Source organism: Dyella sp. 05T440 (assembly GCF_056395965.1).
Window position 1 is genome coordinate 56,943 of the sequence record NZ_JBFTKN010000006.1, and the last position, 113,259, is coordinate 170,201.

The 113,259-nt window shown below is 64.3% G+C and carries 112 protein-coding genes, 2 tRNA genes and 1 other RNA gene (1 of these 115 cut by a window edge); 39 read left to right on the forward strand and 76 right to left on the reverse strand.

Annotated elements, in window-relative coordinates:
* Positions 1–98: 98 nt before the first annotated feature.
* The 4 genes from AC1DE1_RS09580 to AC1DE1_RS09595 form a co-directional block, all read right to left on the reverse strand.
* Entirely contained in the window at positions 99–1,865 is a 1,767-nt protein-coding gene (locus AC1DE1_RS09580; RefSeq protein WP_477175960.1) for a bifunctional sulfate adenylyltransferase/adenylylsulfate kinase, read from the reverse strand.
* A 68-nt stretch (positions 1,866–1,933) separates the two neighbouring features.
* Complete coding sequence (locus tag AC1DE1_RS09585) at positions 1,934–2,656, reverse strand: phosphoadenylyl-sulfate reductase (protein ID WP_477175961.1); 723 nt, start codon at positions 2,654–2,656, stop codon at positions 1,934–1,936.
* Entirely contained in the window at positions 2,653–4,347 is a 1,695-nt protein-coding gene (gene cysI, locus AC1DE1_RS09590; protein ID WP_477175962.1) for an assimilatory sulfite reductase (NADPH) hemoprotein subunit, read from the reverse strand. Before cysI ends, AC1DE1_RS09585 begins: the two co-directional genes overlap by 4 nt.
* A gap of 1 nt (position 4,348) precedes the next feature.
* Positions 4,349–6,121 carry an assimilatory sulfite reductase (NADPH) flavoprotein subunit gene (locus AC1DE1_RS09595; RefSeq protein ID WP_477175963.1) on the reverse strand — a complete coding sequence of 591 codons (1,773 nt, stop codon included), beginning with the start codon at positions 6,119–6,121 and terminating at the stop codon, positions 4,349–4,351.
* A gap of 224 nt (positions 6,122–6,345) precedes the next feature.
* Here AC1DE1_RS09595 and AC1DE1_RS09600 point away from each other — a divergent pair, with 224 nt between their 5' ends.
* The 8 genes from AC1DE1_RS09600 (at position 6,346) to pilH (ending at position 16,339) form a co-directional block, all read left to right on the forward strand.
* Complete coding sequence (locus AC1DE1_RS09600; RefSeq protein ID WP_477175964.1) at positions 6,346–7,539, forward strand: JmjC domain-containing protein; 1,194 nt, start codon at positions 6,346–6,348, stop codon at positions 7,537–7,539.
* Complete coding sequence (locus AC1DE1_RS09605) at positions 7,536–8,069, forward strand: DUF7931 domain-containing protein (protein ID WP_477175965.1); 534 nt, start codon at positions 7,536–7,538, stop codon at positions 8,067–8,069. The genes AC1DE1_RS09600 and AC1DE1_RS09605 overlap by 4 nt, the downstream gene beginning before the upstream one ends.
* A gap of 251 nt (positions 8,070–8,320) precedes the next feature.
* Positions 8,321–11,167 carry a 2-oxoglutarate dehydrogenase E1 component gene (locus AC1DE1_RS09610; RefSeq protein WP_477175966.1) on the forward strand — a complete coding sequence of 949 codons (2,847 nt, stop codon included), beginning with the start codon at positions 8,321–8,323 and terminating at the stop codon, positions 11,165–11,167.
* Between the two features lie 84 nt (positions 11,168–11,251).
* A complete protein-coding gene (odhB, locus tag AC1DE1_RS09615) occupies positions 11,252–12,454 on the forward strand; it encodes a 2-oxoglutarate dehydrogenase complex dihydrolipoyllysine-residue succinyltransferase (RefSeq protein ID WP_441604089.1) in 1,203 nt (400 codons plus the stop codon).
* A 148-nt stretch (positions 12,455–12,602) separates the two neighbouring features.
* A complete protein-coding gene (gene lpdA / locus AC1DE1_RS09620; protein WP_441604088.1) occupies positions 12,603–14,027 on the forward strand; it encodes a dihydrolipoyl dehydrogenase in 1,425 nt (474 codons plus the stop codon).
* 239 nt (positions 14,028–14,266) lie between these two features.
* A complete protein-coding gene (locus AC1DE1_RS09625) occupies positions 14,267–14,863 on the forward strand; it encodes an LOG family protein (RefSeq protein WP_477175967.1) in 597 nt (198 codons plus the stop codon).
* Positions 14,864–14,893: 30 nt separating this feature from the next.
* Positions 14,894–15,901, forward strand: a complete 1,008-nt coding sequence (locus tag AC1DE1_RS09630) for an oxidoreductase (protein ID WP_441604086.1) — start codon at positions 14,894–14,896, stop codon at positions 15,899–15,901.
* A 72-nt stretch (positions 15,902–15,973) separates the two neighbouring features.
* Positions 15,974–16,339, forward strand: a complete 366-nt coding sequence (gene pilH / locus AC1DE1_RS09635; RefSeq protein ID WP_477175968.1) for a twitching motility response regulator PilH — start codon at positions 15,974–15,976, stop codon at positions 16,337–16,339.
* 65 nt (positions 16,340–16,404) lie between these two features.
* Here the strand turns inward: pilH and AC1DE1_RS09640 are convergent, their stop codons facing one another.
* A complete protein-coding gene (locus AC1DE1_RS09640; RefSeq protein WP_441604085.1) occupies positions 16,405–17,313 on the reverse strand; it encodes a DnaJ C-terminal domain-containing protein in 909 nt (302 codons plus the stop codon).
* A gap of 224 nt (positions 17,314–17,537) precedes the next feature.
* On the opposite strand from AC1DE1_RS09640, the gene AC1DE1_RS09645 reads away from it, so the two are divergent.
* Together AC1DE1_RS09645 and AC1DE1_RS09650 are read left to right on the forward strand one after the other, a co-directional pair.
* The gene (locus AC1DE1_RS09645) at positions 17,538–18,017 is read left to right on the forward strand and encodes a redoxin family protein (protein ID WP_477175969.1); all 480 of its coding nucleotides are present in this window, start codon (positions 17,538–17,540) and stop codon (positions 18,015–18,017) included.
* A 112-nt stretch (positions 18,018–18,129) separates the two neighbouring features.
* Positions 18,130–18,510, forward strand: a complete 381-nt coding sequence (locus tag AC1DE1_RS09650) for a DUF427 domain-containing protein (protein WP_477175970.1) — start codon at positions 18,130–18,132, stop codon at positions 18,508–18,510.
* A 54-nt stretch (positions 18,511–18,564) separates the two neighbouring features.
* Here AC1DE1_RS09650 and gyrA read toward each other — a convergent pair whose 3' ends face one another.
* The 43 genes from gyrA to AC1DE1_RS09865 all read right to left on the reverse strand — a co-directional run bounded on the left by gyrA (position 18,565) and on the right by AC1DE1_RS09865 (position 63,821).
* Entirely contained in the window at positions 18,565–21,159 is a 2,595-nt protein-coding gene (gene gyrA / locus AC1DE1_RS09655; RefSeq protein ID WP_477175971.1) for a DNA gyrase subunit A, read from the reverse strand.
* A gap of 138 nt (positions 21,160–21,297) precedes the next feature.
* On the reverse strand, positions 21,298–21,708 hold the full coding sequence (locus AC1DE1_RS09660; RefSeq protein ID WP_441604081.1) for a GtrA family protein: 411 nt from the start codon (positions 21,706–21,708) through the stop codon (positions 21,298–21,300).
* Positions 21,705–22,718 carry an S-methyl-5-thioribose-1-phosphate isomerase gene (gene mtnA / locus AC1DE1_RS09665; protein WP_477175972.1) on the reverse strand — a complete coding sequence of 338 codons (1,014 nt, stop codon included), beginning with the start codon at positions 22,716–22,718 and terminating at the stop codon, positions 21,705–21,707. Before mtnA ends, AC1DE1_RS09660 begins: the two co-directional genes overlap by 4 nt.
* Before the next feature lie 62 nt (positions 22,719–22,780).
* Positions 22,781–22,966 (reverse strand): PspC domain-containing protein, encoded by a 186-nt coding sequence (locus AC1DE1_RS09670; protein ID WP_121880953.1) that lies wholly within the window; start codon positions 22,964–22,966, stop codon positions 22,781–22,783.
* A gap of 31 nt (positions 22,967–22,997) precedes the next feature.
* The gene (gene phaC / locus AC1DE1_RS09675; protein ID WP_477175973.1) at positions 22,998–24,065 is read right to left on the reverse strand and encodes a class III poly(R)-hydroxyalkanoic acid synthase subunit PhaC; all 1,068 of its coding nucleotides are present in this window, start codon (positions 24,063–24,065) and stop codon (positions 22,998–23,000) included.
* 9 nt (positions 24,066–24,074) lie between these two features.
* A complete protein-coding gene (locus AC1DE1_RS09680) occupies positions 24,075–25,136 on the reverse strand; it encodes a poly(R)-hydroxyalkanoic acid synthase subunit PhaE (RefSeq protein WP_477175974.1) in 1,062 nt (353 codons plus the stop codon).
* A gap of 343 nt (positions 25,137–25,479) precedes the next feature.
* Positions 25,480–27,585 carry a polyribonucleotide nucleotidyltransferase gene (pnp, locus tag AC1DE1_RS09685; RefSeq protein ID WP_477175975.1) on the reverse strand — a complete coding sequence of 702 codons (2,106 nt, stop codon included), beginning with the start codon at positions 27,583–27,585 and terminating at the stop codon, positions 25,480–25,482.
* 83 nt (positions 27,586–27,668) lie between these two features.
* Positions 27,669–27,938: a 30S ribosomal protein S15 gene (rpsO, locus tag AC1DE1_RS09690; RefSeq protein ID WP_102304155.1), complete on the reverse strand. Its 270-nt coding sequence runs from the start codon at positions 27,936–27,938 to the stop codon at positions 27,669–27,671.
* A 145-nt stretch (positions 27,939–28,083) separates the two neighbouring features.
* Positions 28,084–29,016 carry a tRNA pseudouridine(55) synthase TruB gene (truB, locus tag AC1DE1_RS09695; RefSeq protein WP_477175976.1) on the reverse strand — a complete coding sequence of 311 codons (933 nt, stop codon included), beginning with the start codon at positions 29,014–29,016 and terminating at the stop codon, positions 28,084–28,086.
* Between the two features lie 129 nt (positions 29,017–29,145).
* Positions 29,146–29,541, reverse strand: coding sequence for a 30S ribosome-binding factor RbfA (gene rbfA / locus AC1DE1_RS09700; protein WP_441604075.1), 396 nt, complete (start codon positions 29,539–29,541; stop codon positions 29,146–29,148).
* 193 nt (positions 29,542–29,734) lie between these two features.
* Complete coding sequence (infB, locus tag AC1DE1_RS09705; protein ID WP_477175977.1) at positions 29,735–32,611, reverse strand: translation initiation factor IF-2; 2,877 nt, start codon at positions 32,609–32,611, stop codon at positions 29,735–29,737.
* A 125-nt stretch (positions 32,612–32,736) separates the two neighbouring features.
* Positions 32,737–34,242: a transcription termination factor NusA gene (gene nusA, locus AC1DE1_RS09710; RefSeq protein WP_441604073.1), complete on the reverse strand. Its 1,506-nt coding sequence runs from the start codon at positions 34,240–34,242 to the stop codon at positions 32,737–32,739.
* A gap of 49 nt (positions 34,243–34,291) precedes the next feature.
* Complete coding sequence (locus tag AC1DE1_RS09715) at positions 34,292–34,807, reverse strand: ribosome maturation factor RimP (protein WP_441604072.1); 516 nt, start codon at positions 34,805–34,807, stop codon at positions 34,292–34,294.
* Between the two features lie 222 nt (positions 34,808–35,029).
* Positions 35,030–35,106: transfer RNA gene (locus AC1DE1_RS09720), tRNA-Met, on the reverse strand.
* A 124-nt stretch (positions 35,107–35,230) separates the two neighbouring features.
* On the reverse strand, positions 35,231–36,670 hold the full coding sequence (nuoN, locus tag AC1DE1_RS09725) for an NADH-quinone oxidoreductase subunit NuoN (RefSeq protein ID WP_441604071.1): 1,440 nt from the start codon (positions 36,668–36,670) through the stop codon (positions 35,231–35,233).
* 12 nt (positions 36,671–36,682) lie between these two features.
* Positions 36,683–38,191, reverse strand: a complete 1,509-nt coding sequence (locus AC1DE1_RS09730) for an NADH-quinone oxidoreductase subunit M (RefSeq protein ID WP_477175978.1) — start codon at positions 38,189–38,191, stop codon at positions 36,683–36,685.
* A gap of 13 nt (positions 38,192–38,204) precedes the next feature.
* Positions 38,205–40,286 (reverse strand): NADH-quinone oxidoreductase subunit L, encoded by a 2,082-nt coding sequence (gene nuoL, locus AC1DE1_RS09735; RefSeq protein ID WP_477178218.1) that lies wholly within the window; start codon positions 40,284–40,286, stop codon positions 38,205–38,207.
* 4 nt (positions 40,287–40,290) lie between these two features.
* The gene (gene nuoK / locus AC1DE1_RS09740) at positions 40,291–40,596 is read right to left on the reverse strand and encodes an NADH-quinone oxidoreductase subunit NuoK (protein WP_046970165.1); all 306 of its coding nucleotides are present in this window, start codon (positions 40,594–40,596) and stop codon (positions 40,291–40,293) included.
* Entirely contained in the window at positions 40,593–41,246 is a 654-nt protein-coding gene (locus AC1DE1_RS09745; protein WP_477179067.1) for an NADH-quinone oxidoreductase subunit J, read from the reverse strand. The genes nuoK and AC1DE1_RS09745 overlap by 4 nt, the downstream gene beginning before the upstream one ends.
* A 12-nt stretch (positions 41,247–41,258) precedes the next feature.
* Entirely contained in the window at positions 41,259–41,750 is a 492-nt protein-coding gene (nuoI, locus tag AC1DE1_RS09750; protein WP_046970163.1) for an NADH-quinone oxidoreductase subunit NuoI, read from the reverse strand.
* Positions 41,751–41,756: 6 nt separating this feature from the next.
* On the reverse strand, positions 41,757–42,785 hold the full coding sequence (nuoH, locus tag AC1DE1_RS09755) for an NADH-quinone oxidoreductase subunit NuoH (protein ID WP_477175981.1): 1,029 nt from the start codon (positions 42,783–42,785) through the stop codon (positions 41,757–41,759).
* Positions 42,786–42,789: 4 nt separating this feature from the next.
* The gene (nuoG, locus tag AC1DE1_RS09760) at positions 42,790–45,111 is read right to left on the reverse strand and encodes an NADH-quinone oxidoreductase subunit NuoG (RefSeq protein ID WP_477178219.1); all 2,322 of its coding nucleotides are present in this window, start codon (positions 45,109–45,111) and stop codon (positions 42,790–42,792) included.
* Entirely contained in the window at positions 45,108–46,418 is a 1,311-nt protein-coding gene (gene nuoF, locus AC1DE1_RS09765) for an NADH-quinone oxidoreductase subunit NuoF (protein ID WP_441604065.1), read from the reverse strand. The genes nuoG and nuoF overlap by 4 nt, the downstream gene beginning before the upstream one ends.
* Before the next feature lie 12 nt (positions 46,419–46,430).
* Positions 46,431–46,958, reverse strand: a complete 528-nt coding sequence (nuoE, locus tag AC1DE1_RS09770) for an NADH-quinone oxidoreductase subunit NuoE (RefSeq protein ID WP_046970159.1) — start codon at positions 46,956–46,958, stop codon at positions 46,431–46,433.
* Positions 46,959–46,976: 18 nt separating this feature from the next.
* On the reverse strand, positions 46,977–48,230 hold the full coding sequence (locus AC1DE1_RS09775; protein ID WP_441604064.1) for an NADH-quinone oxidoreductase subunit D: 1,254 nt from the start codon (positions 48,228–48,230) through the stop codon (positions 46,977–46,979).
* A gap of 2 nt (positions 48,231–48,232) precedes the next feature.
* On the reverse strand, positions 48,233–48,961 hold the full coding sequence (locus AC1DE1_RS09780; RefSeq protein WP_441604063.1) for an NADH-quinone oxidoreductase subunit C: 729 nt from the start codon (positions 48,959–48,961) through the stop codon (positions 48,233–48,235).
* Between the two features lie 17 nt (positions 48,962–48,978).
* Entirely contained in the window at positions 48,979–49,536 is a 558-nt protein-coding gene (locus tag AC1DE1_RS09785) for a NuoB/complex I 20 kDa subunit family protein (RefSeq protein WP_046970156.1), read from the reverse strand.
* The gene (locus AC1DE1_RS09790) at positions 49,527–49,883 is read right to left on the reverse strand and encodes an NADH-quinone oxidoreductase subunit A (protein WP_121880989.1); all 357 of its coding nucleotides are present in this window, start codon (positions 49,881–49,883) and stop codon (positions 49,527–49,529) included. Before AC1DE1_RS09790 ends, AC1DE1_RS09785 begins: the two co-directional genes overlap by 10 nt.
* Positions 49,884–50,168: 285 nt before the next feature.
* Complete coding sequence (locus AC1DE1_RS09795) at positions 50,169–50,525, reverse strand: PilZ domain-containing protein (RefSeq protein ID WP_046970154.1); 357 nt, start codon at positions 50,523–50,525, stop codon at positions 50,169–50,171.
* Positions 50,526–50,623: 98 nt separating this feature from the next.
* Complete coding sequence (locus tag AC1DE1_RS09800; RefSeq protein WP_477175983.1) at positions 50,624–51,553, reverse strand: PIG-L deacetylase family protein; 930 nt, start codon at positions 51,551–51,553, stop codon at positions 50,624–50,626.
* A 1-nt stretch (position 51,554) separates the two neighbouring features.
* Positions 51,555–53,177 carry a hypothetical protein gene (locus tag AC1DE1_RS09805; RefSeq protein WP_477178220.1) on the reverse strand — a complete coding sequence of 541 codons (1,623 nt, stop codon included), beginning with the start codon at positions 53,175–53,177 and terminating at the stop codon, positions 51,555–51,557.
* Between the two features lie 82 nt (positions 53,178–53,259).
* On the reverse strand, positions 53,260–54,195 hold the full coding sequence (gene holB / locus AC1DE1_RS09810) for a DNA polymerase III subunit delta' (RefSeq protein ID WP_477175985.1): 936 nt from the start codon (positions 54,193–54,195) through the stop codon (positions 53,260–53,262).
* Positions 54,192–54,830 carry a dTMP kinase gene (gene tmk, locus AC1DE1_RS09815; protein WP_441604059.1) on the reverse strand — a complete coding sequence of 213 codons (639 nt, stop codon included), beginning with the start codon at positions 54,828–54,830 and terminating at the stop codon, positions 54,192–54,194. The genes holB and tmk overlap by 4 nt, the downstream gene beginning before the upstream one ends.
* Complete coding sequence (gene mltG, locus AC1DE1_RS09820) at positions 54,821–55,858, reverse strand: endolytic transglycosylase MltG (RefSeq protein ID WP_477175986.1); 1,038 nt, start codon at positions 55,856–55,858, stop codon at positions 54,821–54,823. Before mltG ends, tmk begins: the two co-directional genes overlap by 10 nt.
* Positions 55,855–56,679 carry an aminodeoxychorismate lyase gene (pabC, locus tag AC1DE1_RS09825; protein WP_477175987.1) on the reverse strand — a complete coding sequence of 275 codons (825 nt, stop codon included), beginning with the start codon at positions 56,677–56,679 and terminating at the stop codon, positions 55,855–55,857. The genes mltG and pabC overlap by 4 nt, the downstream gene beginning before the upstream one ends.
* Positions 56,679–58,031, reverse strand: a complete 1,353-nt coding sequence (locus AC1DE1_RS09830) for an aminodeoxychorismate synthase component I (protein WP_477175988.1) — start codon at positions 58,029–58,031, stop codon at positions 56,679–56,681. Before AC1DE1_RS09830 ends, pabC begins: the two co-directional genes overlap by 1 nt.
* 5 nt (positions 58,032–58,036) lie before the next feature.
* Positions 58,037–59,275, reverse strand: coding sequence for a beta-ketoacyl-ACP synthase II (gene fabF, locus AC1DE1_RS09835; RefSeq protein WP_477175989.1), 1,239 nt, complete (start codon positions 59,273–59,275; stop codon positions 58,037–58,039).
* 207 nt (positions 59,276–59,482) lie between these two features.
* Complete coding sequence (gene acpP, locus AC1DE1_RS09840; protein WP_019466215.1) at positions 59,483–59,722, reverse strand: acyl carrier protein; 240 nt, start codon at positions 59,720–59,722, stop codon at positions 59,483–59,485.
* A 304-nt stretch (positions 59,723–60,026) separates the two neighbouring features.
* Entirely contained in the window at positions 60,027–60,770 is a 744-nt protein-coding gene (gene fabG, locus AC1DE1_RS09845; RefSeq protein ID WP_441604054.1) for a 3-oxoacyl-ACP reductase FabG, read from the reverse strand.
* Between the two features lie 67 nt (positions 60,771–60,837).
* Positions 60,838–61,785, reverse strand: coding sequence for an ACP S-malonyltransferase (gene fabD, locus AC1DE1_RS09850; RefSeq protein WP_477175990.1), 948 nt, complete (start codon positions 61,783–61,785; stop codon positions 60,838–60,840).
* 222 nt (positions 61,786–62,007) lie between these two features.
* Positions 62,008–62,982, reverse strand: a complete 975-nt coding sequence (locus AC1DE1_RS09855; protein ID WP_441604052.1) for a beta-ketoacyl-ACP synthase III — start codon at positions 62,980–62,982, stop codon at positions 62,008–62,010.
* A gap of 146 nt (positions 62,983–63,128) precedes the next feature.
* Positions 63,129–63,323, reverse strand: a complete 195-nt coding sequence (gene rpmF / locus AC1DE1_RS09860; RefSeq protein ID WP_046970143.1) for a 50S ribosomal protein L32 — start codon at positions 63,321–63,323, stop codon at positions 63,129–63,131.
* 18 nt (positions 63,324–63,341) lie between these two features.
* A complete protein-coding gene (locus AC1DE1_RS09865; protein WP_477176040.1) occupies positions 63,342–63,821 on the reverse strand; it encodes a YceD family protein in 480 nt (159 codons plus the stop codon).
* A 173-nt stretch (positions 63,822–63,994) separates the two neighbouring features.
* On the opposite strand from AC1DE1_RS09865, the gene AC1DE1_RS09870 reads away from it, so the two are divergent.
* Together AC1DE1_RS09870 and AC1DE1_RS09875 are read left to right on the forward strand one after the other, a co-directional pair.
* Complete coding sequence (locus AC1DE1_RS09870) at positions 63,995–64,450, forward strand: hypothetical protein (protein ID WP_441604051.1); 456 nt, start codon at positions 63,995–63,997, stop codon at positions 64,448–64,450.
* The gene (locus AC1DE1_RS09875) at positions 64,447–65,031 is read left to right on the forward strand and encodes a Maf family protein (RefSeq protein ID WP_477175991.1); all 585 of its coding nucleotides are present in this window, start codon (positions 64,447–64,449) and stop codon (positions 65,029–65,031) included. Before AC1DE1_RS09870 ends, AC1DE1_RS09875 begins: the two co-directional genes overlap by 4 nt.
* A gap of 1 nt (position 65,032) precedes the next feature.
* Here AC1DE1_RS09875 and AC1DE1_RS09880 read toward each other — a convergent pair whose 3' ends face one another.
* Positions 65,033–66,628, reverse strand: a complete 1,596-nt coding sequence (locus tag AC1DE1_RS09880; protein ID WP_477175992.1) for an ArnT family glycosyltransferase — start codon at positions 66,626–66,628, stop codon at positions 65,033–65,035.
* A 41-nt stretch (positions 66,629–66,669) separates the two neighbouring features.
* Here AC1DE1_RS09880 and AC1DE1_RS09885 point away from each other — a divergent pair, with 41 nt between their 5' ends.
* The 4 genes from AC1DE1_RS09885 to AC1DE1_RS09900 are packed head-to-tail and all read left to right on the forward strand — an operon-like array spanning position 66,670 to position 71,199.
* Positions 66,670–67,611 (forward strand): AAA family ATPase, encoded by a 942-nt coding sequence (locus AC1DE1_RS09885; protein ID WP_441604048.1) that lies wholly within the window; start codon positions 66,670–66,672, stop codon positions 67,609–67,611.
* Positions 67,611–68,567, forward strand: a complete 957-nt coding sequence (locus AC1DE1_RS09890; RefSeq protein ID WP_441604047.1) for a DUF58 domain-containing protein — start codon at positions 67,611–67,613, stop codon at positions 68,565–68,567. Before AC1DE1_RS09885 ends, AC1DE1_RS09890 begins: the two co-directional genes overlap by 1 nt.
* Positions 68,567–70,534, forward strand: coding sequence for a transglutaminase TgpA family protein (locus AC1DE1_RS09895; RefSeq protein WP_477175993.1), 1,968 nt, complete (start codon positions 68,567–68,569; stop codon positions 70,532–70,534). The genes AC1DE1_RS09890 and AC1DE1_RS09895 overlap by 1 nt, the downstream gene beginning before the upstream one ends.
* Positions 70,535–70,581: 47 nt before the next feature.
* A complete protein-coding gene (locus tag AC1DE1_RS09900; protein WP_441604045.1) occupies positions 70,582–71,199 on the forward strand; it encodes a Slp family lipoprotein in 618 nt (205 codons plus the stop codon).
* 61 nt (positions 71,200–71,260) lie between these two features.
* Here AC1DE1_RS09900 and AC1DE1_RS09905 read toward each other — a convergent pair whose 3' ends face one another.
* The 10 genes from AC1DE1_RS09905 to AC1DE1_RS09950 all read right to left on the reverse strand — a co-directional run bounded on the left by AC1DE1_RS09905 (position 71,261) and on the right by AC1DE1_RS09950 (position 77,289).
* Positions 71,261–71,605: a histidine triad nucleotide-binding protein gene (locus AC1DE1_RS09905; RefSeq protein WP_477175994.1), complete on the reverse strand. Its 345-nt coding sequence runs from the start codon at positions 71,603–71,605 to the stop codon at positions 71,261–71,263.
* Between the two features lie 17 nt (positions 71,606–71,622).
* Positions 71,623–72,030 (reverse strand): GNAT family N-acetyltransferase, encoded by a 408-nt coding sequence (locus AC1DE1_RS09910; protein ID WP_477175995.1) that lies wholly within the window; start codon positions 72,028–72,030, stop codon positions 71,623–71,625.
* A 3-nt stretch (positions 72,031–72,033) separates the two neighbouring features.
* Entirely contained in the window at positions 72,034–72,627 is a 594-nt protein-coding gene (recR, locus tag AC1DE1_RS09915; RefSeq protein ID WP_441604042.1) for a recombination mediator RecR, read from the reverse strand.
* 134 nt (positions 72,628–72,761) lie between these two features.
* Entirely contained in the window at positions 72,762–73,085 is a 324-nt protein-coding gene (locus AC1DE1_RS09920) for a YbaB/EbfC family nucleoid-associated protein (RefSeq protein ID WP_046970131.1), read from the reverse strand.
* A 20-nt stretch (positions 73,086–73,105) separates the two neighbouring features.
* Positions 73,106–74,794, reverse strand: a complete 1,689-nt coding sequence (dnaX, locus tag AC1DE1_RS09925; RefSeq protein ID WP_477175996.1) for a DNA polymerase III subunit gamma/tau — start codon at positions 74,792–74,794, stop codon at positions 73,106–73,108.
* Positions 74,795–74,929: 135 nt separating this feature from the next.
* Positions 74,930–75,026: signal recognition particle sRNA small type (gene ffs, locus AC1DE1_RS09930), an RNA gene on the reverse strand.
* Between the two features lie 60 nt (positions 75,027–75,086).
* A tRNA-Ser gene (locus tag AC1DE1_RS09935) sits at positions 75,087–75,179 on the reverse strand.
* Between the two features lie 101 nt (positions 75,180–75,280).
* Positions 75,281–75,784, reverse strand: coding sequence for a DinB family protein (locus AC1DE1_RS09940; protein WP_477175997.1), 504 nt, complete (start codon positions 75,782–75,784; stop codon positions 75,281–75,283).
* 24 nt (positions 75,785–75,808) lie between these two features.
* Positions 75,809–76,567 carry an MBL fold metallo-hydrolase gene (locus AC1DE1_RS09945; RefSeq protein WP_477175998.1) on the reverse strand — a complete coding sequence of 253 codons (759 nt, stop codon included), beginning with the start codon at positions 76,565–76,567 and terminating at the stop codon, positions 75,809–75,811.
* The gene (locus AC1DE1_RS09950; RefSeq protein WP_477175999.1) at positions 76,564–77,289 is read right to left on the reverse strand and encodes a 3-deoxy-D-manno-octulosonic acid kinase; all 726 of its coding nucleotides are present in this window, start codon (positions 77,287–77,289) and stop codon (positions 76,564–76,566) included. Before AC1DE1_RS09950 ends, AC1DE1_RS09945 begins: the two co-directional genes overlap by 4 nt.
* Positions 77,290–77,345: 56 nt before the next feature.
* On the opposite strand from AC1DE1_RS09950, the gene AC1DE1_RS09955 reads away from it, so the two are divergent.
* The 3 genes from AC1DE1_RS09955 to AC1DE1_RS09965 all read left to right on the forward strand — a co-directional run bounded on the left by AC1DE1_RS09955 (position 77,346) and on the right by AC1DE1_RS09965 (position 81,241).
* Complete coding sequence (locus AC1DE1_RS09955) at positions 77,346–78,389, forward strand: glycosyltransferase family 9 protein (protein ID WP_477176000.1); 1,044 nt, start codon at positions 77,346–77,348, stop codon at positions 78,387–78,389.
* A gap of 295 nt (positions 78,390–78,684) precedes the next feature.
* Positions 78,685–79,620: a glycosyltransferase family 2 protein gene (locus AC1DE1_RS09960; protein ID WP_477178221.1), complete on the forward strand. Its 936-nt coding sequence runs from the start codon at positions 78,685–78,687 to the stop codon at positions 79,618–79,620.
* A 1-nt stretch (position 79,621) separates the two neighbouring features.
* Positions 79,622–81,241 (forward strand): hypothetical protein, encoded by a 1,620-nt coding sequence (locus AC1DE1_RS09965; RefSeq protein WP_477176002.1) that lies wholly within the window; start codon positions 79,622–79,624, stop codon positions 81,239–81,241.
* 152 nt (positions 81,242–81,393) lie between these two features.
* On the opposite strand, the gene AC1DE1_RS09970 is transcribed toward AC1DE1_RS09965, so the two are convergent.
* On the reverse strand, positions 81,394–81,792 hold the full coding sequence (locus AC1DE1_RS09970; RefSeq protein ID WP_441604034.1) for a DUF6165 family protein: 399 nt from the start codon (positions 81,790–81,792) through the stop codon (positions 81,394–81,396).
* Positions 81,793–81,957: 165 nt separating this feature from the next.
* Here AC1DE1_RS09970 and AC1DE1_RS09975 point away from each other — a divergent pair, with 165 nt between their 5' ends.
* Positions 81,958–82,434, forward strand: coding sequence for a glycine zipper 2TM domain-containing protein (locus AC1DE1_RS09975; protein ID WP_052949583.1), 477 nt, complete (start codon positions 81,958–81,960; stop codon positions 82,432–82,434).
* A 70-nt stretch (positions 82,435–82,504) separates the two neighbouring features.
* Here the strand turns inward: AC1DE1_RS09975 and lpxK are convergent, their stop codons facing one another.
* From lpxK to AC1DE1_RS10045, 14 genes are all read right to left on the reverse strand, one after another.
* Positions 82,505–83,473: a tetraacyldisaccharide 4'-kinase gene (gene lpxK / locus AC1DE1_RS09980; protein WP_477176003.1), complete on the reverse strand. Its 969-nt coding sequence runs from the start codon at positions 83,471–83,473 to the stop codon at positions 82,505–82,507.
* A gap of 9 nt (positions 83,474–83,482) precedes the next feature.
* Positions 83,483–85,255: a lipid A export permease/ATP-binding protein MsbA gene (msbA, locus tag AC1DE1_RS09985; RefSeq protein WP_477176004.1), complete on the reverse strand. Its 1,773-nt coding sequence runs from the start codon at positions 85,253–85,255 to the stop codon at positions 83,483–83,485.
* Positions 85,252–85,683, reverse strand: a complete 432-nt coding sequence (locus AC1DE1_RS09990) for an ExbD/TolR family protein (protein WP_121881045.1) — start codon at positions 85,681–85,683, stop codon at positions 85,252–85,254. Before AC1DE1_RS09990 ends, msbA begins: the two co-directional genes overlap by 4 nt.
* 3 nt (positions 85,684–85,686) lie before the next feature.
* The gene (locus AC1DE1_RS09995) at positions 85,687–86,337 is read right to left on the reverse strand and encodes a MotA/TolQ/ExbB proton channel family protein (RefSeq protein WP_477179078.1); all 651 of its coding nucleotides are present in this window, start codon (positions 86,335–86,337) and stop codon (positions 85,687–85,689) included.
* A 148-nt stretch (positions 86,338–86,485) separates the two neighbouring features.
* Entirely contained in the window at positions 86,486–88,783 is a 2,298-nt protein-coding gene (locus AC1DE1_RS10000) for a DNA internalization-related competence protein ComEC/Rec2 (protein WP_477176005.1), read from the reverse strand.
* Positions 88,784–88,894: 111 nt separating this feature from the next.
* Positions 88,895–89,605: a lipoprotein-releasing ABC transporter ATP-binding protein LolD gene (gene lolD / locus AC1DE1_RS10005; RefSeq protein WP_477176006.1), complete on the reverse strand. Its 711-nt coding sequence runs from the start codon at positions 89,603–89,605 to the stop codon at positions 88,895–88,897.
* On the reverse strand, positions 89,598–90,845 hold the full coding sequence (locus tag AC1DE1_RS10010; protein WP_441604028.1) for a lipoprotein-releasing ABC transporter permease subunit: 1,248 nt from the start codon (positions 90,843–90,845) through the stop codon (positions 89,598–89,600). The genes lolD and AC1DE1_RS10010 overlap by 8 nt, the downstream gene beginning before the upstream one ends.
* Before the next feature lie 70 nt (positions 90,846–90,915).
* Positions 90,916–91,371, reverse strand: coding sequence for a protein YgfX (locus AC1DE1_RS10015; protein WP_477176007.1), 456 nt, complete (start codon positions 91,369–91,371; stop codon positions 90,916–90,918).
* Positions 91,343–91,591 (reverse strand): FAD assembly factor SdhE, encoded by a 249-nt coding sequence (locus AC1DE1_RS10020; protein WP_477176008.1) that lies wholly within the window; start codon positions 91,589–91,591, stop codon positions 91,343–91,345. The genes AC1DE1_RS10015 and AC1DE1_RS10020 overlap by 29 nt, the downstream gene beginning before the upstream one ends.
* Positions 91,592–91,752: 161 nt before the next feature.
* Positions 91,753–92,535, reverse strand: coding sequence for a succinate dehydrogenase iron-sulfur subunit (locus AC1DE1_RS10025; RefSeq protein ID WP_477176009.1), 783 nt, complete (start codon positions 92,533–92,535; stop codon positions 91,753–91,755).
* Positions 92,536–92,556: 21 nt separating this feature from the next.
* The gene (sdhA, locus tag AC1DE1_RS10030; RefSeq protein ID WP_477176010.1) at positions 92,557–94,344 is read right to left on the reverse strand and encodes a succinate dehydrogenase flavoprotein subunit; all 1,788 of its coding nucleotides are present in this window, start codon (positions 94,342–94,344) and stop codon (positions 92,557–92,559) included.
* Positions 94,345–94,348: 4 nt separating this feature from the next.
* On the reverse strand, positions 94,349–94,762 hold the full coding sequence (gene sdhD / locus AC1DE1_RS10035) for a succinate dehydrogenase, hydrophobic membrane anchor protein (RefSeq protein ID WP_477176011.1): 414 nt from the start codon (positions 94,760–94,762) through the stop codon (positions 94,349–94,351).
* Entirely contained in the window at positions 94,759–95,154 is a 396-nt protein-coding gene (gene sdhC, locus AC1DE1_RS10040; protein ID WP_441604023.1) for a succinate dehydrogenase, cytochrome b556 subunit, read from the reverse strand. The genes sdhD and sdhC overlap by 4 nt, the downstream gene beginning before the upstream one ends.
* Before the next feature lie 82 nt (positions 95,155–95,236).
* Positions 95,237–95,404, reverse strand: a complete 168-nt coding sequence (locus AC1DE1_RS10045; protein ID WP_477179068.1) for a DUF1674 domain-containing protein — start codon at positions 95,402–95,404, stop codon at positions 95,237–95,239.
* 271 nt (positions 95,405–95,675) lie between these two features.
* Here AC1DE1_RS10045 and ygfZ point away from each other — a divergent pair, with 271 nt between their 5' ends.
* Positions 95,676–96,332 (forward strand): CAF17-like 4Fe-4S cluster assembly/insertion protein YgfZ, encoded by a 657-nt coding sequence (ygfZ, locus tag AC1DE1_RS10050; protein ID WP_477179079.1) that lies wholly within the window; start codon positions 95,676–95,678, stop codon positions 96,330–96,332.
* A 464-nt stretch (positions 96,333–96,796) separates the two neighbouring features.
* Positions 96,797–97,231 (forward strand): cell wall hydrolase, encoded by a 435-nt coding sequence (locus AC1DE1_RS10055; protein WP_046970111.1) that lies wholly within the window; start codon positions 96,797–96,799, stop codon positions 97,229–97,231.
* Positions 97,232–97,310: 79 nt separating this feature from the next.
* Here AC1DE1_RS10055 and AC1DE1_RS10060 read toward each other — a convergent pair whose 3' ends face one another.
* The gene (locus tag AC1DE1_RS10060) at positions 97,311–97,763 is read right to left on the reverse strand and encodes an outer membrane lipoprotein (RefSeq protein ID WP_441604021.1); all 453 of its coding nucleotides are present in this window, start codon (positions 97,761–97,763) and stop codon (positions 97,311–97,313) included.
* An 11-nt stretch (positions 97,764–97,774) separates the two neighbouring features.
* A complete protein-coding gene (locus tag AC1DE1_RS10065; protein ID WP_441604020.1) occupies positions 97,775–98,359 on the reverse strand; it encodes a glycine zipper 2TM domain-containing protein in 585 nt (194 codons plus the stop codon).
* A 140-nt stretch (positions 98,360–98,499) separates the two neighbouring features.
* Here AC1DE1_RS10065 and AC1DE1_RS10070 point away from each other — a divergent pair, with 140 nt between their 5' ends.
* The 17 genes from AC1DE1_RS10070 to AC1DE1_RS10150 all read left to right on the forward strand — a co-directional run.
* Positions 98,500–99,267: a TatD family hydrolase gene (locus tag AC1DE1_RS10070; RefSeq protein ID WP_477176013.1), complete on the forward strand. Its 768-nt coding sequence runs from the start codon at positions 98,500–98,502 to the stop codon at positions 99,265–99,267.
* Between the two features lie 75 nt (positions 99,268–99,342).
* Positions 99,343–99,861: a MarR family winged helix-turn-helix transcriptional regulator gene (locus AC1DE1_RS10075; protein ID WP_441604018.1), complete on the forward strand. Its 519-nt coding sequence runs from the start codon at positions 99,343–99,345 to the stop codon at positions 99,859–99,861.
* Positions 99,858–101,363 carry an efflux transporter outer membrane subunit gene (locus AC1DE1_RS10080; protein ID WP_477176014.1) on the forward strand — a complete coding sequence of 502 codons (1,506 nt, stop codon included), beginning with the start codon at positions 99,858–99,860 and terminating at the stop codon, positions 101,361–101,363. The genes AC1DE1_RS10075 and AC1DE1_RS10080 overlap by 4 nt, the downstream gene beginning before the upstream one ends.
* Positions 101,350–102,561 carry an EmrA/EmrK family multidrug efflux transporter periplasmic adaptor subunit gene (locus tag AC1DE1_RS10085; RefSeq protein WP_477179069.1) on the forward strand — a complete coding sequence of 404 codons (1,212 nt, stop codon included), beginning with the start codon at positions 101,350–101,352 and terminating at the stop codon, positions 102,559–102,561. The genes AC1DE1_RS10080 and AC1DE1_RS10085 overlap by 14 nt, the downstream gene beginning before the upstream one ends.
* A gap of 12 nt (positions 102,562–102,573) precedes the next feature.
* A complete protein-coding gene (locus tag AC1DE1_RS10090; RefSeq protein WP_477176016.1) occupies positions 102,574–104,127 on the forward strand; it encodes a DHA2 family efflux MFS transporter permease subunit in 1,554 nt (517 codons plus the stop codon).
* A 147-nt stretch (positions 104,128–104,274) separates the two neighbouring features.
* Complete coding sequence (gene phaR, locus AC1DE1_RS10095; RefSeq protein WP_046970103.1) at positions 104,275–104,760, forward strand: polyhydroxyalkanoate synthesis repressor PhaR; 486 nt, start codon at positions 104,275–104,277, stop codon at positions 104,758–104,760.
* 99 nt (positions 104,761–104,859) lie between these two features.
* Positions 104,860–105,621 carry an acetoacetyl-CoA reductase gene (gene phbB, locus AC1DE1_RS10100; RefSeq protein WP_477176017.1) on the forward strand — a complete coding sequence of 254 codons (762 nt, stop codon included), beginning with the start codon at positions 104,860–104,862 and terminating at the stop codon, positions 105,619–105,621.
* A 118-nt stretch (positions 105,622–105,739) separates the two neighbouring features.
* Entirely contained in the window at positions 105,740–107,140 is a 1,401-nt protein-coding gene (locus AC1DE1_RS10105) for an FAD-dependent oxidoreductase (RefSeq protein ID WP_477176018.1), read from the forward strand.
* Complete coding sequence (locus AC1DE1_RS10110) at positions 107,133–107,552, forward strand: DUF3293 domain-containing protein (RefSeq protein WP_477176019.1); 420 nt, start codon at positions 107,133–107,135, stop codon at positions 107,550–107,552. The genes AC1DE1_RS10105 and AC1DE1_RS10110 overlap by 8 nt, the downstream gene beginning before the upstream one ends.
* 101 nt (positions 107,553–107,653) lie before the next feature.
* Positions 107,654–108,292 carry a cytochrome c biogenesis heme-transporting ATPase CcmA gene (gene ccmA / locus AC1DE1_RS10115; protein ID WP_477176020.1) on the forward strand — a complete coding sequence of 213 codons (639 nt, stop codon included), beginning with the start codon at positions 107,654–107,656 and terminating at the stop codon, positions 108,290–108,292.
* Positions 108,289–108,975 carry a heme exporter protein CcmB gene (gene ccmB, locus AC1DE1_RS10120; protein WP_477176021.1) on the forward strand — a complete coding sequence of 229 codons (687 nt, stop codon included), beginning with the start codon at positions 108,289–108,291 and terminating at the stop codon, positions 108,973–108,975. Before ccmA ends, ccmB begins: the two co-directional genes overlap by 4 nt.
* Before the next feature lie 4 nt (positions 108,976–108,979).
* Positions 108,980–109,738, forward strand: coding sequence for a heme ABC transporter permease (locus tag AC1DE1_RS10125; RefSeq protein ID WP_477178224.1), 759 nt, complete (start codon positions 108,980–108,982; stop codon positions 109,736–109,738).
* Entirely contained in the window at positions 109,735–109,920 is a 186-nt protein-coding gene (gene ccmD, locus AC1DE1_RS10130; protein WP_441604008.1) for a heme exporter protein CcmD, read from the forward strand. The genes AC1DE1_RS10125 and ccmD overlap by 4 nt, the downstream gene beginning before the upstream one ends.
* A gap of 21 nt (positions 109,921–109,941) precedes the next feature.
* Positions 109,942–110,409 carry a cytochrome c maturation protein CcmE gene (gene ccmE, locus AC1DE1_RS10135; RefSeq protein ID WP_441604007.1) on the forward strand — a complete coding sequence of 156 codons (468 nt, stop codon included), beginning with the start codon at positions 109,942–109,944 and terminating at the stop codon, positions 110,407–110,409.
* The gene (locus AC1DE1_RS10140; RefSeq protein ID WP_477176023.1) at positions 110,406–112,379 is read left to right on the forward strand and encodes a heme lyase CcmF/NrfE family subunit; all 1,974 of its coding nucleotides are present in this window, start codon (positions 110,406–110,408) and stop codon (positions 112,377–112,379) included. Before ccmE ends, AC1DE1_RS10140 begins: the two co-directional genes overlap by 4 nt.
* Positions 112,376–112,918, forward strand: coding sequence for a DsbE family thiol:disulfide interchange protein (locus AC1DE1_RS10145; protein ID WP_441604005.1), 543 nt, complete (start codon positions 112,376–112,378; stop codon positions 112,916–112,918). Before AC1DE1_RS10140 ends, AC1DE1_RS10145 begins: the two co-directional genes overlap by 4 nt.
* Positions 112,915–113,259: the 5' portion of a cytochrome c-type biogenesis protein gene (locus AC1DE1_RS10150; protein WP_477176024.1), read on the forward strand. Its footprint extends 174 nt past the window's final position; the window shows 345 of its 519 coding nt (coding positions 1–345); it begins with the start codon at positions 112,915–112,917; the stop codon falls past the right edge of the window. Before AC1DE1_RS10145 ends, AC1DE1_RS10150 begins: the two co-directional genes overlap by 4 nt.

The following is a 113,259-nucleotide window of genomic DNA, read 5'->3' on the forward strand; positions in this document are numbered from 1 at the left end:
GCACCCTGTGCGCGACAAGCCTACGGAGCAGTACACCCAGGCGTGGCTGTCGCGCACAGGGTGCGCTCCCACAGACAAACCAAAGGGCGCTGCCACGCCTAACTGCGCAACAACCCCCGCTGCTCCAGCAGCGCCACAATATGCCCCGCCAGCACCAGCGGCTGCGACGCGCTCCCGTCAATCCGCAACTCAGGCTGCACGGGCTCCTCATAGGGATCACTGATCCCCGTGAAATGCGTGATCGCCCCGGCGCGCGCCTGCGCATACAAACCCTTGCGGTCGCGCGCTTCGCAAACATCCAATGACGTCGCCACATGGATTTCGATGAAATCGCCGTGCGCTTCCACCAGGGAGCGCGCTTCGGCACGTGCATCCGCATAGGGCGCAATCGGCGCGCAAACCGCCACGCCGCCGTGGCGTACGATCTCGCTGGCCACATAGCCGATACGCGTCACATTGGCATTGCGATCCTCGCGCGAGAAACCCAGGCCGCGGGACAGATGCTTTCGTACCTCGTCGCCATCCAGCACGGTGACCGCGCGAGCCGTGCGTTCCAGCAACTGCGCGACTACCGCCTGCGCAATGGTCGACTTGCCGGCACCGGATAGGCCGGTGAAGAACAAGGCGAAGCCCCGAGACGCCTGCACGGGATGGCGCTCGCGCAGGATCTTCACCACGTCGGGGAAGGAGAACCATGCGGGAATATCGCTGCCATCCTGCAGGTGGCGACGCAGCTGCGTGCCCGAGATATCACGGACTTCGTCGCCGGGCTGGACCTCATTGGAGGGCATATAGGCGTCGCGGTTGGCCACATACACCATCGCGGGGAACGGCACGATGCGGATGCCGAGTTCGTCCTGGTGACGCTCCAGCAGATGTTGTGCGTCGAAGGGACCGTAGAACGGTTTGCCAGCGGAGTCGTTGCCAGGCCCCGCATGATCGCGCCCCACGATGAAATGGCTCGCCCCATAGTTCTTGCGGATGATCGCGTGCCACAGCGCCTCGCGGGGACCGCCCATGCGCATCGCCAGTGGCAGCAGCGAAAGCCGCGCGCTGTTCACCGGGTACTGCGGCAGCAAAGCCTGGTAGCAGCGCACGCGAGTGTAGTGATCGACGTCGCCGGGCTTGGTGCGCCCCACCGATGGCTGCAGCAGGAGTTTCGCACCCACTTGCTGGGCAGCGCGCAGGGTCAGTTCACGATGCGCGCGATGCATGGGGTTGCGCGTCTGGAACGCCACGATGCGATGCCAGCCCTGCGAAGTGAACCATGCTCGCAGACTGCGCGGTGTATCGCGCAGCGCAGCGAAGTCGTAGTGCGACGGTGACTGGATGCCGCGCACGCGTCCACCCAGATTCACCGGGCGATACCGATCCAGCAGGTCAGCCACACCGGGATGCCCGCGATCCAGCGTGCCGAACACGTGTTGTGCTTCGTGCTCGCGATCCGGGCGATAGATGTCTTCCACCTCGAGCACCGCGATGGGGACGCCTTCCACGTCGCGCAGGGCGACCTCGCTGCCTACGTTCAGGCGTTCGGCGAACGCCTCGCTCACATCCAGCGTGATGGGTATCGGCCACAATGTGCCGTCGGCCAGGCGGTATTCGGCAACCACCCGATCGTAGTCGCGCTGCGAGAGGAAACCTTCCAGGGGGGAGAACGCGCCATTGAGCAGCAGCTCCAAATCGCACAACTGGCGCGTATTGAGATCGATCGCCGGCAGGCCCGCGCTGCGCTGCTTGAGCACGGCGGCCTCTTCCGCCTGCAGATACAACTCCTTCAGCACGCCGCCGTGAGGCGCGATCAGCGAAACGGGGGCGTCGTCGAGCAGCGCAGCTTGGGGCTGCGCAAGGGCACTCTGGCTCATGGTGTCGTTCTTCTTCGGTCGGGGCGAAAACCGGCGGCGTGCGCCGGGGCGGTTCTTAGGGTGTTCGGTCAGGCCAGGCCGTGAAGCCCGCATTCGCGCTTCAGGCCAAAGAAACGGGTGGCATCCAGCTCGGAGCCAGGCTCCCAGCGGTGCGTGGTATGTACGTCGCCAATGGAGATGTAGCCCTGCTCCCACAATGGGTGGTACGGCAGGCCGTGCTTGCGCAAGTACAGGCCCACGTCGCGATCGGTCCAGTCCGCGATGGGATGGAATTTCCAGCGGTTGTCGCGACGCTCGGCATAGGGAATGGCAGCGCGCGTGCGTGCCTGGCTGCGACGCAATCCCGCGAACCACGAACCCGCTTGGAGTTCGCTCAGCGCTCGCTGCATCGGTCTCACCTTGCGCAGCTGGTTATAGCGATCGATGCCCGCCACGCCCTGCTCCCACAAGCGCCCTTCCCGCGCTTCGAGCCAGGCAGCACTTTCCGCCGCGCTGTACACCTTGACGTTAAGCCCGAGTCGCTCGCGCAGCTCGTCGATAAAGCGATACGTCTCGGGAAACAGATAACCGGTGTCGATCAGCACGATCGGAAGATCCGGCCGCTGCCGCGTCAACAGGTGCAGCGACACCGCCGCCTGCGCGCCGAAGCTCGACGACAGCACATGCGTACCCGGTGCATGGGCCAGTGCCCAGATCACGCGCTGCTCCGCCTGCAGACCGCCCAGCCACACATTCAATTCATCGAGAGCGCGCTCATCGTGCTGCGCATCCTCGAGCAGGGCCTGCTTCATGCCACCACCTCGAGAGGGATCTGCCGTGTCGATGCGGCGATCACGCCGCTGCGCAGCAGGAAATCACCGAAGCCCTCATCGACCACCCGCTCATCCGCGTAACGTGCGAACAGCGGCGACAGTGCATCGAGGATCGCCGGCTCGTCGACGTTCTCCCGATAGACCTGGTTGAGTCGCTGGCCACGAAAATCCGCGCCCAGTCGCAGGTCGTAGCGGCCCGGTCCGCGCCCGACCAAGGCAATCTCGCCCAGATACGGGCGAGAGCAGCCGTTGGGGCAACCGGAGAGTCGCAGCAGGATGGGCGCGTCGCGCAGACCGAAGGACTCCAGCAGTGCTTCCAGCCTGGGCAGGATATCGGGCAGATACCGTTCGCTTTCCGCCATCGCCAGGCCGCAGGTGGGCAGCGCCACGCAGGCCACGGCATGACGGCGGACACCGCTGTCGGTGCGATAACCATCCAGCCCATGCGCCGCGACGATCGCGTCGATGCGCGCACGCTGATCCGTACTCACGTTGGCGACAATCACGTTCTGGTTGCAGGTGAGGCGAAAATCGCCCTCGTGGATCTTCGCCAGCTCGCGCAATCCGCTGAGCCAGCGACGCTCGCCCACATCCGCAAGCCGACCCGATTCGATCTGCAGGGTCAGATGCCAGCGCCCGTCCTCGCCTTCGATCCAGCCGTAGCGATCGCCGTTGTGGTCGAAGCGATATTCGCGTTCGGCTTCCAGCGCAAAGCCAACGCGACGTTCCAGTTCCGCTTTGAAAACATCTACCCCGCGATGATCGAGCGTGTATTTCAGGCGTGCATGCTTGCGCTCGCTGCGGTTGCCCCAGTCGCGCTGCACCGTCACGATGGCTTCGGACACGGCGAGCAGGCGTTCCGGCGGCACGAAGCCGATGATGCTTCCCAACCTCGGATACGTGCTCGGATCACCATGGGTCGCGCCCATGCCGCCGCCGATGGCGACATTGAAGCCCTTCAGTTCGCCCTGCTCGATGATCGCGATCAGACCCAGATCCTGCGCGAAGACATCGACATCGTTGAGCGGCGGGACAGCCAGGCCGATCTTGAATTTGCGTGGCAGATAAGTGCGGCCGTACAGCGGCTCTTCGTTTTCCGGCTCATCGACCAGCGGTTCACCGTCGAGCCAGATCTCGTGATAGGCGCGTGTACGCGGCGACAGTTCTTCGGAGAGTCGCGTCGCCCACGCATAGGCGAGCGCGTGGGCGCTCGATTCCACCGGATTGGCGGTGCTCACCACATTGCGCACGACATCACCGCAAGCGGCGATCGTGGTCGCCAAGGCGTCGTGGATGGCGGCAATGGTGGGCTTGAGCTTGTGCTTGATGATGCCGTGCCATTGAAACGTCTGGCGCGTGGTGATGCGTAACGTGCCGTTGGCGTAGTCGCGCGCAAGACGATCGAACACCAGCCATTGCGTGGGCGTGACCACGCCGGACGGCAGCCGTGCGCGCAGCATGAAAGAGAACGCTGGCTCGAGCTTCTGCTTGCGGCGTTCCTCGCGCAGGTCGCGATCGTCCTGCTGATAGCTGCCATGAAACTTCAGCAACTTGTTGTCATCGTCGCTGATCGCGTTGGTGACCGGATCGCGCAGGCCTTCGACGATGCCGCCGCGCAATTGGCGGCTGGCAGCCTTGATGCGTTCGAAATCGGAGAGCGGTGTCGTCATATCAGTACACGTCGCGGGCGTAGCGGCCCTGCTGGAGTAAACCGGACAGCCATTCCTTCGCCTGTTCGTGCGATTGGCCGCCGTGCGTCACCGCCACGTCGATCAAGGCGGCATGAACGTCCTTGGCCATATGGTTGGCGTCGCCACACACGTAGATGTGGGCGCCCTCCTGCAGCCACGCATAGAGATCACGGCCCTGTTCACGGACGCGCTGCTGCACGTAGACCTTGGCGTCACTGTCGCGCGAGAACGCCAGGTCGAGCCGATCCAGTGAGCCATCGCGCAGCGCTGCCTGCCATTCGGTCTGATAGAGGAATTCGCTGGTGAAGTGACGGTTGCCGAAGAACAGCCAGTGGCGTCCACGCGCAGCCGTTTCGCGGCGCTCCTGCACGAAGGCGCGAAACGGCGCCACGCCCGTGCCCGGGCCGATCATGATCACGTCGCGGCTATCGTCCTTGGGCAGGCGGAAGCGCTCGTTCTCTTCGATGAAGATCGGCACGCGGCGTTCGTCGGTCGAAGCGGCAAGGAAGGAAGACGCCGCGCCCCAGCGTTGTTCGCCATGTGCCTGGTAATCGATCACGGCCACGGTCAGATGCACTTCGTCGCCGACCGCTTTCTGGCTGGAAGCAATCGAATACAGGCGCGGCGTCTGCGGACGCAGTGCGGCCACCAGTTCGTCCGCTGACCAACCCTCGGGATGGCGACGCCAGAGGTCGATCGGTTGTTCCTCCGCCAGCAGCGCGGCCAGGCGTGAGGATTGATCGGGGCGCAGCAGCCCCGCCAGTTCCTGATCGCCACTCACATCGGCCACCGCGGCGATCACCGGCCGACTCAGGCGCGTGAGCTCGCGCTCGTGCGTCAGCCACTGACGTAATGGCAACTCCCGACCGTCGTGGAACACCGCTCGCTCGCCGTCGAGCTTGAGCAGGTTCAGCCATCGATCGACCAGCGCAGGTGGGTTCTGCGGCCACACGCCCACGGCGTCGCCGGGCTCGTAACGCAGGCCCGATCCTTCGAGCGACAACTCCACATGACGTACGTCCCGGCCGGCGTCGCGCGCCACGATCGGCTGGTTGCCGAGGACCGGCGCGGCAAACGGACGATCCCGATGATGACTGGCGCGCGAAGGCACCGGTTGCAGCGTCGCTAGCCGTGCCGCCGGCTGGGTTGTACCAAGCGCCTGCCTGGCCTGTTCGAGCGTGCGCTCCGTCCATGGCACCGCGACCGCGTCGACGTCCACGTCCGCTTCGCCCAGCGGCGCCAGACGCGAGGCACCGAGTTCGGCAAAACGCTGATCGAGCTGCTGACCGATGGCGCAGAATTGCGGATAGCTCGAATCGCCCAGCCCCAGCACCGCGTAACGCAGGCCGGGCAACTTGGGCGCGCGCTTGCCCAGGATGAATTCCACCAGGCCGCGGGCATCGTCCGGCGGCTCGGCGTCGCCCTGGGTGCTGATCACCACGACCAGATGCGTTTCCCTGGCCAGATCGCGCTGGGCGTAGCCGTCGGCCCGCACCAGGCGCACCGCCAGCCCGGCAGCTTCCGCACGGGCGCTGAGTTGGGTGGCGATGCGCTTGGCCTGTCCGGTCTGGCTGCCGTACAGAATGGTCAGCCGCTCGCCAACGGCTTTGGCCGCCTGCAACGGCACGATGCCTCGCTGCAGCTGGTCGGCGCGAGCCGCGCTCCAGGCCGCGACCCAGTAGAGCTCGGCGGGACTCAGCCCCTCGGCCAGGCGCTCCAGTGCCGATAACTTGTCGCCATCGATGGAGCCCATACCGGCTTGCGTTGCGACGACCGCGTTCACTGTCCACCTTTGGACGTCCAGACACCTGGACACTCAAACTAGTCATCACCTCTTGTCATGTGAAAGGACGTGTTGGCATAACCATATGTCCGTCGGCTCATTTCCGGCAGGCAGGCCGCCCTGACCGACCCGCCGTGGCTTTTCCCCTGACGACGATCAACGGGACCGTCATCGCCTTCGCTTAGAATGGGCAGATGACCAAGTCCCCCGCCCTCCCCATCGAAGTCCGCGGCAGCGCCAAGCAGCCGCTGGGCATGAGTCCCGCCCAGTTCCTGCGCGATTACTGGCAGAAGCGCCCGTTGCTGATCCGCCAGGCCTTCCCCGGTTTCGTCTCGCCGATCGAGCCGAACGACCTCGCCGGCCTGGCGATGGAAGAGACGGCGCTGTCGCGCCTGATCATCCACGACGAAGGCCGTGATCGCTGGAAGGTCAAGACCGGTCCCCTGACCGAGAAGGACTTCGCCAGCACGCCCGACAAGAACTGGACCCTGCTGGTGCAGGACGTGGACAAATGGGACGCTGACGTCGCCGCGCTGCTGGAAGACTTCAACTTCCTGCCCAGCTGGCGCCTGGACGACATCATGATTTCCTACGCCGAGCCCGGCGGCGGCGTCGGCCCCCACGTGGACCAGTACGACGTGTTCCTGCTGCAGGGCCTGGGCCAGCGCCATTGGGCGATCGACACCAACCCCGAAGCTCCCAAGGATTTCCGCCCGGACGTGGAACTGAAGCAGCTCCAGGTCTTCGAGCCAGACCACGAGTGGCTGCTCGAACCGGGCGACATGTTGTATCTGCCGCCGGGCGTGCCGCACGACGGCATCGCGTTCGGGGGACCGTGCCTGACCATCTCGGTCGGCATGCGTGCGCCGTCGCAGGCCGAGCTGACCGGCGACCTCGCCGACTATCTGGCCGAACGCCTGCCGGATGAGCTGCGCTACACCGATCCCGACCTGACCCCGGCCAAGGCCGTCGGCGAAATCGACCGCGCCGCGCTCGCACGCCTCAAGCAGGCCCTGCCGTTTGCCGCAGCGCTGGACGACGCCACGCTCACCGACTGGTTCGGCCGCTTCATCACCCGCTACCGCAGCGCCCAGCAGCCGGTGCCGCCGGAAAAGGAACTGACCGAAGCCGCCCTGCGCAAGCAACTGGACGCAGGCGCCGCCCTGCTGCGCCACCCCTGGGCACGCATGGCCTGGGCGCGCGCCAAGCGAGGCGCCATGCTGTTCGTCAACGGGCATGCCTACCCGACGTCGGTGGATGTGGCCGAACGCCTGTGTGCCGAGCGCGAACTCACCCCGGGCACCAAGGTGCCGGAAGCCGAGCTCGCCTTGCTGCTCACCCTGGTCAACGACGGCCACTTGGTCGCCCACAAGCCGCGCCGCCGATGAGCGAGCGGGACGCCCACGACGATGCACCGAACGCGGGCGAAGGGCCGGCCTCGCCGCCCCTGCCCGTGCGCGATCGCACCGAACTGGCCGATGCCCGCCTTCGTCTGCTGACTGCAGCCCGGCGACGGATCGCCATCTACCAGCCGGTCCTGAGCGACGATGTCTATGGCGGCGTCGCCGAGCTGGCCGAGCTTCGGCGCCTCGCCACCTCCGGCCGCGGCGCCGAAATCCGGCTGATCCTGCATGCGCCGGAGGACGCACTGCGCGACAACCATCGGCTGGTGGCCCTGGCCCAGCGCCTGTCCAGCATCGTGCTGGTGCGCACGCCGCTGGAAGAAGTCGACTTGGCCTACGCCTCGTCTTACCTGCTCACGGATCAGGGCGGCTATCTGTTCCTTCCCGATGCCCGCCGCGCCGACGGCCGCGCCGCGCTTGCCGATCGCGCCGCGCAAGCGCCGCTGCTGCAGCACTTCAACGAAGTGTGGGAGCGCTCGGCACGCGCCACCGCCTGGCTGCCGCTCGATCTGTAACTGAACGGAAGCCTCCCGTCGCGCCGGGCGATGACATCGGCGCCAAACGCGCTTTCAACGATGCAAATCCGCGCTCTACGACGATCGTCGGTACCCGATAACTCGAAATATCGATCATCGACCCCACTTAGAGGTGCAACCTGGGTTGCCGCGTCGCAGCACCCCAAGGCTATAATTAACGGGATTTTTCCCAGCCATCCGGCCAACCCCGGTCGGAACGGCTGCTGCTTCCCTTCCTCACCGGTGGTGACGTGAGCACTAATCTGATCCGCGAGTTTTTCGAATCCTCCCAACTCGCCGGCGGTAACGCCGATTACGTTGAACAGCTCTATGAATCGTGGTTGGCAGACCCTTCGTCGGTCGAAGCTACCTGGAGCAAATACTTCGAGACTTTCAAAGGCCGCGAGTCAGGGGACGTTCCCCACTCTGCGGCCATTGCGCGTATAGAGGCCGCACAAAAGCAGCGCCGAAACGGGGTTGCCGTCGCCGGCGCTCCGGTCGACGACGCCCACGCCCGCAAGCAGGCCGGCGTCCTGCGCATCCTCACCGCCTACCGTTCGCGCGGCCACCTGGCCTCGAACCTCGACCCGCTCGGCCTGGCCGAGAAGCTGCCGGCTCCGGATCTGGAACCCTCGTTCCACGGTCTGTCCGATGCCGACCTGGACACCGAGTTCGACTGCGGCAACTTTGCCGGCGGTGGCCAGCGCATGAAGTTGCGCGAGCTGATTGCCCGACTGAAGAAGGTGTACACCAACACCCTCGGCGTCGAGTTCATGCACATCAGCAATCATGAGCAGCGCAACTGGATCTACACCCGCCTGGAGCAGGCCAACGGCACCGCCGGCCTCGACGCCGCGGGCAAGAAGCGCGTGCTCGCCGAGCTGACCGCTGCCGAAGGCCTCGAGCGCTACCTGCACACCAAGTACGTGGGCCAGAAGCGTTTCTCGCTGGAAGGCGGCGACAGCTTCATCCCGATGGTGGACGACATCGTCCGCGCCGCCGGCGACAACGGCATCAAGGAAGTCGTGATCGGCATGGCCCATCGCGGCCGCCTCAACATGCTGGTGAACATCCTCGGCAAGCCGCCGCGCACGCTGTTCAACGAGTTCGAAGGCAAGTTCGACCACCCGGACGATCCGGCGCACTCGGGCGACGTGAAGTACCACATGGGCTTCTCCGCCGACGTCAAGACGCCCAACGGCGGCACCCACGTGGCGCTGGCGTTCAACCCGTCGCACCTGGAAATCGTCAACCCGGTGGTAGCCGGCTCGGTGCATGCGCGTCAGGTCCGCCGCCGCGACACCGAGCGCAAGCAGTCGATGGCCGTGCTGGTGCACGGCGACGCGGCGCTGGCCGGCCAGGGCGTGAACATGGAACTGTTCAACATGTCCCAGGCCCGCGGCTTCAAGATCGGCGGCAGCCTGCACATCGTGATCAACAACCAGGTGGGCTTCACCACCTCCAATCCGCAGGACGCCCGCTCCACGCTGTACTGCACCGACCTGGCCAAGATGGTCAACGCGCCGGTGTTCCACGTGAACGGCGACGACCCGGAAGCGGTGATCCAGGCCACCCGCCTCGCCTACGATTTCCGCAAGCAGTTCCGCAAGGACGCCGTGCTCGACCTGGTGTGCTACCGCCGCCACGGCCATAACGAAGCCGACGAGCCGGCAGCCACCCAGCCGGTGATGTACCAGATCATCCGCAAGCGCCCGACCACCCGCGACCTGTATGCGCAGGAGTTGGTGAAGCAAGGCGTGATCGCCGAAGGCGACGGCCAGAAGATGTTCGAGGACTACCGCGCCCGCCTCGAGGCCGGCGAGCCGATGACCGAGCTGACCAGCTCGCTGGTCAAGGACATCGAAGTCGACTGGGACCGGTTCATCGGCGGCAAGCTGTCCACCGAGACTCCGACGGGTTACTCCAAGCAGCGCCTGGTGGAGCTGGCCAACCAGATCCTCAAGATGCCCAAGGATCTGACCCTGCAGTCGCGCGTGGCCAAGATCTACGAAGACCGCGCCAAGATGGCCGCCGGCGAGCAGCCGGGCGACTGGGGCTTTGCCGAAAACCTCGCCTACGCCTCGCTCATCGACGAAAACTACAACCTGCGCATCGTGGGCCAGGACGTCGGCCGTGGCACCTTCTTCCATCGCCATGCCGTGCTGCATGACCAGCAGACCGGCTACATCTATATGCCGCTGGCCGACGTGCGCGATGGCGCCGACGTCGAGATCATCGACTCGCTGCTGAGCGAAGAAGCGGTCATGGCGTTCGAGTACGGCAGCGCCACCGCCGACCCGTACACCATGCACATCTGGGAAGGCCAGTTCGGCGACTTCGCCAACGGTGCGCAGGTCGTCATCGACCAGTTCATCAGCTCGGGCGAATCGAAGTGGAACCGCCTGTGCGGTCTGTCGCTGTTCCTGCCGCACGGCTACGAAGGCCAGGGCCCGGAGCACTCCTCCGCCCGCCTCGAGCGCTTCCTGCAGCTGTGCGCGCTGGACAACATGCAGGTCTGCGTGCCCACCACGCCGGCCCAGGCTTTCCACATGATCCGCCGCCAGATGGTGCGCCCGACGCGCAAGCCGCTGATCGTGATGACGCCCAAGTCGCTGCTGCGCCACAAGCTGGCCGTGTCCTCGCTGGACGAGCTGGCCAACGGCAGCTTCCAGCTGGTGATCCCGGAGCATCGCGAGCTGGCCGCCAAGAAGGTCAAGCGCGTCGTGCTGTGCTCGGGCAAGGTCTACTACGACCTGCTCGAAGACGCCGAAAAGCGCGGCCAGACCGACGTGGCCATCGTCCGCGTGGAGCAGCTGTATCCGTTCCCGCGTCCGCAGGTCACCGCCGAGCTTGAGAAGTACTCCGCCGCCAAGGAAGTGGTGTGGTGCCAGGAAGAGCCGATGAACCAGGGCGCCTGGTTCCAGATCCGCCATCACCTGCAGGCTTGCATCAACAGCAAGCAGAGCCTGTCGTATGCGGGTCGCGCGCGTTCGCCGGCACCGGCGGCCGGCCATCTCAGCACGCACGTCGTCGAGCAGGCGGCGCTGGTTGAGCAGGCTCTGGTTACGCCGGTCGGCACCGACCATTCCGCGGAATAAAAAATCCTAAAAAGTGCGGCCACGGACGGCCGCTTTTTGACTCTTTAGCGTTCAGGGATGAGCGCACTAATCAAAGGAATATTTATGTCTATCGAAGTCAAGGTTCCCGTCCTGCCCGAGTCCGTCTCCGACGCCACCATCGCTACCTGGCACAAGAAGGCCGGCGAAGCGGTGAAGCGTGACGAAAACCTGGTCGACCTCGAGACCGACAAGGTGGTGCTCGAAGTGCCCTCGCCGGTCGACGGCGTGCTCAAGGAAATCAAGTTCCAGTCCGGCGACACGGTGAACAGCCAGCAGGTGATCGCGGTGATCGAGGAAGGCGCCGCCGCTGCTGCACCGGCTCCGGCCGCTGCCGCCCCTGCCGCTGCCCCGGCTGCTGCACCCGCCGCGCCGAAGGCTGGCGCTGCCGGCAATGCCGACCTGTCGCCGGCCGGCCTGCGCGTAGCCACCGAGCAGAACATCGATGCATCGAAGGTTGCCGGCACCGGCCGCGACGGCCGCGTGACCAAGGAAGACCTGCTCAACGTCGGCAAGGGTGGCGCCGCTCCGGCCGCCGCTGCGCCGGCTGCCAAGCCGACCCCGGGCTCGCGTCCGGAAGAGCGCGTGCCGATGACCCGCATGCGCGCCCGCATCGCCGAGCGCCTGATGCAGTCGAAGAACTCCATCGCCATGCTCACCTCGTTCAACGAAGTGAACCTCGCCGAAGTGGTGAAGATGCGCAAGGCGCTGGGCGAGTCGTTCGAGAAGGCCAACGGCGTCAAGCTCGGCTTCATGAGCTTCTTCGTCAAGGCCGCAGCCGAAGCGCTGAAGCGCCATCCGCTGGTCAACGCCTCGGTCGACGGCAACGACATCGTCTATCACGGCTACCAGGACATCTCCATCGCCGTGTCCACCGACAAGGGCCTGGTGACGCCGGTGCTGCGCGACGTGCAGGACATGAACTTTGCCGACGTCGAGCGCGGCATCGTCGATTACGCCAAGAAGGCGCGTGACGGCAAGCTGGGCCTGGACGACCTGCAGGGCGGCACCTTCACCATCACCAACGGCGGCACCTTCGGTTCGCTGCTGTCGACCCCGATCGTGAACCCGCCGCAGAGCGCGATCCTGGGCATGCACGCCATCAAGGAGCGCGCCATCGTCGAGAACGGCCAGGTGATCGCCGCCCCGATGATGTACCTGGCGCTGTCCTACGACCATCGCATCATCGATGGCAAGGACGCGGTGCTGTTCCTGGTCGATATCAAGAACCAGCTTGAGAACCCGCAGCGCATGCTGCTCGGTATCTGATCGCGCGTACGGATCGTCTCGGCGATCCGTGCAACCAGGTAACGAAGCTCTGGCGGCGAGTGGTGAAGTTGAATCCACCCTCGCCGCACATATATCCCGCTTTATATGTGGCGCGCTCCCCTAGCGCGTCACTCAGCTAGGAAACATCATGAGCGAAAAATTCGACGTCATCGTCATCGGCGCCGGCCCGGCCGGCTATGTGGCCGCGATCCGCGCCGCGCAGCTGGGCCTGAAGACCGCGTGTATCGACGCGTTTGTCGGCAAGGACGGCAAGCAGGCCCTCGGCGGCACCTGCCTCAACGTGGGCTGCATCCCGTCCAAGGCGCTGCTCGATTCGTCCAAGCAGTACTACAACATCGCGCACAACCTGCCGGTGCACGGCATCACGGTGGAAGGCGCCAAGGTTGACCTGGGCACCTTCATCGGCCGCAAGGACAAGATCGTCAAGCAGTTCACCGGCGGCATCGGCCAGCTGTTCAAGGCCAACAAGGTCACCCCGTTCTTCGGCACCGGCAAGCTGCTCAAGGGCAACGACGTCGAAATCACCGGCAACGACGGTTCCAAGCAGACCATCAGCGCCACCAACGTGATCCTCGCTTCCGGCTCGGTGCCGATCGAGCTGCCGTTCGCCAAGTTCGACAACAAGTTCATCGTCGACAACGCCGGCGCACTCGATTTCACCGAAGTGCCCAAGCGCCTGGGCGTGATCGGCGCCGGCGTGATCGGCCTGGAACTGGGCAGCGTGTGGAAGCGCCTGGGTTCGGACGTGACCGTGCTCGAAGCGCTGCCGGACTTCCTCAGCGTGGCCGACGCGGACATCGCCAAGATCGCCTTCAAGGAATTCGGCAAGCTGGGCCTGAACATCAAGCTCGGCGCCAAGCTCACCAAGGCCGAGATCAAGGGCAACGAAGTCGCCCTGACCTATGAAGACAAGGACGGCGCGCACGAGCTCACCGTCGACAAGCTGCTGGTCGCCGTGGGCCGCCGCGCCTACACCGACGGCCTGCTGGCCGCCGACACCGGCGTGAAGCTGGACGAGCGCGGCCGCATCGTGGTCGACGAGCACAACCACACCGGCGTGAATGGCGTGTGGGCCATCGGCGACGCCGTGCGCGGCCCGATGCTCGCGCACAAGGGTTCCGAGGAAGGCGTGGCCGTGGCCGAGTGGATCGCCGGCAAGGCTGGCCACATCAACCTCGACACCGTGCCGTGGGTGATCTATACCGAGCCGGAAATCGCCTGGGCCGGCAAGACCGAGAAGCAGCTGAAGGACGAAGGCATCCCGTACAAGGTGGGTACCTTCCCGTTCGCCGCCATCGGCCGCGCCGTGGCCATGAACGAGGCCATCGGCCAGGTGAAGATGCTGGCTCATGCCGAGACGGATCGCATCCTGGGCGTGCACATGGTCGGCCCGGGCGTGTCCGAGCTGATCGCCGAGTGCGTGGTCGCGATGGAGTTCAAGGGCTCCTCCGAAGACCTGGCCCGCATCGTCCACGCGCATCCGACGCTCTCGGAAGCCGTGCACGAGGCCGCCCTGTCGGTGGACAAGCGCGCCATCCACAAGGGCAACTGAGGACACCGCGCCGCGCCTTCACGGCAGGCGACACGGAATCCGCGGCCCGCTCGTGGCAACATGAGCGGGCCGTTTTGTTTTTTCCGTCATTCCGGCGCAGGCCGGAATCCAGGAGCCGCAACGCACGGTTATCGCGAAAAAGGGCCGACCAACGGCTACGCGACAACCCAACATTGCCGCCACTGGATTCCGGCCTGCGCCGGAATGACGAATTTATTCCCACAGGTTCGTCGATCCCCATGCCCCAACCCACCGCCCTTTGCGTCTACTGCGGCTCCAGCAGCGGCAGTCACCCTGAATACGTCCAACAGGCCCGTGCCTTCGGTACGGAAATGGCCCGCCGCGGCATCGCGCTGGTCTATGGCGGCGGCAAAGTCGGCCTGATGGGCACGGTGGCCGACGCGGTACTGGCCGCCGGCGGCAAGGTGATCGGCGTCATTCCGCGCCAGCTGGTCGATCTGGAAGTGGCCCACGTCGGCCTCAGCGAGCTGGTAGTCGTAGACACCATGCATCAGCGCAAGACGCGCATGTTCGAGCTGTCCGATGCCTTTGTCGCCCTGCCCGGCGGCTACGGCACCATGGACGAGATGTTCGAAATGCTGACCTGGGCCCAGCTGGGCCTGCACCGCTATCCCTGCGCCTTCTACGACGTACGCGGCTACTACACACAGCTGCGCGCCATGATGGATCACATGGTGACCGAACGATTCGTGCGCCCCGAACAGCGCGAAAGTGTATGGTTCGGACAGGACATGGCGCAGCTGTTCGACTGGCTGGACAGCTACGAGGGCGTCCACACGCCCAAATGGATCGACCGCAGCAGCGTCAAAGCCTGACCCCGGCACGACGCCTTTTAAGGATTGGCCATGAGTACACCCAGCGCCTTTCGCGCCTTCCGTATCCATAACGACGACGCCGGCTATCGCGGCGGCATCGAAACCCTCGCCGCCGATGCGCTGAGCCCCGGCGAAGTGCTGGTGCAGGTCGCTTATTCGTCGATCAATTTCAAGGACGCCTTGGCCGGCACCGGCAAGGGCAAAATCCTCCGCCAGTACCCGCTCAATGGCGGCATCGACGTGTCGGGCACCGTCGTCGCCTCGACCGACCCGGCCTTCAAGGAAGGCGATGCCGTGCTTTGCACCGGCAGTGGCCTGTCCGAAACGCGCGATGGCGGTTATGGCGAATACATCCGCCTGCCCTCGGCGTGGACCATCCACCTGCCCAAGGGTTTGAGCCTGCGCGACAGCATGATCATCGGTACGGCCGGCTTTACCGCCGCGCTTGCCCTGCTGCGCATGGAAGACAACCGCCAGACGCCTGCGTTGGGCCCGCTCGCCGTCACCGGCGCCAGCGGCGGCGTGGGCATGCTGGCCATCGATATCTTCACGCGCGCCGGCTACGCCGTGCATGCGATCAGCGGCAAGGCGTCCCATTTCGACTTCCTGCGCGACCTCGGCGCCGCCGAGTGCATCGATCGCCACCAGCTCGTTTTCAGCGGCAAGCCGATGGATTCGGCGCGCTTCGGTGGCGCGCTCGACAACGTCGGCGGCGCCATGCTGGCCGGCCTGCTGCCGTTGATCGCGCCCTACGGCAACGTCGCCATTTGCGGCAATGCCGGCGGCATCGGCTTCGAAAGCACGGTAATGCCCTTCATCATCCGTGGCGCCAGCCTGCTGGGCATTGCCTCCGCCGGCACGGCGCGCGACCTGCGCGACCGCGTCTGGGAACGGCTGTCCAGCGACTGGAAACCGCAACATCTTGAGCGCATCGCCACGCGCGAAGTCACTTTGGAGCAGTTGCCCGACGCATTTCCCCGCATGCTTGCGGGCGATTCGTTTGGGCGTACCGTAGTACGCGTAGGTAGCGCAAGCTGAGCTTACGCTCAGCTTGGAAGCTCTGGCTCCGCGTCATAGAATCCAACGAAACAACAAGGGGAATTCCACCTTATGGCACGCATCCTGATCGTCGACGATTCGCCGTCGCAGCTGTTGGGCATCAAGCGCATCGTCGAAAAGCTCGGGCATGAAGCGCTGACCGCCGAGGACGGCGCCGCCGGTGTGGAGGCTGCCCGGCGCGAGCGCCCCGACCTGATCCTGATGGACGTGGTGATGCCCAACCTCAACGGCTTCCAGGCCACGCGCACGATCAGCAAGGATCCGGACACCCAGCACATCCCTGTCGTGCTGGTGACCACCAAGGATCAGGAAACGGACAAGGTGTGGGGTCTGCGCCAGGGCGCGAAGGCCTACGTGACCAAGCCGATCCGTGAGGAAGAGCTGGTGAACACGCTGAAGGAACTGCTGCCGGCGTAAGCGCTGCGGCTGGCTTCATGAAAAACGGCGCCCTCGGGCGCCGTTTTTCGTTGGATCGCTGGGGCTCAATGCCGCGGATCGTAATCGCCAAACTCCTCACGCAAGGCTTCGTACGCCTTCTTCTGCGCATCAGTGTCGGCCAGCGGCGCGCGTATCGACAGCTCCACCAGCTGATCGCCGGGATGCGCGCCCGGAAGCCCTCGGCCTTTCAGGCGCAATTTGCGCCCCGACTGCGAGCCTGCCGGAATGCGCAGATCCACCGTACCGGCCAGCGTCGGCACCGGCACCGTGGCGCCCAGCGCGGCTTCCCAAGGCGCAATCGGCAGCACGTGCAGCACGTTTCGGCCGTCCAGACGGAAGCGGCCATCGTCGCGTATGCCCACTTCCAGCAGCAGGTCGCCGTTGGATGCGCCACCCGAACCACTATGGCCCTGCCCAGCCAAACGTATCACCTGACCTGGTTGGATGCCTGCTGGAATCTTTACTTCCAATACGCGCTCGCCACCGCTGCCATCCTGCAGCGCCAGGCGCGTGCGACCGCCGTCAAAAGCGGTCTGCAGATCGATCTGCACATGCGCATGCACATCGCCGCCACGACGCGCGCGTGGCGCGCCGCGCGGACCGGGGCCAGCTCCGCCGCGTCCGCCAAACAGGCTTTCGAAAAAGTCGCTGAAGTCGCCGCCGCCGTCGCCGCCGAAATCGAAGCCGTGGTTCTGGTTCCAGCCCGGCGGCGGCCGGAACTGTTCGCCGCCGCGGTAGCCGCCAGCGCGCAGCTCATCGTAGGCACGACGCTTTTCGGTGTCGCGCAGCACTTCGTTGGCTTCGTTGATTGCCTTGAATTTCTCTTCCGCTCCCGCGTCTTTGTTCTTGTCGGGGTGAAACTTCCTGGCCAGCTTGCGATAGGCAGTCTTGATCTCTGCCTCGGTCGCTTCCGGCTTCACGCCCAAGATGTCGTAATAATCTTTGAATTCCACTGCCACTCCCCGGCAATTCAGCCGCCCGGACTCACGGGCGGCACGTTCGATCTGCACCCATCGGCCGGCACCCTTCGCCCGGCTCGCATGGGTCACGCATGGCGAGGCCTCGCCTGCGTCGCTATGGTCGACCACATGGGTGCGAAAACGGCGTGATTCAAGGCGACAAGCCGGCCCCATGGCGCTAGCATCGCCTCCTTCCCCATCATCACAGGCACTCTGCCATGAGCATCCAGGTCGGCGACACCCTGCCCGACGTCGAGATCCGCGTCGTCCACGATGGCATCGAACCCGCCCAGACAGGCGCCCTGTTCGCGGACCGGAAGGTCGTGCTGTTTGCCGTACCGGGCGCCTTCACGCCCACCTGCTCCAACAAGCATCTGCCAGGCTATGTGAAGCATTTCGCCGAGTTCCAGCAGCGCGGCGTGGAAGTGATGTGCCTGGCCGTGAATGACACCTACGTGATGCAAGCCTGGGCCGCCTCGCAGAACGTGCCGGCAGGCATGTGGATGCTCGCCGACGGCAACGGTGCGTTTACCAAGGCGCTCGGGCTCGAACTCGATGGCAGCGGTTACGGCATGGGCCTGCGCGCGCGACGTTTCGCACTGTATGCCGAGAACGGCGTGGTGAAGCAGCTGCAGGTCGAAGCGCCCGGCGAATTCCGCGTTTCCACCGCGGAAGCCATGTTGGAAGCGCTGGGCTGATAACGGCGCCGCTGGTGCGGCGTCCCAGGTGTTGAACATCCGCTGCACTGTTTCTTGTCGTGACGGCGAGTAACGTTGGACCCTTCAGTTCCCATGAAAGCGGAGCCACGCCATGTCCAGCCGAGTTCAGCGCATTCCCGGACCCGATCATCCGATCGAGGTGACGCCGAGCAAAGACCACGTCGTCGTGCGCGTGGCAGATCGCGTCGTTGCCGATACGCGACGTTCGCTGAGCCTGCAGGAAGCGAACTATCCTGTAGTGCACTACATCCCGCGCGAGGATGTGGACATGTCCCTGCTCGAACGCACGGAACACAACACCTATTGCCCGTACAAGGGCGACGCTTCCTACTTCAGCATTCCCTCCGCAGGCGACCGCGGCACGAACGCGGTTTGGACGTATGAACATCCGTATGACCCGGTGACGCCGATCAAGGACTACGTGGCGTTCTACGGCACGCGTGTGGATGCAGTCGAAGTGACGCCGGGCTAACCAGGCAAAAAAAACCCGGCCGTAGCCGGGTTTTTTTCACCAAGCGAGCAAGGCTCACTCGCCGTCGGCAGGTGCTTCCGGAGCGGCATCGATCGGGCCTTCTTCGCCCTCGACTTCGCCGTTTTCCACTTCCGCATCGAGACGCACGACGCTCACCAGCTTCTCGTCGGACGGCAGGCGGATCAGCGTGACGCCCTGGGTGTTGCGACCCAGCTGCGAGACTTCCGCCACGCGGGTACGCACCAGCGTGCCCTGGTCGGAAATCAGCATCAGCTCGTGCGCTTCGCTGGCCTGGATGGCAGCGACCAGATTGCCGTTGCGCTCGGAGCACTGGATGCCGATGACGCCCTGCGTGCCGCGGCCCTTCTTCGGGAACTCGTCAAGCGTGGTGCGCTTGCCGTAGCCACGCTCGGTCGCGGTGAGGATATCGCCCTCGGCGGCAACGATCAGCGAGACCACTTCGGCGCCTTCGCCAAGCTTGATGCCGCGCACGCCGGTGGCCGTGCGGCCCATCGAGCGCACTTCGGATTCGTCGAAGCGTACCGTCTTGCCGTTGGATGCAAACAGCAGCACATCGCTGTTGCCGCCGGTGAGCGCGACGTTGACCAGCGCATCGCCCTCGTCGAGGTTGATGGCGATCTTGCCCTTCTGCAGTTGGAACGCGAACTCGGTGAGTGGCGTCTTCTTCACCGTGCCCTGCTTAGTGGCGAAGAACACGAACTGGTCTTCGGTGTATTCACGCACCGGCAGCACCGCCTGGACCTTTTCACCCGGACCCAGCGGCAGCAGGTTCACCATCGGCTTGCCGCGCGCGTTCGGGCCGGACTCCGGCAGCTGATACACATTGAGCCAGTACACGCGACCGCTGCTGGTGAAGGTGAGCAGCGTGTCATGGGTGTTGACCACCCACAGCTGTTCGACGAAATCCTCGTCCTTCAATGCGGAGGCCGAACGACCCTTGCCGCCACGACGTTGCGCGCGATATGTGCTGGCCGGCTGGCGCTTCACGTAACCGGTGTGCGACAGCGTGACGACCACGTCTTCCGGCGCGATCAGGTCGAGGACGTTGAGGTCTTCCTGCGAATGCTGGATCTCGGTGCGACGCTTGTCGCCGAATTCTTCCTTCACCGCTTCAAGCTCGTCGCGGATCACGGTCAGCAGGCGCGCCGGGTCTTCCAGGATTTCGATCAGGCCACGAATGGTCTCCAGCACCTGGCGGTACTCGTCGGACAGCTTTTCCTGCTCCAGGCCGGTGAGGCGATGCAGGCGCATGGCGAGGATTTCCTGCGCCTGCACTTCGGACAGCTGATAACCCTCGGCCTTGAGGCCTTCGCGCGGATCCATGTCTTCCGGACGCGAGGCTTCCGCACCCGCCGCTTCGAGCAGCGTGGCGACCATGCCCGGCTGCCACTTGCGGGCCAGCATGCGCTCGCGCGCTTCGGCCGGCGATGCCGACGTGCGGATCAGCTCGATCATCTCGTCGATGTTGGCCAGCGCAACCGTCAAGCCTTCGAGGATGTGCGCGCGGGCGCGAGCCTTGCGCAGATCGAAGATGGTACGGCGCGTCACCACTTCACGGCGGTGGCGAATGAAGGCCTCTAGGATGTCCTTGAGGTTCAACAGACGCGGTTGGCCGTCCAACAGCGCGACCATGTTGATGCCGAACGTAACCTGCAGCTGCGTCTGCTGGAACAAGTTGTTGAGCACCACGTCGCCCATCGAATCGCGACGGATCTCGATGACCACGCGCATGCCGTCCTTGTCGGACTCATCGCGCAGTTCGCTGATGCCTTCGAGCTTCTTTTCCTTGACCAGCTCGGCGATCTTTTCGATCAGGCGAGCCTTGTTCACCTGATACGGCAGCTCGTGGATGATGATCGTTTCGCGGCCGTTCGACTCGGTCTCGATCTCGGCGCGCGCGCGCACCAGGATGCGGCCGCGACCGGTGCGATAAGCCTCGACGATGCCCGACGAGCCGTTGATGATGCCGGCGGTCGGGAAATCCGGACCGGGGATGTAATGCATCAAATCGTCGATCGACAGCGTGGGCTCGTCGATCAGCGCGATGGTGGCCGACACCACCTCGGTGAGGTTGTGCGGCGGCACGTTGGTGGCCATGCCCACGGCGATACCGGCCGAACCGTTGATCAGCAGGTTCGGCACGCGGGTGGGCAACACCAGCGGTTCGTGTTCGCTTTCGTCGTAGTTCGGACCGAAGTCGACGGTGTCCTTGTCGATGTCGGCCAGCAGCTCCTGCGTGAGGCGCGACATGCGCACCTCGGTGTATCGCATCGCTGCCGCGTTGTCGCCGTCGACCGAACCGAAGTTACCCTGGCCGTCGACCAGCATGTAGCGCAGCGAGAACGGCTGCGCCATGCGCACGATCGCGTCGTATACCGACGAATCGCCGTGCGGATGGTATTTACCGATCACGTCACCGACCACGCGGGCCGATTTCTTATAGGGCTTGTTCCATGCATTGCCCAGTTCGTTCATGGCGAACAGAACGCGGCGATGGACCGGCTTCAGACCATCGCGGACATCGGGAAGGGCGCGTCCCACGATCACGCTCATGGCGTAATCGAGGTAGCTCTGACGCATCTCGTCTTCGATATTGACGCGAATGACTTCTTTGGCGAGTTCTGCCATCAATCGGCTTCCATGATGAAGGTAGAGGGCCCCGGCGCGCTCCCCCAGGAACTAGGCGCGGGCTGCCTTGAGATAACCTGTGAAGTGTACCACGTTTGACGCGGGATTCACAGTATTTTCACTATATGGATCAATGGCTTACGCGGACGTTTTGGCGCCCTTGAAAAGCATCAGGCGCGCTGTCGAGAAATTGAACACGGCAGCCACGAAAGAACCGCCCGCGGTGGCGATGGCAGGCCAGCGGTGCAGCATCGGAAAGCCCATCAAAAGCGCGGCATAGGTGCCGTAATTGACCAGGGCGCCCACGCCCATCAGCGCCATCCAATGCAGCCATTCGGAGAACAGCCCGCGCCCGCTTTCGCTGTGCTTGAAGGTCTGCCGGCGATTCCACAGCCACGTTGCGGTGGCCGCCAACGGAATGGAGACCAGACGCGCGTAATACGGATTCCAGCCATTCCAGCTCACCAGGGCCTGGGCGAGGCCGGCGTCAACGATGAAGCCGATGACGCCACCGATGGTGAAAAGGAAGAATTGCCGGGATAGCTTCATCGACCAAACAGCGCCTGCATGGCGATGGTGGTCGGACGCTCGATCACGCCGCGCTCGGTGACGATGGCATCGATGAGCTCGGCCGGCGTCACGTCGAATACCGGATTCCACGCATCGGCGCCTTCCACCACCGTGCGGCGGCCGGCCACCGCCAACAGCTCAGCCGAGTCGCGCAGTTCGATCTCGATGTCGTCGCCCGACGCGGTCGCCATATCGACCGTCGACGACGGCGCCACCACCATGAACTTCACGCCGTGATGGCGTGCCGCGATGGCGAGCTGGTAGGTGCCGATCTTGTTGGCGGTGTCGCCATTGGCGGCAATGCGATCGGCACCAACAATCACCCATTGCACCGCACCCGAACGCATCAGATGCGACGCGGCGGAGTCGGCGATCAGCTTGGCGGGAATGCCGTCGCGCACCAGCTCCCACATGGTCAGGCGCGCGCCCTGCTGCCACGGTCGCGTTTCGCCCGCAAACACTTGCTCGATGCGACCGCCAGCCACGCCTGCGCGGATGACGCCCAGCGCCGTGCCGAAACCGGACGTCGCCAGCGAGCCGGTATTGCAGTGCGTGAGCACGCCCGAATGCGGCGCGATCAAGGCCGCACCCAGTTCGCCCATATGGCGATTGGCGGCGAGGTCCTCGTCCTGGATGGCCTGGGCTTCGCGTTCGAGTGCGGCAGCATCGGCGCCCGCGGCGATGCGCGACTTCATCCGATCCAGCGCCCACATCAAATTGACGGCCGTGGGACGGGCCGCGCGCAGCATGGCCAGCGCCGGTTCCAGCGGTTGACCCTGCCTGGCCGCGAGCACCACACCCCACGCCGCCGCAATGCCGATCGCCGGCGCACCGCGCACGGCCAGGTCCTTGATGGCCTGGGTGACATCGGCGGCATTGGCGCAGTCGATCCAGCGTTCTTCCTGCGGCAGCAGGCGCTGATCAAGCAAACGGAGATGGTCACCCTGCCACTGTACGGCACGGATGCGGTCGTAACGGTCGTAATCCATAAAACACAAAACCCAGCGATGAAAACGAAAGTCGGCGGCGCGTCAGCGCGCCAACCGGGAGGTCAGGGGCCGTCGGGCATGACGAGCCAGAGAATCAGATAGGCCACGATGCCCGAGCCACCCAGGAAGGTGAGCACGATCCACAGCACGCGCACCAGGGTCGGATCCCAGCCGAGGTACTCGGCGATACCGCCGCAGACGCCGGCGATTTTGCGGTCCGTCAGTGATCGATGCAGGCGCTTTTCCATGACTGTGCCCTGTGGTCGCGGTGGATGAAGCTCAGTTTCTCGTACTGAGCCACTGATGGATAGCCGGCGGTACTTCGCGCTGTGCGCGTCCCGACACATAGATGCCGATGTGGCCGCCCTTGAACGCGATCTGCGTGTAGTCGGTGCTGCCCACATGCTGCTGCAGTGCGCGCGATGCATCCGGCGGCACGAGGTGATCCTGCTCGGCGAAAATATTCAGCACGGGGTGCGTGATCATGCCCAAGTCCACCGGCTTGCCGCCGATGATCAGGTCGCCCTTGATCAGCTTGTTCTGCTGATAGAAGTCCTTGATGAATTCGCGGAACGCTTCGCCCGCCTGGTCCGGCGAATCGAAGATCCAGCGTTCCATGCGCAGGAAATTCTGCAGCTCCTTGGGATTGTCGAGGATGTCGACCAGACCCACGTATTTCTGCTGATTCAGGCGCACCGGCTTGAGCGTCAGATACACCCAGTTGAGCAATTCGGCGGGAATATTGCCCATGGTGTCGACAAACAAATCGACGTCCATCTGCTGCGACCAGCTCGACAGCATATTGTCCGGCGTCTGGAAATCGACCGGCGTCACCATGGTGATCAGGTTCTTGACCTTCTCGCCGTGTGTGGCGGTGTAGCACAGCGAGAACGTGCCGCCCTGGCAGATGCCGAGCAGATTGATCGCGTCCACGCCCGCGTGCTTGCTCACAGCATCCACGCAACGGTCGAGATAACCGTTGATGTAATCGTCGAGCCCCAGCCAACGGTCAGCGGCGTCGGGATAGCCCCAGTCGAGCAGGTAGATGTCTTCGCCTTGCTCGAGCAGGTTGCGCACCATCGAGCGATCGTCCTGCAGATCGGTCATCCACACGGTGTTGACCAAGGCATAGACGATCAGCGTCGGCGACTTCGCCGTCGGCTTGCCCTGCCCCTTCATGTGCCACACCGAGAGTTTGTCCTCGCGGTACACCAGCTCGCGCGGCGTATTGGCGTATTCGGGCTCGAGCTGGCGCTTGAGATGCTCCATGCCCGCAGCCAGCTTGCGCTGGAAAGCGGTGATTTCGCCCATCAGCGCGGCCGGATCGAGGCGTAGCGGTGGTTGCATAAATAGTCCTTACTTGCGCGTGCGCTTGACGCCGCGCGCAACGGTCTTGCGGGCGGCCACGGCAGATGATTTCTTCGAGCCGCTGACGTCGATGCTTTCCGTGGCCCGCTTGGTGCCGCGCGACGGCGGCTTCTTCTCGACCGGCTTGACGGTCTCTTGCTTGGTCGCCAGCTGGCGCTTGAGCGCTGCCACTTCGGCGCGAAGGCTCGTCAATTCATCCTCGCGCTGCGGTGCACGGCCTTCACGCAGCTCGCGACGAAGCTCATGCAGGCGCTTGCCGAGCGCGGTGACCTCGCTGCGCGTCGGCATACCCATCTCGCGGCACAAGGCATCGAGCTGTTGTTGCTGCAACTGGCGCACGCGGCCCTGTGCATTGACCATCTCGCCATAGGCATGGCGGAATTCTTCCGACAGCGCGATCTGCGCATAGGCCTCTTCGGCCGCATCCACCCACAGGTCGTAGAGCGCCTTGAGCGATTCGATCTGCTTGGGCGACTCGGCCAGCCCGGCCAGCTTGGACTGCAGACGTTCAAAACCTTCTGTATTGGCGCGCTGGATCAGGGCCTGGTATTTGCCGGCCCACTCGGCGTAATCCTGCATCGCCGTCGCCAGCGCCTGCTGCATGCGCTGGCGTTCGCGGGTGTAGCCAAAGGCGGCCATATGCTCGACGTCGAACTTCATGCCGCCAAAGCTCGGCGGGTTGGTTTGCATCCAGCCCTGCCACATCTGAGCGAAGCTCTTGGCAGACTCGCTGTCGATGCTGGCAAAAGCATGCGCAAACGGCTGACCGCCCAGCGACGAAAAGAGCTGCTGCAAGGACTGCTGCCAATCGGCGGGACCCTGCCCAAGGCCACTGCTCGCGGCACCCTGCAACCAGTCGCCATAACCCTTGAGCGCGGCCATGCTGCGCGCCATCAAGTCGTCGCCGGCGCCCATCGATCCGAACGGCGAGGCTCCTGCACCGAATGGCGCCGAAGCGGCTGGCTGCTGCAGATAGCGTGTCCAGGCTTCCCAGGATTGCTGCGCCATCGCCTGGTAGTCCTTCAGAAAGTCATTCGCCGGGTCGGCCATGCCCACGTCCTCTTCATGCTCAAGCCATCGTAGCAAAAGCCTGTTGCGACGGACGCAAAAAGCGCATTAGTTCGGGCCCAAACTCGAGCGCATCGCAGCGCACCATCAGCGGGCAGTCATGCAGGGCCCAAGAGCCTGTTGACGCTCTCCGCATGGCCCGCGCCGGGAGCTGTTTGCGCTCAGGGCAAGGAAGAGCGAAGGAGTGTACGTCCGTACACGACTGAGTGATGACGCCGACCTGTGTGCAAACAGACCCGGCCCGGGCCATGCGGAGAGCGTCAACAGGCTCTAAAGCAAAAGCCCGGCTTTCGCCGGGCTTCTGTTGGTACCTTGGATCGACGACTTAGGCGTTGGTGCCTTCGTCCTCGGTCACGGCCTTCATGGACAGGCGGATACGGCCCTGCTTGTCCACTTCGAGCACCTTGACCTTGACGATGTCGCCTTCCTTGAGCTTGTCGGATACCTTTTCCACGCGCTCGCTGGAGATCTGCGAGACGTGCACCAGGCCGTCCTTGCCCGGCATGATGGTCACGAACGCGCCGAAGTCCATCAGCTTGGCAACCTTGCCTTCGTAAATGCGGCCCGGCTCGACGTCGGAGACGATCTGCTCGATGCGCGCCTTGGCGGCGTTGGCTGCTTCGCGGTTGACCGAGGCGATGATCACGGTGCCGTCATCGCTGATATCGATGGTGGTGCCGGTCTCTTCAGTGATGGAGCGGATGGTCGCGCCACCCTTGCCGATCACTTCGCGGATCTTGTCCGGATGGATCTTGATGGTGAGCAGGCGCGGGGCATACTCGCTCATCTCGGTGCGGGCGGTGCTGATCACCTTGGCCATTTCGCCGAGGATGTGCAGACGACCACGCTTGGCCTGTTCCAGCGCCACCTTCATGATCTCTTCGGTGATGCCGTCGATCTTGATGTCCATCTGCAGCGCGGAGATGCCATCGGCGCTACCGGCCACCTTGAAGTCCATGTCGCCGAGGTGATCTTCGTCACCCAGGATGTCCGACAGCACGACGAAGTCGCTGCCTTCCTTGACCAGACCCATGGCGATACCGGCGACCGGCGACTTCAGCGGGACGCCCGCGTCCATCATGGCCAGCGACGAACCGCACACCGAAGCCATCGACGAGGAACCGTTGGATTCGGTGATTTCCGAAACCACGCGCACCACGTACGGGAACTCTTCGATGCTCGGCTTGACGGCCTGCACGCCGCGCTTGGCGAGGCGGCCGTGGCCGATTTCGCGACGCTTCGGCGCGCCGAAGCGACCGGCTTCACCGACCGAGAACGGCGGGAAGTTGTAATGGAACAGGAACGGATCCTTCGACTCGCCTTCCGGCGCATCGATGATCTGTGCATCGCGGGTGGTGCCCAGCGTGGTCACGACCAGCGCCTGGGTTTCGCCGCGGGTGAACAGTGCCGAACCATGGGTGCGCGGCAGCACGCCGACACGGATGGAGATCGGGCGGACGTCGTCCAGGTTGCGACCGTCGATGCGGATCTTCGTCTTGAGGACGCCGTCGCGCATGGTGCGGTACTCGAGCTCGGCGAATTCCTTCGACAGCTCGGCCTTGTCCCAGCCCTTGGCTTCGACATCGGCAGCCAGCGAAGCGAGCACGTCGCTCTTGATGGCGGCGATGGCGTCGCGGCGCTGCAGCTTGTCGCGCACCTGGAAGGCGGCTTCCAGCTGGTTGCCGACGGCGCCGGTGAGGGCGGCGATCAGCGACTCGTTGCGGGCCGGAGCGGACCATGCCATGGACGGACGAGCCGCCTCGGTGGCCAGCTCGGCGATGGCGCGGACGGCCACCTGCAGCTGCTGGTGACCGAACACCACGGCGCCGAGCATCACTTCCTCGGACAGCAGCTTGGCTTCCGATTCCACCATCAGCACGGCGTTGGCCGTACCGGCGACGACCAGGTCAAGCTCGGAGGTCTTCAGCTCGGTGGCGGTCGGGTTGAGCAGGTACTTGCCGTTGGCGTAACCGACGCGGGCAGCGCCGATCGGACCCTTGAACGGGATGCCGGCGAGGCTCAGCGCCGCGGAGGCGCCCAGCATGGCCGGGATGTCGCCGTCGACTTCCGGGTTCAGCGAAACGACCTGTGCGATGACCTGCACTTCGTTCTTGAACTCTTCCGGGAACAGCGGGCGCACCGGACGATCGATCAGACGCGAGGTCAGCGTCTCCTTCTCGGTCGGGCGGCCTTCGCGCTTGAAGAAGCCACCCGGGATACGGCCCGCGGAGTAGAACTTCTCGACGTAGTCGACGGTGAGCGGGAAGAAATCCTGCCCTTCCTTCGCCTTGGCATTGGCCACCACGGTGACCAGCACAACCGTGCCGCCCATGCTGACCATGACGGCACCCGAAGCCTGGCGGGCGATTTCGCCCGTCTCCAGTGTGACTTCGTGATTACCGAACTGGAATGACTTGGTTACTTTCGCCACTGTCTTTTCCTGAATTGGGAAGTGCGGCCAGAGTTGGCCGCTTTTTGATCTTCGCGATCACGAATGAACGCGAACACCAACACTTAGCGACGGAGGCCGAGGCGCTCGATGAGGCCCTGGTAACGAGCCAGGTCACGATCCTTCAGGTAGGCAAGCAGACGCTTGCGCTGGTTGACCAGCTTCAGCAGGCCACGGCGGGAATGGTGATCCTGCTTGTGCTCTTTGAAGTGGCCGGTGAGGTGGTCGATGCGAGCCGACAGCAGGGCGACCTGCACTTCCGGCGAACCCGTATCGTTCGGCACGCGGCCGAAGTCAGCGATGATTTTGCCGGTCTGTTCAGCGGTAAGGGACATTGGTATCTCTTCCTAAAAAAGCGGTGCGAAGCTTGCGCAACATCACGTGGGTGACGTTGCGCAAGCTTCGCCTAGATGAATGAAAAGTCTGGAACAAGCTCCGTATTGTAGCGACCGGAGCCCTATGACAACAAGACCGTCATAGTCAGTGCTTATGTTTGCCATCTGCGGGCAGGTTAAAACCCCGCACGATGCACAGTTTCCCGCCCACCGCCTCGCTCAGGGCAAGCAGGCGACCGTCGTCGGCGAATACGGCATGCCGACCGGTCAGGGCCGGATCCACCGGAATCTGCTGGCCCTGTGAGACAGCCAGGCTGCGCTCGGCGTCCAGGTGCATGGCGGGCAGATCGGCCAGGGCCGCGGAAACCGGCAGCAAGAGCGGCAGCAGCACATCGTCGCCCTGCTCCAGCGCCGCCTGCAGCTGCTCCACCGTCACCATGGCCGGCTCCCGGAACGGTTCGACCCACAGCCGGCGCAACGCCGTCAGATGGGCGCCGCAGCCCAGGTCCTCGCCCAGGTCGACGGCCAGACTGCGCACATAGGTCCCCGAGCCGCATTCCACGTAAAGCGTGAGGCTGTCGTGGGTACGCGACACCACCTCCAGCCGGTAGACCTCTACCTCGCGCGAGGGCACATCCACGGCCTCGCCGCGACGCGCCTTCACGTACAGCGGCTCGCCGTCGAGCTTGATGGCTGAATAGATGGGCGGCACCTGGGTGATACGTCCGCGCAGCTTGGCCAGCGAAGCTTCGATAGCGTCGTCGGTGAGCGCGGGCACCGGCCGCTCCAGCACGATCTCGCCTTCGAGATCCGCGGTCGAGGTGGTGGCGCCCAGCCGGCACTCGGCCAGATAGGCCTTGCGCGAGCCCAGCAGCATGCCGGCCAGCTTGGTCGCCTCGCCGAAGCACAGCGGCAACAGGCCGGTGGCCAGCGGATCGAGCGCGCCGGTGTGGCCGCCCTTCTCCGCCCGGAAAATACCTTTGCGGACCAGCTGCAGGGCCGCGTTGGAGCTCAACTCCAGCGGCTTGTCCAATAGCACGATGCCGTGCAGGTCGCGAAATCGAATCTTCCGCTTCATGGAAGTTTTACTCATGGAGCCTGTTCTACATCTGGCATGTGCGCCGCCTATACCCTCACCGTCGTTCCGGCGCAGGCCGCAATGACGTGGGGAAGAGACGAATGTCGAGGCGAGATAGGAAGCCGACGCTCAGCCCTTCTCGCCTTCGCCCTCGCCTTCCTCATCGGCAGCCGGCATGCGTGCAGCCTCCTGCCGCAACAGGCTCTCGATGCGCTCGCCCTTGTCGACCGAATCGTCGTACTTGAAACGCAGCTCAGGCACGCGACGCAGGCGCATCGAGCGCGACAGCTCGCGGCGGAATTCCACCGCCAGCTCCTTCAGCGCCTTCATGGCTTCAACGGAACGCTCCGGCTGCAAGGCCGTGATCCACACCGTGGCCCAGTCGAGATCGCGGGTGACTTCCACGTCCGACACGCTCATCAACGGCAGGCCGTGATCGCGCACGGCGGCATGGACCAGCAGGCCCAGTTCGCGGCGCAGTTCGGCGCCGACGCGGTCGGTACGTTTGAAATCGCGTGAGGGCATGACGCACTCCTAGGTGTTTGCGTTCATCCGTGAACGCGAAGGTCAAAAAGCGGCCGTCCCTGGCCGCACTCATCCATTTAGAGCACGCCAGCACGGCGTGTCCTGAAAAACAAAGCGAGCGATGTGGTCATCCACACCGCCCGCCTCAATACCACCACTGCGAGGGTCGGCCCGACGTGCGGACCGGCCACTGTTACAGCGTGCGGGCAACCTCGATACGCTCGAAGCATTCGATCTGGTCACCGGCCTTGACGTCGTTGTACTGCTTCACGGCGATACCGCATTCCATGCCGTTGCGCACTTCGTCGACCAGGTCCTTGAAGCGACGCAGCGATTCCAGTTCGCCCTGGAAGACCACCGTGTTGTCGCGCAGCACGCGGATCGGCTTGCTGCGCTTGACCGTGCCTTCGATGACCATGCAACCGGCCACTGCACCGAACTTGGAGCTGCGGAACACTTCACGCACCTGCGCGATGCCGATGATCTCTTCGCGAATCTCCTTGCCAAGCAGACCCGAAGCGGCCTGCTTCACCTGGTCGATCACGTCATAGATGATCGAGAAGTAGCGGACATCCAGGCCCGAGGTATCGATCACCTTGCGCGCCGAAGCATCCGCACGGACGTTGAAGCCGATCACCAGCGCCTTGGAGGCGGCGGCGAGCGTGGCGTCGGACTCGGTGATGCCACCGACGCCGGCGGCGATCACATTGACCTTCACGTTCTCGTTGCCGATCTGGCTGAGCGATTCGCGCAGCGCCTGCACCGAACCCTGCACGTCGGCCTTGACCAGGATGTTGAGCGTCTGCTGCTCGGCGCCCTGGGCCATCTGCGCCATGATGTCTTCAAGGCGGTTGGCCTTGCTGACCATGCGCGTTTCGCGACGCTTGAGCTGGCGCTCGGCGGCCACTTCACGGGCGAGGCGTTCGTCTGCCACCACCACGAAGTCGTCGCCGGCTTCCGGCACGCCGGACAGACCCAGCACCTGCACCGGAATCGACGGACCAGCTTCCTGCACGGTCTTGCCGGCTTCGTCGATCAGCGCACGCATGCGGCCGTACTCGATACCGCAGACGACGAAATCGCCGCGCTTGAGCGTGCCCTGCTGCACCAGCACCGTCGCCACCGGGCCGCGACCGCGGTCCAGGCTGGATTCGATCACCACGCCGGAGGCGGGGCCATCTTCCACGGCGGTCAGCTCCATCACTTCGGCCTGCACCGAAATGGCGTCGAGCAGGTCGTCGATGCCCATGCCGGTCTTGGCCGAGACGGCCACGAACGGGGTGTCACCGCCCCACTCTTCCGGAATCACTTCCAGATTGCCGAGGCCTTGCTTGACGTGGTCCGGATTGGCGTCGGACTTGTCCATCTTGTTGAGCGCCACGATCAGCGGCACCTTGGCGGCGCGTGCATGCTGCACGGCTTCGGCCGTCTGCGGCATGACGCCGTCGTCGGCTGCCACGACCAGCACCACGATATCGGTGGACTGGGCGCCGCGGGCACGCATCGACGTAAACGCCGCATGGCCCGGGGTGTCGAGGAAGGTGATCACGCCCTTGGGCGTTTCCACGTGGTACGCGCCGATATGCTGCGTGATGCCACCGGCTTCGCCCGAGGCGACCTTGGTGCGGCGGATGTAATCGAGCAGCGAGGTCTTGCCGTGGTCGACGTGGCCCATGATGGTGACCACCGGCGGACGCGGCTTCTTCTCGCCCTCGAGCTCGGCGTTCTGCGTGTGGGCAGCCAGCGCGGCTTCGGCGTTGTTCTCGCTTGCCGCCACCGGGGTGTGGCCCAGCTCTTCGACCACCAGCACCGCGGTGTCGTGGTCGATGGTCTGGTTGATGGTGGCCATCACGCCCATCTTGAAGAGGGCCTTGACCACTTCCGAACCCTTGACCGCCATCTTGTTGGCCAGATCGGCCACCACGTTGTGGTCACCGATCACGACTTCACGCACCACCGCAGCGGTGGGACGGGTGAAGCCATGCGGGCCGCTGGAGGACGGGCTGCTATACCGCGAGGTATCGCGGCTCGGGCCACGGCCGGACTTGCCGCCACGCTTGTTGTTGCTGGAGCGGCGCGCACGGTCGGCGTCGCTCAGGTGCATCTCGCCTGCCGCAAAGCGCTTGCCACCAGGGCCTTCCTCGCGCTCGCGGGCATAACGGGTCTTGTTGCTGCTGCCGGCCGGTGCCGCGGCGCCAGCCGCAGCATTGGGGGCACCCGGCGTGCGGGCTGCAGCTGCGGCGGGCGCTGCTGCCGCCGGAGCGGGCGCAGGGGCCGGCGCGGGCGCGGGGGCCACAACCACGACCTTCTTCTCGCGACGACGCGGCTCGTGGATGGTCGGCACGATCATGCCCAGCGCACTGTGATCGATGCGCTGGACCGACTGTTCGACCGGTGCCTGCTTGTCGGCAGCCTCGGCGCTGACCGGCTCGGCCACCATCGGCGTCGGCTCGCTGCGTGCGGGGGCAGAGGCAGCTTCGGCGGCCACCTGGCGCTCCTGCTGTTCCCTGGCGCGTGCAGCGGCCTCAGCCTCGGCCTGCTGGCGACGCTGTTCTTCTTCAGCCTCGCGCTGGCGCTGAGCTTCGTCGGCGCGCTGCTGGGCTTCTTCCTGGCGGCGGCGATCCGCATCCAGGCGCTCGGTTTCTTCGTGGTCGCGCTGCGTCTGAGATTCCTGCAGCTTGCGCACGGCGTCTTCGCGCTCGACGTCATTGCCCGCTTCTTCGGCGATGACGCTGCGCTTGACGTAGGTTCGCTTGGCGCGCACTTCGACGTTCACCGTCTTGGCGCTGGCAGCGGCACCGCGGCCGCCCGGCGTGGCGACTTTGAGCTCGCTGACCTTGCGGCGCTTGAGGGTGATCTGGCGGGGCGAGCTGTCGTCCGCTTCCGCGGGACTGATCTCGGTTTTGCCATGGGTACGGCGCAGGAAGCCCAGCAGCTTCACCTTTTCGGTGCTGCTGATGATCTGCTCCGGATCGGAGAATTTCATACCAGCTTCGCCCAGCTGCCCAAGCAGCCTGTCCACCGGCATGCCAAGTACCTTGGCAAGTTGTTTGATCGTTACGTCCGACATCGTGTTCTTTCTCCGCCGTTCCCGCGCTTAACGTCCGTGCGGCTTCGCCTGCACAGCCAACCCATCCATGGTGGAGGCATCTCAGCCCTCCTCGGTGCGCTCTTCCAGAGCGCTACCGCCCGCGGTTAGCCACCTTTCTCCAGACGAGCGATCATCGGCGCACGTGCTGCCATGATCAGCGCCGCAGCGCGTTCCTCGTCCATGCCATCGATGTCGATCAGGTCATCAACCGCGAGGTCGGCCAGATCGTCCACCGAGACCACTTCACGCGAAGCCAGCGCAAATGCGGTGGCCTCGTCCATGCCCGGCAGATGCAGGAGTTCATCGGACGGCTGATGCTCGTCGATGCCCTCTTCCACGGCCAGTGCTTCGGTGAGCAGCGCGTCGCGGGCGCGGGCGCGGAGCTCTTCAACAATGTCTTCGTCGAAACCTTCCACGGCCAGCAGCTCGGCGCTCGGCACATAGGCGATTTCTTCGACGCTGGAGAAGCCTTCCTGCACGAGGATGTTGGCGATCTCCTGGTCCACTTCCAGCTTTTCCATGAACAGCTGGCGTGCGGCTTCCTGTTCGGCCTCGCTCTTGGCGGCGACCTGGTCCTGCGTCATCACGTTGAGCTGCCAGCCGGTGAGCTTGCTGGCGAGGCGCACGTTCTGGCCACCGCGACCGATGGCCTGGGACAGCTTGTCCTCGGCGACGGCGATGTCCATCGAGTGCTTCTCTTCGTCCATGATAATGGACTGCACTTCGGCCGGCGCCATCGCGTTGATGACGTACTGGGCCTGGTTTTCGTGCCACAGGATGATGTCCACGCGCTCGCCATTGAGCTCGTTGGACACGGCCTGCACGCGCGAACCGCGCATGCCGATGCAGGCGCCGATGGGATCGGTGCGGGTGTCGTGCGCAACCACGGCGATCTTGGCGCGGTCGCCCGGATCGCGGGCGCAGCCCTTGATCTCGACCAGGCCCTGGCCCACTTCCGGCACTTCGAGCTTGAACAGCTCGATCATGAATTCCGGTGCGGCCCGCGAGACGAACAGCTGCGGGCCGCGGGCTTCGGAGCGCACCTCGTAGAGGTAACCGCGCACGCGGTCGCCGACACGGGCCGATTCGCGCGGAATGGTGCGGTCGCGCGGGATGAAGGCCTCGGCATTGCTGCCCAGGTCCAGATAGACGTTGCCGCGCTCGACGCGCTTGACGATGCCGGTAACCAGCTCGCCCACGCGTTCGCGGAAGGCGTCGACCACCTGCATGCGCTCGGCTTCGCGCACGCGCTGCACGATCACCTGCTTGGCGGCCTGGGCGGCGATGCGGCCGAATTCGGCGTTCTCGACCTGCTGCTCGATGTATTCGCCGACCTCAGCGTCTTCGCGCTCGTCGACGGCGTCCATCAGGCGCACCTGGTGGTAAGGCGATTCCATCTCACCGTCGTCGGCGATGATTTCCCAACGACGGAACGTTTCGTAATCGCCGGAGTGGCGATCGATGACCACGCGGACATCCGGATCTTCATCCGGATAGCGCTTCTTGGCGGCGGACGCGAGAGCCGCTTCCATGGCCTGGAAAATCACTTCACGCGGCACGCCTTTTTCATTGGCAACCGCGTCAACCACCAGCAAAAGTTCTTTGCTCATTGCAGCAACTCCGTAGACGCCGCCGGCGCCCCATCGGTTTTAAGTTGATTTACTTCGCGGCCTTCTTGCCCGGGGCTTTACCCGGCTTGGGCTGCGGCACATAACCGAGCGCCACCCAGTCGGGCACCACGCGCGCGCTTTCCACCGCGTCATGGTCGAACTCGAAGGTCTTGCCTTCGGCTTCCAGCGAGATCCGCTCGCCTTCGACCGAGATCACCTTGCCGCGCAAGCGGCGACGTCCTTCCATGGGCGCCTTGAGCAAAATCTTCACTTCCGTTCCCGCCACCTTGGCGAACTGCGCCGCGGTAAACAGCGGACGGTCGATGCCGGGCGACGAAACTTCCAACACGTAATGCCCCGGAATCGGATCTTCCACGTCGAGCATGGCCGAGATTTCCCGGCTGGCCGCCTCGCAGTCTTCGACGTTGATCTCGCGGCCCTCGGTGTCGAGGAAGACACGCAGGGTACTCTGCCCCTGCGACGGGGTGAACTCCACGCCGATGCATTCCAGGCCCAGATCGGCCAGAACTTCCGTAAAGCGTTGAGCCAGTGCCTGCGTATCCATGATTGCCCTACCGTTACTGATCGCCAGAAACAAAAAATGGGCTCAAGCGGCCCATTCCATGCTCTAAAAATAGAGCGTCTCGCCGATGTCCCGACCCATCCAGACTCTTTCGGGGCACCTGGGGCGCAGCCAGCATCTAAGCGGCTTGTGACGCACGTGCGACGCTTCCTTGCGCCCAACAAAAAAGCCTCACGAGGAGGCTTTCTTGTTCTAAGAAAGATCTGGTAGCGGGGGTAGGATTCGAACCTACGACCTTCGGGTTATGAGCCCGACGAGCTGCCAGACTGCTCCACCCCGCATCAGAGTCCGCAAAGATTAGCGAGATGGCCGAATTCTTGCAAGCCTTTTCGCTAACTAATTTCACTTCATCGACAAGAAAGCGTCACGGAGATGCGGCCGCGACGCCCAAAAATCAAGCAATCATCAACCGACGAAAACGCTCTGGCACCAGCCGAACAGCGGGCCCCAGACGATGCCGAGCACCAGCAGCGCAAGCACGTTCAACGACAGTACCAGACGCACCGAGACGTCCTTCTGCAGATGCACTTCGGTGCCTTCCACCGGCTTGTCGAAGTACATCACCTTGACCACGCGCAGGTAGTAATAGAGGCCGATGATGGCGAACACCGCGCCGACCAGGGCCAGCCACAGGAAGCCGGCATGGATCGCCGCCTGGAACACCAGCAGCTTGCCGAAGAAGCCGAACAGCGGCGGCACGCCGGCCAGCGAGAACATCACCAGCATCATCAGGAACGCCGCCCACGGCGAGCGCTGGTTGAGGCCCTTGAGATCGTCGATCTCTTCGCACTCAAAGCCGGCACGCGCCAGCGCCAGGATCATGCCGAACGCTGCGGCGCTGGTGATCGCATAGCTGATCGCATAGAACAGCGACGAGGCATAGCCTTCCGGACCGGCATTGACCAGGCCGACCAGCAGGTAACCCATGTGCGAGATGGTCGAGTAGGCCAGCAGGCGCTTGAGGTTGGTCTGCACGATGGCAACGATGTTGCCGATCGCCAGCGACAGCACCGCCAGGCACGCCAGCATCAGCTGCCAATGCTGGGACAGGTCGCCCAGGCCCGACGCCAGCAAACGGTAGGCCATACCGAACGCCGCGAGCTTCTGCGCGGAACCGATGAAGACGGTCACCGCGGTCGGCGAACCCTGGTACACATCCGGGATCCACATGTGGAACGGCGCGGCACCGAGCTTGAAGCCGATACCCACGATCATGAAGATCAGGCCGAACACCAGCAGATGCGGCATGCCCGTGTGGCCGGCGGCCATGTGCAGGCGCACGAGGTCGAGCGTGCCGGTGGCACCGTAGACCATGGACATGCCGTACAGCAGCATGCCCGAGGCCAGTGCGCCCAGCACGAAGTACTTGATGGCCGCTTCCGAGGACAGGCGCGAATCACGGTTGAGTGCGACCAGCGCGTACGACGACAGCGTAAGCAGTTCCAGGCCCAGGTACACCATGATCAGGTTGCCGGCCGAGACCAGCAGCATGATGCCGATCACTGCGAAGATGGTCAGCGTGTAGAACTCGCCCACGAACAGCTTGCGGTCCTGCAGATAGGGCTTGGCGTAGAAGAACACCAGGACGGTGGTGAGCAGCGAGAAGACCTTTAGGATCTCCGAGACGCCGTCGCGGATGAACATCCCGTTGAACGCGGTGACCGCCTGGCTGGGCTGGCCGGCGACCACCAGGTAGATGGCCACCAGCAGCACGGCAATCGACAGCCAGTGCAGCACCGGGCGCTGCTCGGGCTTCATGAAGGCATCCAGCAATAGCAGCAAACACGCTGCCGCCACCAGATAGAACTCCGGCAACAGGATCAGTATGTCATTGAAATTCGGCATGATCAGTCCTGCTTAGATCTTGTGGTTGCCAAGCTGGGTCACCAGCTGCGTGACCGACGAATCCATCAGATGGATCAGCGGCTGCGGCCAGATGCCCAGGGCGAACACGGCTGCGGCGAACGCGCCCAGTACAAACCATTCGCGTCCGTTGAGGTCCTTCATCTCCGCCACATGCGGATTGGTGATGTCACCCCACAGCACGCGCTTGACCATGTACAGCGTGTAGGCGGCGCCGATGATCAGGGTGAACGCGGCAAAGAACGCGATCAGCGGATTGGCCTGGAAGCTGGCCAGGATCACCTGGAATTCGCCCACGAAACCGCTGGTACCCGGCAGGCCGCTGTTGGCCATGGCGAACACCACGTAGAAGAAGCCAAACCACGGCATCACGTTGATGACGCCGCCGTAATCCTTGATCTGGCGCGTATGCATGCGGTCGTACAGCACGCCGATGCACGAGAACATCGCGCCCGAGACGAAGCCGTGCGAAATCATCTGCACCATCGCACCCTGCATGCCCAGCTTGGCGGCATCGAGGTTGTTGCTGCCGCGCACCAGCATGAAGGCGATGAAGATGCCCAGCGTGACGAAGCCCATGTGCGCCACGGACGAATACGCCACCAGCTTCTTCATGTCCTCCTGCACCAGCGCGATATAGCCGATGTAGACCACCGCGATCAGGCTGAGGCCAATCACCACCCAGGCATACGCATCGGCGGCGTCCGGCGTGATCGGCAGCGAGAAGCGCAGGAAGCCGTAGCCACCGATCTTCAGCATCACCGCGGCCAGCACCACCGAACCACCGGTCGGCGCTTCCACGTGGGCGTCCGGCAACCACGTATGCACCGGCACCATCGGCACCTTCACGGCAAACGCGATCAGGAACGCGAAGAACAGCCAGGTCTGCTCCTTCATGCTGAGCGGCAGCGCCGCCAGCGTGGCGAGGTCGAACGAGCCGGCCTTCAGGTACAGATAGATCAGGCCCACCAGCATGAAGATGGAGCCAAAGAACGTGTAGATGAAGAACTTCAGCGTGGCGTACACGCGACGCGGACCACCCCAGACGCCGATGAGGATGAACATCGGGATCAGCATGGCCTCGAAGAACACGTAGAACAGCAACGCGTCGGTGGCGCAGAACACGCCGATCATCAGGCCTTCGAGCACCAGCATGGCGGCCATGTACTGGTGCGGATTGGTCTGGATGACCTCCCACGCGCCCACGATCACCAGGATGCCGACGAAGCTGGTCAGCAGGATCAGGGCCACCGAAATGCCGTCGACCGCCAGGTTGTAGTGGACGCCCAGCGAGGCGATCCATACATGGCTTTCGCCAAGCTGCTTGGTGGCGTCTGCCGCGTTGTACATCGGCAGCATGTAGAGGCTGAGCACGAAGGTGAGCACGGCGACCGCCAGGGCGATCCAACGCGCGGCGTTGGGTCGACCGGAGCCGGCGAGCAACACCGGGATGGCACCCACCACGGGGAGCCAGATCAGCAGGCTGAGCAAATGATTGAACATGGAGCAGGTTCCCTTATTGCCCGACCAGCCAATACCCGCCAAGCAGCAGGATAAGGCCGAGAATCATCGCGAAGGCGTAGTGATAGAGATAGCCGGACTGCAGGCGACGCATACCACCTGCAATACGGTCGACCAGACCCGCCGAACCATTGACCAGCACGCCGTCGATAACCGCCGCATCGCCGCCCTTCCACAGGGCACGACCCAGCGCCATACCGCCGCGTGCGAAGACGATGAAGTACACCGCGTCGAACCAGTACTTGTGGTTGAGCAGGTTATAGATCGGTTTGAGCGCGTTCTTGATGCGATCGGCCACGGACGGGTTGAACAGGTAGATGTAGGTCTGGATCGCAAACGCGGTCAGCACCAGCAGGAACGGCAACTGCGTGAAGCCGTGCAGCGCCATGCCCAGCGAACCGTGGAACTCCTTGGCCAGCTCGCCCAGGACGTTGTTCGCCTCATTGACGTGGATGGCCGAACCGAACCACTCGCCAAAAAGCAGCGGCTGGATGGCGATGAAACCCACGATGATCGACGGGATCGCCAGCAGGATCAGCGGCAGCCACACCACCCACGGCGACTCCTTCGGCGTCTCGTGCATGATGCCCTGCTCGTGATGACCGTGGTCATCCTTGTGCGAGACATGATGGTGCTCGTCGTGCGCGGCGTGCTCGTCGTGGCCGTGAGCGTGATCATGACCGTGGCCATGATCGTGCACCACCACGAAGCGTTCCTTGCCGTGGAAGGTCAGGTACATCTGGCGGAAGGTGTACAGCGCGGTCACGAAGGCGCCGGCCATCACGCAGAAGTAAGCGTAGGTGGCACCCCAGCGATGCGACTCGCCCACCGCTTCGATGATCGCGTCCTTGGAATAGAAGCCCGCGAAGAACGGCACGCCGCACAGCGCCAGCGAACCAATCCACATGGTGATCCAGGTGATCGGCATGTACTTGCGCAGGCCGCCCATGTAGCGCATGTCCTGCTCATGGTGCATGGCGATGATCACCGAGCCGGCACCCAGGAACAGCAGCGCCTTGAAGAAGGCATGCGTCATCAGGTGGAACACGGCGCCGGCATAGGCCGACACGCCCAGCGCCACCGTCATATAGCCCAGCTGCGACAGCGTGGAGTACGCCACGACGCGCTTGATGTCGTTCTGCACGATGCCGATCAGGCCGGTGAACAGCGCACCGGTGGCGCCGATGATCATCACGAAGCTGAGTGCGGTTTCCGACAGTTCGAAGATGGGCGACATGCGCGCCACCATGAAGATGCCGGCGGTCACCATGGTCGCGGCGTGGATCAGTGCCGAGATCGGGGTGGGACCTTCCATCGAATCGGGCAGCCACACGTGCAGCGGCACCTGGGCGGACTTGCCCATCGCGCCGATGAACAGGCAGATGCAGATGACGGTGGCGGCATCCCAATGCGTGTTCTGGGTGATCTGCAGGGTCTTGCCCACCAGGCCCGGCGCCGCGGCAAACGCCGTGGTGTAGTCCAGCGTGCCCAGGAAATACAGCACGCCGGCGATGCCGAGCAGGAAGCCGAAGTCGCCCACGCGGTTGACCAGGAACGCCTTGAGGTTGGCGAAGATCGCCGTCGGGCGCTTGTACCAGAAGCCGATCAGCAGGTACGACACCAGGCCTACCGCTTCCCAGCCGAAGAACAGCTGCATGAAGTTGTTGCTCATCACGAGCATCAACATCGAGAAGGTGAACAGCGAGATGTAGCTGAAGAAGCGCTGGTAACCCGGGTCGTCGGCCATGTAGCCGATGGTGTAGATGTGCACCAGCAGCGACACGAAGGTTACCACCACCATCATCATGGCGGTCAGGCGATCGATCATGAAGCCGACGTGGGCGCTGTAGTTGCCGATCTCGAACCAGGTGTAGATGTTCTGGTTATAGATCGGCGCGCCGCCCGTAGTGAGCTGGTACAGCACGTAGAACGACAGGCCGCAGGCGATCGCCACGCCCAGGATGGTCACGCTGTGCGAACCGGCGCGACCGATGAAGCGACCAAAGAAGCCCGCCAGCAGGCAGCCGACGAGCGGTGCCAGGGCGATGGTCAGCAGAATGGAGGTAGACAATTCCATCGGGTCAGCCCTTCATGCTGTCGATTTCGGCGACATTGATGGTGCTGCGGTTGCGGAACAGCAGGACCAGGATCGCCAGGCCGATGGCGGTTTCCGCCGCAGCCACGGTGAGGATGAAGAACACGAACACCTGCCCCGCCACGTCGCCCAGGAAACGGGAGAACGCGACGAAGTTGATGTTCACCGCCAGCAGCATCAGCTCGATCGACATCAGCAACACGATGACGTTCTTGCGGTTGATGAAGAGACTGGCCAGCGCGATGCAGAACAGCACGGCGCCGAGCACGATGAAGTGCGAAAGCGTGATCATGGGGTGGTCTCCTTGCCCGGTGCCGACTGGGGCGCGACGGGAACTTCCGCGGCCATCTTCACCACGCGGACGCGGTCACGCGGGTTGACGCGAACCTGCTGCGAGGCCTGCTGGTGACGCACACCGGTGCGCTGGCGCAGGGTCAATACCACGGCAGCCACCACACCCACGGTGAGGATCAGTGCGGCCACTTCGAACGGCAGCAGGAACTGCGTGTAGAGCGCAGTGCCCAGCCAGGCGGTGTTGGACATGCCAGCCACGGTGGCCGGATCGGCGCCCATCACGGCCTGGTGCATCGCACGCACGCCGATCAGCGCGAGCATTTCGCCCAGCATGACCAGGGCCACGATGATGCCGACCGGCAGGTATTTGATGAAACCCTCGCGTACGTGTTCCTGCTTGATGTCCAGCATCATCACCACGAACAGGAACAGCACCATCACCGCGCCCACGTAGACCACGATCAGGGCGATGGCGAGGAATTCCGCTTCGGCCAGCAGCCAGATGCAGGCGGTGCTGAAGAAGGTGAGCACCAGCGACAGCACGGCATGCACCGTGTTGCGCAGCGTGATCACGCCCAGCGCCGCCACCACGGTGACGGCCGCGAAGGCGTAGAAACACACGAGTTGGAACATATTCGTATCGATCATGATGTCCCGTCCTCAGCGATACGCGGCGTCTTGAGCGCGGGCAGCCGCGATGTCCTGCTCGAAGCGATCGCCGATGGCGAGCAGCTGCGGCTTGGTCACCACGTTCTCGCCACGCTGCTCGAAGTGGTACTCATGGATATGCGTTTCGACGATCGAGTCGACCGGGCAGCTCTCTTCGCAGAAACCGCAGAAGATGCACTTGAACAGATCGATGTCGTAACGCGTGGTGCGGCGCTGGCCGTCGCTCTCGCGCGGGGCGGAGTCGATGGTGATGGCGAGCGCCGGGCACACCGCCTCGCACAGCTTGCACGCGATGCAACGCTCTTCGCCGTTGGCGTAGCGACGCAGCGCATGCAGGCCGCGGAAGCGGTTGGACTTGGGGATGTGCTCCATCGGATAGCGCATGGTGTACTTGGGGCTGAACATGTAACGCATGGTCAGACCCAAGCCCTTAAACAGCTCGATGAGCAGCAGGCTTTTGAAATAGTGAGTTACGCGGGACATGTTTCTTCAGCCTCCCGTGCCGACGGTGACCCAGCCGAAAAACTTCATGCAGCCGGCGACGAGGACCCAGACGATGGTGATGGGAATGAATACCTTCCAGCCCAGACGCATGATCTGGTCGTAGCGGTAACGCGGGAAGCTGGCGCGGAACCACAGGAACATGAAGGCGAAAACGAACACCTTGACGAACAGCCACAGCACGCTCGCCTGCCCCACGATGCCCCACGAAGCGGGCAACGGCGACAGCCAGCCGCCCATGAACAGGATCGGCGCCAGGAAGCTGATCAGGATCATGTTGGCGTATTCGGCCAGGAAGAACAGCGCGAAGGCCGAGCCCGAATACTCCACGTGGAAGCCCGCGACGATTTCCGATTCACCTTCCGCCACGTCGAACGGCGCGCGGTTGGTTTCGGCGACGCCCGAGATGAAGTAGATGATGAATACCGGCAGCAGCGGCCACATGAACCAGTCAAGGATGCCCTTGCTGCCGGCCTGCGCGTGCACGATGTCGGTGAGGTTCAAGGAACCGGCCAGCACCAGCACGCAGACCAGGCACAGGCCCATGGCCAGCTCGTACGAGATCACCTGCGCCGCCGAACGCATCGCACCCAGCAGCGCGTAGCGCGAGTTGGACGCCCAGCCGGCCAGGATGATGCCGTACACGCCGAGCGAGGTCATCGCCAGCAGGTACAGCAGGCCCGCGTTGACGTTGGCCAGCACCATCTTGTCGTTGAAGGGAATCACGGCCCACGCGGCCAGCGCCGGGATCAGCGCCAGCAGCGGCGCCATGTAATACAGGGTCCGGTTCGCGCTGGTCGGAAGAATGACTTCCTTGATCAGCAGCTTGGTCACGTCCGCAAAGGCCTGCAGCAGGCCGAACGGGCCGACCTTGTTGGGCCCCATGCGCACGTGCATCCAGCCGAGCACCTTGCGCTCCCACCACACGTACAGCGCCACCGTGATGACCAACGGCAGGACGATGCACAGGATGTAGATGACCGGCATGACCACCTGGTTGAAGATCTGTTCGCCCATGTGCTTACGCCTTGCTCAGGGTGAGGGCTGCGCCGTAGGGCGGCAGCGAGACAGTGTCGTCGTGTGCGGCCTCGATCCAGGCCGCGCCATCGGGCACGGTCGCATCGATCGCCAGCGGCAGCACCGCATCGGCCACGCGCACCGCATCGCCCTCGCCCAGACCCTGGCGCTTGGCTTCGTCCGCATTGATGCGAACGGCCGGCGCACGGTTGAGCGGGTGCTTGCTGAGTGCGGTCGCACGACGGAGCACGGCATCGGTACGGTAGATCGGCCAGGTGGCGAGGCGGCTCAAGCCAACCGCCGACGGACGCGAAGCCAGCTCGGCGCGCGGCTGATGCGCACGCTCGCTGATGCCTTCGCGCAGACCGGCCAGGTCGTCGAACTCGAAACCGGCGAGCTTCATCACGCCGCCCAGTGCACGCAGCACCTTCCAGCCCGGACGCGCATCGCCCGGCGCCTTGGCGCCGGCAGCCACGCTCTGGGCGAGGCCGTCGACATTGACCAGGGTGCCGTCGATTTCCGGCAGCAGACCGATCGGCAGGATCACTTCGGCCACTTCGCGCAGCGCGTCGCTGGCATAGGCGGTAAACGCCACCACCTTCTGCGCGCCCTTGAGCGCCTTCAGCAAGGCAGCGCCATCGGCGACGTCCTGCGGCTCGACGCCGTACAGCACATAAGCCTTGCGCGGCTGGGCCAGCATCGCCTGGGCATCGAGGCCGCCGTTACCCGGCAGCACGCCGACGCGGCCCAGGCCGATGGCATTGGCACCGACCGGCAGCTCGTTGTAACCGGCACCCGTCGCCTGCGCGATGAACTGCGCCACGGCGCGCAGCCACGAGGCCTGCGGATGCGTGACGGCGGCTTCGCCGAGGATGACGACCGCACTGCCGCTCTTCAGATCGGCAATCGCGTCCTTGTCGCCCTCGTCGCACGACGCAGCGTGGATCGCATCGGCCAGTGCGGCCGGCGCGGTGGCACCCGCTTCGACCACGCCCTTGGCCAGCGACAGCAGCGCATCGACCAGGGCCTGCGGCGCCACGATGGCTTCGCCGGTCAGCTTGTAATTGAAGTTGAAGCTCGCCGGATTGACGGCGTAAACCTTGGCGCCCTTCTTCACCGCCTGATGGATGCGGTGATTGAGCAGCGGCATCTCGTGACGCAGATCCGAGCCGACCAGCAGCGCAGCCTTGACCTTGTCCAGCTCGGCGACCGGCTTGGCGAATGCCGTGGCGATCGCGTTGTCGGCGAAGTCGAGCTGACGCACGCGGTGATCGATATGCGCGCTGCCCAGGCCACGGGCGAGGCGCACCAGCAGGTCGCCTTCCTCATTCGTGGTGGCCGGATGCACCAGCACGCCCAGCTCGCTGCCCGGCACTGCCTTGAGCGATTCCACAGCGGCGCTCAGCGCGTCGTCCCAGGTGGTGGTGACCCACTGGCCGTTGCGCTTGACCTGCGGCGCGCCGACGCGATCGGCCGCGTACAGACCTTGATTGCTGTAGCGGTCGCGATCGGAGAGCCAGCACTCGTTGATCGATTCGTTGTCGCGCGGCACCGTGCGCAGCACCTCACCGCGGCGCGTGTGCAGCCACAGGTTGGAGCCCAGCGCATCGTGATAGGCAACCGACGGCTTGGCGATCAGCTCCCAGGCGCGCGCCTGGAACTGGAACGGCTTGTTGGTCAGCGCGCCCACCGGGCAGACGTCGATGATGTTGCCCGACAGTTCCGTCTCGATGGTCTTGCCGATGTAGGTACCGATCTGCAGGTTGTCGCCGCGGCTCATGCCGCCGAGCTCGTACGTACCGGCGATTTCGCTGGTGAAGCGCACGCAGCGCGTGCACTGGATGCAGCGGGTCATCTCGGTGGCGACCAGCGGACCGAGGTTTTCGTCGGCGATGGTGCGCTTGCGTTCGGTATAGCGCGACACGCTGCGGCCATAGCCCAGCGCGACGTCCTGCAGTTCGCACTCGCCGCCCTGATCGCAGATCGGGCAATCCAGCGGGTGGTTGATCAGCAGGAACTCCATCACGTCCTTCTGGAACTTCAGGGCGGAGTCGGAGCGCGTGGTGACCTTCATGCCTTCGGCCACCGGGGTGGCGCAGGCCGGCTGCGGCTTGGGCATGGGCTTGCCGCCCATTTCCACTTCCACCAGGCACATGCGGCAGTTGGCGGCGATCGGCAGCTTGCGGTGATAGCAGAAGCGAGGAATGTTGATGCCGATGGCATCAGCCGCCTCGATGATCATGGCGCCCTTGCGGATCTGCGTGGGCTTGCCATCGACCTCGATGTTCACAAGGTCGAGATTGGGTGCTGCGGGCTGCGCACTCATGCGGCGGCTCCAAGCTTGTCGTCGACAATGGAGCGGCCATTGACGATGTAGTACTCAAATTCATCCCAGAACTGGCGCAGGAAGCCCTGCACCGGCCACGCCGCGGCTTCGCCGAACGCGCAGATGGTGTGGCCTTCGATCTGGCCGGCAATGGCCTTGAGACGATGCAGGTCTTCCATGGTGCCCTGACCTTCCACGATGCGATCCAGCACGCGGTGCATCCAGCCGGTGCCTTCGCGGCACGGCGTGCACTGACCGCAGCTTTCCTTGTGGAAGAACTGCGAGATGCGGCGGGTGAAGCGCACCGTGCAGACGGTGTCGTCGAGCACCACGATGGCGCCCGAGCCGAGGCCCGTCTTCAAGTCACGCAGCGTGTCGTAGTCGAACGGCAGACCCTTGAGCTGTTCGGCGCGCAGTACCGGCATCGACACGCCGCCGGGAATCGCACCCTTCAGCGTGCGGCCCGGACGCAGGCCACCGGCCATTTCCAGCAGCTCGTCGAAGGTGGTGCCCAGCGGCACTTCGAAGTTGCCGCCCTTCTGCACGCAACCGGAGACCGAGAAGATCTTCGGACCGCCGTTCTTGGTCTTGCTCTGCGCCAGGAACCAGTCCGCACCCTTGCGCAGGATGGCCGGCACCGAGGCATAGGTTTCGGTGTTGTTGATCGTGCTGGGCTTGCCGTACAGGCCGAAGTTGGCCGGGAACGGCGGCTTGAAGCGCGGCTGGCCCTTCTTGCCTTCCAGCGATTCCATCAGCGCGGTTTCTTCGCCGCAGATGTAGGCACCGGCGCCGAGTGCGCCATAGATGTCCACATCGAGGCCGGTGCCCTGGATGTTCTTGCCCAGCAGACCGGCGGCGTACGCTTCCTTCAGCGCCTCTTCGAAATGCTCGAAGGGCTCGTGATGGAACTCGCCACGCAGGTAGTTGTAAGCCACGGTGGAACCGGTGCAATAGCACGCGATCGCCATGCCTTCGATCACCGCATGCGGGTTGAAGCGCAGGATGTCGCGGTCTTTGCAGGTGCCCGGCTCCGATTCGTCGGAGTTGCAGAGGATGTACTTCTGCATGGTGCCCTTGGGCATGAAGGACCACTTCAGGCCGGTCGGGAAGCCTGCGCCGCCGCGGCCGCGCAGGTTGCTCTTCTTGATCTCGTCGATCAGGGCAGTCGGGTCGGGCTTCTCGGCGAGGATTTTCTTCCACGCTTCATAGCCACCCACCTGGGTGTAGCTGTCCATCGCCCACGGCTTGTCGAAATGCAGCGTGGTGTAGACGACCTGATGTTCTTGGGGTGCGGGTCCGTAAGCCATTGCGCCCAGCCCTTACTTAAGACCATCGAGGATTTCATCGATCTTCTGGATCGAGAGTCGCTCGTGGTAGTGACCATTGACGGTCATCGCCGGCGCGCTGGCGCAGGCGGCGATGCATTCTTCTTCGCGCTTCAGATACACGCGGCCATCGGCGGTGCTTTCGCCCAGCTTGATGCCCAGCTTCTGCTCGCAGTGCTTCACCAGGTCGTCGGCGCCATTGAGCCAGCACGAGACGTTGGTGCAGATGGCCACGTTGTTGCGGCCCACCGGCTTGGTCTCGAGCATCGAGTAGAAGCTCGCCACCTCGTACGCCCACACGGCGGGCAAGTCGAGGTACTTGGCAACGGCGGTGATCAGCTCGTCGGTGAGGAAGCCTTCGTTCTGCTCCTGCGCGGCAAACAGCGCCTGGATCAGCGCCGAACGCTTGCGGTCAGGAGGAAAACGGGCAACCCACTCTTCGATGTGATGACGAGTGTGTTCGTTCAGTACGACGAGCGGGTCGACATTCTTGACCTGCGCGTAATTTCCGGTGGCTTTCATGTGTGGTTTCCTCCGGGCTCAGCGATCGACTTCGCCGAACACGAGGTCATAGGTACCGATCATCGCCACCACGTCGGCCAGCATGTGGCCGCGCACGGTGACGTCCATCGAGGACAGATGGGCGAAGCCCGGCGCGCGCAGGTGCACGCGGAACGGCTTGTTCGCACCATCGGATACCAGGTAGCAGCCGAATTCACCCTTCGGTGCTTCCACGGCGGCATAGGTCTCGCCCGCAGGCACGCCATAGCCTTCCGTGAACAGCTTGAAGTGATGGATCAGTGCTTCCATGTCCTCCTTCATGCTTTCGCGATGCGGCGGCGCCACCTTGTAGTTCTGCACGATGACAGGACCCGGGTTGGCCTTCAGCCACTTCACGCACTGCTGGATGATCCGGTTGGACTGGCGCATTTCTTCCACGCGCACCAGGTAACGGTCGTAGCAGTCGCCGCCCACGCCCACCGGGATGTCGAAATCGACTTCGGCGTACTTGGCGTACGGCTGCTTCTTGCGCAGATCCCACTCGATGCCCGAACCGCGCAGCATCACGCCTGTCATGCCCCAGGCCTGCGCCTTTTCCGGCGGGATCACGCCGATGCCGACCGTGCGCTGCTTCCAGATACGGTTGTTGGTGAGCAGTTCTTCGTACTCGTCGACCTTGGTCGGGAAGTCGCTGGTGAACGCTTCCAGATAGTCGAGCATGGAGCCTTCGCGCCAGGAGTTGAGGCGCTTGAGGTCCTTGCCCTTGTGCCAGGGCGACTCGCGGTACTGCGACATGTGATTGGGCAGATCGCGGTAGACGCCGCCCGGACGGTAGTAGGTCGCGTGCATGCGCGCGCCCGACACCGCCTCATAGACGTCCATCAGTTCCTCGCGCTCGCGGAACGCGTACAGGAACACCGCCATCGCACCCAGGTCGAGCGCGTTGGAACCGATCCACATCAGGTGATTCAGGATGCGGGTGATTTCGTCGAACATGGTGCGGATGTACTGCGCACGCTCCGGCACCTCGATACCCATCAGGGTTTCGATGGAGCGCACGTAGGCGTGCTCGTTGCACATCATCGACACGTAATCGAGGCGATCCATATAGCCGATCGACTGATTGAACGGCTTGGACTCGGCCAGCTTCTCGGTGCCACGATGGAGCAGACCGATATGCGGATCGGCGCGGACCACCGTTTCGCCGTCCATCTCCAGCACCAGGCGCAGCACGCCGTGCGCAGCGGGATGCTGCGGGCCGAAGTTCATGGTGTAGTTGCGGATCTCTTGCATGATCAGTTATTCCGCCAGTTATCGGCCGCTTCAGCCTTGGCCTGCTGCAGGTCGGCATCGTCACGGATGACGCGCGGCACCAGCACGCGCGGCTCGATCGACACGGGTTCGTACACCACGCGCTTCTGCTCGGGGTCGTAACGCACCTCGACATTGCCGATCAGCGGGAAGTCCTTGCGGAACGGATGACCCACGAAGCCGTAGTCAGTGAGGATGCGGCGCAGATCGGGGTGACCGTCGTAAATGATGCCGTAAAGGTCGAACGACTCGCGCTCAAACCAGTTCACGCCCGGCCAGATGCCGGTCAGCGAAGGCACGATCGGCAGCGAGTCGTCGTCGCAGAACACGCGCAGGCGCAGGCGCTGGTTGTTCTCCAGCGACAGCAGGTGAACGATGGAGGCGAAGCGGCGCGGCGAGGAGTCGGCGTGCGGGCGGTCGGCCCACTTGAAGCGGCCCATCGCCTCGCCTTCCACGCCGCGCGAGAAGCCGGTGCCGGACACCGTTTCGGTGTCCCATTCGGTCTGGCCGTAGCCGAGGTAATCGATGCCGCAGACGTCGATCGGCACGCCGAAGCGGAACGAGGCTTCGTCACGCAGCGCGGTAGCCACCGCGAGCAGGTCGGCGGCAGCCACTTCGGCGGTGACTTCGTTGCGGACGACGCTGATCGTCAGCATTTCGCCGAATCGCGCGGACAGACGCTCGGCCAGCGAGTTGAAAGAGGTATCAGTCATGCTCTGCTGCGCCTTTGTCAGGAACGCGCGATGGTGTTGGTGCGGCGGATCTTCTTCTGCAACTGCAGGATGCCGTGGATCAGCGCTTCGGCCGTTGGCGGGCAGCCCGGCACGTAGATGTCCACCGGCACGATGCGGTCGCAGCCACGCACCACGGAATACGAGTAGTGGTAGTAGCCGCCGCCGTTGGCGCAGCTACCCATCGAGATCACCCACTTCGGGTCGGGCATCTGGTCATAGACCTTGCGCAACGCCGGGGCCATCTTGTTGACCAGCGTGCCGGCCACGATCATCACGTCGGACTGGCGCGGGCTGGGGCGGAACACCACGCCGTAGCGGTCCAGGTCCAGGCGCGCGGCGCCGGCATGCATCATTTCCACGGCGCAACAGGCCAGACCAAAGGTCATCGGCCACATCGAACCGGTGCGCGCCCAGTTCATCAAGGCGTCGACGCTGGTCGTGGCAAAGCCGCGCTGCATGACAGGGTTGTCTTCGGCCGGACGCAGGATGTCGTCCACCAGGTTCAACGGCTGCGGGTTGTGCATCACCCGGTCAAGCGACGAGATCACTCCCATTCCAGTGCTCCCTTCTTCCACACGTAAGCAAAGCCGATGACCAGCAGCAGCAGGAACAGCGCCATCTCGACCAGGGCAATCAGGCCGATCTTGGTGAACACCACGGCCCACGGAAACAGAAACGCGATTTCCAGGTCGAAGATGATGAACAGGATCGCCAACAGGTAATAGCGCACGTCAAAACGCATGCGCGCATCTTCAAAGGCTTCGAAGCCGCACTCGTACGGCGAGAGCTTCTCGGACTCGGGGCGACGCGGGCCGGCCAGCAGGCCGATGACCAGAAGCACCACGCCTAAGCCGGCGGCAACGCCGATGAAAAGCAGAATGGGCCAGTATTGGGCAAGCACGATGAAACGTACCTCCGCGCCTTCATTGGCGCATCAGTGACCGTCGGGGAAACGGTCCGCGGAACTTGGGTTCGGCATGACCCGCGAGGGCCAAGGGCTAGGCGCCACGTTCACGTGCATTGGGGGGCAGCGAGCGTCCGACTTCCCTCGATCTGAATCGAGGGATCGCGACATTGTATCAGTGCGCTTAACAACAACAAGCCTTGACGGCTGTTTGGAAGGAGATTTGCAGGGGTTTCTTCCAGCGGTCGTAAGCCATTGCGACCAAGGTCTTAGAGCCTGGCTCTACATCGTGTGCGTCGGGCGCTCGGACCCGGTCAGGCCGGCCAGGATGTTCTCAATGCGGGTACGCGCCACTTCGCCATCGGACGACTCGTTGAACTGCACGCCAATCCCGGCCGTGCGGTTGCCCTGCGCACCGACCGGGGTCACCCAGACCACCTTGCCGGCCACCGACAGGCGCTCGCCTTCATCGGTGAGGTTGATCAGCAGCACCACTTCGTCGCCCAGGGCGTACTTCTGGGCGGTAGGGGCGAACAGGCCGCCGTGCTTCAGATAAGGCATATAGGCGTTGTAGAGCGACGCCGTGTCCTTGATCTTCAACGAAATGATGCCCTGGCGGGCGGCAATGGCCGGATTCATGACTGCTCCTGTACACCGCTGATGCAGTGCCCCTCAGCCGCATCGTAGCGAGCGGTCGGCCATTGCCACAAGCGAGATGTCGACGGAATGTGACGGCGCTAGAGCTCGCACCAGCCCCAGCGGTCGAAGATCCAGGGCGATGGCAGATTCATATGCAGCTTGAGGAAGCGCGGCCCAGGCGCGGCCGGGTCCAGGCCATGCAATACGTAACGCCCCTGCCCGTCCATGGTCAGTGGCGCCTGGCGCCACGGCCACTGGCGAACGCCCCGCTCGTCGACCAGGGTCAGGTGCAACCAGCGATGGAGCGAAGGAGATGGCTGCCATGGCAGCACGGCCGACTCGGTGGAAACAGCGGTTCCCCGCACCGACTGATACCGCTCGCCACGGTCCGCCAGACGGCGCATCCGCTTGCCGCTCAAGGCCATCTGGCTGCGATGACAGGCCAGCGCGGCCATCTTGGTGGCATGGATGCCGACCGAGGAGTCGAGCTTGACCCGGCCTTTGCCGGTGACCTCCTGGCCGTGCACGAGGTAGGCCAGCATGCGCGGCGTCTCGAGGTTGGCGCGGGCCACCGCCAGGCGGGTCAGGACATGGGCGGCGCCGTGATCGGGGTGGTGATCGCCCAGCGCGGGCAAGGCGACCAGGTTGGGGCGAAACGCCTCCAGGTGCCGGCTCACCATCTCGACGCTGGCATCCAGCTGGTCGCAAAGGCGGCTGGTGATGCCCATGTCGGGCCAGCCCAGGGGCAGCAACGCCTCGCCCGTCACACCCAACTGAGCCAAGGCCTGGGTCACTTCGGTACGTCGGCGCTCGCCCCAGCGGCGGCGCTCATCGGCGCCGATGCGCAGCCGGCGCTCCACCCAGCGTTGCGGCCAGGGATTGTTGTCGCCATTGGTGAGCAGGAGGATCTGCACCTCGCCGCCGGCCTGCCGTACCTGCAGGATCAGCTCGCCGGTGGCGATCGATTCGTCATCCGGGTGCGGCGCGACGACCAGCAGTCGCGTCCTGGCATTGAGGCTCAAGCTCACGTCAGCCCCCTGTGACAGGAGGCGCCGGACGCCAGCCGCGATCGAAGGCCTGCGACCACACGAAAGCCACAGGCGTGCCGCCGCTCACCACCAGATGGTGGGTGCCGCGGCTCAGGAACCAGTGGTCCGCCGGCGCGGCGCCATCGAGGCTGCCGCTGAGGCGCTGGTGTCCATCGGTCACCACATAGTCTCCGGGTACGTTCACGTCTATCGTCTGCTGGGGCTGGTGATCGGCAAGCATACGGCCCGCGATCCAGATATCTCCGCCAGCCTCCACATAATTGAGCATCACGAAGCGCGCGCTCGAGGGCGGCAGGCGCCGCAACACCACCAGCATGGTCCGGTGATTGACCAGGTCGTCGACGATGGTGTCCGCCATCTGCCCACGGCGCAGGCGCCGCATGGCCAAGCTTTCCAGCACGGGATAGTAAGGGCGCATGCGGAATATCGTGTCGCCCTTGGGGTCCATCACCGTGTCGGTTTCGTTCGTGTAACGCAGCACGGTCGACAGTTCATTGCGTTGCGCGGCGAGATCGTCCTGCCATGGCGGCGCATCGGCAATGACGGCTGCCATTTCCGCCACCAGCAAAACCATCAACAACACGCCGCGCAGTCGCGGACGGGAGTTCAGCCATTGCCACGTCGCTGCCAGGCCGGCCGAGGCGATCGCGAGCGTCGGCAACACAGGGAGAAAATCCTGCTTGGTGATGAGCGGCCAGATGAACCAGATCAGCAGCAGGTACAGACCGCCCTGCAAGGCAAAGAACACGGTCCAGTCGAAACCGCCTTCCGAGCGCTGGCGCGCTTCACGCACGCACATCACCACCAGCACCGCTGCAAAAATCAGAAACCACAAACCTTGCTGCGCCGCATGCCGTTTGTTGGCGCCGCCGATGTTGTACTCGGCCAGCCCGTACCACGCGTCTTCGAGCAAACCGTGCGTGCCCAACCAAATGGCAAAAATGGCGGGCACCAGCAGTACGCCCAGCAACGCGGCGATCCAGCAACGCACACCGGCCCGCGGCGCGTGCGAGGGCCGCATCATCCGCACCACGCCGGCCGCGACGACGGTGGTGACCAGCAGCACCAGTGTTTTCTGCGATACCGACAGTGCACAGCCCATCGCCAGGCCGGCCACGAAGTAACGCCACAGGCGCGGCGGTGCGCCCGCCACGAACGCCAGGCCGAGCAGCCACATCGCCATCCACATGTCGTCGGTGCGGAACTGTCCGCTGACGACGAAGAACCGCGGGAATAGACCGGCCACCAGCACAACCACCGCAGCGACGCGCCAGCCGTAGAGGCGTTGCGCCATCCAGCCCGCCGAACCCAGGGCGATCACATACCAAAACTGCATGGCCAGGCGCAGCCAGGTCAGCACGTCGGGACGGTTGTCCAGCCACTTCAGCAGCGGCGAGTGCAGCCATCCGAACAGTGGGCCGTGGTTGTCGAAAACATCACGGTAAGGCAGCAGCCCTTGCGTCCACGCCCATGCGACGTGCGCGTGCTGCGCTTCGTCGGAGTTGAGCGTGTACGCATTAAGCCATGCCAGTCGAAGGACCAGCAGGAACAAGAGCGAAATCCACGGCCAAATGGGGAGCTGGCGTTGGGAGGAAAACTTCATCGGAGCAGCGTAGGCAGGCGGCCTGTCAGCGGCCTTTCCCTGGGGAAAACGCGGCGCCGGTCATCAGGTTGTCAAGATCGGCTCAATGCCAGCGGGCGAGCAATTCCAGCAAGAGCAGATCGCCACGCAGGGGGCCACGCAGTGATTCGCGCGTGCGATTGGCCGCCATATACCACTGGTCGAGGCCTTCAGCGTCCAGCTGGCTGGCCAGCGGCCCCTGCCCGGCGGTGGCACGCATTTTCAGCTCTTCGGCGGCAGCCTGTGCCGCAAACCACAGACGCTGTTGCGGCTCGTTGTCCAGCCAGCGACGCGCCACTTCCATGGCCTCGCCACGTCCGGCCGCCAGTGCACCAAGATCCTTGCGAACCTCTTGCCTGCGCGCGAGCGCGCCTTGTTCCGCCCAGACACGCGCCAGACCAGGATTGCCGCCCGCCGCATCGAGCGCAGCGGCGGCGTCCTTGACGCCCTGCTGCTGCAGCCAGTCCAGCGCCTGCTCGCGCGGCGGCAAGTGAAATTCAATGCGCTGGCAACGACTGCGGATGGTTTGCGGCAATCGCCACGGCGCATCGGCTACCAGCAACAGCAAGGTCTGCGCCGAAGGTTCTTCCAGCGTCTTGAGCAAGGCGTTGGCTGCCGCGGTATTCATGGCATCGGCCGGATCGATGCACACGATCTGCCATCCACCGAACTGGCTCGACATGGCAAGACGGGCGGACAGCTCGCGAACCTGGTCGACCACGATCTCGCTGCGCTGCACGCCATCTTTGCGCAGGCCAAAACTCAACGTGGCGAAATCCGGGTGCGTGCCCGCTGCAAACAACAGGCAGCTGCGGCACCGGCCGCACGGCTCGCCGTGTTGCGGGTGCTGGCACAGCAGGCCTTCGGCGAAGCGACGCATGAAGTCGCGCTTGCCCAGGCCTTCGGGCCCGCACAGCAAGAGCGCGTGCGGCATCGCGTTGCGCTCACGCCTAGCCTGCAGGCGTTCCCAATGCTCGCCATGCCATGGCATCAGATTCATGCCGGAGTCCCAAACAGGTGACGGGTGGCATCGATGGCGGCCGCCAGCACTTCCGGCGGCGTCAGCGTGGCGTCGATGATGCGGAAGCGCGCCGGCTCCGCGGCGGCACGCGCACGATAAGCCGCACGCACGCGCTCAAAAAATGTATCGCCTTCCACTTCGATGCGATCCGCTTCGCCGCGGCCGGCAGCGCGCGCACGCCCGGTCGCCACGGGAAGATCGAGCAACAGGGTCAGGTCAGGCGTCAAACCATGTGTAGCCCACTGCTCCAGCGTGGCGATGCGCTCATTCGGCACCCCGCGACCACCGCCTTGATAGGCGTAGCTCGCATCGGTGAAACGATCGCACAACACCCACTGCCCCGCCGCCAGCGCAGGCTCGATGCATTCGCGCACGAGCTGCGCCCGCGAGGCGAACATCAGCAGCAATTCGGATTCGGCGCCCATGCCGCGATGCGCCGGATCGAGCACGATGGCGCGCACCGCCTCGCCCAGCGGCGTGCCGCCGGGTTCGCGCGTCTGCACCAGATCCACGCCCTGCGCGCGCAAGTGCTGCTGCAGGCCGGCGAGCAGTGTGCTCTTGCCGGCCCCCTCGCCACCTTCGAGCGTGATCAACTTGCCTCGTGTCATTGGCATCGCTTCAGCTGAAAACAGGCCACGTTGTGATTGTGTTCGTCCAGCGTACTGGAGAACACGTGCGTGCCGTCGCCACGCGCGACAAAGTAAAGCTCCGACCCGGCTGCCGGATGCAGCGCCGCCTCGATGGCGGGCTTGCCAGCCATGGCGATCGGCGTCGGCGGCAGGCCGGCGCGGGTATAGGTGTTGTACGGCGTGTCGGTGGTCAGGTCCGACTTGTGGATGTTGCCGGTGTAGGACTCGCCCATGCCATAGATCACGGTGGGGTCGGTCTGCAGCAGCATGTGCTCCTGCAGCCGACGCACGAACACGCCGGCGATGCGCGCACGCTCATCGGCGCGGCCGGTTTCCTTTTCCACGATGGACGCCAGGATCAGCGCGTCATACGGCGTGGCCAGCGGCACATTCTTGTCGCGTTGGGCCCACAGCGTGTCCAGCATCTTGGCCATCGCGGCATGCGCGCGGCGCAGGATGTCCAAGTCGCTGTCGCCCTTCACATAGGCGTAGGTCTCGGGAAGAAAACGTCCCTCGGGCATTTCGCCAGGCACCCCGATCCTGGCCATCAGCGCGGCGTCGTCAAGACCGGCGCCTTCCTGCTTGAGCCGGTCCGCCTTGGCCAAGGCTTGGCGCAGGTCGCGGAAGTTCCAGCCATCGACGATGGTGAAATTGCGCTGCAGGACCTTGCCCGCAGCCATATTGAGCAACAGCTCGCGCGGCGTCATGCCCGCGCTCAACGCATATTCGCCCGCATGCAGGCGACCGGCCACACGCAACTGCTCGGCCAGCACACGCCAATACAGCGTGCGCGAATTCGTCACGTGCTGCTCGCGCAACTGGCCAACCACATCACGCAGGCTGCTGCCCTTGGCCACATCGACGCTGGGCGTCTGCGGCGACACCGCCAACGGCGTGCCGACGAAGCGCTGATAGTCCATCCATCCATAGGCGACGCCGCCGGCTACCGCCAGCAACACCAGCACGATCAGGCTGCGCCAAAGCGCCCGCCCCTGCATCTTGTGTCCACTCATGCCTGCTCCATCGGGAAACCCAAGCCGCGCCAATGCTGCTGCAAAGCGCGGGTGACCGGCCCGGCAACATACACGGTATCGCCCACGGCCTGAACAGGCAGGATGCCGCGTACGCTGGAACTGAGGAAGACCTCGCTGGCACGGGCGAGCTCCGCCGGGCGCATGCCCTGGATGCGCACGCCTGGCCGGCTGGCGAGAATCTCGGCGCGAGCCACCCCCGCCACGCCGCAGCGATCCAGCGCCGGTGTGATCAGGACGCCATCGAGCACGGCGAACAGATTAGTCATGGTGCCCGAGATGAGCTGTCCCTCGGCATCGCAAAGCAGGCCCTCGCCCAGCGCGGGGTCGGACCATTCGGCGCGCGCCAGCACCTGCTCCAGCCGGTTGAGGTGCTTCATGCCCGCCAGCAGCGGCTGCGCGGCCAGACGCGTGTCGCACCAACGCACGCGCAGGCCTGAGCGATACACATCACCCGCCATGGACGGCGCCTCGAAGCCGGCCACGACACGGGTGGGCGCAGCAGCCTGAGGCGGTGCATAACCGCGCTCTCCAACGCCGCGAGTGAGCGTGATGCGAACGACAGCATCGTGCATGCCCTCGATCACCACCGCCGCTTCGCGTGCCAGCTGCGGCGCATCGGGCGCAGGCAAGCGCAAGCGGATGCAGCTCTCGCGCAACCGGTCCATATGCCGCGACCACAGCGGGGCCACGCCACTGACGAAACGAATGGTTTCGAACAAGCCGTCTCCGTAGGACAAGCCGCGATCAAACGCGGAGACGGTGATCGACGGCGATCCGTTGACGAACACGCGGTCTGCCATCAGCCCTGCACTCCCAGCGCACGCAGCAGGCCGCGCGCTTTGGCACGCGTCTCGTCCAGCTCCTTATCCGCCACTGAATCGGCCACGATGCCTGCGCCCGCGCGCAGCGTGACGTCGGAACCGGCCAGCGTGAACGTGCGTATGAGGATATTGAGATCGAGATCGCCGTTGCGGTCCAGATAACCGAGCGCGCCGGTATAGGCGCCACGCGGCGCATCTTCCAGCGCAGCGATGATTTCCATGCAGCGCACCTTGGGGCAACCGGTGATGGTGCCGCCCGGGAACGTAGCTGCAATCACTTCGCCCGGCGTCACCTCATCGCGCAGGCGACCACGCACGTTCGACACGATGTGGTGCACATGCGCGTAACTCTCCACCACCATCAGCTCGTTGACCTCGACCGTGCCCGGCACGCAGACGCGGCCCAGGTCATTGCGTTCGAGATCGATCAGCATGACGTGCTCGGCGCGTTCCTTGGGATGCGTGCTGAGCTCAAGGATGCGCGCGGTGTCGTCATCACCCGGTGTGCGCGGCCGCGTGCCGGCGATCGGACGCGTCTGCGCCAGGCCATCGCGTACTTCGACCAGGCGCTCAGGTGATGAACTCACCACTGCCCATTCGGGCTGCTGGAACAAGCCCGCGAACGGCGCCGGATTGGCTTGGCGCAGCGACAAATACAATTGCGCAGGCGTCACAGGATTCGCGTAATGCGCGTGCCAAGCCCGCGAGAGATTTACCTGGAAGATGTCGCCGGCATGCAGATGTTCGTGGATGCGCGCCACGCCATCGAGAAACAGCGCCGGCTCGTCCTCGCTGCAGGCATCGGGTGCAGGCAACGCAGGAAGCTCCATCGGCGCGGAGAGATCGGCCTCCATCGCATCGAGCAAGGCTTGATGCCCCTGCTCCGCCACCAGCACCGTGCAGCCGCGCGCATGGTCCACGATCACCGCCGCCGGACAACGCAAGGCAACCGCGGTCGGCAACACCGTCGACGAGCGAAGCTGGAGGCGCGTTTCGATCTCGCCGACCAGTTCATAGGCGAGCAACAGCAGCCAGCCACCGTGGAACGGCAAGTCGCTGGCGCCATCCCGCGACAACCGCGCCGCACGCCATGCGTCATCCAGCGCGTCGAGAAAACCGCCTTGCAGCGACTCGCCGCTACCGTCGATAAGCTGCCCATCGGCACGCAGGGTCAGCGCTTCCTGTGGAAACGCGAACAAAATGTCGTAGCGCGACTGCGGCGTACCGTGCGTCACGCTCTGCAGCAGGCCGGGATAGCGCTCCGGAAATGCAGCGGCCGGCGCGAGTAGATCGCGCCGGCCGTGCAGGGTCTTGCGATGTAGCGCGGTCACTTCGCTCAAATGCGACGGAATGCCAGCGTACCGTTGGTGCCGCCGAAGCCGAACGAGTTGGAGATGGCTACGTCGAACTTCGCTTCGCGCGCGGTGTGCGGCACGAAATCAAGATCGCAGCCTTCGCCCGGCTCGTCCAGGTTGATGGTCGGCGGCAGCACCTGTTCGCGCAGGGCGAGGATGGTGAAGATCGCTTCGACACCGCCAGCCGCACCCAGCAGGTGACCGGTGGCCGACTTGGTCGAGCTCATCGCCAGCTTGTAGGCGTGATCGCCGAACACGCGCTTGGCGGCCAGCACTTCACCCAGGTCGCCCAGCGGCGTAGACGTGCCGTGCGCGTTGACGTACTGCACGTCAGTCGGGTTCAGATGACCATCCTTGAGTGCGGTGTCCATGCTGCGCGCCGCACCTTCGCCACCTTCGCTCGGGGCAGTGATGTGGAAAGCATCGCCGCTCATGCCGAAGCCGACCAGCTCCGCATAGATCTTCGCGCCGCGTGCCTTGGCGTGTTCGTATTCTTCCAGCACCAGCACGCCGGCGCCGTCGGACAGCACGAAACCATCGCGGTCCTTGTCCCACGGACGACTAGCCTTGGTCGGCTCATCGTTGCGCGTGGACATGGCCTTGGCCGAGCAGAAGCCCGCCATCGCCGTGCCGGTGGTGGCGAACTCGGCGCCGCCGGCGATCATCACGTCGGCATCGCCGTACTGGATCATGCGCGCGGCCAGGCCGATGTTGTGCGTACCCGTGGTGCAGGCCGTGACGCAGGCGATGTTCGGGCCCTTCAGGCCGTACATGATCGACAGGTGACCGGACACCATGTTGATGATCGACGAGGGCACGAAGAACGGCGACACGCGACGCGGCCCCTTGTCGTGCAGCTCGATCGACGTATGTTCGATGGTATGCAGGCCGCCGATACCGGCAGCCACGGCCACGCCGATGCGCGGTGCGTTCGCTTCCGTCACTTCCAGGCCGGAATCGCGCAGGGCTTGCGTGCCCGCGGCGATGCCGTAGTGGATGAACGGATCCATCTTCTTGATTTCTTTCTGGGCGATCCACTGCGCCGGATCGAAATCACGTACCTGACCGGCGATGCGCGTGGCATAGGCGGTGGCGTCGAAATGGGTAACCTCACCGATGCCGCTGACGCCCTTGAGGATGTTGTCCCAGGCGGTCGCGACTTCGTTGCCGACCGGGGAAATGATGCCCAGCCCGGTTACAACCACACGTCGTTTGCTCATGCTGATCTTCCCTTGTGTATCCGTGGCTCTATCGATGGCGGCAGGCAATCTGCGTCATTCGTGGCCACGTCATCCGGGCCGTGCAGTGCGCCGTGCGCACCATACGGGATCGGACGTTGCAAAATGCAGAAACGAAAACTGCGCCAATGTGGCGCAGCTTCCGGTATCGCTAGTGGACAGACGCATGGCGTCGTCGCAGCAGAGCGATCACTCCTTGGTGTGGGCCTTGATGTAGTCAACAGCCTGCTGCACCGTGGTGATCTTCTCGGCCTCTTCGTCCGGAATCTCGGTCTCGAACTCTTCCTCGAGGGCCATGACCAGCTCGACGGTGTCCAGCGAATCAGCGCCCAGATCGTCCACGAACGAAGCGTTCGCCGTGACTTCCTCTTCCTTCACGCCCAGCTGCTCGATGACGATTTTCTTGACGCGCTCTTCGATGGTGCTCATGTTGCCAATACCTCCCAAGGAGTAGTTACCTGATCAACGCCGGACATAAGCCCGACATATGGCCGGCGGATTGTAGTGGTTAAGCCGCAAGGCCGCCATGATCCGCCAGCAATGGTGATACGCAGGCCACGGGGCCGGCGCGAAAGAAGCAATTGTCGCCTAAAACGATGTAGCTTGCGACAACTCCGTGTTAAGCCGGCCCGCGCCGGCGCACCGGACTGCCCGTCCCCATAGATGGAGGGCAATTCGGCCGTTTCAAACAATTGGGGGCCAACAGAAGGGCTTGCCGCCCTTTCTTGAGGGCTTACGGCATGTACATGCCGCCGTTCACATGCAGCGTCTCGCCGGTGATGTAAGCCGCCGACGGGGACGCCAGAAAGCCCACGGCCTTCGCGATATCGGTCGCCTGACCCAGGTGCCCGAGCGCAATCTGACCCAGCAGCGCCGTACGGGCGTCTTCAGGCAGCGCACGCGTCATATCGGTATCGATGAAGCCCGGCGCCACCACGTTCACGGTGATGCCGCGCGAACCGATCTCGCGCGCCAGCGACTTGGAGAACGCAATGATGCCGGCCTTGGCCGCCGCATAGTTGGACTGGCCCGGATTGCCGGTGACGCCGACCACCGAAGCGATCGAGATGATGCGGCCCTTGCGTGCCTTCATCATGCCGCGCATCACCGCCTTGGAGGCGCGATACACCGAGGTAAGATTGGTATCGAGAATGGCCTGCCAGTCTTCATCGCGCATGCGCATCAGCAGCTGATCGCGCGTGATGCCGGCATTGTTGACCAGGATCGAGACCGGGCCGAATTCCTTGGCGATGCTGTCGATGAGCGCATCGATGGACGCGCCATCGGTCACATTGAGCATGCGGCCATGGCCGCCGTGCGCGGCAAGACGCTCGCCGATCGCCGCCGCACCGCTGTCGCTGGTGGCGGTGCCGATGACCGTGGCGCCCTGCGCCGCCAGTTCGTCGGCAATCGCCGCACCGATGCCGCGGCTGGCGCCCGTGACGAGGACGATTTCACCTTGCAGTGTCTTGCTCATCTGTTATTTCCTTTGGATGGCTAAACGGCAATCCGTCCAGCCGCATGAATCGGGAAAGTGCCGGGAATCAGGCCCACTCGGTACGGGCGGCTTCCAGCTCGGCCGGCGTACCGATGGCGCGCGCTTCCACGCTCTTGTCGATGCGCTTGATCAGGCCTGCCAGCACTTTGCCCGGACCAGCTTCGGCCATGCGCGTCGCACCGCCTGCGACCAGCGCCTGCACGCATTGCGTCCAGCGCACCGGCAGATACAGCTGGCGCTGCAGCGCGCCGCGAATATCGTCCAGGTTGTCGTAGCTGCGCGCTTCGGCGTTCTGCACGACCGGCACAGACGGCAATGCCCAGTTGATGGACGCCATGCGCTCGCCCAGGCGATCGGCCGCGTCGCGCATCAGTGCGCAATGCGAAGGTACCGACACGGCCAGCTTGATGGCTTTCTTCACGCCCTGCTCCGCCAGCTTGGCCAACGCGCGATCCACCGCTTCGGCATTGCCCGCGATGACGAGCTGGCCGGGCGAATTGAAGTTGGCCGGCGACACGACCTGGCCCTGCGCGACTTCTTCGCACACCGCCGCAATCTGCGCATCGTCGCCACCAAGGATGGCCGCCATCGCGCCCACGCCCGGCGGCACGGCGGCCTGCATCAGGCGACCGCGCTCGGCGACCAGTGCAGCAGCGTCATGCAGCGACAACGCGCCGGCACATACCAGAGCGCTGTACTCGCCCAGGCTGTGGCCGGACATCTGCGCAGGCGTCGCGCCACCCAGCTTCTGCCACACGCGCCACACCGCCACGCTGGCGGCGAGCAGTGCCGGCTGCGTGTTCTCGGTGCGGTTGAGGTCCTCTTCCGGACCCTGCTGGCTGAGCGCCCACAGGTCGATGCCCGCGCCCTGCGATGCCTCGTCGAACGTGGCCTTCACTTCCGCATGCGCAGCGGCCAGCTCGGCCAGCATGCCCACGGATTGCGAACCCTGGCCAGGGAAAACGAAAGCTAGCGTGGCGGCGGTATCGGTCATGGATAGGGGTTTTCTGAAATCGAAAAACGGAATGGTGCCAGTAATCAGCGCCATACGCAGCTGTATTCAGTCATTTCGACACGCGACACCTGTAGGAGGGCACCTTGTGCGCGACCACAACGCCCCTCGGTCAGCCCTGAGGCCAGTCGCGCACAGGGTGCGCTCCCACAGGAAAGACAAAGGCCGCCCGGAGGCGGCCTTGTATCTCGTGCAACTGGACAATCAGTAGCGCAACAGCGCCGAAGCCCACGTAAACCCGCCACCAAACGCTTCCAGCAGCAGGTTCTGACCACGCTTGACCTTGCCCGAACGCACGGCGTAATCGAGCGCCAGCGGCACCGAGCCGGACGAGGTATTCGCATGCTCCTGCACGGTGACGATCACCTGCTCCATCGGCATCTTCAGGCGCTTGGCCGTGGCCTCGATGATGCGCAGGTTGGCCTGGTGCGGAATCAGCCAGTCGATCTGCGATTCGTCCATGCCAGCGGCCTGCAACGTTTCGTCGACCAGCGAGTCCAGCGTCTTCACGGCGACCTTGAACACTTCGCGGCCCGCCATGTTGATGCGCACGCCGTGGTTGGGCTCGTCCTTGAAGCCGACCGAGACGCCCACCGGGTTGTACAGCAGATGCTTGAAGCCGCCGTCGGCATGCAGCAGCGTGGCGTAGATGCCCGGCTCTTCCGAGGCTTCCAGCACCACCGCGCCGGCGCCGTCGCCGAACAGCACGCAGGTTTCGCGCTCAGTCCAGTCGACCATGCGGGTCAGCGTTTCCGCGCCGATCACCAGCACTTTCTTGGACTGGCCGCTGCGGATGAACTTGTCGGCAATGCCCAGCGCGTAGACGAAGCCCGAACAGGCCGCATTGACGTCGAACGCGGCGCAACCGTTGGCGCCCAGGCGATGCTGCACGAGGCAGGCGGTGGACGGAAAAATGATGTCCGGCGTGGTCGTGCCGAGCACGATCAGATCAATCTCTGACGCCTTGACGCCGGCAGCTTCGAGGGCGCGCTCCGCGGCTTCGGTGGCCAGGTCGCCGGTGGTCTGGCCTTCGGCGGCGATGTGGCGGCGCTGAATGCCGGTGCGGCTGACAATCCATTCGTCACTGGTCTCGACGATCTTCTCGAGATCGGCGTTGGTCACCACTCGCTCAGGCAGTGCGCTGCCGGTGCCGGTGATGCGGGCGTAAATCTGGGCCATTAACTTTCCATGCGACGGGTTGGGAAAAGCAGCCTCAACAGCTCAAGCCAGCTTCCAAACCGCCAACGTTACGTGGGTGATCGCATAAACGCAAAGCGGCGCGAAATCGCGCCGCCATGCGGAACCGTATCCCTTGCGGGAAACGATTAATCCTCTTCGACCACCGCGCCGGCGGTCTGGATGACCTTCTTGCCGCGGTAGTAGCCGTCCTTGGTGACGTGGTGGCGCAGATGCACCTCGCCGCTGGTCGGATCGGTCGACAGCTGCACGGTCTTCAGCGCATCGTGCGAACGACGCATGCCGCGGGTGGACGGGGTCTTGCGGCTCTTGGCAACGGCCATGGCGAATCTCCAGCTAAATCAGTTTTTCTTGAGTTCGCGCAAAACCGCGAACGGGTTATCGGAACGCCCTTCGCTGGAGACTTCCTCCGGCGTGGGGCCTACTACGTCTTCAGGCAATGTGCTGTCCGGATTGACCGGGACCAGCGGCAGCGCCAACAACAATTCGTCTTCGATGACTTCCAGCAGGTTGAGCTTGCTGTCGTCGGCGATCAGCAGCGGCTCGACGTTGGGCGGCAAGGCCGCTTCATCGCGCTCGGAGCGGATCAATCCCAGCCGGCTATCAACCGCCATGGGCAGTACAAACGGCTCCAGGCTGCGCTGGCAGGTCAGCGTGACAGGAACCTGGACACGCACGTCGAGGTACGCCGTACCAAACTCGTCCCGGCCAAAATCCAGCTCGTAGTGCGCCGTCCCTTCCGTACCGGCCAAGGCCTCGCCCAATCGCTTCATGGCGACTATGGGGAACTCCCCCTGGAACGAACGCCGCGCCGAGACCATGCGCCAAGCGTCCACGGACTCTGGCAGTGTCACGGACATAGACCCGAAATCATAGGATTACAACCCATTGAAGTCAACGGGCTGGCGGGTCCGCGAGCGCTGACTTGGCCAATTTTGCCTGAACGGCCCCGGTACGGCAGACTTTGACCACCTCTCCTGCGAGCTGGCCGCCCGTGAACCCCTACCTGACGCTCGGCATCGCTGCGCTGCTGATCCTTGCCGCTGCCCTGGTCGGGGCCATCCTGGCCTATCGGCGTCGTGCCGATCGCCGGACGCTGAGCCTGCTTCAGCTGCTGGAGCTGGCCGACAAGGTGGAAGCGGATCTCAAGACCTGCCGAGCCGGCCTGCAACAGGCCCACGCCGTCATGTCGCTCAATCCGGATCTGCCCGCCAGCAGCGAACAGGAGGCGCGCCACGCGATCGACGCGGGCCTGCGCTCCCTGCTGCAACAACGCATCTGGATCCGCGACGCCGCACCGAAAGCCTCGCAGGAGGAACTCGATAGAGCCGTCGCATCCATGAATGATACCCGCGATCGCCTGCAGCCGCTGCTGGCAGCCCTGGATCGCGCCCAGCACGATCTGGACAGCGCCATGCGGGAACACCTGCGCCGCGAGCACGACGCATGAGTCTGCCCACCCTGGTGCTGGGCTCGACCTCGCGTTATCGGGCCGAACTGCTACGCCGCATCGTCGACGATTTCGAGCAACGCGCTCCCGGCACCGACGAGACCGCCCTGCCCGATGAAACGCCACGCGATCGCGCCAGTCGGCTCGCCATCGCCAAAGCGCGCGCCGCAGCCGCCGGACTGGACGATGCGCTGGTGATTGGTTCCGATCAAGTTGCCGAACTGGGCGGCATCGTGCTCGACAAACCCGGCACGGCCCAGCGCGCCCGCGAACAGCTGCTGGCGAGCTCCGGTCGCGAGGTGCATTTCCATACGGCGCTGTGCCTGCACGACACCCGCACGGGTGAGGATCGCGTGCATGTCGACCACACCGTGGTGATGTTTCGCAGCCTGACTGTGGACGAGATCGATCGCTACATCGAACGCGAGCAGCCGCTCGATTGCGCCGGCAGCTTCAAGTGCGAAGGACTGGGCATCAGCCTGTTCGAGCGGATCGACAACGAGGATCCGTCGGCCTTGATTGGCCTGCCGCTGATTGCACTTGCACGCATGCTGCGCGAAGCAGGCATCGCCCTGCCCTGACTCAGGGTTGTTCGTCGTTCGCCGCGGCGATTCGCCAAATCGGGCAGGCATCGCTGGTCGTCGCCATGGCTGGCAGCGACAACGGGACCGTTCCTGCATAAAAAGCGATCCGGCGGCGCCCGTCGAACAGATCCAGCCGCGTGAGCGGTGCTGGCTGGTTGATGCGGCCGCACAGCGCACGCAACCAGTCCGCCCGCTCATGCACGCGCAGCGCTTTTTCATCCACCGCGAGCAACATGAGTTCGCCACCATGCCTTCGGCCCAAGGCAGTTTCGTCCAGTTCCCACCAGGCCAGCTGCGGTGCGCGCCCGTGCTTGACGTTGAGTGGACTGTCGAGCACGTAGACCGGCACGCTGCCGCCCAACTGGAAATCGATTTCTGCCGCCAGCATGAAGTTGTCGGCGACCACCACGCCTGGATGCGAGGCGAGCAGTTCGCGCGCCATGTCGCCACTTTCGCGCCAGCCGACGAAACGCGCCGGGAACGCCTTGAAGCCGGCCAACACACGCGCACCGTTGTTGCTGGCGGCCAGGCCGAGATACGCAAGGCCGCCAAGCAGACCCACCGCCGCCAGCACGAACGCAGCGGTCAACCAGGCCTGGCGCCACGGCCGCCGTTCGCGCAGCAAGACAGGCAATGCGGCCAACAGCGGCAGATAGCCGGGCAAAGGCCAGTGCGCCCGAAAGCGTATGTCGTCCGCAAACAGGCCTAGCGCGAAATAGACGACGAGGAAGCAGCCGGACACGATCGCGATGAGGTCCCACGGCCGCCCCTCCTCACGACGCCGCCAGCTCACCCATGCCGCCCACAGCAGCAGCAGGTATAGCAACGGCGTGCAGGCCACCGCCTGCTCCAGCGGCTGCACCAAGGCGTCGGCATGAAATTGCCAGGGATTGCGTTCGACCAGTTGAAAGGCCAGGCCTGCAGCGTGGTGCTGCCAATTGGAAATGACCAGTGGGATCAGGCCCAGCGCAGCCACCGCCAGGGCCAGCCACAGACCTGGACGGCGCCACTGCGCCCGACCACGCGGGGTCATCACGCAAAACAGCAGGCCGGCCAACATCGGCATGGCGGCCCGGTAATGGGTCAGCCAGCACACGCCCAGCGAGAGGCCGAGCAGCAGCCAGTCGCGCAAATAGTCGCGATCCAGCGCCCGCACCAGGCCCAACAGAGCTGCCATGATCGCCACGGTCAGCGGCACGTCCGGCAAGGCGAGCACGCCCAGGCTGCCCGCCAGCGGCAAGACCAGGCACAACAGGCCGGCCTGCCAGCCGGTGCGTTCGTCGAAGGCCTCGCGGGCAAAGGCGCGCACCAGCCATGGCAGGAGGCTGCCGATCAGCAGGAAAGGCCAGCGCATGCCGAACACGCCGTGCCCGGCGATGTGCTCGCCAAAGTGGATCAGCAGGGCCGTTAACGGCGGCAAGTCGCTATAGCCCCAGGCCAGGCGGCGACTCTCTTGCCAGTAAAACGCCTCGTCACCAAACGGTGACAGGCTTGCAGCAAGCATGATCTTGAGCACGCAGAGCACTGCGAAGGCGATCACGAACACCGCTCGCCAGCGCGAGAAACCCACGGCTACACTGGGGGTGTCACGCATGAGCTCTGTTCCGCATCACCCTTCCCCGCTGCCAGAAACCCATGTCCGCCATTACTCCGCTACACGAAGAATCACTACGCACGCGGCTGGAGGCCAGCATGGCCCAGGTCAATCGCGTGCTGCTTGGCAAGCCGCGCCAGGTCAAGCTGGCCTTCACCTGCCTGCTTGCTGGCGGCCATCTTCTACTGGAAGACGTGCCCGGCGTTGGCAAGACCACCCTGGCCCATGCCCTGGCCGCCAGCTTTGAGCTGGATTTCCAGCGCGTGCAGTTCACCAGCGACCTGCTGCCCTCGGACATTATCGGGGTGAGCGTCTACGAGCGCGAGACAGGGCAGTTCCGATTCCATCCCGGTCCCATCTTTACCGGCCTGCTGCTGGCCGATGAAATCAATCGCGCCACTCCCAAGACGCAGAGCGCCCTGCTCGAGTCGATGGCGGAAGGCCAGGTCACGGTGGACGGCCAGACGCATATCCTGCCGCAGCCCTTCTTTGTGGTGGCCACGCAGAATCCGCTCGATCTGGCCGGCACCTTCCCACTGCCGGATTCGCAGCTGGACCGCTTCATGTTGCGTGTGTCGCTGGACTATCCCGACGCCGCCGCAGAACGCGCGCTGCTGACCGGCAGCGACCGACGCGACCTGCTAGCCCAACTCACGCCGCAACTGGATGTGGCCGGACTGGCCGAACTGGCGCGGCGAGCGCAATCGGTGACGGCGAGCGCCGCACTGCTGGATTACCTGCAGGCCTTGCTGGCCGCCAGCAGGCGTCATGCGGACGTTCGCGTCGGCCTGTCGCCGCGCGCCGGCCTGGCGCTGCTGAGCGCCGCACGCGCGTGGGCCATGCTGAGCGGCCGCCAGCATGTATTGCCGGAGGACATCCAGGCGCTGTTCGTACCGCTGGCGGCCCATCGCCTGGTCACCACCCGGGGCGCGAGCGGCGACAGCCTCGCGCGCAGCCTGCTTGCCGACGTCGCGGTGGATTAATGCTCGCCGCGATTCGTCGCGTCCAGACCTGGGCAGAACGACGCCTGCCCGCACTCACTCGCTACAAGCGCCCCGAATCCCTGCCGATCGTGCTGCATCGGCGGCGCGTCTACATCGTGCCGACCGCCTTTGGCGCTGCCTTTACGGTGCTCCTGCTGATCATGCTGGTGGGTGCGTTGAACTACACCAACAACGCCGCACTGATGCTCACCTGTCTGCTCGGCTCGGCCACCTCGGCAAGCATGCTGATTGCGTTTCGCAGCCTTGATGGACTGAAGCTCACCGGCATCCGGCAAGGCCAGGCGATCGCGGGCGAGCCCATGGCGATCACCCTGGTGTTCAGCGGCAGCGGCCACGCGCATACCTCGGTACACGCGGACATGAACGGCCAGGCCGAAGCCTTTGCCGTCGAGGCACACGGCGAAACCCTGGTCTCCCTGCAGCTGGATACCCGGCGTCGTGGCTGGCGCCCCATGCCGCGCATCAAACTGTGGAGCAACTGGCCGCTCGGGCTGTTCCATGCCTGGAGCTGGATTCATCCCGAGCAGTCCGTGCTGGTGTGGCCGCACCCTGAAACCGGCGGCCCACCGCCGCTGTTGCCCGGTGATGCCAGCAAGCAGCAACGCCTGCATCAGGGCGAGGATATTGCGGCCTTGCGCGCCTATCGCGCCGGCGATCCCCAGCGGCATATCTCGTGGAAGCACAGCGCACGCCACGACAGCTTGCTGGTGAAGGATTTCGAGCAACCCGAGGCGCAGGAGGAGTGGCATCTGGACTGGCGCCAGCTCGCCCAGCTCAGTCCCGAAGCACGCATCGAACGCCTGGCCCGCTGGCTGGGCGAAGCGGAGACGGTGGGACGGCCCACCAGTTTGTGGCTGCCCATCGAAGACATCGGCCTGGGGCATGGCCGCAGCCACTACAGCCACTGCATGAATGCGTTGGCCCGGATGCCGTGATGCGTCTTTCCCTGTTCCGGCACAAACACCAGGCGCCGCTGGAGCGACGCCCGTTCGACCTGTTGTGCATCACCGTCACCGTGGTGCTCGGCGTACATGCTCCTCACCTGCCGGCGTGGTTCACGCTCGCGCTGGCAGTGATGCTTGGACTGCGCTGGTGGCAACGCCGCCAGCGACCGGGACGCGCGCCGGCCTATCTGAAACTGTCGCTGCTGGCGCTGCTGACCGCGGCGGTAATCTCCCAATACAGCACCTTGTTCGGGCGCGAGCCTGGTGCGGCGCTGGTGGCGGGCCTGCTGGTGCTCAAGCTGTTCGAAACGGAGACACCTCGTGACGCGCGCGTCGGTGCGGCGTTCTCCTGTTTTGCATTGATGACGGCGCTGCTGTTCGATCAAGGCATGGTGGCCACGGTGCTGGTGGCGCTAGGTTTGCTGCCCGCCTTGGCTACGCTGCGCGCACTGCAGCCCGCACGGCCGGCAAGCAGTCTTCCGCGCGAACTGCTGCCCGCGCTCAAACTGCTGGCCGCATCGTTGCCGCTGGCCTTGCTGGCCTTTGTCTTCGTTCCGCGCCTGAGTTCGCCGTTATGGGGAGCCCCCGGTAGCACGCAGGGCCGCACTGGCCTGAGTGCTGACATGTCGCCCGGGGACTTCGCCGCACTGTTCGAGGATGAGCGACCCGCCATGCGCGTGGCCTTCGCCGGTACGCCGCCGCCCAATCAGCAGCGCTACTTCCGTGCGTATGTGCTGTGGAATTACGACGGTCGCACCTGGAACGGCAGCGAGCGCAACGGCAGTCCGGCAACCGTCGAACACGGCCCAGTCACCCAGTACACCGTGACCTTGGAAGCGACCGGTCAACGCGTGTTGCCTGCGCTCGACGTGCCGCTGGAAGCGCCGGCCCAGGCAAGCATGAGCGCGGACCGCGAAATGCGTGCCGATCGTCCGGTCAACGATCCCCTCGTCTACTCGCTGCGCTCGGCGCCCAGCTACCGCATGCAGGGGCAGCTCAGCGAACGCGATCGGCGACGCGCCCTGCAACTGCCGCCGGGTTTCGATCCGCAGGCGCGGGCACTGGGGCAACGATGGCGCAGCCAATACGGCAGCAACGATGCCGCGATCGTCCAGGCCGCGATGACGCTGTTCCATGACGGCGGCTTCAGTTACACGCTGACGCCCACCCCGCTGGGACACAACACGGTCGATGATTTCCTGTTCGGCACGCACGAAGGATTCTGCGAGCACTATGCCTCGTCCTTCGTGGTGCTGATGCGTGCGGCCGGCATTCCCGCCCGGGTCGTCACCGGTTACCAGGGCGGCTACTGGAACAGCATGGGCAACTACCTGCTGGTGCGCCAAGCCGATGCCCACGCATGGAGCGAAGTCTGGCTGCCCGAGCGTGGCTGGGTACGCATGGATCCCACCGCTGCCGTGCGTCCGGAACGCGTGAGCCAGGGGTCCGCGGCAGCCAATGCCACGGCAGCTGACTGGGCACCCAACCAGTGGTGGCTGTCATGGCGCAACCGTTGGGACATCGTCAACCAGTGGTGGAACCAAGGCGTTATCGGCTTTGACACGCTGCGGCAGCGCGGCCTGCTGACGCCGTTCGGTGTGCAGGACACCAACGTCGGCATGCTGGGTTTGTTGCTCGCCATCGGCGGTTCGCTATTTGCTGTAGGCGGTTTGCTATGGGCCATGTGGCAACGTCCGGAAGCGGATCGAGCACATACAAGCATGCGGTTGTTGGAGAAACGACTGGCCGCGGCGGGCGTGACCCGTCGCCACAGCGAAGGACCGCAGCACTACTTCAGCCGCGCCGCGCGGGCCCTCCCCAGCCAACGCGACCAGCTGGAACACTTGAAGAGGACGTATCTGGAACTGCGTTACGCGCACGACGAACCGCCAGCTGACTTGCTTAAAAACTTTCGACAGGCTGCGCGGGACTTTCGACCGCGTCGCGTGGTCAAATGATATTGAACCGTGGATGCGCCGCATCCACCACACGATGGAGAAGCGTCATGTCCATGTACAAGCCGTTGATTCTCGCGACCGCCGTGGCCACGCTGGCGGCCTGCGCAACGGTGCCGCAACCGCTGCAGGGCACGTTCACCCAGGTCAACTCCGTTGCCGCCCAGCAGGAAGGCAATGGCGCCGCTGGCGCCCAGGTTCGCTGGGGCGGCCAGATCATCGAGACCAAACCCGGTCCGCAGGAAACCTGCTTCTACGTACTGCAGCGCCCGCTGGATGACCAGGCCCGCCCGGAATCGGCGAGCACGGACGGCCAAACGCAGGGCCGCTTCGTAGCGTGCCGAGCCGGTTTCTACGATCCGGAAGTGTTTACCGCTGGTCGCGACATCACCGTCACCGGCGTCATCCAGGGCACGATGTCGGAGAAGATCGGCGAGTACAACTACGCCTATCCGCGCATCGAAGCCAACGTGGTGTACCTGTGGCCCAAGCGCGTGATCGTGAACTACGGCCCGGGCTATTACGACCCGTTCTGGGGTCCCTACTGGGGTCCGGGCTGGGGCCCGTGGGGTGGCTGGGGTGGTTATTACGGCGGTTACGGTGGTTACTACGGCGGCTACTACCGCACGCGCGTGATCGTGCGTCCGCCTCCGCCGCCGCACCACTGATCGCGTCCAGAGAAAACGCCGGCGCAAGCCGGCGTTTTTTTGTGCCCGCAACCGCGCAGGTTCAGCCCGGCGGCCAATGCATCCGACGTCCGCCCAGCAGGTGCACGTGCAGATGGAACACCGTCTGGCCGCCATGCTCGTTGCAATTGATCACTGTGCGATAGCCCTCATCGGCCAGGCCCTCGCGACGCGCATACGCGGCGGCAGCCAGCAGCAGTTTTCCCAGCAGTTCCGCATCGGCCGCCGTGGCGCCATCGAGCGTGGCGATCGGCTTCTTGGGCACGAACAGCACATGCACCGGCGCCTGCGGATTGAGATCGCGGAATGCCAGCACGTCATCGTCCTCATAGACGATATCGGCGGGAATTTCACGACGGATGATCTTGCCGAAGATGGTGTCGCCCATGACTGGTTCCTTAGCTTTTATGACAGCCGCAACAGCATACCCTGTGCGCCTGGCGCCACCAGCTTGAATCCGAACTTGGCGTAAAGCTCGTGCGCCGTGCCATCAGCGATGAGGGCCACCATGGTGCGCAGCGGAGCGCGCGCATGCACTTCATCCATCAGCGCCTGCATGATGCGTCGCCCCAGGCCTTGGCCCTGCCACGCCGGCGCTACCGCGATATCGACCACGAACAGGAACAGGCCGCCATCGCCCACGACGCGCCCCATGCCGATCAGCTCGCCCTCGTGGCGCACGCACACCGAGCACCAGCTGGCCGGTAGACCGATCGCCGCACCTTCTTCGGACATCATGCTCAGGCCGGCTGCGCTGCGCAGCGCCCGGTATTCCTGGTTGCCGGGAATCTCCAGGCTGAGCGTGGGCGTCATCGCTCAATCCAGCTGCTGGCGACTGCCGAAAGCGTGGGCCAGCGTGCCGCGATCGACGTACTCCAGCTCGCCACCCAGCGGCACGCCATGGGCCAGTCGCGTCGGCCGCACGTTTGCCGCACGCGCAAGCTGCGCCAGATAGTGCGCGGTGGCTTCGCCTTCGACGGTGGGATTGGTAGCGATGATCAGCTCTTCGATCTCGCCTTCGCCCAGGCGTTCGGCCAGGCGATCCAGACCGAGCTCTTCGGGACCCAGGCCGTCGAGCGGCGACAAACGACCCAACAGCACAAAGTACTGCCCGCGATAGCCGGTAGCCTGCTCGATGGCGGCCAACTCGGTGGGCGACTCCACCACGCACAACACCTGGCGATCGCGGCTGCTGCTGGAGCACAGATTGCACACCGGCGTCTCGCTGAAATTGCGGCAGCGCGAGCAGTTGCCGATCTCACGCATGGCCTGTTCCATCACCTGGGCCAGACGCTGGCCACGTTCGCGGTCGCGCTCCAGCAAATGGAAGGCCATACGCTGCGCACTCTTGCCGCCCACGCCAGGCAGGCAACGCAGCGCTTCGATGAGATCGGTGAGTAGCTTGCTCATGATTCCAAAGTCATTGTGGGAGCGCACCTTGTGCGCGACCGCGGCGATGATGCGCAAAACCAGTAATCGGCTTTCGCGACAGCATCCCAGCTCCGTAGGCTGTCGCGCACAGAGTGCGCTCCCACAGAAGAGCGTTAGAACGGCATCTTGAAGCCGGGCGGCAGATTCATGCCCGAGGTCACGCCACCGAGCTTGTTCTTGCTGACATCCGCCACCTTGTTCACCGCGTCGTTGATCGCCGCAGCGACCAGGTCTTCGGCCATTTCCGGATCATCGGCAAACAGCTTGCGGTCGATCTGTACGCGGCGCACCTCGTGCACGCCCGTCATCAGCACGGTGACCAGGCCACCGCCGGCGCTGCCGGTGACTTCGAGCTTGGCGATCTCTTCCTGCGCACGCTTCATTTCTTCCTGCATGCGCTGGGCCTGCTGCATCAGCTGACCGATCTGTCCTCTCATGGGTAACTCCGCTATCTCGTTCAGTGTTCAAACGGCTTGATCGACTGTGGCACCACTCGCGCGCCGAATTCGCGCTTGAGCGACTGCACCAGGGGATCTTCCTCGATGGCCTGCTCGGCAGCCGACTGGGCTGCGACGCGGGCGGTGGCGGCGCGTGCCGCAGGGGTCTGGCCGGCGGCGCCGTGTTCTTCGACGAAACGCAGCTTGATGCGTTCGCCCAGCGCCTGGCCGACGCGATCTTCCATCTGGCCAATCATCGGCTCGACGGCAAGATGCATATGCATGGGCTGCAAGGCCAGCACCAGGGTGTGGCCCTCGCGGTCGCGCAGCACGGCATTCTGGGCAAGCTGCCCCAGCGGTCCGCGCAGGTTGGCCTGTTCGATCAGGCTTTCCCAATGCGGCAATCCGCGTGCATCGACGGCCACCGGGGCACGCGGCGCGGGCGCAGCGGCAACCGGTGCAGCCACGGGCGGCGCCGGCGCAGCGCGCGCGGGCGACGGCTCGGCGACGCTGGCCATGTGCATGCGTTCGTTGGCCACCGGTGCGGCGGCACGCGGCGGCGGCGTGGCCACGCGCGCGGCGACGCCCGCCGAAGGCCGTTCAGCCGGTGCGCCACCGCCATCGGCCGGACGAAACGCCAGCATGCGCAGCAGGGACATTTCAAAACCGGTACGCGCGTCGGGCGCCAAGGCCAGGTCGCGGCGACCGCTGGTGGCGATCTGGTAGTACAGCTGCACGTCTTCCGGCGCCAGCTGCTGGGCCAGATCGACCAGCGCGCTGTCGTCGTTGCCGTTCTCTTCCGGACGATAACCCGGCACCAGCTGGACCAGCTGGATGCGATGCAAGACGCTGGCGAGATCGTCCAGCACGCCGCCGAAATCCGGCGAGAACGAGGCGATGCGCGTGCACTCGGCCATCAGCGTGTCGCCATCACCGGCAGCCAGCGCCTGCAGCAGGCCAAGCACCTGTCCGCGCGCAACGCTGCCCAGCATGGCGCGCACGTCGTCGATGCGCAGCGAGCCACCGCCGTAGGCAATGGCCTGGTCGAGCAGCGAGAGACCGTCGCGCAATGAACCATCCGCGCCGCGCGCGAGTTCGACAATGGCTGCGTCTTCGTACGCGATGTTTTCCGCGCCAAGGATGTGGCGCATCTGGCCTGAGATCTGTTCCGGCAGCAGGCGCTTGAGATTGAACTTCAGGCAGCGCGACAGCACCGTCACCGGCAGCTTCTGCGGGTCGGTGGTGGCGAGCAGGAATTTGACGTGCGGCGGCGGCTCTTCCAGCGTCTTCAGCAAGGCGTTGAAGGCCGGCTTGGAGAGCATGTGCACTTCGTCGACCAGGTAAACCTTGAAGCGGCCGCGCGCCGGTGCGTACTGCGCGTTCTCGATCACCTCGCGCACATCGTCAACGCCGGTGTTGCTGGCCGCGTCGATCTCCAGCAGATCAACAAACCGGCCCTGGTCCACTGCCGTGCAGACCGCGCACTCGCCGCAGGGATCGGCCGATTCGCCGCGCTCACAGTTCAGCGACTTGGCGAAAATGCGTGCAATCGTGGTCTTGCCCACGCCGCGGGTGCCGGTGAACAGATAGGCGTGATGCATGCGACCGGTGTCGAGCGCATTGGTGAGCGCGCGCACCACATGCTCCTGCCCGACCAGTTCGGCGAACTTGCGGGGGCGCCACTTGCGAGCGAGTACCTGATAAGACATACCGTGCCTATCTTTGGGCGAAAGTCGATTGTGCCAAGTCGCGGACAGCAAGTCAGTAACGGCCGGCTCATCCAGCAGTATGACGCGACGGGATCGAAGGGGACTGAAAGATCGATGGGCCTGAAAAGGCGGCGGCCCTGCCAGCCACACCCCGGCACCCGAATCATTCGCTACCGTTGCTCCCTTCCGGGCCTGGCGGAATTTACGAACTATCGTCGCGGGGGGACCGACAGGGCCACCATAGAGACGTACATTGTGCGTCGGCTCAAGGCCGGCGCCAGGTTTCACTCACTGGCGGAGAGGGCGGGATTCGAACCCGCGATACGGGGATAAGCCGTATACACACTTTCCAGGCGTGCTCCTTCAACCACTCGGACACCTCTCCGCAATGGTGAAACCCCTTGCCAGCACCCTTGGGCCCCGGCAAAGAAGCGAGAGGATAGCGGGGCCGGGCCGTTCATACAAGATATCGACCCACCGCCAGGTTCATTCCTGGGACACATCCCGGAAGAAAACGGGCAAGTCGGTCGCCGGCGGCTTCACGGGCACCTGGTAGAACATATCCGCCACAAAACCGCGGTGATAGGTGGCGTGATTGACCACGTGCAGCACCATGTCCTCGCGGCTCATGCGCCCTTGCACGCCACCAATGAACTCAAAAGTGACGACCTCGGCGGCTTGCGCCGGCGTGAGCGAACTGGCGTACTCCAGATACCAGGCATTCATGGCCTGCTGGCGCGCCCGCAGCTCGTCGAACGGCAGCGGCTCGGGCGTGTTGCGACTGGTGTAGCCGTGCGGACGCCCCTGCAGGTGGGCCTGGAAGATGTCGTCAACCACCCAGCTATGACTGAGCGTGCGCAACATGTTCCCGAAAATGGTGGCGCGGGGCGCGGTGGAGGCGCCTTCCGGCAGTGCGGCCACGGCGTCATAGATCAGCTCGTCGGCCCAGGCTCGATAACGCAGCAGCTTGCGCAGGTGTGGCGTGGACATGGATCGGAAAGTCCTGCAGTGGGGTCAACCGGCTTCGGGACGCGGTGGCATCGGCGCAGGCAGGGCGACTCGCTCGCCTGTACGAGCCACGGTGTATCCCCGTGCAGCCAGTGCCTGTCCATCGGCCTGGCTGCCGTAGTGATACAACCGCAACCGCGCTTGCCATGCTTGTGGATATTCGCGCTCGATGTCGTCGATGCCGGTATGGGAGGGGTTGCCTACTAGACCGCAATCGTGGGCAATGAGTTCAGTGCCGGCCGCAACGCGGGCAAGCACCTCGGGAATCGGACGCGTATCACCCGTATAGGCAAAACTGCCCGCCAGCGCCACGCCGTAGGACGTGCCAGCCATGTGGTGGCGCGTGCCAAACACATCGAACCACAGCCCATCCAGCCAGAAGCCGCGCGTGCACGGAACCAGCCGGAAGGCCTCCCAGAAATTGACGCCGCCTTCGGCCAGCACGTTCGGATAATCCGCCACGCGCGCCTGCAGCCAGGGCAGCAATGCGGCATGCACGAACACCTGCGTGCGTCCCCGCCACTGCTCGTCGAACCACAGGCGGAAGAACAGCCGCTCCATGCCGCCAATGTGATCCATATGCGTATGCGTGATGTAGAGCGCACGCGGCGGCTCCCCATACGCGGCGACGTAACGATCCAGCGTGTCCGGACCGCAATCGATCAGCAGCAGCGGCTTGCCGTCGCGCTCAAGCACGACCGCCGAGGAACCAAGTTCCACGGCATGCGCCGCACCCACACCCAGGAAATGCAGGGACCAGTTCATGCTCTCAGCGTACGCTCGTAGCGATAAATCAGGGGTTTCCACAACTGCTCGTCGAATGCGGCCTCGCCTTGTGCGGCCGCACCCAGCTTCAGCAGCGAACGGCGCAGGCGTTGCAGATTGGCCTGCTGCCAGCTCTCGGCGGGTTCGCGCAGACAGCCGCGGTCAAAATCGATCAGGTAAAGCTCATCGCTCGTCACCAGCACATTGTGGGCATTGAGGTCGGCATGCCAGATGCCGGCGCGATGAAAACGCGCCACCAGCGCGCCCACCAGCTCGGCCATTTCACCGTCCAGTTGCCCAGCTGCCAGACACTCGGCCAGCGTTTGCGCATGGGCGATGCGGCGGGTGATCAGGTCGGCGGTATAGAACCAGCCATGACGCTGGTAACGGCAGGCGACCGGCTGCGCGCTGGGCAGTCCGCGCGAGGCAATGAAGCCCAGCAGGCGGAATTCCGCGAAGCAACGCGTGTGCTGCGCGCCGCGCCAGAAGTAGCGGTCGCCCATCAGCTTGGCCACCATGCCGCCGCGCCGATAGTGCCGCAGCACGCATTCACCCGCCGAGGTCTGGATGATGGCCACGCCGCCGCGACCACCCGCTTGCTGGCGCAAGCCACCGCGTTCGCGCCATGCTTCGGGCTCGAACCAATCGTCTTCGACTTGTGGGGACACCGCGGCGTCGAACAGAATCACACCAGCGGCGTTCTCGCGAATTCGTTCCTGCATCGCCCTCTGCGCTTCAGACGCCCGCCCCGAGCCCTAAGTCCGATGATTCTAGCCTAATGCCCACGCCTGCCTCGATCTGCCTGCTCCGCACCTCCGCCATCGGCGACGTCACCCACGTCGTGCCGCTGGTGCGCACCCTCCAGGCGGCGTGGCCCCAGGCCGAGCTGAGCTGGATCGTGGGCAAGCTCGAGCGCAAGCTGGTGGGCGACCTGCCCGGCGTCAACTTCGTCACCTTCGACAAGGGCGCGGGCCTGGCCGGCATGAGGGCCGTCGGCGCGGCTCTGAAGGGGCAACGCTTTGACGCCCTGCTGCAGATGCAGGTGGCGCTGCGCTCCAACCTGCTGAGCCTGTTCATCAAGGCCGATCGCCGCATCGGCTATGACCACGCCCGCGCCAAGGATGGTCACGGCCTGGTGATCGGCGAACGCATACCCGCTCGCACCGGCGAACACGTGCTGGACGCGATGGGCAGCTTCTGCGAACCCCTGGGCCTCAAGCAGACCCAGGTGCGCTGGGATATTCCCATCCCCGAGGAAGCCCATGCCTGGGCCGCCCAACAACTGCCCGGCGATCAACCAACCCTGCTGGTCAGCCCCACTTCCAGCCATACGGTGCGCAACTGGCGCCCCGAGCGCTACGCCGCCGTGATGGACCACGCCGCAGCAAAAGACTGGCGCGTAGTGCTGGTAGGCGGGCCATCTGCTCTCGAGCGCAGCATGGCCGACGCCGTGCTCGCGGCCTGCCGCCATGCGCCACTCGACCTCACCGGCAAGGACACGCTGAAAAAGATGATGGCCATGCTGGTGCGCGCACCGATCCTGCTGACTCCCGACTCCGGCCCCATGCACATGGCCAATGCCGTCGGCTGCAAAGTGCTGGGCCTGCACGCCGCCAGCAACCCGAACCGTTCGGGGCCTTATTCCGACCGCCGCTGGTGCGTGGACAAATACAACGAAGCCTCGCTCGCCTTTCTCGGCAAGCCCGCCAGCGACATACCCTGGGGCACCAAGATCGAGAAACCCGGCGTGATGGATCTGATCGCCGTCGATGAGGTGATCGATCGATTCGAGGCGTGTACAGAGCACCTTCGCCTGTCCTGAGGAACCCGCCCCTCCCTTGTAAGAGCGCACCCTGTGCGCGACGGCCCGATCGCGCCCGGCGGTCTGCCCGCAGCGGTCGCGCACAGGGTGCGCTCCTACAAGGGGTGATGTGCGATCCATTGGCGTGGCGGATCCGGGGCATTCTCCGGCAGATCCGCCGGAAATGACTGATGGCGCCGTACGGTCGAGGCAGACAAGGATGTAGCCGCCCAACCTGAAGCTGCCTGCACACCTCATTCCAGAGGTGCTCTGCACCCAGCCAAGGCACCTCACCGTATGGACGAGTCGCACACGGATGTCCCGCATCGCTGTTTTGATCCCCTGCTACAACGAAGTCCTCTCCGTCCCCGTCGTGATACGCGACTTCCAAGCCGCGTTGCCCGAAGCCCGCATCTACGTTTACGACAACAACTCCACCGACGGCACATGGGCCGCCGCGCGTGCAGCCAATGCTGTCGTCCGGCAACAGGACCTGCAGGGCAAGGGACATGTCATTCGCCGCATGTTTGCCGATGTGGACGCCGATATCTACGTGCTGGTCGACGGCGATGCCACCTATGACGCTGCTGATGCGCCCGTCATGATCCGGCGTTTATGCGACGAGCAGCTCGACATGATCGTGGGTTCGCGCGTGAGCGATGAACTGGAGGCCTATCGGCGCGGACATCGCTTCGGCAACTGGCTACTGACCCAGCTGACAGGACACATCTTCGGGCGCACTTTCACCGACATGCTTTCGGGTTACCGGGTGTTCTCGCGGCGCTTCGTGAAATCTTATCCAGCTCACGCCAGCGGATTTGAAGTGGAGACCGAGCTGACGGTTCATGCGCTTGAGCAACATATGCCCGTGGCCGAGCATCCGACCCGCTACGTGTCGCGCATGGATGGATCGCAAAGCAAGCTTAGTACCTGGATGGATGGTGGCCGCATCCTTTGGACCATCGTAAAGCTCACCAAGAACGGCAAACCTTTGGCCTTCTTTTCGATAGGCGCTGTCGCCTGTGCCGCGCTGTCGTTGGGTCTGGCCATCCCACTGTTCAGAACATTTCTTGAAACCGGCTTGGTCCCTCGTTTTCCGACGGCCGTGCTATGCGCTGCACTGGCGTTGCTGGCCGGTGGCCTGCTCGTCTGTGGGCTCATCCTTGATACGGTGACGCTGGGTCGACGAGAGCGGAAGCACTTGACGTATCTTGCCTATCCGTCGCCCCTTGGTAACGAAGAGCCGCGCTGAGATGGCCGCCCTGCTGAATCGAGGGCGGCGTCAGCTGCTCGTTTTCGCCTTGTGCCTGGCCTTTGGCGCAGGCCTTTCGGTTGGCCTCGGCCAGGATGCTCTCTGGGACACCAAGAACTATCACCTGTACAACGCCTGGGCCTTCCTTCACGACCGCTATGCCCAGGACATTGCCCCGGCGAGCATGCAGAGCTACTTCAATCCGCTCGCTGATCTGCCTTATTTTTGGCTGGCTCAAGGCCCCCTCCACGCCTGGCCGCGGACGCTTGCTGCCGTACAAGGCCTTTGGTTTGGCGCCTTGGTTTATCTGATTGCTGGAATCGCCCGTCAGCTTGCGCGGTTGCAGGAAAGGCCGTTCGGCCTGGCAGACATCTGTGCCGCACTGATCGGCGCCACAGGCACGATGGCGGTGTCGCAGGCAGGCAGCACCACCAACGAAATCCAGTTGGCGGTGTTGGTGCTGCTGGGTTTGTATGTACTCATCCGGGCACTGCCGCAGTGCGAAAACGCGGTTCGTCTAAAACCGGCGTTGTTCGCGGGCCTTTGCTGCGGCGTGGCCGCGGGCCTCAAGCCTACGGCGATGGTGTATCCACCGGCGCTGGCATTGGCACTGTTGGTCACGCTGGGCGTCCGGTCTCGAGTGGCCTGGCAAGTCACGGTCGTCTTTGGTGCAGGCGTCGTTGCCGCCTTCCTGGTCGCTTATGGCCCCTGGGGTCTACACCTTTATCGGGAGACCGGAAATCCCACTTTCCCCATGTTCAATCAGCTGTTTCATTCGGCACTGACGGCTGCAAGCGACGGGACCGACGGACGATTTCGACCGCGCACCCTGCTGCAATGGCTGTTCTATCCGTTCTTCTGGCTAAAGAAGCAGCGCGATATCGTGACGGAAGCAGCCTTCGCCGACTCGCGTTATGCACTTGCCATGCTTGCGCTGCTTGCCATCGGCCTTGCCCGCTGGTTTCGTCGATCACTTCGTTCAAAACAACACGATCGCGGCCTGCATCTGCTGGTCACCTTCACCAGCGCAAGTTATGTCCTCTGGCTAGCTTCGTTTTCCATACTTCGCTATGCGATCCCCATCGAGGCGCTCACCGGCATCCTGATGCTCAGCGCCATGTGGTCCTGGCGCCCTGCGGGAAGCCGCAGGATGCCGCTCCACCCTGCGGCAGGATTGCCACTCCTCCTGGCCATCCTCGCCATGACGACATACCCGAACTGGTGGCGCACCGCCTATGCCCAGCATGTACTGGAAGTCGATACCGGCACGGTCGAGCCGAATAGCCAAATCATCCTGGCGGGAACGCCGGACGCTTATCTCGCCCCCATGTTCCCGGGGAACGAAACGATCAGCTTTGTGGGGCTCAGTTGGTTTGTCCGCGCATCACAGGGATATGGCTTGTGGAGCCGGGTTCAGCAACGGCTTCGCGATCACCCGGGTCCACGCTATGTCGTGCTTCGCGACGACCCTTCGAACACGCTGGAGGAGGCTTTGATAGTGGAGATGCTTCCGGACTATCGCATCGCCGACTGCAGGGATATCCCGTCGAACCTGGAGATGGGTCGCAAGGGGAACAGCTACGCCCAGGGACTGCGCTTGTGTCGGCTGATTCGGGGATGAAGCCAGCGCCTTAAGCGATAGGAGAGGTGCGAACCCCGGTGGCATTAGGCAGATGTAGGAGCGCACCCTGTGCGCGACAGCTGCGGGCGAGCGGCGCGGCGCAGCGGGCCGGTCGCGCACAGGGTGCGCTCCTACAACAAGGCGGAGGCGGATTATTTCGCCTTGTAATCCTGGTACGACTTTTCTTCCACCAGCTGTGAGCCCAGCTTGAGGTTGATCTCACGCTTCACTGCAGCGCGGTCGTCGTTCTGAAAGTACACCGCGCGGGCCAGTTCGATGAACTCGGCGTCGAAGGCCTGGGCTTTTTCCTTCAGGCGGATGCGATCCTCGATGTCCCACAGCGACTCGTTCACCGCCAGAAGGCGGGCGCGTTCGGCGGTGATGTCGGTCTGCGAGGCTGGATGGCTGGCCCAGGTGGTGTTGAGCAGGTCCAGCTCGGTGCGCACGTTGGCCAGCTTGGCCGCGTCGGTGATCTGCTTGGATTTGATTTCCAGGATGGTGATCTTGTCGATCAGCTCGCCGTAAGAAACCGGGACTTGGATAAGGCTCATGACAGCTCCGATGGTGCAGGGCTTTCGCAACGTGCCGCAGGGGTCACGGCAGTCGGCCGGAAAAGTGCACATGATAGAGGGTCTTTGTCGGATCATTCAGTTCGCCATTCAGCCTGCCTCGCTAGACTGGTGACGCAACGCCCACCCAATGGAGAGAGAGAGTCCATGTTCACCCCCCGTATCGCCGTGTTGTCCCTGGCAGCCCTGCTGGCTATCAGCCCGTTTGCCGCCAGTGCCCAGTCCCAGCAGCCGGCGCGCAACGGCGTGCTGGTTCGCAACGACGGCATCTATATCCGCTGTGACCAGTGCGGCACGGTGGAGTCGATCGACCAGAACATCACCCAGGGCAACGACCACAGCATGGCCGGCACCATCATCGGCGGCATCGCCGGCGGCGTGCTGGGCAACCAGGTCGGCAAGGGCAAGGGCAACACCCTGGCCACGGTGGCCGGCGCCGTCGGCGGCGGCTATGCGGGCAACCGCATCGGCGCCAACAGCGGCCGTCCGAACGCCAGCTACAGCTTGCGCATCCGCATGGGCAATGGCTCCTATGCCAATGTGACGGTGCCCGATGCCAGCGCAATCCGCACCGGCGATCTGGTGCAGATCGATCCGCAGGGCAATATCACGCGCATCCAGTAAGTCGCTGCACGATTCAAACAAAAAGCCGGTCTGCGAAGACCGGCTTTTTTCTTGGCTGACGTCAGTAAGGTCAGCGGCGCAGGCGCGCGTCGATGTCGTCGAAGAAGGCTTTCGGCAATACCGCCCGCACCGGCACCGACCACCAATGGGCCTGCGCGAAAGTCCGGCATTTCACGGCATCCTTTTCCGTCATCAGGACTGGCTTGCCGTCGAACGGAAAATCGTTTGGCACAAAGGCGTGGTGATCGGGAAACGGATGCTCGATCACCTGCAGGCCCTGCGCACGCAGGCTTGCAAAAAATCGCGCCGGGTTTCCGATCGCGGCGATTGCATGCACGGTCTGGCCGGCGAAATCCGCCAGTGGCTGTGCGTGATCGTCGACCAATGCGCGTGCCATGCCGCCGTGCAATTCCATCGCGATATCGCCGGGCGCCACGGCACCACCGTTGCAGACGCGATAGTCGACCTTCTGCAGACGCGACATCGGCTCGCGCAAAGGACCGGCCGGCAACAAGCGGCCATTGCCGAAGCGACGCACGCCGTCGATGACGCAGATCTCCAGGTCGCGCGCCAACGCATAGTGCTGCAGACCGTCATCGGCGATCACGACATCGCAACCGGCGTCGATCAGCAGCTTCGCCGCTGTGGGTCGATCGCGCCCCACGGCCACCGGCACGCCACTGGCGCGGATCAGGCAGGGCTCATCGCCGACTTGCGATGGCTCGGCCGATGCATCCAACAAGAGGGGAAGTTTTTGCGTGCCGCCGTAGCCGCGACTGACCACGCCCGGCGTGTAACCGCGCTCGCGCAGACCTTCGGCCAGGGCAATCGTCAAGGGTGTCTTGCCGGTGCCGCCCACGCTCAAATTGCCGATCACGATCACCGGCACGGTCAGTCGTGTGCTGCGCAGAACGCCGATGCGATACAGAGAGCGCCGCAATGCAGTGAGCGCGCCGTAAAGCCACGACAGCGGCCCCGTCCACCATGGCGCAGGCACTGCGCCGTACCAAGCCGATTGGAGACGTTCGGCCGTCGTCATGCCATGGCCTCAGTCACTGGCCTGGCTGTGGAACTGCATGCGATGCAGCGCTGCATAGTGGCCGTTCAAGGCCAGCAGGTCGGCGTGCGTGCCGCGCTCGACGATGCGGCCCTGGTCCATCACGGCAATCTGGTCGGCGTGTTCGATGGTGGACAGGCGATGCGCGATGACCAGCGTGGTGCGGTCCTTCATCAGGCCCTGCAGCGCTTGCTGGATCAATCGCTCGGATTCGGTATCCAGCGCGCTGGTCGCTTCGTCCAGAACGAGGATGGGTGCGTTCTTGAGGATCGCGCGGGCGATGGCCAGGCGCTGACGCTGACCGCCGGAAAGCAGATTGCCGCCCTGCCCGATCACGCTATGAATGCCTTGCGGCATTTTCTGGATGAATTCCCATGCGTTGGCGGCCTGCGCGGCCGCGATGATGTCGGCCTCGCTTGCACCGGCAAGTTCGCCGTACGCGATGTTTTCCGCCACGGTGCCGTCGAACAAGACCACGCTCTGCCCCACCCAGGCAATCTGCCGGCGCAACGACGCCAGCGTGATGCTCTCGTAGTCAGCGCCATCAAGGAGGATGCGCCCCGTCGTGGGCGCATTGAAGCGAGGCAGCAGGCTGACCAGGCTGCTCTTGCCGCTGCCGGAACGCCCCACCAAGGCCGTGACCGTGCCCGGCGCGCAGTGCAGGTTGATGCCGCGCAAGGCTTCGAACTCGCCACGCGGATACACCAGTCCCACGTTCTCGAAACGGATATCGCCCTGGGTGCGTTCCAACACACGCGTACCCACGTCCACCTCGGGCGCCGTATCGATGATCTCGAACAGGTTTTCGGCCGCGGAAATGCCGCTCTGGATATTCGACTGGATATTCGCCAGCCGCTTCAGCGACGGCATCATGCCGCCCATGGCGGTCAGCACGGTGATGAACACACCGGCTGACATATGCTGGATTTCAAACGGTCGCGTCGCCAGAAACACCATCACCGCAAGCGCCAGCGCGGCCACGGTCTGGATCGCCGTGCTCGACTGCGCATTGGTGGAGGCAATCTTGAGGTTCAGTCGCCGCGTACTGTCAGTGACCTCCCTGAAGCGCGCAGCCGCCTGCTCCTGGCCACCGTAGATGCGGATCTCGCGATGCGCCTCGACCGATTCTTCCACAGTACCGGTCACCGAACCCATCATGCCCTGGATGCGGCGACTGATCGAACGATAGCGACGGCTGACGATGCCAGCGATCAGCATGATCAGCGGCACCATCACGAACAAGGCCAGCGTGAGGTACGCACTGGTGCTCAGCATCACGTAGATGAAGCCGATCACGGTGACGCCTTCGGTCACGACCACCTTCACCGAGTCGGTCGAGGCGGATGCGACCTGTTCACTGGTATAGGTGATGCGCGAAACCTGGTGCCCGGAATGCTCCTGGCCGAAGAACGTCGCCGGCAGGCGCAGATAGGCGCCAAACACGTCGCGCTGCATCGCGTTGACGACGTTGCGGCCGATGTAGGACACGCCGTAACTGCTGGCGAAGGTGCCAACACCGCGCACCAGGAAGATCAGCACGATCCAGATCGGCATCCAGAAAATCAGCACCGGATCCTTGTCGACAAATAGCTTGTCGATCATCGGCTTCAGCAGCTTGGTGAACACCGCCAGGCCACCGCCGTCGACAATCATGCCCACGATGGCGATCACGCCCACCACCCAGAAGCGCCGGGTGTAGCCAAACAGGCGCTTGTAGATCTGGCGCGTGTGCGCGTCCCAGATCTTGACCTTGCCGTTACTCACTGAGCGCTATCCGCCTGACTGGGGGTCGTGGCAATGGACAGCTTGGTGAAGCCAAGCTGGCCCAGAGCATCCATGGCGGTGACGACGTTTTGATGCGGGGTCATGGCATCCGCGCGAATGGTGACCTGGCGCTCGCGATCGTCGCCGGCCACGTTGCCGATGGCCTGCTTGAGCGGCTCGACGCCTTCGCCGTGCACTTCATCGCTGCCCACGAAGAAGTGGCCGTCGCGGTCCACCACCACGGTGAGCGCGGGTGCCTGCATGTCGCGTTCTTCCGCGCTGGCCTTGGGCAGGGTCACCTGCAGCCGCGAGTGCTGGATAAACGTGGTGGTCAACACGAAGAACATCAGCAGGGTAAGCAGCACGTCGATCAGCGAGATCACGTTGATCTCGAAGTCGTCTTGCCGACGGTCGTTGCCGATACGCATGCGTCAGCTCGCGCTCGACTCGGCAGCGGCAGCGCGCGGCGCACGCGTGCGGGGCGCAGGAGCCGGTTGGTTGATGGTGAGTTCGTCGAGCAGTTCGGTGGCCTGCTTTTCCATTTCAACGCAGTAGCCAGCGACCTTGGAGCGGAAATAGCGATGCAGCACGTACGCGGGAATGGCGACGATCAGGCCGGTGGCAGTACAGATCAGCGCTTCGCCGATGCCGCCGGCCATCTTCATGGGATCACCCACGCCACCGTGCAGCACTTCCATGAACATGCGGATCAGGCCGATCACCGTGCCGAGCAGGCCGAGCAGCGGGCCGATCAGTGCGATCGTGCCCAGCGTATTGAGATAGCGCTCCATGCGATGGACCACATGGCGACCGGTGTCCTCGATGCGCTCCTTGATGAGTTCACGCGGACGGTTGCGCACAGCCAGCGCCGAGGCCAGCAGCTCGCCCAGCGGCGAACCGTTGGCGAGGGTGGTGAGATGGCTCGGATCGACCTGGCCCGAGCGGGCCCAGTTGCGTACTTCCTCGCCCAGGCCGGGCGGCAGCACCGACTTGCGGCGCAGGGTCCAGCAACGCTCCAGCACGATCGCCAGGGCGACCGCCGAACAGATCAGGATGGGCAGCATCGCCCAGCCACCAGCCATCAAGATATCCAGCACAACGACTCCGAGCCACTTCGCCAGTCAGGAGGGACGCATCATAACAGTCTCGTCCGGCCGTTCCGCGGCACCGGTGGCAGTTGCGAAAGTCGCCTTTTTGGGGCCTGCGGTGGCGTTCGGCAAGGTCCCGGGCTTATTCGCGCCAGTAGCGAGACTGGCGTTGCCGCCAGGTGGCCGCGACATGGGGCGGCCGATCCGGCGGCACATCGACCTGGATGGCCCCGGCGGTCGCGGTGTTCAGCCATGGCACGCCGGCCTCGTCGTAGCGCTTGATCACGACCGGGCTGGGATGGTGGAAGCGATTGCGCCAGCCCGCCGAGACCAGCGCCAGCTCGGGCGAGATCGCCTGGATGAAGCTCGCACTGGATGAAGTCTTGCTGCCGTGGTGCGGCACCGTCATCACCAAAGGAGGTCCCGGCCGCAGTGACAAGGCCACTGTGGGCTCGACGGCTGCCGTGATGTCGCCGGTCAGCAGCGCCCGGCCGGCCGCCCCTTCCACCAGCAGGACGCAGGAGCGGTCATTGGCCGGGCCACCGCTCCCGCCCGAGGGCAATACGCGCAGGCTCACGCCGTCCCACTGCCAGCGCCTGCCAACCTCGCATGCCGCCATCGGCACAGGCGATCGCTCAGGCTCACCCGAGATGCGTTCCGCTGCGGGAAATGCAGCGGCAACGGCTGGAATGCCGCCTGCGTGGTCGTTGTCGGCATGACTGGCAACGATCAAGTCGAGGTGCTTGATGCCGAGCGCGTGCAATGAAGGAAGCACCGCCGCCTCGCCCAGGTCGAAATCCGACGGATAGCGCGCACCCGCATCGTAGACGAGTGCGTGATGTTCGGTGCGAACCACCACGGACAAACCCTGCCCCACATCCAGCATCCACAACTGGAAGCCGCCTTGTGTGGGCAGGCTACGCTGCGGAAAGAGCAGTGGCAGGAACAGCAGGCCGCCCAGCCATCGCATGGGCACCCCGCGCGGTGCGAACAGCCACAACGCGCCAGTGGTCGCCAGCAGCAGGGCCCAGCCGCTCACTTCGGGCAGATACCAATGCGCGCCCGGCCAAGTCGCCATCCGCTCCAGCAACCACCACTGCGCGTGCGCCAGCCACGCCGCAGCGACAAACACCGGTTGCGCCAACGGTGGACAGATCCCCAGCAGGATCATGCCAATCAGCGCGGCGGGCACGATGACGAAACTCACGAACGGCACGGCGATGAGATTCGAGAGCGCCCCCACCAGCGACGATTCGCCGAAGAACCACATCGTCAAAGGCAACAGTGACAGCGTCATCACCAACTGACCGGCGGACAGCTCGTGCAGGAAGCCGCGCAGTCCTTTGCCGTGTATCGACAGGCTCACCATCAGGAACGCCACGCCGATAAACGACAACCAGAAGCCTGCCGACAATACCGACAAGGGATCCATCAGCAACACGGCCAACAGCGCGAGCGAGAGTGTCTGCGCTCCCGTCGGATGACGCCGGGAACATCGCGCCAGCGCCACGATGGCGATCATCAACAAGGTGCGCACCGTCGGCAGGCCAAAGCCCGCCAATGCGCTGTACACCCCTGCCGCTGCCAGCGCGGCCATGGCCTGCGCCTGCACTCTCGGAAGTCGCCATCCGCAACGCGGCACCAGCAGATAGATCAGGCGCGCGAACCACACGCCAAACAACGCCGATACGCCGACATGAAAACCTGAGATGGCGATGAGGTGTGGAATGCCGTTTGCACGAGCCACTTCCCAATCGTGCTGGCTCAAACCTCGCGTATCACCCACGGAGAATGTCTGCAGCAAGGCCACATCGTGTGGATCGCTCACACGCGCAGCGATCCCGCGACTGATCGCAGCGCGAACGCGGTTGATGCAGAAACCTGGACTTTCGAGTGGCCGATTATCCTCGCCGTCACGCACGTAACCCACCGCCACGATGTGGCGCTCCAGTGCGCTGCGTTCGCCGTCGGCGCCGCCGGGATTAACCAACCCGCGTGGACGCTTGAGGCGCAAGCTGAGCTGCCAGCGGCTGCATGGTGGTATCTGGGGAGCGTCGCGATACCAATTCACGCGCACGCGTCCGTGCAAGGGCAACAGCGTATCGCCGAATGCGGCATGTTCGATGTTGAGCAAAAAGCCGGTGGCGTCGTTGCCGACGATTGGCAGATCGTCGACACGACCCACGACGGTGATGTCCTGCCCTTCCCGCTCGCGCGGCAGACGCGCGTCCATCGCGGCGCCGCCACGCCAGCACGCCCAGGCGATGCCGAACAGGCACCAGGCCAGTGCACGCCCATGGGCGCCCAGACGAAGCACGATGCATGCAAGTACGGCGAGTGCGCCGCAGAACCAGGCCGACGGCAACACCACCAGCCACTGCACGACCAGCACGCCGAGCAGCAACATGATCGCCGGTACCAGCGCGCCGTCCTTGCGCAATGCCGTCCCCTTTCCTGCGGAAGGGATCAGGTTAATGCGTGCGAGGCAACGACGGCGCCGAAAAACCTGTAGGCCTCAAACACGAAGGCCGCCTTGCGGCGACCTCGGTCGTCAGGCGTGGATCTTCTCCACCAGGCTGCCGTTGTGCAGCTCAAGCGTGCGATCCATGCGCTTGGCGAGGCGGTTATCGTGAGTGACCAGGATGAAGCTGGTGCCGATCTCGCGGTTGAGCTCGATCATCAAGTCGTAGACCTGCGCCGCATTGGTTTCGTCGAGATTGCCGGTGGGTTCGTCGCCCAGCACCACGGCCGGACGCGTCACCAGGGCGCGCGCCACCGCACTGCGCTGGCGCTCGCCGCCCGAAAGTTCGGACGGTTTGTGATTCAAGCGCTGGCCCAGTCCCACCCGACCCAGCAGCGCCGCCGCCTGGCGTTCCGCTTCACTGATGGCCACGCCGCGGATCAACAGCGGCATGCACACGTTTTCCAGCGCGGTGAATTCCGGCAGCAGATGGTGGAACTGGTAGATGAAACCCATCGAGCGATTGCGCACGCGGCCGCGCTCGGCGTCGGAAAGGCTGGAGAGGTTGCGTCCCTCCACTTCCACTTCGCCACGCGTCAGCGTGTCCAGGCCGCCGAGGATGTGCAACAGCGTGCTCTTGCCCGAGCCCGAAGCACCCACGATGGCCAGCGTCTCGCTGCGCTTCAGGGTGAAGCTCACGTCGGACAGCACATCGGTTTTCAGATCGCCTTCTTCATACGTCTTGGCGATATGGCTTGCGCGCATTACCACGTCATTGGCGGAGTTCATCGGCTTATTCATAACGCAGCGCCTGCGCGGGCTGGGTGCGCGACGCACGCCAAGCGGGATAGAGGGTGGCCAGCAAGGAGAACAGGAAGGTGATCAGTGCCACCCAGCCCACGTCGCTCGCCAGCAGTTTGCTCGGCAGCTCGCTGATGTAATAGACGTCCGGCGAGAGGAAGGTGACGCCGGTGACGTGTTCAATCCACTTCACGATGCCAGGCAGCTTCCACGACAGCAGCGAACCCAGGCCCACGCCGAAACCGATGCCGACAAAGCCGACCAGCACGCCTTGCACCATGAACATGCCCATGATGCTGCGCGGAGTGGATCCGAGCGTGCGCAGGATGGCGATATCCGCCTGCTTGTCGGTCACCAGCATCATCAGCATCGAGATGAGGTTGATCACCGCCACCAGGATGATCAGCGAGAGGATGATGAACATCACCTTTTTCTCCATCGAGATGGCGGAGAAGAAGTTGGCGTGGCTGTCCATCCAGGTATCCACGCGGTAGACCTGGCCCAGCTGATCGGCAAGTTCGCGTGCCACTTCGCGCGCGTTGAACATGTCGTCGAGCTTCAAACGGATGCCGGTGGGACCGCCCAAACGATTGAGTCGCTCGGCGTCGGTCATGTTGACCAGCGCAAGACCCGAATCGAATTCCTGCATGCCCATTTCGAACACGCCCGACACGGTGAACGTGCGCAGATTCGGCACGCTGCCCGTGATCGGCGAAGACTGGAATGCCGGCACGGCCACGATGACCTTGTCGCCCACCGACACGCCCAGCTGCATGGCCAGTTCGCGACCGAGCACGATGTGCCAGCTGCCCGGCGTCAGCTCGGTGAGCTTGCCTTCCACCATGTGCTGATCGAGGTCGGAGACTTTGGGCTCCTGCGCCGGTTCGATGCCGCGCAGCAAGCCGCCGGTGGAACGGCGTGCCTGCAGGAAGGCCTCGCTCTCCACGTAAGGCGCGGCGCCGAGCACATGCTTGTTGGCGCCAGCGATCTTCACCGCCCGCGGCCAGTCCTGCACGGCTTCGCCCGGCATGCCGGAAACCGTGGCATGAGAAATGGCACCGAGGATGCGCGAGCGCAGCTCGTCGTCGAAGCCGTTCATCACTGACATCACCGTGATCAGCGCGGTCACGCTGATGGCGATGCAGACGATGGAGACGGTGGAGATGAAGGAGATGAATTGATTGCGACGCTTGGCGCGGGTGTAACGCAGGCCAATAAAAAGCTCTAGCGGTCGGAACATTAGGGCGGTCGCTTGTGGGTATCGAAGGGGCTGGCCGCCCGAATGCTGACGATTATCGCCTGTAACGCGGCTAAACCGTAGGACCGCGGCCAGAGGCGTAAGTGCCCGATGCCTCGACCTGGGCCAGCCGCATGCGCAGCCGGCGGCGGATATCGGCGTCGCTGTTGTCGGGCGCCAGCAGCAGGTTGGCATGCCCCCCATCGGCCAGCGACAGCCGCAACCATACGAGCTGCTCGCCGATCACCCGAAACGATGCCAGGGTCGCCGCCCCGTCCTGCTCACCCCGCAATCTCAGGCTCCAGCCGCCATCACGCCCCCAGCCAGCCGCCTGCAGCGGTGCGTCGGACCAGCGCGCAAGCGTGCGCCAGAGGGCGAGGCCAATGGCGAAGCTGATGGCGAGCCTGGCAGGCCACGGCGCAGCGCACATCCACACGGCCAGTGTGGCGAGGGCAGAGAGGAACCAGAGAAGCCGCCCCAGCCAGCGCGAGGGCCGGTATTCAAAGCCGATGGCGGGAGCGGATGTCATCGATGATCGCCTGCCAGTCGGGACGCGTCGCCTTGGCGTGGCCCATCACCCAGTCCCAGAGGTCCGGGTCCTGCGCGTCGAGCAGTTCATCGAAGGCCTGGCGCTGGGCCTCGTCGGCGCTGGCGAAGCGTTCGTCGAGCCAGCCACCGAACAGCGCGTCGAGCTCGCGGGTGCCGCGGCGGGTGCGCCAGCGGAGGCGTTTGATGCGGGCTTCGTCCATAAAACGCGGCGCCTCCTAGTGACTTCCTCTCCCCGCCGGGGAGAGGATTGAGGTGAGGGGTCAATCTTGCCTCAGTTCAACCAAGGCACGAAGGAAGGCTTTCTCAAGCACCCGCCCCTCACCCTGCCCTCTCCCCGGAGGGAGAGGGAAAGAGCAACAGCTTAACTCCGACGCTCGACGATCAACTTCTTGATCTCCGCAATCGCCTTCGCCGGGTTCAGACCCTTCGGGCACGTGCGGGCGCAATTCATGATCGTGTGGCAGCGATACAGCTTGAACGGATCTTCCAGATCGTCCAGACGCGCACCGGTGTCCTCATCGCGGCTGTCGATGATCCAGCGATAGGCCTGCAGCAGGATGGCCGGACCGAGGTAGCGGTCGCCGTTCCACCAGTAGCTCGGGCAGCTGGTCGAGCAGCACGCGCACAGGATGCACTCGTAGAGGCCGTCGAGCTTCTTGCGGTCTTCCGGCGACTGCAGGCGTTCCTTGTCGGCGGGTGCCGGGCTCTGCGTGCGCAGCCACGGCTTGATCGAGGCGAACTGGGCGTAGAAGTGCGTGAGGTCGGGCACCAGATCCTTCACCACCGGCATATGCGGCAGCGGATAGATCTTCACGTCGCCCGAGGCGCAATCCTCGATGGCCTTGGTGCAGGCCAGCGTATTGGTGCCGTCGATGTTCATCGCGCACGAGCCGCAGATGCCTTCGCGGCACGAACGGCGCAGGGTGAGCGTCGAGTCGATCTCGTTCTTGATCTTCAGCAGCGCGTCCAGAACCATCGGGCCGCACGAAGCCATGTCGACTTCATACGTATCGATGCGCGGGTTCTGGCCGTCGTCCGGGCTCCAGCGATAGATGCGGAACGTGCGCGGCTTCTTGGCGTCCTTCGCGGGAAAGTGCTTGCCCGGCTGGACCTTGGAATTTTTAGGAAGCGAAAACTCAGCCACAGTGGCTCTCCAGTCCGGGTATCAGTAAGTGCGCTTTTTCGGCGGCACGACGTCGACGTCTTTCGTCATGGTGTACATGTGCACCGGACGGAAATCGAACTCGGCCTTGCCGGCTTCATCGACCGACACCATCGTGTGCTTCTGCCACACATGGTCGTCGCGATCGGGGAAGTCCTCACGGGCATGCGCGCCGCGGCTCTCGTGACGCTGCTCGGCCGAGTACATGGTGGCCACGGCCTGGTCGAGCAGGTTGGCCAGCTCCAGCGTTTCGATCAGGTCGGAGTTCCACACCAGCGAACGATCGCTGACGCCCACGTCCTTGAACGACTCGCGCACCTTGGAGATCTTCTCGCAGCCTTCCTTGAGCGACTCGCCGGTACGGAACACGGCCGCATCGGATTGCATCGTGCGCTGCATTTCGGCGCGGATCTTCGCGGTCGGCAGGCTGCCCTTGGCGTTGCGCAGGCCGTCGAAACGGGCCAAAGCCTTGTCCAGAACGCTGGCCGGCAGGTCCTTGTGGGCCGTGTCCGGCTTGATGATCTCGGCGCAGCGATGCGACACCGCGCGACCAAACACCACCAGGTCGAGCAGCGAGTTGGAGCCCAGGCGGTTGGCGCCATGCACGGATACGCAAGCCGCTTCGCCGATGGCGAACAGGCCCGGCACCACCGCATCGACGTCGTCGCCGCGCTTCTGCACCACTTCGCCGTGATAGTTGGTGGGGATGCCGCCCATGTTGTAGTGGACGGTCGGGATCACCGGGATCGGCTCCTTGGTCACGTCCACGCCGGCAAAGATGCGCGCCGACTCGGCGATGCCGGGCAGGCGTTCGTGGATCACGTTCGCGCCCAGGTGCATCAGGTTGATGTGGATGTGGTCCTTGTGTTCGCCCACGCCGCGGCCTTCACGGATTTCCATCGTCATGGCGCGGCTGACCACGTCACGCGAAGCGAGATCCTTGGCGTTGGGCGCATAGCGCTCCATGAAGCGCTCACCGTTGGAGTTGGTGAGGTAACCGCCTTCGCCACGCACGCCTTCGGTGATCAGGCAGCCCGAACCGTAGATGCCGGTGGGATGGAACTGCACGAACTCCATGTCCTGCAGCGCGAGGCCCGCGCGCAGCACCATGCCGCCACCGTCGCCGGTGCAGGTATGCGCCGAGGTGGCGCTGAAGTAGGCGCGGCCGTAGCCGCCGGTCGCCAGCACCACCGCGTGGCCGCGGAAGAAGTGCAAGGTGCCTTCGTTCATGTCCAGCGCGAGCACGCCGCGGCACACACCTTCTTCGTCGAAGATGAGGTCGATGGCGAAGTACTCGATGAAGAAGGTGGCGTCATGCGCCAGCGCCTGCTGGTACAGCGTGTGCAGGATGGCGTGACCGGTACGGTCGGCCGCGGCGCAGGTGCGCTGCGCGGTGCCCTTGCCGTAGTGGGTGGTCATGCCGCCGAACGGACGCTGGTAGATCTTGCCTTCCTCGGTACGCGAGAACGGCACGCCGTAGTGTTCCAGCTCGATGATCGCCGGGATCGCCTCGCGGCACATGTATTCGATCGCGTCCTGGTCGCCGAGCCAGTCCGAACCCTTGATCGTGTCGTAGAAGTGGAAGCGCCAGTCGTCCTCGCCCATGTTGCCGAGCGCCGCCGAGATGCCGCCCTGCGCCGCCACCGTGTGCGAGCGGGTCGGGAACACCTTGGTGATGCACGCGGCCTTGAGGCCCTTCTCGGCCAGGCCGAAGGTGGCGCGCAGGCCTGCGCCGCCGGCGCCGACCACGATCACGTCGTACTTATGCTGTTGGATCTTGTAGCTTTCCATCGAATCAGGCTCCCAGCGCCACGCGCAGCACGGCCATCAACGTGGCCAACGTGCCGAGCACTGCAATGAACTTCACCAGCACCAGGAGGGACACCTCCACCCAGCGGGTATGGACGTAATCTTCGATCACCACCTGCAGGCCGAGCACCGCGTGCCAGCACATGGCCAGCACGAAGGCGACCAGCAGCAGCGCGTTCCAGGGCTTGGCGATCATGGCGCGCGCGGTGGCGTAGTCGGCGTGCAAGGCGCCCAGCACCGTCACCACAAACCAGATGCCGAGGAACACCAGCGCCGCGGCGGTGATGCGCTGCGTCCACCAATGACCGACACCGGACTGCGCCGAGCCGAGGCCGCGGGCGCGCTTCAAGGGGTTGCGCAATTGCTTGCGCACGTCGTACTGCGGGCCGTTGGCGCTCATGCGGCACCTCCGGCAGTCAGCACGTAGGCCCACACGATGATGGTCAGCACCACGCTGCCGATGATCGAAAGCCAGCTGGAACGGACGAACTGCGGAATGGCGTAGCCCATGCCGCCGTCCTGGATCAGGTGGCGGATGCCGTTGAGCAGGTGGAAAAACAGCGCCCAGCTCCAGCCGATCAGCAGGATCATGCCGATGGGGCTGCCGATGCAGGTCTTGAACTGGTTATAGCTGTCTTCGCCGCTGGCGAGGGAGAACACACCCCACAACACGAGCAAGGTTCCGACGGAGAGGGCGATACCGGTAGCGCGGTGCACGATGGAGGTCACCATCTGCACTTGCCACTTATATATGCCCATGTGGGGAGAGAGCGGTCGTTGCGTGTCTGCCATGGCGGCTATCCTGGGTGGAATCGCTGATGCCCTTTACCGCCCTTCCCGCTCCGACGACGCCGACCCGAGCCGGCGCGGCGAATCAGAAGTCGATACAGCGCCCGTTCTTTTCCCAATCGCCGTAGCGGGTGGGATCGGGGGCCGCTCGCTCCGTCGAAGTCTTGTCCGTGGCCGGAACCGCGGGCACGGGAACCTGCTCCACCGGAGCGGACGCGGGTTTGGGCTCAGTTTGGGAGGAGGTATCGGACATGGTGTTTGAAAGCCGTAAAAGCGTAATACCTGCGTTAATGCAGCACAACCTTGACGACGGTGCGCTGCTCTGTCAGTAGGGCAGCGGCCCTTGTGACTTCCCCTGCCCGCCCTTACCTCCCCTTCTTATGCCTACCGACCTCTCCGCCCAGACCCTGTTGATCGAAGGCACCGACGCCGCGGCCTTTGCGCAAGCCCAGTTCACCAGCGATGTCCAGTCGCTTGCCGTCGGCCACTGGCAGTTCAGCGCGTGGCTCGATGCCCAGGGCCGCGTGCTTGCCTTGTTCCAGCTCGCATGTATTGCCGATGACTCGTTGCTGCTGCTGTTGCGCGGCGGCGATGCATCGTCGATGGCGGCATCGCTGCAACGCTTCGTGTTTCGCTCCAAGGTCAAACTGAGCGTGCCCGATCCGCGCGCACTTGCCACCGGCGCAGCACTCACGACGTACGCCGTGCATCGTGAAGGTGATGCGTACGTGTTCGGTTGCGGTGATCACAGCGTGATCGTCGGCGCCGCGGTTGCCGATGATGCGTGGCGAGCGCTGCAAGTTCGCGCAGGCTGGCCGTGGTTGCCGAATGACGCATTGGGCGCGTTGCTGCCGCCCGCTATTTCGCTCGAGCGTCTGCAAGCGGTTGCGTTCGACAAAGGCTGCTATCCCGGCCAGGAAATCGTGGCGCGCCTGCACTATCGCGGCGGGCACAAGCGGCATATGCATTGCGTCGTATTGTCGCAGTTTGTGAGCGGGGGCACCGTGCTGCACCGTAACGGTGACAACAGCATTCAATTGCTCGATGTGGCGAATGACGATGCAACCTTTCGAGCGCTTGCAGTCATAGACGATGGTCTAATGAATTCGCTTGACGATGCATCGCGTATCGACACTGACGAAGGCATTCGTTTGCATGTCGTGCAGAGTTGGTCTGCATGATGAAACAAACAGGCGCAAAGATTCACGAAGCGAGACGGCAATGTGAGTGTGACGTGAACCTGAACTGCGAGGCACTTGCCAGATCAGAAATCGGCCACTAGTCTCGCCAACCAATTCGATAGACACCCACTGCCCTGGGTGTCCACATACGCGACGAACCGGAGGGGTCCGGATCAGCGCGACCCGACAGAGATGTCGGTGTATCCAATGCCGCCCCTTGGCGCGGCTGACGTTGCAGGCAACGCGGTCCTTAGTACCCGATCTATGCCCTTGCAGCACCACAAGTTTTGAGCGGCACCGGAACAGCCGCTCGACTGGCCACAATCCCGTGGCAAACCGCCTGACCACAAGTTTCGGTCGCGGCGATCAATCCAGGTGGAACGGCCTGCCCGCCCGTCCACCGCAACGGCGCGTGAAGTCAGCAGTACCGACCTCACGCGTACAGCACGTTGGAGGCAGACTCAATGAAACTTTCCATGCTGTTGTGGTTAGCGTCCGTGCTACCCCAGCCCCTCGCGGACCAGACCTGCCTGGCCACGACGGTGTATCTCGAGGCACGCAGTGAATCGACCCTCGGCCAGTACGCCGTGGCCGAAGTTGCTCTTCGTCGTCGCGATCGCGGCACCTGGGGCGACAATGTTTGCGAGGTGGTCAAGTCGCCGCGGCAATTCGCATTGACAACCACCGCAAGCACGTTCGAAGTGACCGATCTGAACTCCTGGACCAAGGCGTGGAAGATTGCTGGTGATTCGATCAGCAATTGGAGCCTGCCAAAGGGAGAGCGCACCGTGTACGTGCCGCAAGCAGATCACTTCGCCACGCTTGCCGTCACCACCGCGTGGTCGACGAAACGCGTCAAGACCATCGGCGAACATGCGTTCTACGCCGTCAGCAACTAAACACACCCCACCCCATAGAGAATAAAAAAAAGGCCCTCTCGCGAGGGCCTTTTCATTTGGACGTCCAGACGTCTTTACGTCAGAGCCGATACACGAGGTTGTTGCGGATCTGCACGTAGTCGCCGGGGCGAACCTGCGGATCAGCTGCCTGCGTCACCGTGGCATAGCGACCGTCGTCGAGCTTGACGGTGACCTGCCATGCGACGTCGGGACCGCTATTGTTCTTGCCGACCTGGTTGCCGATGGCGCCGCCGGCCACTGCACCGGCCACGGTGGTCAGGGCCTTGCCGCTGCCGCCACCGAACTGGTTGCCGATCACGCCGCCAGCGATGCCGCCGATGACCATGCCCAGCGGCGACGATTCCTTCTGGGTCTGGATCTGCCGCACGTCACTGACCACGCCACACTGCTCGCAACGGTTGGAAGCGCCGCTGTAAGCCACCTGGCGCTGCGGTGGCGTCTGGCAACCGGAAAGCAGCGCAACAGCGGAAACAAGTCCTACGACAGCCAAATGTCTAAGCAGTGTTTGCATGGCGTGAATCCTCAGTGAGCGTCGGAAACGGCTACCACACCTTCCTGTACCTGCAGCCTGTCACCCGGATCGTGATCCATTCGTACAGTGCGGGTCACGCCGTTGTACTCGTAACTCACATCGTATGCCACCACCTTGTCGCCACCGCTGCCGGCCACTGTGGTGCATTTACGCTGCGTGGTTTGCTGGGTGGCGTTTGCCTGGTGATTGGCCTGGATTTCATGACCTGCATAGCCACCACCGACCGCGCCTGCCACCGTTGCCAAGGTGCGGCCCTTGCCGCCGCCGACCTGGTTGCCGAGCAAGCCACCCGCCACGGCACCAATAGCCGTACCAGCAATCTGGTGGGTGTCCTGCACCGGCTTGTGCGTGGTCACCACCTCGTCATGACATACCTGCTGCGGCGCACTCGCGGCCTCACGGACCGGCGTCACGCTCGTCACGCGCGCGTACTTGGCACCATCGGCAGCCCCTTGCTGCTGCGCAGCGGCGCCCACGCCACCGTCAGCATTCGCGTCCCGATTACACGCCGAAAGACCCAACACCAATACACCGGCGAAACCGACATGCAGCGCCGAAACGACCAACCTGTTCATAATGCTCTCCTAGTGGGACCAGCGGAGCGCCCCCGCTCCTGCTTGAATTCGATCCCAGCGCAATCATTGAACCTCTGGGTCACTGAATGCTCGCTTAGACCGAAGCCACGCATTGTTTCAAATTCAGGAAGCCCCGTACTGTGCTCGAACTCACCGACAGCCATGCGCACATCGATGATGCGAGTTTTGCATCCGACCAGGACGCCATGTTCCAGCGTGCCCGCGACGCCGGCATCAGGCACATCGTGGTTCCGGCGATCGACCATGCATCATGGCCGCGCATTGCCTCGCTGGCGGCCGACCAAACCTGCGTACTCCCCGCGTATGGCATGCATCCGATCTATCTCGACGAACATCGTCCCGAGCATCTCGATGAGCTGAGGACTTGGCTGAAGACGCATCGTGCTGTGGCCGTGGGCGAAATCGGACTGGACTATTTCCTGCCCGAACTCGACGTCGAGCAGCAGCGGTTTTACTTCCAGCAGCAGTTGCAGATAGCGCGCGAGTTCGATCTGCCGGTGATCGTCCATGCGCGCCGCGCCATGGATGAAGTCACCTCCACCATGCGCCGCATGGGCGGATTACGTGGCGTGGTTCACAGTTTCTCCGGCAGCCAGCAACAGGCAGAGCGGCTATGGGAGCTGGGCTTCTACCTGGGCATCGGCGGGCCGGTGACGTATGAACGCGCACAACGACTTCGTCACATCGTCGCGACCATGCCCGTCGAACGATTGCTGCTGGAAACGGACGCACCCGACCAGCCCGGCGCCTGTCATCGCGGCGAGCGCAACGAGCCGTCGAACATGGTCGAAGTGCTGCACGTGATCGCCGACCTCCGCGGCGTCAGCCCCGAGGCCATCGCCGAAGCCACCACCCGCAACGCCCGGAATCTGTTCCGGTTCGATTGACCCTTGCGGGTCGCTCGAACCCAGTGCTAGCCTAATTACTTCACTGGCGAACTATTCTTTGGTGAAATGAAGCGCATGCATGAATGCCTCGACCATATGGACGAGGGAATTGGTCGTGTCAGCGAGATCTTCCCGGACCTTCCCGTCCAGGAAGTCGTGCTCACGCGCCTGTTGCTGCTGGTCGGGGGCACCCTGCTCGGCGAGCTGGAAAGCAAGCTCAAGCCGCACGGCTTGAACGACAGCGATTTCCGCACGCTGATGATGATCTACAGCAGCCCGACCGGCAGCGCGACGCCCACCGAGTTGTGCGAGTACGCGCAGCAAGGCGCCACCAATATGACGCGCATCGCCAACGTGCTGGTCAAGGGCGGCCTGATCACGCGGGCCACCAGCGCAGAAGATCGCCGCCGCGTCGTGCTCAGCATCACCACGGCCGGCAAGCGTCTCGTGCGAAAGATTCTCCCTCCGCTCTTCCCCAACGTTCATGGCGCTTTCGCCTCGCTCAGTGCCGCTGACAAGCGCACGCTCGACCGCCTGCTGCGCCAGATCGCCGTCAACATCGATTCGCTCACTCAGCCGGACGCTGGTCCATGACTCCTCACTCCCTCCTGCGCCGCGGACTCGGCCGTCGCGCGCTGCTTGCCTGCGCGATCGCTGTTGCTGTTGCGGGCTGCTCCATCCCTGCCAAATTGAATCGCCCACCGGTGCGCGACGACGTTCCGCTGGCCGGCCTTCAAACCGGCCATCGCGCCGGCTGGCCCGACGCCGCGTGGTGGAAGCAGTACAACGATCCGCAACTCGATCAGCTGATCGACCTGGCGATGCAGGATTCGCCGGATCTGGCCCAGGCCAAGTCGCGCGTCGATTCGGCGCAGCAGAATATCCGTGCAGCCACGGCACAGGCCGGACTCAGCGTGAACGGCAGCGCGCAGGTCGAACGTCAGCGCCTCAGCGAAACCGGCCTGATCCCGCCGAAATTCCTCGGCTTCACCTGGTACAACCAGGGCGATATCGGCGTGCAGGCGCAGTACGACTTCGACTGGTGGGGCAAGAAGCGCAACACCATCGAGTCGGCGGTGGATCAGGCGCATGCAGCCGAAGCACAGCACAGCGCGGCGGCACTCGCCATCCAGAGCAATGTCGCCGACACGTACTTCGGCTGGCTCGCCGATCAGAGCCGCATCGCCCTGGCCAGGCAGACCGTAAAGACGGCCGAACAGCTCGAGCAGATCGCGCAGCTGCGCGTGAAGCAGGGCGTGGATCGTCCGGACACGGTGCAGTCGGCCAAGGCGCAGACCGCGTCCGCACGGCAGATGCTGGTGGTGCTCGAAAGCTCCGCGCGCATTCGTGAGGCCGCGCTCGCCAGCCTGTGTGGCGTGTCTCCCGCGCAATTGCCGGCTTTGCAGCCGCGCGCGCTGCCGGAGGTCACCACCGGACTGCCTGACAACGTCGGCGTCGACCTGATCGCGCGCCGTCCGGATATCGCCGCCAGCCTCTGGCAGGTGGAATCGGCGCTGCGCCAGACCGATGTGGCGCGCGCGGAATTCTTTCCCGACATCAGCATCAGCGCGATGGCAGGCCTGTCGAGTATCGACCTTGACAAGATGTTCAACGCCGGCAGCCGCGTCTTTGGCCTGACCCCGGCCCTGCACCTGCCCATCTTCACCGGCGGTCTGCTGGAAGCGAACCATGGCGTGAGCAAGGCCCAGCTCGGCGCGGCCGTCTCGCAGTACAACAGCACCGTGTTGAGCGCCGCGCGCGACGTCGCCACGCAAAGCCTGACCGCAGACCAGATCCAGAATCGCCGCAAGGAACAGGCCCGCGAAATCGCCGCCAACCAGCAGCTGCTCGCCAACGCGCAATCGCGCGTCAAGCGTGGCGTGAGCGACAGCCGCGAATCGCTGAGTGCGCAGGCAGACCTTCTGCAACAGCAGGACAGCGATGTGACCCTGCAAGGCCAGGCGCTCTCCACCGATATCTCGCTGATCAAGGCCCTGGGCGGCGGTTACCGCGCCAGCCTGCCGGCACAGGCATCCAGCGATCACCCCTCTTCCCCTTTGAACCTTTCCGGAGACGCCCCGAATGAGCGCCACTGATTCCGACGTCAAGAAGAACAACAACGACGACAACGACAGCGGCATGGCGGCAAAGGATCCCGTCAAGCGCCGTCGCGCGTTGTTCATCGTCGCCGCGGTCTTTGTGCTGGCCGCCGTTGCATGGCTGCTGCTGTGGCTGTTCGTGTTCTCCACCCGCGAGAAGACCGACAACGCCTATGTCGGCGGCAACCAGGTGGCGATTTCAGCGCAGGTGCCCGGCATCGTGGTGGCGATCCTGGCTGACGACACGCAGCGCGTCGAAGCCGGCCAGGTGCTGGTGAAGCTCGACAACACCGACGCCGACGTGCGCCTGCAGCAGACCAGCAGCGCGCTCGCGCAGGCCGTGCGCCAGGTGCGCCAGCAGACCGAGTCGGCGACCAGCGCCGATGCCCAGGTGGCCAAGGCCCGCGTCGATCTCAAGAAGGCGCAGGCGGATCTTGCCCGTCGCGCACCGCTGGTGGCCGCCCAGGCCGAAGCGCCGGAAACGGTGCAGCACCTGCGCGATGCCGTCGACCAGGCACAGGCCTCGCTCGACGCGGCGCAGGCACAGGCCGCGGCTTCGCACGCCGCCATCGAAGGCACCCGCATCGCCACCAATCCGGCGGTGGAGCAGGCGCGCGCCAATTACCGTTCGGCCTGGATCGCCGCACAGCGCAACAACATCTACGCGCCGGTCACCGGCTACGTCGCCCAGCGCAGCGTTCAGGTGGGCAACAGCGTGCAGCCCGGCCAGCAGCTGATGGCGGTGGTGCCACTGCACGACCTGTGGGTGGACGCGAACTTCAAGGAAAACCAGCTTCGCCATATCCGCGTGGGTCAGCCGGCCAAGGTCGAGGCGGACGTCTACGGCGGCAGCGTCGAATTCCACGGCAAAGTGATCGGACTGGGCGCGGGTACCGGCAGCGTGTTCTCCCTGCTGCCGGCGCAGAACGCCACCGGCAACTGGATCAAGGTGGTGCAGCGCGTGCCTGTGCGCATTGCGCTGGACGACAAGGAACTCGACCAGCATCCGTTGCGCGTGGGCCTGTCCACCAATGTCACCGTCAATATCAGCGATGACAAGGGCGCCATGAATGCGGCGCTCGGCAACGGTCAGCCGATCGCGGCAACCTCGGTGTACGACCAGATGGCCAGCAAGGCAGACGAAGAAGCCCAGAAGATCATTCAGGCCAACCTCGGCCAGCACGACGCGAACTGACGAAGCGATCCCATGGCCGCCAACCCCACCGAAGACAAGCCGCTACCGCCTTTGCACGGTACCGCGCTGGTCTTGCTGACCATCGCCGTCGCCTTCAGCACCTTCATGGAAGTGCTGGACATGACCATCGTCAACGTGGCTGTGCCGCATATCGCAGGCAGCCTCGGCGTGAGCGCAAGTGAAGGCACCTGGACGATCAGCTCCTATTCGCTGGCCAGCGCGATCATGCAGCCGCTTACCGGCTGGATCGCGCGCCGCTTCGGCGAGGTGAAGACCTTTGTCGTATCGGTCGGCCTGTTCGTGGTGTTCTCCATGTTGTGCGGCCTGGCCACTTCGATGCCGATGCTGGTGTTTGCGCGCCTGATGCAGGGCGCCGGCTCCGGCCCGATGGTGGCGTTGTCGCTCACGTTGCTGCTGGCGAGTTATCCCAAGACCAAGCAAGGCGTCGCGCTCGCGCTATGGGCGATGACCGTGGTGGTGGCGCCGATCTTCGGACCGATCCTGGGCGGCTGGATCACCGACAACTTTTCGTGGCCGTGGATTTTCTACATCAACCTGCCGGTGGGCATCCTCGCCGGTGTGATCACCTGGGCACTGTTGCGCAAGCGCGAGACCAAGACCTACCAGTCGCCGATCGATGTGATCGGCCTGGTGCTGCTGGTGGTCGGCGTGGGCTCATTGCAGTTCATGCTGGACAACGGCAACGACCACGACTGGTTCTCCTCGCCGATGATCACCACGCTGGGCCTGATCGCGCTGATCTGCCTAGTCTTCCTGGTGGTGTGGGAACTGCACGCCAAACACCCGGTGGTGGAACTGAGCCTGTTCAAGGAACGCAATTTCACCGCGGGCGTGGTGGCGTTGTCGCTGGGCATGTTCGCGTTCTTCGGCATCAACGTGGTTTTTCCGCTGTGGCTGCAGACCACCCTGGGCTACACAGCCACCTGGGCCGGTCTTGCCACGGCGCCGGTGGGCATCCTGGCCTTCCTGCTATCGCCCATCCTCGGGCGCAATATGCACAGGCTGGAGCTGCGCGCGGTGGTGACGTTCGCCTTCGTGGTGTTCGCTGCTACCTCGTACTGGTTCTCCACGTACGACAGCTCAGCCTCGTTCACCTCGCTGGTGTGGCCGCGCTTCGTGATGGGCATTGCCATCCCCTGCTTCTTCATCCCGCTCAACCAGATCTATCTGGCGGGACTGCCCGCCAATGAAATCGCCAGCGCCAGCGGCCTGGCCAACTTCTTCCGCACACTGGGCTCGAGCGTGTCCACGGCGGTGACGGTGACGCTGTGGCAGCACCGCGGCATCCTGCATCACGCCACGCTGAGCGAGAACGTCACCAGCGCCAGCCAGCCGGCCACCCAGGTCCTGTCGCAGCTCACCCATGCCGGGAACAGCCAGACCCAGGCGCTGGGCATCGTGGATCAGCTGGTTAACCGTGAAGCCCTCACCCTGGCGGTGAACGACATCTTCCTGCTCTGCGCCGTCCTGTTCCTGGTGCTGATCCCGGTGATATGGCTGGCCAAGCCGCCGTTTGGCTCGGCAGGAGGCCCCGGCGGGCATTAACCGGTGCCGGAACGTTCTTAATCCGGCACAAACCTGCAACAACCAGCAGGTATTTGATCTAACAGGAATTGCTGCGACTGGCCAGTGCAGCAATTAATACCACTTGGGCGACTGGTGCGCCGCAATACCTTCTGTTAGTTTGTGTGCATGGCACAAACGATGCGCACCATTAAGAAGTATCCGAACCGTCGACTCTACGACACGGAAATCTCCAGCTACATCACGCTGGAGGAAGTCCGTCAGCTCGTGCTCGACAACGAAACCTTCGAAGTCCGTGACGCCAAGAGCGGTGAGGATCTCACCCGCTCGGTGCTGTTGCAGATCATCTCTGAGCATGAGGAAAAGGGGCAGCCGATGCTCTCTCCTCAGCTGCTCAGCCAGATCATCCGCTTCTACGGCGACTCGCTGCAGGGTTTCATGGGGCCTTACCTGGAGCGCAGCCTGCAGGTCTTCCTCGACCAGCAGCAGCAGTTCCGCACCCAGCTGAACAGCCTGCTGGGCCAGACGCCCTGGTCCATGCTCAATGACCTGACCGAGCGCAACATGGATGCCTGGCGCAACATGCAGCGCGGCCTGATCGACGCCGCCACGCAGGGCCAGCCGCCGCGCAGCGGCACCAAGAAGCCCGGTTAATCCGCTGCGGTCGGCGCCGACGCGCCGACCTTCCTGCCGTCTCACTCGCCGCTGCAGCACAACACGTGCTGCCCTGCGGCATGTGTACGAGTCCTTCACATGAATTCCCACACTCGCAACTCACGCGTTGCCATCGTCGCTGGCGGCATTGGCGGGCTCGGCACCGAAATCTGCCGACAGCTGGCTCAGGCAGGTCGACAGGTCATTGCCGTCGACCTGGCAGGGCGCGAGGAACGGCTGCACGCATTCCAGACTGAGCTGGCCGACCTCAATGGTGCGGTGAAATTCGAGCCTGCCGACGTCAGCCATTTCGACGGGTGCGCCGAGTTGATTGGTCGGGTGGAACGGCAACACGGCAGCGTCGACATCCTGGTCAACGCCGCCGGCATCACCCGTGACACCAGCCTGCGCAAAATGACGCCGCAGCAATGGCATGAGTTGATGCGGGTGAACCTGGATGGCGTCTTCAATATGTGCCGCAACGTGGTGGAAGGCATGACCACACGCGGTTTTGGCCGCATCGTGAACCTGAGCTCGGTCAACGGGCAGACCGGGCAGTTCGGCCAGACCAACTATTCCGCTGCCAAGGCTGGCGTGCACGGCTTCGGCATGGCGTTGGCGCGCGAAACGGCACGCAAGGGCGTGACCGTGAATACGGTATCGCCGGGCTATTGCGATACGGCGCTCGTGGCCGCTGTGCCGCAGGATATCCGCGAGCAGATCATCTCGGATATTCCGGTCGGCCGACTTGGCTCACCGGGAGATATTGCACGCGCAGTGGCCTTCCTCACCGCCGATGACGCCGGTTACATCACGGGTGCGAACCTGCCGGTCAACGGCGGGTATTTCATGAGTTTTTGAGGGACGGTCGCCATCCCGGCGCAGGCCATCCACCGCCTTGCCGCACTGCGCATCGCCCACCCGCCCGCGACACGCTACTCTCAGCGCTTTAAGCGTTGCGACCTGACAGCGGGACTCCATGGCGAAGCATCTCACTCTTATCGGCGGCGGCCTGGTCGGCGCCTTGCTGGCGCAGCAATTGGCGGGACGCGGTTTCGTCGTCGACGTCTTCGAAAAACGCCCTGACCCGCGCATCGCCGGCTTCACCGGTGGTCGTTCGATCAATCTCGCGTTGGCCGAGCGCGGCCTGCAGGCGCTGCGCAAAGCTGGGCTTGCCGACGACGTGCTGGAGCGCGCAGTGATGATGCGCGGACGCATGGTGCACACCACCGACGGTCGCTCCGGCCTGCAACGTTATGGCGTCGACGACAGCGAAGTGATCTGGTCCGTCTCCCGCGGCGCGCTCAATATGTTGCTGCTGGATGCTGCCGAAGCCGCGGGCGTCAAATTCCATTTTGGACAGTCGCTGGCCAATGCCGATTTTGATCGGCAGCGCCTGCAGCTGGTCGACGAACAAGGCGTGTCGCGCGAGCTCGACGCCCCCATCGTGATCGGCGCCGATGGCGCAGGCTCCTCGCTGCGCGCCGCGATGAACGCGTACTCGCCGCTGGGCGAGCGGGTGGAATCGCTGGGCCACGCCTATAAAGAGCTGGAAATTCCTTCCGCCGGCGGGCTCAGCGCCGATCTGATCAGCCGCAGCGGCGGCCACGACCAGTTCGCGCTGGAGCCGCATGCGCTGCATATCTGGCCGCGCGGCGGTTATATGTGCATCGCGCTGCCCAATACCGAAGGCAGCTTCACCGTGACCTTGTTCCTGCCGGCGCAAGGCCCGCATCCGAGCTTCGCCACGCTGGGCGACGCTCATCATGCGCGAGCCTTCTTCGAGCAAGACTTCCCCGACCTGCTGCCGCTGATCCCGGATTTCGCCAACGATTACGACGGCCACCCAGTCGGCACGCTGTCCACGCTCTACCTGCAATGCTGGCATCTGGACGGTCGCGCGCTGCTGATCGGCGATGCTGCGCACGCCATCGTGCCCTTCCACGGCCAGGGCATGAATTGCGGCTTTGAAGACACCGTGGTGCTCGCCTCGTTGCTGGCCCAATCGCCGGACGACACGGGCGAGGTGTTCGCCGAATTCCAGCGCATCCGCCAGCCAAACAGCGACGCCATCGCGGCGATGGCGCTGGAAAACTACGTGGAAATGCGCGACTCGGTGGCCGATCCGCACTACCTCGCCAAGCGCGCGCTGGGCGCCCTGCTGGCCGAGCGTGCGCCGGAACACTTCATGGCGCGCTATCGCATGGTCACCTTCACCCATCTGCCGTACTCATATGCCTATGAGCGCGGTCGCGCGCAGGACGTGCTGCTGGACCAGTTGCTGCGTGGCTCGGCCGATGCGGCATCGGTCGATCTGAACGCCGCCGTCGCCGCCCTGCGCGCCACGCTTCCCGCCCTGCCCGATCTGCGGCATGGATGAGGCACTGCTTGCCGCGTACCGGGCCACCGATTACCGGGTGCGCCTGGCACGTGGCGGCTGGGTGACCATCCATATCGATCAACCTTTGCCAGCGGAACTGCGCGATCTCGCGCGGAACTTGCCATGGGGTTTCATCACGGCATGGCATCCATTTTCCAAGCGGGTGCCTCGCCCGGACAACCGGATCGCGCAGCGCGCCCTGCTGTTCGAGTTGCGCGCGCTGCCCGAAACCGTGGTCATTCGCGCCGGAACGGGCGCGAGCCCCGATGGTCGGTGGAAGGAGGCCAGCCTCTGGGTGGTCGGACCGGATGTCCCGGCACTCGACACGCTGGCCCGGCGATTTGGACAAATGGGCTACGTCCACGGCGGAGGCGCGACGCTGGCTCAGCTCCGTCTCACACCGCCGGCCTGAGCCATGCCCGCCACGCCAGAAATGCACCCTGATATCGCTGATTTGGCTGGCGTCACCCCGCCGCATGGACAAGCCTGCCGGGCATTGCGGACAATCGAGGGATGACCGCTTCCACCGCCGTCGCCCCGCCTCTGCTCGAGGCCAGGGCGCTCTCGTTTTACCGCCAGGACGAACCCGTGTTCGGCCCGCTGGACTTCTGCCTGCACGAGGGTGAAGTGGCCTTGGTGGAGGGCGACAACGGCAGCGGCAAGACCACCTTGCTGCGCATCCTCGCCGGATTGCTGCATATCGACGAAGGTTCGCTGGAATGGCGCGGCCAGGCGTGGCGGCGCGACGAGCATCTGGGAGACACGCAGTTCCTGGGTCATCACCTGGGGCTGAAGTCCGATCTCAGCGCGCGGGAGAACCTCGCCGTTGCAGCCGGCCTTTACGGCGCACGCGATGGACGCAGCGTCGATGACGTACTGGCCGACATCGGCCTCGCCGGTTACGAAGACGAACCCGTGCGCCGGCTTTCCGCCGGCCAGAAGAAACGCGCGGCGCTTGCGCGCCTGCTGTTGCTGCCGGCTACGCTGTGGCTGCTGGACGAACCGTACGCCAACCTCGATCGCACCGGCATTGAGCTGGTCAATCGCCTGCTTACCCAACACGCTGCCGCTGGCGGCGCCGCGCTGGTCACCAGCCATGGTGCGGTGAGCTTTCTCAACGGCGAGCCGAAACGGGTGCGCATGCACGCATGAATCACGCGCCGCTCGGTCCCGCCTGCGTCGCCGTCCTGCGCCGCGATCTCACCCTGGCCTGGCGTCGTCGTGGCGACATCGTCATGCCGGTGCTTTATGCGCTGATCGTCATCACACTGTTTCCGTTTGCGCTGGGACCGGAGGAGGCGCTGCTGCAGCGTATTGCCAGCGGCGCCGTGCTGGTGACCATGCTGCTGGCCATGCTGCTGGCGCTCGATGCCATGTTCCGCAGCGATATCGAAGACGGATCGCTCGAACAACTCATCCTTTCACCCCAGCCGCTGGCACTCATGCTTGGCATGAAAATTCTTGCGCACTGGATCACTACGGCTTTGCCGCTCATCGTCATCGCGCCTTTACTGGCGGGCATGCTGCATCTGCCGACCGCGGTAATGCCGGTACTGGTCTATGCGCTGCTGCTCTCCACACCACTGCTGAGCCTGCTCGGCGCCGTGCTGGTGGCGCTCACGGCCGGCAGCAGGCGCTCTGGTATGCTGCTGGCGCTGATGCTGCTGCCGCTGTGCGTACCCGTGGTGATCTTTGCCGCCGGCGCTGTCGCCGCGGCTCAACAAGGGCTGCCGTGGCTCGCGCCCATCGCCTGGCTGGGCGCCGCGCTGGTCATGGCCCTGGTGCTTGCCCCCCTGGCGTGCGCCACCGCCCTCCGCATAGCTCTGGACGCTTAAGACAATGGCCAACTGGATACCCTTGTGGGTACACAAGCTCAGCTCGCCACCGAACTTCTATCGGTTTGCCGGCACGCTGCGACCCTGGGCCCTGGGCCTCGCCCTGTTGACGGGTGCAGTTGCGCTATACGGCGGCCTGGTGCTCGCGCCCGCCGACTATCAGCAAGGTGACGCCTACCGCATCATCTTCATCCATGTGCCCTGCGCGTGGATGAGCCTGTTCATCTATGGACTGATGGCGGTGGCCTCGTTTATTTCGCTGGTATGGCGCATCAAGCTGGCCGAAGTGGTGGCGATGGAATCGGCGCCGATCGGCGCGGCCTTCACCTTTGTCACGCTGGTGACCGGTTCGCTTTGGGGCAAGCCGATGTGGGGCACCTGGTGGACCTGGGATGCACGCCTCACCTCCGAGTTGGTGCTGCTGTTCCTTTATCTGGGTGTGATCGGCCTGTATCACTCCTTCGAAGATCGTCGCCAGGGTGCGCGTGCCGCCGCTTTCCTCGCCATCATCGGCATCATCAATGTGCCGATCGTGCATTTCTCGGTGAACTGGTGGAACACGCTGCACCAGGGTTCCACGATTCGCATTCTCGGTCCGTCCAAGATCAGCACCGCCATGCTGTGGCCGCTGCTCACCATGATGGCCGCCACCAAGTTCTATTACGTCGCCAGCCTGTTCGGTCGCGTGCGTACCGACCTGCTGTCGATGGAGAGCGGCAAGGACTGGGTGAAGCAGATCGCACAGCGCGAGGGACAGGCATGAGCGCGTTCTTCGCCATGGGCGGCTACGCCATGTATGTGTGGCCTGCCTACGCGGTGTTCTTCATCGTGCTGATCGCCGACTACATCAATCCGTGGCTGCGCCGCCGCCGCAACCTGCGCGAGCTGCGCGGCCGCATGGCGCGTCAGGCGGCCCGTCAGCAACGCAACCCTTCAGCGCCCTAAGACGCACCTACGCGAATGAGCATGAACCCCACACGCAAGCGCAGGCTTACCATTGTTCTACTCGTGATAGCCGCCGCCGTGGTGGCGGTGGCGCTGATCGTGTTCGCCCTGCAGCAGAACATGAACTACCTGTTCACGCCCAGCCAGGTGCAGACCGGACAAGCCACCAGCTACAAAACCTTCCGCCTTGGCGGCATGGTCAAATCCGGGTCGATCCAGCGCAGCAAGGAATCGCTGAAGGTCACCTTCACCGTGGTCGATGCAAGCGGCTCGATGCCGGTGGAATACACCGGCATCCTGCCCGACCTGTTTCGCGACAACCAATCCGTGATCGCCACCGGCCACATGGACAACGCCCGCTTCATCGCCACCGAAGTGCTGGCCAAGCATGACGAAACCTATATGCCCAAAGAGCTGAAGGACGCCATGGCCAAAGCCCACGTAGGCAAGAAAGTGAACGAGGAAGCCGGACAGGACAAACCGCAATGACGCCCGAACTTGGCCAACTCGCGCTGATCCTCGCGCTGCTGCTCGCGCTCGCGCAGGGCGTACTGCCGCTGATCGGCGGCTGGACCGGAAGCCGCGCGCTGATGTCGGTGGCCCGCCCTGCTGCGGCGGGACAGGCCGTGTTCGTATCGCTCGCATTCGGTCTGCTTGTGTGGTCGTTCCTGTCGTTCGACTTTTCGGTGCAGTACGTCGCCGACAACTCCAACCTCGCGTTGCCGTGGTACTACCGCGTCGCCGCCGTGTGGGGTGCGCACGAAGGTTCGCTGCTGCTGTGGATCTTCATCCTCAACCTGTGGACGCTCGCGCTCGCGGTGCTGAGCCGCAACCTGCCTGAAGTATTCGTGGCGCGTGTGCTCGGTGTGCTGGGTCTCGTTGCCGTCGGCTTCCTCGCCTTCATCATCTTCACCTCCAATCCGTTTGCACGCCTGTTGCCGATGCCGCCCGATGGCGGCGATCTCAATCCGGTGCTGCAGGATCCGGGCATGACGTTCCATCCGCCCGTGCTGTACATGGGCTACGTCGGCTTCTCTGTCGCGTTCGCATTTTCCATCGCCGCGCTGTTGGGCGGCGAACTGGAACAGGCCTGGGTGCGCTGGGCGCGTCCGTGGACGAACGTGGCGTGGGGCTTTCTCACCGCTGGCATCGTCGCGGGCAGCTGGTGGGCGTATGCCGAGCTCGGCTGGGGCGGCTGGTGGTTCTGGGATCCGGTGGAGAATGCGAGCTTCATGCCGTGGCTCGTCGGCGCGGCGTTGATCCATGCGCAGGCCGTGACGGAGAAGCGCGGCGGTCTGCGTGCATGGACCATCCTGCTTTCCATTTTCGCGTTCTCACTTTCGTTGTTGGGTACCTTCCTGGTGCGTTCGGGCGTGCTCACTTCGGTGCATGCGTTTGCTTCGGATCCGCGCCGCGGCCTCTTCATCCTCTGCTTCCTAGCCATCGTGGTGGGCGGTTCGCTGCTGCTCTATGCGATACGCGCACCGAAAGTGGCAGGCGGCAAGCCGTTTGCCGTGGTGTCGCGCGAAACAGCCATCCTTATCGGCAACCTGATGTTCACCGTGGCCGCGGCGATGGTGCTGCTCGGCACCTTGTTCCCCTTGCTCGGCGATGCGCTGAATCTCGGCAAGATTTCGGTGGGCCCGCCGTATTTCGGTTTCCTGTTCACCCTGCTGATGCTGCCTGTGGTGCTGCTGCTGCCATTCGGCCCGTACCTGCGCTGGGGTAAGAGCGATGTGCCTGTACTGAAGAAGGTGATGTGGCGTGCAGGTCTTGCGGCCATCGCCTGCGCCATCGTCGCGGCATTTGTCACCAGTGGCGAGAGCAAGGCGATCGCCGGCACTGCGGCGGCAGTGTGGTGCTGCTTCGGCACCCTGCTTTACGTGTTCAAGCGTTGGCGCGAGATGCCCGCCGGCCGGCGTTATCCTGCCGAGATGGCCGGCATGCTGCTCGCCCATTTCGGCGCGGGCGTGTTCCTTGCCGGCGTATTGCTCACCAACGCGCTGAGCGTGGAGCGTGACGTGCGCGTGGCGCCGGGCCAGACCGAGAGCATCGGCGGCTACGAGTTCCGCTTCGACGGCGTGCAGCACACGCAAGGCCCTAACTGGCAGGGCGACCAAGGCACGGTCACTGTCACGCGCAACGGCAGCACCGTCGCCGTGATGCACCCGCAGAAGCGCACCTACCTGCGCGGCCAGGTGCAGACGGAATCGGCGATCAACCCCGGCCTGTTCCGTGATCTGTATGTGGCGCTCGGCGAGCCCATGGATGCCAAGCAGCCGGAAGGCGCGTGGGCACTACGCCTTTACGACAAGCCGTTCGTGCGCTGGATCTGGGCGGGTGGCCTGTTGATGATGCTGGGCGGCTTCTTCGCAGCTGCCGATCGTCGCTTCCGCACCAAGCGTGTGGCCGAGGCCGCAGCCATTCCGGCAACCGCGCTGCAGGAGTCGCGCGCATGAGCCGCCTGATTCCCTTCTTCGGCTTTCTGTTGCTGGTGGCTTTGTTCGGCTTCGGTATCTGGTGGAATACCCAGCACGACCAGCGCGAAGTGCCGTCGCCGCTGATCAACAAGCCGGCGCCGGCGTTCGTGCTGCCCAAGCTCGATGATCCCGCGCAGACAGTCAGCCGGGACGCGATGCTGGGCAAACCTTATCTGATCAACGTGTTCGCCAGCTGGTGCATCGCCTGCGGCGAAGAACATCCCGTGCTGATGACCGAAGGCAAGACCATCGGCGTGCCGGTCGTCGGCTACAACTACAAAGATGCACCGGACGACGCCAAGGACTGGCTGGCCAAGCACGGCAACCCGTACGACATGATCATCGTCGATCGCGAAGGTCGCACCGCGATCGATTTTGGCGTGTATGGCGCACCGGAAAGCTTTCTGGTCGATGGCAAGGGCGTGATCCGCTACAAGCGGATTGGGCCGTTGACGCCTGAGGTGATTGCGAAGGAATTGAAGCCGGCGATTGCGGCGTTGTCCAAGGAACAGCCATGATCCGCCGCCTTTTTGTGGGAGCGCACCCTGTGCGCGACTATCCTACGAAGCGGCCCGCCTGGCGTCGCGCACAGGGTGCGCTCCCACAGGTTCTGCTGTTGTTCCTCGTCGCCGGGCTCGCCTTCGCCCAGGCCATCGACCCGCTGCCCTTCAAAGACCACGCCCAGGAAGTGCGCTTCCAGAGCCTCACGCGCGAACTGCGTTGCCTGGTCTGCCAGAACGAAAACCTGGCCGACTCCAACGCCGACCTCGCACGCGACCTGCGGCACGAGGTCTTCAACCTGATGCAGCAGGGCAAGAGCGACGAGGAGATCAAGCAATACCTGGTCGATCGCTATTCC

Bases quoted from the DNA above. Each gene is read 5' to 3' on its own strand.
- AC1DE1_RS09580 (WP_477175960.1), bottom strand. From the start codon at position 1,865: ATGAGCCAGAGTGCCCTTGCGCAGCCCCAAGCTGCGCTGCTCGACGAC.
- AC1DE1_RS09585 (WP_477175961.1), bottom strand. From the start codon at position 2,656: ATGAAGCAGGCCCTGCTCGAGGATGCGCAGCACGATGAGCGCGCTCTC.
- cysI (WP_477175962.1), bottom strand. From the start codon at position 4,347: ATGACGACACCGCTCTCCGATTTCGAACGCATCAAGGCTGCCAGCCGC.
- AC1DE1_RS09595 (WP_477175963.1), bottom strand. From the start codon at position 6,121: ATGGGCTCCATCGATGGCGACAAGTTATCGGCACTGGAGCGCCTGGCC.
- AC1DE1_RS09600 (WP_477175964.1), top strand. From the start codon at position 6,346: ATGACCAAGTCCCCCGCCCTCCCCATCGAAGTCCGCGGCAGCGCCAAG.
- AC1DE1_RS09605 (WP_477175965.1), top strand. From the start codon at position 7,536: ATGAGCGAGCGGGACGCCCACGACGATGCACCGAACGCGGGCGAAGGG.
- odhB (WP_441604089.1), top strand. From the start codon at position 11,252: ATGTCTATCGAAGTCAAGGTTCCCGTCCTGCCCGAGTCCGTCTCCGAC.
- lpdA (WP_441604088.1), top strand. From the start codon at position 12,603: ATGAGCGAAAAATTCGACGTCATCGTCATCGGCGCCGGCCCGGCCGGC.
- AC1DE1_RS09625 (WP_477175967.1), top strand. From the start codon at position 14,267: ATGCCCCAACCCACCGCCCTTTGCGTCTACTGCGGCTCCAGCAGCGGC.
- AC1DE1_RS09630 (WP_441604086.1), top strand. From the start codon at position 14,894: ATGAGTACACCCAGCGCCTTTCGCGCCTTCCGTATCCATAACGACGAC.
- pilH (WP_477175968.1), top strand. From the start codon at position 15,974: ATGGCACGCATCCTGATCGTCGACGATTCGCCGTCGCAGCTGTTGGGC.
- AC1DE1_RS09645 (WP_477175969.1), top strand. From the start codon at position 17,538: ATGAGCATCCAGGTCGGCGACACCCTGCCCGACGTCGAGATCCGCGTC.
- AC1DE1_RS09650 (WP_477175970.1), top strand. From the start codon at position 18,130: ATGTCCAGCCGAGTTCAGCGCATTCCCGGACCCGATCATCCGATCGAG.
- gyrA (WP_477175971.1), bottom strand. From the start codon at position 21,159: ATGGCAGAACTCGCCAAAGAAGTCATTCGCGTCAATATCGAAGACGAG.
- AC1DE1_RS09660 (WP_441604081.1), bottom strand. From the start codon at position 21,708: ATGAAGCTATCCCGGCAATTCTTCCTTTTCACCATCGGTGGCGTCATC.
- mtnA (WP_477175972.1), bottom strand. From the start codon at position 22,718: ATGGATTACGACCGTTACGACCGCATCCGTGCCGTACAGTGGCAGGGT.
- AC1DE1_RS09670 (WP_121880953.1), bottom strand. From the start codon at position 22,966: ATGGAAAAGCGCCTGCATCGATCACTGACGGACCGCAAAATCGCCGGC.
- phaC (WP_477175973.1), bottom strand. From the start codon at position 24,065: ATGCAACCACCGCTACGCCTCGATCCGGCCGCGCTGATGGGCGAAATC.
- AC1DE1_RS09680 (WP_477175974.1), bottom strand. From the start codon at position 25,136: ATGGCCGACCCGGCGAATGACTTTCTGAAGGACTACCAGGCGATGGCG.
- rpsO (WP_102304155.1), bottom strand. From the start codon at position 27,938: ATGTCCCTTACCGCTGAACAGACCGGCAAAATCATCGCTGACTTCGGC.
- truB (WP_477175976.1), bottom strand. From the start codon at position 29,016: ATGAAGCGGAAGATTCGATTTCGCGACCTGCACGGCATCGTGCTATTG.
- rbfA (WP_441604075.1), bottom strand. From the start codon at position 29,541: ATGCCCTCACGCGATTTCAAACGTACCGACCGCGTCGGCGCCGAACTG.
- infB (WP_477175977.1), bottom strand. From the start codon at position 32,611: ATGTCGGACGTAACGATCAAACAACTTGCCAAGGTACTTGGCATGCCG.
- nusA (WP_441604073.1), bottom strand. From the start codon at position 34,242: ATGAGCAAAGAACTTTTGCTGGTGGTTGACGCGGTTGCCAATGAAAAA.
- AC1DE1_RS09715 (WP_441604072.1), bottom strand. From the start codon at position 34,807: ATGGATACGCAGGCACTGGCTCAACGCTTTACGGAAGTTCTGGCCGAT.
- nuoN (WP_441604071.1), bottom strand. From the start codon at position 36,670: ATGCCGAATTTCAATGACATACTGATCCTGTTGCCGGAGTTCTATCTG.
- AC1DE1_RS09730 (WP_477175978.1), bottom strand. From the start codon at position 38,191: ATGTTCAATCATTTGCTCAGCCTGCTGATCTGGCTCCCCGTGGTGGGT.
- nuoL (WP_477178218.1), bottom strand. From the start codon at position 40,286: ATGGAATTGTCTACCTCCATTCTGCTGACCATCGCCCTGGCACCGCTC.
- nuoK (WP_046970165.1), bottom strand. From the start codon at position 40,596: ATGATCACGCTTTCGCACTTCATCGTGCTCGGCGCCGTGCTGTTCTGC.
- AC1DE1_RS09745 (WP_477179067.1), bottom strand. From the start codon at position 41,246: ATGATCGATACGAATATGTTCCAACTCGTGTGTTTCTACGCCTTCGCG.
- nuoI (WP_046970163.1), bottom strand. From the start codon at position 41,750: ATGTCCCGCGTAACTCACTATTTCAAAAGCCTGCTGCTCATCGAGCTG.
- nuoH (WP_477175981.1), bottom strand. From the start codon at position 42,785: ATGGGCGAACAGATCTTCAACCAGGTGGTCATGCCGGTCATCTACATC.
- nuoG (WP_477178219.1), bottom strand. From the start codon at position 45,111: ATGAGTGCGCAGCCCGCAGCACCCAATCTCGACCTTGTGAACATCGAG.
- nuoF (WP_441604065.1), bottom strand. From the start codon at position 46,418: ATGGCTTACGGACCCGCACCCCAAGAACATCAGGTCGTCTACACCACG.
- nuoE (WP_046970159.1), bottom strand. From the start codon at position 46,958: ATGAAAGCCACCGGAAATTACGCGCAGGTCAAGAATGTCGACCCGCTC.
- AC1DE1_RS09775 (WP_441604064.1), bottom strand. From the start codon at position 48,230: ATGCAAGAGATCCGCAACTACACCATGAACTTCGGCCCGCAGCATCCC.
- AC1DE1_RS09780 (WP_441604063.1), bottom strand. From the start codon at position 48,961: ATGACTGATACCTCTTTCAACTCGCTGGCCGAGCGTCTGTCCGCGCGA.
- AC1DE1_RS09785 (WP_046970156.1), bottom strand. From the start codon at position 49,536: ATGGGAGTGATCTCGTCGCTTGACCGGGTGATGCACAACCCGCAGCCG.
- AC1DE1_RS09795 (WP_046970154.1), bottom strand. From the start codon at position 50,525: ATGAATCCGGCCATTGCCGCCCGCCAGGGCATCATTTCGTTGAAGATC.
- AC1DE1_RS09805 (WP_477178220.1), bottom strand. From the start codon at position 53,177: ATGAAGTTTTCCTCCCAACGCCAGCTCCCCATTTGGCCGTGGATTTCG.
- holB (WP_477175985.1), bottom strand. From the start codon at position 54,195: ATGAATCTGATGCCATGGCATGGCGAGCATTGGGAACGCCTGCAGGCT.
- tmk (WP_441604059.1), bottom strand. From the start codon at position 54,830: ATGCCAATGACACGAGGCAAGTTGATCACGCTCGAAGGTGGCGAGGGG.
- mltG (WP_477175986.1), bottom strand. From the start codon at position 55,858: ATGAGTGGACACAAGATGCAGGGGCGGGCGCTTTGGCGCAGCCTGATC.
- pabC (WP_477175987.1), bottom strand. From the start codon at position 56,679: ATGGCAGACCGCGTGTTCGTCAACGGATCGCCGTCGATCACCGTCTCC.
- fabF (WP_477175989.1), bottom strand. From the start codon at position 59,275: ATGAGCAAACGACGTGTGGTTGTAACCGGGCTGGGCATCATTTCCCCG.
- acpP (WP_019466215.1), bottom strand. From the start codon at position 59,722: ATGAGCACCATCGAAGAGCGCGTCAAGAAAATCGTCATCGAGCAGCTG.
- fabG (WP_441604054.1), bottom strand. From the start codon at position 60,770: ATGAGCAAGACACTGCAAGGTGAAATCGTCCTCGTCACGGGCGCCAGC.
- fabD (WP_477175990.1), bottom strand. From the start codon at position 61,785: ATGACCGATACCGCCGCCACGCTAGCTTTCGTTTTCCCTGGCCAGGGT.
- AC1DE1_RS09855 (WP_441604052.1), bottom strand. From the start codon at position 62,982: ATGGCCCAGATTTACGCCCGCATCACCGGCACCGGCAGCGCACTGCCT.
- rpmF (WP_046970143.1), bottom strand. From the start codon at position 63,323: ATGGCCGTTGCCAAGAGCCGCAAGACCCCGTCCACCCGCGGCATGCGT.
- AC1DE1_RS09865 (WP_477176040.1), bottom strand. From the start codon at position 63,821: ATGGTCTCGGCGCGGCGTTCGTTCCAGGGGGAGTTCCCCATAGTCGCC.
- AC1DE1_RS09875 (WP_477175991.1), top strand. From the start codon at position 64,447: ATGAGTCTGCCCACCCTGGTGCTGGGCTCGACCTCGCGTTATCGGGCC.
- AC1DE1_RS09880 (WP_477175992.1), bottom strand. From the start codon at position 66,628: ATGCGTGACACCCCCAGTGTAGCCGTGGGTTTCTCGCGCTGGCGAGCG.
- AC1DE1_RS09885 (WP_441604048.1), top strand. From the start codon at position 66,670: ATGTCCGCCATTACTCCGCTACACGAAGAATCACTACGCACGCGGCTG.
- AC1DE1_RS09890 (WP_441604047.1), top strand. From the start codon at position 67,611: ATGCTCGCCGCGATTCGTCGCGTCCAGACCTGGGCAGAACGACGCCTG.
- AC1DE1_RS09895 (WP_477175993.1), top strand. From the start codon at position 68,567: ATGCGTCTTTCCCTGTTCCGGCACAAACACCAGGCGCCGCTGGAGCGA.
- AC1DE1_RS09900 (WP_441604045.1), top strand. From the start codon at position 70,582: ATGTCCATGTACAAGCCGTTGATTCTCGCGACCGCCGTGGCCACGCTG.
- AC1DE1_RS09905 (WP_477175994.1), bottom strand. From the start codon at position 71,605: ATGGGCGACACCATCTTCGGCAAGATCATCCGTCGTGAAATTCCCGCC.
- AC1DE1_RS09910 (WP_477175995.1), bottom strand. From the start codon at position 72,030: ATGACGCCCACGCTCAGCCTGGAGATTCCCGGCAACCAGGAATACCGG.
- recR (WP_441604042.1), bottom strand. From the start codon at position 72,627: ATGAGCAAGCTACTCACCGATCTCATCGAAGCGCTGCGTTGCCTGCCT.
- AC1DE1_RS09920 (WP_046970131.1), bottom strand. From the start codon at position 73,085: ATGAGAGGACAGATCGGTCAGCTGATGCAGCAGGCCCAGCGCATGCAG.
- dnaX (WP_477175996.1), bottom strand. From the start codon at position 74,794: ATGTCTTATCAGGTACTCGCTCGCAAGTGGCGCCCCCGCAAGTTCGCC.
- AC1DE1_RS09940 (WP_477175997.1), bottom strand. From the start codon at position 75,784: ATGTCCACGCCACACCTGCGCAAGCTGCTGCGTTATCGAGCCTGGGCC.
- AC1DE1_RS09945 (WP_477175998.1), bottom strand. From the start codon at position 76,567: ATGAACTGGTCCCTGCATTTCCTGGGTGTGGGTGCGGCGCATGCCGTG.
- AC1DE1_RS09950 (WP_477175999.1), bottom strand. From the start codon at position 77,289: ATGCAGGAACGAATTCGCGAGAACGCCGCTGGTGTGATTCTGTTCGAC.
- AC1DE1_RS09955 (WP_477176000.1), top strand. From the start codon at position 77,346: ATGCCCACGCCTGCCTCGATCTGCCTGCTCCGCACCTCCGCCATCGGC.
- AC1DE1_RS09960 (WP_477178221.1), top strand. From the start codon at position 78,685: ATGTCCCGCATCGCTGTTTTGATCCCCTGCTACAACGAAGTCCTCTCC.
- AC1DE1_RS09965 (WP_477176002.1), top strand. From the start codon at position 79,622: ATGGCCGCCCTGCTGAATCGAGGGCGGCGTCAGCTGCTCGTTTTCGCC.
- AC1DE1_RS09970 (WP_441604034.1), bottom strand. From the start codon at position 81,792: ATGAGCCTTATCCAAGTCCCGGTTTCTTACGGCGAGCTGATCGACAAG.
- AC1DE1_RS09975 (WP_052949583.1), top strand. From the start codon at position 81,958: ATGTTCACCCCCCGTATCGCCGTGTTGTCCCTGGCAGCCCTGCTGGCT.
- lpxK (WP_477176003.1), bottom strand. From the start codon at position 83,473: ATGACGACGGCCGAACGTCTCCAATCGGCTTGGTACGGCGCAGTGCCT.
- AC1DE1_RS09990 (WP_121881045.1), bottom strand. From the start codon at position 85,683: ATGCGTATCGGCAACGACCGTCGGCAAGACGACTTCGAGATCAACGTG.
- AC1DE1_RS09995 (WP_477179078.1), bottom strand. From the start codon at position 86,337: ATGGCTGGTGGCTGGGCGATGCTGCCCATCCTGATCTGTTCGGCGGTC.
- lolD (WP_477176006.1), bottom strand. From the start codon at position 89,605: ATGAATAAGCCGATGAACTCCGCCAATGACGTGGTAATGCGCGCAAGC.
- AC1DE1_RS10010 (WP_441604028.1), bottom strand. From the start codon at position 90,845: ATGTTCCGACCGCTAGAGCTTTTTATTGGCCTGCGTTACACCCGCGCC.
- AC1DE1_RS10015 (WP_477176007.1), bottom strand. From the start codon at position 91,371: ATGACATCCGCTCCCGCCATCGGCTTTGAATACCGGCCCTCGCGCTGG.
- AC1DE1_RS10020 (WP_477176008.1), bottom strand. From the start codon at position 91,591: ATGGACGAAGCCCGCATCAAACGCCTCCGCTGGCGCACCCGCCGCGGC.
- sdhA (WP_477176010.1), bottom strand. From the start codon at position 94,344: ATGGAAAGCTACAAGATCCAACAGCATAAGTACGACGTGATCGTGGTC.
- sdhD (WP_477176011.1), bottom strand. From the start codon at position 94,762: ATGAGCGCCAACGGCCCGCAGTACGACGTGCGCAAGCAATTGCGCAAC.
- sdhC (WP_441604023.1), bottom strand. From the start codon at position 95,154: ATGGCAGACACGCAACGACCGCTCTCTCCCCACATGGGCATATATAAG.
- AC1DE1_RS10045 (WP_477179068.1), bottom strand. From the start codon at position 95,404: ATGTCCGATACCTCCTCCCAAACTGAGCCCAAACCCGCGTCCGCTCCG.
- AC1DE1_RS10055 (WP_046970111.1), top strand. From the start codon at position 96,797: ATGAAACTTTCCATGCTGTTGTGGTTAGCGTCCGTGCTACCCCAGCCC.
- AC1DE1_RS10060 (WP_441604021.1), bottom strand. From the start codon at position 97,763: ATGCAAACACTGCTTAGACATTTGGCTGTCGTAGGACTTGTTTCCGCT.
- AC1DE1_RS10065 (WP_441604020.1), bottom strand. From the start codon at position 98,359: ATGAACAGGTTGGTCGTTTCGGCGCTGCATGTCGGTTTCGCCGGTGTA.
- AC1DE1_RS10075 (WP_441604018.1), top strand. From the start codon at position 99,343: ATGCATGAATGCCTCGACCATATGGACGAGGGAATTGGTCGTGTCAGC.
- AC1DE1_RS10080 (WP_477176014.1), top strand. From the start codon at position 99,858: ATGACTCCTCACTCCCTCCTGCGCCGCGGACTCGGCCGTCGCGCGCTG.
- AC1DE1_RS10085 (WP_477179069.1), top strand. From the start codon at position 101,350: ATGAGCGCCACTGATTCCGACGTCAAGAAGAACAACAACGACGACAAC.
- AC1DE1_RS10090 (WP_477176016.1), top strand. From the start codon at position 102,574: ATGGCCGCCAACCCCACCGAAGACAAGCCGCTACCGCCTTTGCACGGT.
- phaR (WP_046970103.1), top strand. From the start codon at position 104,275: ATGGCACAAACGATGCGCACCATTAAGAAGTATCCGAACCGTCGACTC.
- phbB (WP_477176017.1), top strand. From the start codon at position 104,860: ATGAATTCCCACACTCGCAACTCACGCGTTGCCATCGTCGCTGGCGGC.
- AC1DE1_RS10105 (WP_477176018.1), top strand. From the start codon at position 105,740: ATGGCGAAGCATCTCACTCTTATCGGCGGCGGCCTGGTCGGCGCCTTG.
- AC1DE1_RS10110 (WP_477176019.1), top strand. From the start codon at position 107,133: ATGGATGAGGCACTGCTTGCCGCGTACCGGGCCACCGATTACCGGGTG.
- ccmA (WP_477176020.1), top strand. From the start codon at position 107,654: ATGACCGCTTCCACCGCCGTCGCCCCGCCTCTGCTCGAGGCCAGGGCG.
- ccmB (WP_477176021.1), top strand. From the start codon at position 108,289: ATGAATCACGCGCCGCTCGGTCCCGCCTGCGTCGCCGTCCTGCGCCGC.
- AC1DE1_RS10125 (WP_477178224.1), top strand. From the start codon at position 108,980: ATGGCCAACTGGATACCCTTGTGGGTACACAAGCTCAGCTCGCCACCG.
- ccmD (WP_441604008.1), top strand. From the start codon at position 109,735: ATGAGCGCGTTCTTCGCCATGGGCGGCTACGCCATGTATGTGTGGCCT.
- ccmE (WP_441604007.1), top strand. From the start codon at position 109,942: ATGAACCCCACACGCAAGCGCAGGCTTACCATTGTTCTACTCGTGATA.
- AC1DE1_RS10140 (WP_477176023.1), top strand. From the start codon at position 110,406: ATGACGCCCGAACTTGGCCAACTCGCGCTGATCCTCGCGCTGCTGCTC.
- AC1DE1_RS10145 (WP_441604005.1), top strand. From the start codon at position 112,376: ATGAGCCGCCTGATTCCCTTCTTCGGCTTTCTGTTGCTGGTGGCTTTG.